General features: G+C 35.3%; 103 protein-coding genes, 3 pseudogenes and 1 riboswitch (2 of these 107 running past the window's edge). Of the genes and pseudogenes, 22 read left to right on the top strand and 84 right to left on the bottom strand.

The genetic code is table 11. The features are described 5' to 3' along the window. The 3 genes from NSQ59_RS12350 to NSQ59_RS12340 form a co-directional block, all read right to left on the bottom strand. A protein-coding gene (locus NSQ59_RS12350) for an ABC transporter permease (RefSeq protein ID WP_055739624.1) crosses the window boundary here: on the bottom strand, positions 1–2,166 show its 5' portion. It extends 567 nt beyond the left edge of the window; the window shows 2,166 of its 2,733 coding nt (coding positions 1–2,166); its start codon is at positions 2,164–2,166; its stop codon lies beyond the left edge, outside the window. A gap of 337 nt (positions 2,167–2,503) precedes the next feature. Beyond that, positions 2,504–2,794, bottom strand: a complete 291-nt coding sequence (locus NSQ59_RS12345) for a DUF2653 family protein (RefSeq protein WP_055739623.1) — start codon at positions 2,792–2,794, stop codon at positions 2,504–2,506. 3 nt (positions 2,795–2,797) lie between these two features. Further along, a complete protein-coding gene (locus NSQ59_RS12340; protein ID WP_055739622.1) occupies positions 2,798–3,223 on the bottom strand; it encodes a hypothetical protein in 426 nt (141 codons plus the stop codon). Positions 3,224–3,410: 187 nt separating this feature from the next. Between NSQ59_RS12340 and NSQ59_RS12335 the strand changes: the two genes are divergently transcribed. Beyond that, complete coding sequence (locus NSQ59_RS12335) at positions 3,411–4,193, top strand: DUF1836 domain-containing protein (protein ID WP_055739621.1); 783 nt, start codon at positions 3,411–3,413, stop codon at positions 4,191–4,193. A 185-nt stretch (positions 4,194–4,378) separates the two neighbouring features. On the opposite strand, the gene hisIE is transcribed toward NSQ59_RS12335, so the two are convergent. The 11 genes from hisIE to NSQ59_RS12280 all read right to left on the bottom strand — a co-directional run bounded on the left by hisIE (position 4,379) and on the right by NSQ59_RS12280 (position 13,917). Then, positions 4,379–5,029 carry a bifunctional phosphoribosyl-AMP cyclohydrolase/phosphoribosyl-ATP diphosphatase HisIE gene (hisIE, locus tag NSQ59_RS12330; RefSeq protein WP_055739620.1) on the bottom strand — a complete coding sequence of 217 codons (651 nt, stop codon included), beginning with the start codon at positions 5,027–5,029 and terminating at the stop codon, positions 4,379–4,381. Next, complete coding sequence (gene hisF, locus NSQ59_RS12325) at positions 5,019–5,777, bottom strand: imidazole glycerol phosphate synthase subunit HisF (RefSeq protein ID WP_055739619.1); 759 nt, start codon at positions 5,775–5,777, stop codon at positions 5,019–5,021. The genes hisIE and hisF overlap by 11 nt, the downstream gene beginning before the upstream one ends. Further along, positions 5,774–6,484, bottom strand: a complete 711-nt coding sequence (hisA, locus tag NSQ59_RS12320) for a 1-(5-phosphoribosyl)-5-[(5-phosphoribosylamino)methylideneamino]imidazole-4-carboxamide isomerase (protein WP_055739618.1) — start codon at positions 6,482–6,484, stop codon at positions 5,774–5,776. Before hisA ends, hisF begins: the two co-directional genes overlap by 4 nt. Further along, positions 6,459–7,082 (bottom strand): imidazole glycerol phosphate synthase subunit HisH, encoded by a 624-nt coding sequence (gene hisH / locus NSQ59_RS12315; RefSeq protein ID WP_055739617.1) that lies wholly within the window; start codon positions 7,080–7,082, stop codon positions 6,459–6,461. Before hisH ends, hisA begins: the two co-directional genes overlap by 26 nt. Continuing rightward, entirely contained in the window at positions 7,079–7,666 is a 588-nt protein-coding gene (gene hisB / locus NSQ59_RS12310) for an imidazoleglycerol-phosphate dehydratase HisB (protein ID WP_055739616.1), read from the bottom strand. Before hisB ends, hisH begins: the two co-directional genes overlap by 4 nt. Positions 7,667–7,683: 17 nt before the next feature. Continuing rightward, positions 7,684–8,898: a histidinol dehydrogenase gene (gene hisD / locus NSQ59_RS12305; protein ID WP_235950446.1), complete on the bottom strand. Its 1,215-nt coding sequence runs from the start codon at positions 8,896–8,898 to the stop codon at positions 7,684–7,686. Positions 8,899–8,960: 62 nt separating this feature from the next. Next, a complete protein-coding gene (hisG, locus tag NSQ59_RS12300; protein WP_055739614.1) occupies positions 8,961–9,581 on the bottom strand; it encodes an ATP phosphoribosyltransferase in 621 nt (206 codons plus the stop codon). Continuing rightward, positions 9,578–10,702 carry an ATP phosphoribosyltransferase regulatory subunit gene (locus tag NSQ59_RS12295; RefSeq protein ID WP_055739613.1) on the bottom strand — a complete coding sequence of 375 codons (1,125 nt, stop codon included), beginning with the start codon at positions 10,700–10,702 and terminating at the stop codon, positions 9,578–9,580. Before NSQ59_RS12295 ends, hisG begins: the two co-directional genes overlap by 4 nt. Positions 10,703–11,736: 1,034 nt before the next feature. Further along, on the bottom strand, positions 11,737–12,318 hold the full coding sequence (gene clpP, locus NSQ59_RS12290; protein ID WP_055739611.1) for an ATP-dependent Clp endopeptidase proteolytic subunit ClpP: 582 nt from the start codon (positions 12,316–12,318) through the stop codon (positions 11,737–11,739). 18 nt (positions 12,319–12,336) lie between these two features. Then, positions 12,337–13,023 (bottom strand): sigma-70 family RNA polymerase sigma factor, encoded by a 687-nt coding sequence (locus NSQ59_RS12285; RefSeq protein WP_055739610.1) that lies wholly within the window; start codon positions 13,021–13,023, stop codon positions 12,337–12,339. 72 nt (positions 13,024–13,095) lie between these two features. Further along, a complete protein-coding gene (locus tag NSQ59_RS12280) occupies positions 13,096–13,917 on the bottom strand; it encodes a VanW family protein (RefSeq protein WP_055739609.1) in 822 nt (273 codons plus the stop codon). Between the two features lie 189 nt (positions 13,918–14,106). On the opposite strand from NSQ59_RS12280, the gene yhfH reads away from it, so the two are divergent. Beyond that, entirely contained in the window at positions 14,107–14,244 is a 138-nt protein-coding gene (yhfH, locus tag NSQ59_RS12275; RefSeq protein ID WP_083489302.1) for a protein YhfH, read from the top strand. An 85-nt stretch (positions 14,245–14,329) separates the two neighbouring features. Continuing rightward, the gene (locus NSQ59_RS12270; protein WP_055739608.1) at positions 14,330–15,517 is read left to right on the top strand and encodes an alanyl-tRNA editing protein; all 1,188 of its coding nucleotides are present in this window, start codon (positions 14,330–14,332) and stop codon (positions 15,515–15,517) included. 16 nt (positions 15,518–15,533) lie between these two features. On the opposite strand, the gene NSQ59_RS12265 is transcribed toward NSQ59_RS12270, so the two are convergent. The 4 genes from NSQ59_RS12265 to NSQ59_RS12250 form a co-directional block, all read right to left on the bottom strand. Next, a complete protein-coding gene (locus NSQ59_RS12265; RefSeq protein WP_055739607.1) occupies positions 15,534–16,442 on the bottom strand; it encodes a Gfo/Idh/MocA family protein in 909 nt (302 codons plus the stop codon). A 77-nt stretch (positions 16,443–16,519) separates the two neighbouring features. Continuing rightward, on the bottom strand, positions 16,520–16,729 hold the full coding sequence (locus NSQ59_RS12260; RefSeq protein WP_055739606.1) for a zinc ribbon domain-containing protein: 210 nt from the start codon (positions 16,727–16,729) through the stop codon (positions 16,520–16,522). A 133-nt stretch (positions 16,730–16,862) separates the two neighbouring features. Then, entirely contained in the window at positions 16,863–17,654 is a 792-nt protein-coding gene (locus NSQ59_RS12255; RefSeq protein WP_055739605.1) for a LysM peptidoglycan-binding and 3D domain-containing protein, read from the bottom strand. Positions 17,655–17,859: 205 nt separating this feature from the next. Next, positions 17,860–19,398, bottom strand: coding sequence for an FAD-dependent oxidoreductase (locus NSQ59_RS12250; RefSeq protein ID WP_055739604.1), 1,539 nt, complete (start codon positions 19,396–19,398; stop codon positions 17,860–17,862). A gap of 273 nt (positions 19,399–19,671) precedes the next feature. Between NSQ59_RS12250 and NSQ59_RS12245 the strand changes: the two genes are divergently transcribed. From NSQ59_RS12245 to hpaB, 3 genes are all read left to right on the top strand, one after another. Then, a complete protein-coding gene (locus NSQ59_RS12245) occupies positions 19,672–19,863 on the top strand; it encodes a hypothetical protein (RefSeq protein ID WP_055739603.1) in 192 nt (63 codons plus the stop codon). Positions 19,864–20,239: 376 nt separating this feature from the next. Continuing rightward, positions 20,240–21,859 (top strand): ABC-F family ATP-binding cassette domain-containing protein, encoded by a 1,620-nt coding sequence (locus NSQ59_RS12240; RefSeq protein ID WP_055739602.1) that lies wholly within the window; start codon positions 20,240–20,242, stop codon positions 21,857–21,859. A gap of 228 nt (positions 21,860–22,087) precedes the next feature. Further along, positions 22,088–23,518 (top strand): 4-hydroxyphenylacetate 3-monooxygenase, oxygenase component, encoded by a 1,431-nt coding sequence (gene hpaB / locus NSQ59_RS12235; protein ID WP_055739601.1) that lies wholly within the window; start codon positions 22,088–22,090, stop codon positions 23,516–23,518. 32 nt (positions 23,519–23,550) lie between these two features. On the opposite strand, the gene NSQ59_RS12230 is transcribed toward hpaB, so the two are convergent. The 6 genes from NSQ59_RS12230 to NSQ59_RS12205 form a co-directional block, all read right to left on the bottom strand. Then, a complete protein-coding gene (locus NSQ59_RS12230) occupies positions 23,551–24,015 on the bottom strand; it encodes a (2Fe-2S)-binding protein (protein ID WP_055739600.1) in 465 nt (154 codons plus the stop codon). Continuing rightward, entirely contained in the window at positions 24,016–24,849 is an 834-nt protein-coding gene (locus NSQ59_RS12225) for an FAD binding domain-containing protein (protein WP_055739599.1), read from the bottom strand. It lies immediately after the preceding gene. Then, complete coding sequence (locus NSQ59_RS12220; RefSeq protein WP_055739598.1) at positions 24,846–27,167, bottom strand: xanthine dehydrogenase family protein molybdopterin-binding subunit; 2,322 nt, start codon at positions 27,165–27,167, stop codon at positions 24,846–24,848. Before NSQ59_RS12220 ends, NSQ59_RS12225 begins: the two co-directional genes overlap by 4 nt. Positions 27,168–27,311: 144 nt before the next feature. Then, complete coding sequence (locus tag NSQ59_RS12215) at positions 27,312–28,178, bottom strand: DUF421 domain-containing protein (protein ID WP_055739597.1); 867 nt, start codon at positions 28,176–28,178, stop codon at positions 27,312–27,314. A gap of 17 nt (positions 28,179–28,195) precedes the next feature. Continuing rightward, positions 28,196–28,399: a DUF1657 domain-containing protein gene (locus NSQ59_RS12210; protein ID WP_055739596.1), complete on the bottom strand. Its 204-nt coding sequence runs from the start codon at positions 28,397–28,399 to the stop codon at positions 28,196–28,198. A 73-nt stretch (positions 28,400–28,472) separates the two neighbouring features. After that, positions 28,473–28,679, bottom strand: coding sequence for a DUF1657 domain-containing protein (locus NSQ59_RS12205; RefSeq protein ID WP_055739595.1), 207 nt, complete (start codon positions 28,677–28,679; stop codon positions 28,473–28,475). Positions 28,680–28,896: 217 nt separating this feature from the next. Between NSQ59_RS12205 and pepF the strand changes: the two genes are divergently transcribed. Next, positions 28,897–30,708 (top strand): oligoendopeptidase F, encoded by a 1,812-nt coding sequence (gene pepF / locus NSQ59_RS12200; RefSeq protein ID WP_340831434.1) that lies wholly within the window; start codon positions 28,897–28,899, stop codon positions 30,706–30,708. A gap of 40 nt (positions 30,709–30,748) precedes the next feature. On the opposite strand, the gene mprF is transcribed toward pepF, so the two are convergent. From mprF to NSQ59_RS12185, 3 genes are all read right to left on the bottom strand, one after another. Beyond that, positions 30,749–33,289 (bottom strand): bifunctional lysylphosphatidylglycerol flippase/synthetase MprF, encoded by a 2,541-nt coding sequence (gene mprF / locus NSQ59_RS12195; protein WP_235950425.1) that lies wholly within the window; start codon positions 33,287–33,289, stop codon positions 30,749–30,751. Positions 33,290–33,427: 138 nt separating this feature from the next. Continuing rightward, a complete protein-coding gene (gene trhO / locus NSQ59_RS12190; RefSeq protein WP_055739593.1) occupies positions 33,428–34,399 on the bottom strand; it encodes an oxygen-dependent tRNA uridine(34) hydroxylase TrhO in 972 nt (323 codons plus the stop codon). A gap of 183 nt (positions 34,400–34,582) precedes the next feature. Continuing rightward, a complete protein-coding gene (locus NSQ59_RS12185) occupies positions 34,583–36,772 on the bottom strand; it encodes a DNA topoisomerase III (RefSeq protein ID WP_055739592.1) in 2,190 nt (729 codons plus the stop codon). Between the two features lie 181 nt (positions 36,773–36,953). Here NSQ59_RS12185 and NSQ59_RS12180 point away from each other — a divergent pair, with 181 nt between their 5' ends. The 4 genes from NSQ59_RS12180 (at position 36,954) to NSQ59_RS12165 (ending at position 39,041) form a co-directional block, all read left to right on the top strand. Further along, positions 36,954–37,187, top strand: coding sequence for a hypothetical protein (locus tag NSQ59_RS12180; protein WP_055739591.1), 234 nt, complete (start codon positions 36,954–36,956; stop codon positions 37,185–37,187). Between the two features lie 216 nt (positions 37,188–37,403). Then, positions 37,404–38,294: a YitT family protein gene (locus tag NSQ59_RS12175; RefSeq protein ID WP_055739590.1), complete on the top strand. Its 891-nt coding sequence runs from the start codon at positions 37,404–37,406 to the stop codon at positions 38,292–38,294. A gap of 297 nt (positions 38,295–38,591) precedes the next feature. Then, positions 38,592–38,720, top strand: a complete 129-nt coding sequence (locus NSQ59_RS12170) for a YuzL family protein (RefSeq protein ID WP_083489300.1) — start codon at positions 38,592–38,594, stop codon at positions 38,718–38,720. Positions 38,721–38,798: 78 nt separating this feature from the next. Then, positions 38,799–39,041 (top strand): YkuS family protein, encoded by a 243-nt coding sequence (locus NSQ59_RS12165; protein WP_055739589.1) that lies wholly within the window; start codon positions 38,799–38,801, stop codon positions 39,039–39,041. Positions 39,042–39,101: 60 nt separating this feature from the next. Here the strand turns inward: NSQ59_RS12165 and mobB are convergent, their stop codons facing one another. The 6 genes from mobB to NSQ59_RS12135 all read right to left on the bottom strand — a co-directional run bounded on the left by mobB (position 39,102) and on the right by NSQ59_RS12135 (position 46,729). Then, positions 39,102–39,650 carry a molybdopterin-guanine dinucleotide biosynthesis protein B gene (gene mobB / locus NSQ59_RS12160; protein WP_055739588.1) on the bottom strand — a complete coding sequence of 183 codons (549 nt, stop codon included), beginning with the start codon at positions 39,648–39,650 and terminating at the stop codon, positions 39,102–39,104. After that, complete coding sequence (locus tag NSQ59_RS12155) at positions 39,620–40,909, bottom strand: molybdopterin molybdotransferase MoeA (RefSeq protein WP_340831424.1); 1,290 nt, start codon at positions 40,907–40,909, stop codon at positions 39,620–39,622. The genes mobB and NSQ59_RS12155 overlap by 31 nt, the downstream gene beginning before the upstream one ends. Before the next feature lie 150 nt (positions 40,910–41,059). Further along, complete coding sequence (gene moaA, locus NSQ59_RS12150) at positions 41,060–42,073, bottom strand: GTP 3',8-cyclase MoaA (RefSeq protein ID WP_437177115.1); 1,014 nt, start codon at positions 42,071–42,073, stop codon at positions 41,060–41,062. Between the two features lie 211 nt (positions 42,074–42,284). Beyond that, positions 42,285–43,442: a D-alanyl-D-alanine carboxypeptidase family protein gene (locus tag NSQ59_RS12145; protein ID WP_055739585.1), complete on the bottom strand. Its 1,158-nt coding sequence runs from the start codon at positions 43,440–43,442 to the stop codon at positions 42,285–42,287. 477 nt (positions 43,443–43,919) lie between these two features. Then, entirely contained in the window at positions 43,920–45,839 is a 1,920-nt protein-coding gene (locus NSQ59_RS12140) for a vWA domain-containing protein (protein WP_055739584.1), read from the bottom strand. An 11-nt stretch (positions 45,840–45,850) separates the two neighbouring features. After that, on the bottom strand, positions 45,851–46,729 hold the full coding sequence (locus NSQ59_RS12135; RefSeq protein ID WP_055739583.1) for an ATP-binding protein: 879 nt from the start codon (positions 46,727–46,729) through the stop codon (positions 45,851–45,853). A gap of 210 nt (positions 46,730–46,939) precedes the next feature. Between NSQ59_RS12135 and NSQ59_RS12130 the strand changes: the two genes are divergently transcribed. From NSQ59_RS12130 to NSQ59_RS12120, 3 genes are all read left to right on the top strand, one after another. Next, positions 46,940–47,233, top strand: a complete 294-nt coding sequence (locus tag NSQ59_RS12130) for a hypothetical protein (RefSeq protein WP_126648758.1) — start codon at positions 46,940–46,942, stop codon at positions 47,231–47,233. An 18-nt stretch (positions 47,234–47,251) separates the two neighbouring features. Continuing rightward, positions 47,252–48,046 (top strand): membrane protein insertase YidC, encoded by a 795-nt coding sequence (gene yidC / locus NSQ59_RS12125; protein ID WP_055739581.1) that lies wholly within the window; start codon positions 47,252–47,254, stop codon positions 48,044–48,046. 302 nt (positions 48,047–48,348) lie between these two features. Then, positions 48,349–49,833: an aldehyde dehydrogenase family protein gene (locus tag NSQ59_RS12120; protein WP_055739580.1), complete on the top strand. Its 1,485-nt coding sequence runs from the start codon at positions 48,349–48,351 to the stop codon at positions 49,831–49,833. Between the two features lie 225 nt (positions 49,834–50,058). Here NSQ59_RS12120 and NSQ59_RS12115 read toward each other — a convergent pair whose 3' ends face one another. After that, on the bottom strand, positions 50,059–50,982 hold the full coding sequence (locus tag NSQ59_RS12115; protein WP_055739579.1) for an LCP family protein: 924 nt from the start codon (positions 50,980–50,982) through the stop codon (positions 50,059–50,061). Between the two features lie 233 nt (positions 50,983–51,215). Between NSQ59_RS12115 and sda the strand changes: the two genes are divergently transcribed. Next, a complete protein-coding gene (gene sda, locus NSQ59_RS12110) occupies positions 51,216–51,350 on the top strand; it encodes a sporulation histidine kinase inhibitor Sda (protein ID WP_055739578.1) in 135 nt (44 codons plus the stop codon). Between the two features lie 266 nt (positions 51,351–51,616). Here sda and NSQ59_RS12105 read toward each other — a convergent pair whose 3' ends face one another. The 3 genes from NSQ59_RS12105 to sucA all read right to left on the bottom strand — a co-directional run bounded on the left by NSQ59_RS12105 (position 51,617) and on the right by sucA (position 56,774). Further along, entirely contained in the window at positions 51,617–52,423 is an 807-nt protein-coding gene (locus NSQ59_RS12105; RefSeq protein WP_055739577.1) for a DUF2935 domain-containing protein, read from the bottom strand. Between the two features lie 138 nt (positions 52,424–52,561). Continuing rightward, entirely contained in the window at positions 52,562–53,803 is a 1,242-nt protein-coding gene (gene odhB, locus NSQ59_RS12100) for a 2-oxoglutarate dehydrogenase complex dihydrolipoyllysine-residue succinyltransferase (RefSeq protein ID WP_055739576.1), read from the bottom strand. Positions 53,804–53,951: 148 nt separating this feature from the next. Next, positions 53,952–56,774: a 2-oxoglutarate dehydrogenase E1 component gene (gene sucA, locus NSQ59_RS12095; RefSeq protein ID WP_055739575.1), complete on the bottom strand. Its 2,823-nt coding sequence runs from the start codon at positions 56,772–56,774 to the stop codon at positions 53,952–53,954. A gap of 415 nt (positions 56,775–57,189) precedes the next feature. Here sucA and NSQ59_RS12090 point away from each other — a divergent pair, with 415 nt between their 5' ends. After that, entirely contained in the window at positions 57,190–57,681 is a 492-nt protein-coding gene (locus NSQ59_RS12090; RefSeq protein ID WP_055739574.1) for an Hsp20/alpha crystallin family protein, read from the top strand. A gap of 94 nt (positions 57,682–57,775) precedes the next feature. Here NSQ59_RS12090 and NSQ59_RS12085 read toward each other — a convergent pair whose 3' ends face one another. The 4 genes from NSQ59_RS12085 to mnmH all read right to left on the bottom strand — a co-directional run bounded on the left by NSQ59_RS12085 (position 57,776) and on the right by mnmH (position 61,672). Next, positions 57,776–59,185: a HAMP domain-containing sensor histidine kinase gene (locus NSQ59_RS12085; RefSeq protein WP_055739573.1), complete on the bottom strand. Its 1,410-nt coding sequence runs from the start codon at positions 59,183–59,185 to the stop codon at positions 57,776–57,778. Then, positions 59,182–59,862 (bottom strand): response regulator transcription factor, encoded by a 681-nt coding sequence (locus tag NSQ59_RS12080; protein ID WP_055739572.1) that lies wholly within the window; start codon positions 59,860–59,862, stop codon positions 59,182–59,184. The genes NSQ59_RS12085 and NSQ59_RS12080 overlap by 4 nt, the downstream gene beginning before the upstream one ends. A gap of 164 nt (positions 59,863–60,026) precedes the next feature. Then, positions 60,027–60,152, bottom strand: coding sequence for a hypothetical protein (locus NSQ59_RS12075; RefSeq protein ID WP_268888298.1), 126 nt, complete (start codon positions 60,150–60,152; stop codon positions 60,027–60,029). 431 nt (positions 60,153–60,583) lie between these two features. Next, a complete protein-coding gene (gene mnmH / locus NSQ59_RS12070) occupies positions 60,584–61,672 on the bottom strand; it encodes a tRNA 2-selenouridine(34) synthase MnmH (protein WP_055739571.1) in 1,089 nt (362 codons plus the stop codon). 180 nt (positions 61,673–61,852) lie between these two features. Beyond that, positions 61,853–62,036, top strand: a riboswitch (cobalamin riboswitch). Between the two features lie 127 nt (positions 62,037–62,163). Here mnmH and NSQ59_RS12065 point away from each other — a divergent pair. Further along, on the top strand, positions 62,164–64,419 hold the full coding sequence (locus NSQ59_RS12065; RefSeq protein WP_340831411.1) for a ribonucleoside-diphosphate reductase subunit alpha: 2,256 nt from the start codon (positions 62,164–62,166) through the stop codon (positions 64,417–64,419). A 21-nt stretch (positions 64,420–64,440) separates the two neighbouring features. Then, positions 64,441–65,484 (top strand): ribonucleotide-diphosphate reductase subunit beta, encoded by a 1,044-nt coding sequence (locus NSQ59_RS12060; RefSeq protein WP_055739569.1) that lies wholly within the window; start codon positions 64,441–64,443, stop codon positions 65,482–65,484. Positions 65,485–65,628: 144 nt separating this feature from the next. Here the strand turns inward: NSQ59_RS12060 and NSQ59_RS12055 are convergent, their stop codons facing one another. From NSQ59_RS12055 to NSQ59_RS12030, 6 genes are all read right to left on the bottom strand, one after another. Next, positions 65,629–66,471: an ABC transporter permease gene (locus NSQ59_RS12055; protein WP_126650035.1), complete on the bottom strand. Its 843-nt coding sequence runs from the start codon at positions 66,469–66,471 to the stop codon at positions 65,629–65,631. Positions 66,472–66,542: 71 nt separating this feature from the next. After that, positions 66,543–67,544: an ABC transporter permease gene (locus NSQ59_RS12050; RefSeq protein WP_055739567.1), complete on the bottom strand. Its 1,002-nt coding sequence runs from the start codon at positions 67,542–67,544 to the stop codon at positions 66,543–66,545. A gap of 136 nt (positions 67,545–67,680) precedes the next feature. Then, complete coding sequence (locus NSQ59_RS12045) at positions 67,681–69,273, bottom strand: ABC transporter substrate-binding protein (protein WP_055739566.1); 1,593 nt, start codon at positions 69,271–69,273, stop codon at positions 67,681–67,683. A 49-nt stretch (positions 69,274–69,322) separates the two neighbouring features. Continuing rightward, positions 69,323–70,291: an ABC transporter ATP-binding protein gene (locus NSQ59_RS12040; protein WP_340831408.1), complete on the bottom strand. Its 969-nt coding sequence runs from the start codon at positions 70,289–70,291 to the stop codon at positions 69,323–69,325. Then, entirely contained in the window at positions 70,288–71,271 is a 984-nt protein-coding gene (locus NSQ59_RS12035) for an ABC transporter ATP-binding protein (RefSeq protein ID WP_280513052.1), read from the bottom strand. The genes NSQ59_RS12040 and NSQ59_RS12035 overlap by 4 nt, the downstream gene beginning before the upstream one ends. Positions 71,272–71,592: 321 nt before the next feature. Then, positions 71,593–72,231 carry an MOSC domain-containing protein gene (locus tag NSQ59_RS12030; protein ID WP_340831404.1) on the bottom strand — a complete coding sequence of 213 codons (639 nt, stop codon included), beginning with the start codon at positions 72,229–72,231 and terminating at the stop codon, positions 71,593–71,595. A 124-nt stretch (positions 72,232–72,355) separates the two neighbouring features. Between NSQ59_RS12030 and NSQ59_RS12025 the strand changes: the two genes are divergently transcribed. Continuing rightward, complete coding sequence (locus NSQ59_RS12025; RefSeq protein ID WP_055741213.1) at positions 72,356–73,630, top strand: MFS transporter; 1,275 nt, start codon at positions 72,356–72,358, stop codon at positions 73,628–73,630. 153 nt (positions 73,631–73,783) lie between these two features. Here the strand turns inward: NSQ59_RS12025 and panF are convergent, their stop codons facing one another. The 9 genes and pseudogenes from panF to NSQ59_RS11980 form a co-directional block, all read right to left on the bottom strand. Beyond that, entirely contained in the window at positions 73,784–75,232 is a 1,449-nt protein-coding gene (panF, locus tag NSQ59_RS12020; RefSeq protein WP_126649820.1) for a sodium/pantothenate symporter, read from the bottom strand. After that, the gene (locus NSQ59_RS12015; protein WP_340831401.1) at positions 75,232–75,495 is read right to left on the bottom strand and encodes a YhdT family protein; all 264 of its coding nucleotides are present in this window, start codon (positions 75,493–75,495) and stop codon (positions 75,232–75,234) included. The genes panF and NSQ59_RS12015 overlap by 1 nt, the downstream gene beginning before the upstream one ends. 48 nt (positions 75,496–75,543) lie before the next feature. Beyond that, on the bottom strand, positions 75,544–76,329 hold the full coding sequence (locus NSQ59_RS12010) for an alpha/beta fold hydrolase (protein WP_055739560.1): 786 nt from the start codon (positions 76,327–76,329) through the stop codon (positions 75,544–75,546). Between the two features lie 222 nt (positions 76,330–76,551). Then, complete coding sequence (locus NSQ59_RS12005) at positions 76,552–77,598, bottom strand: polysaccharide deacetylase family protein (protein WP_340831397.1); 1,047 nt, start codon at positions 77,596–77,598, stop codon at positions 76,552–76,554. Between the two features lie 191 nt (positions 77,599–77,789). Next, positions 77,790–79,902: pseudogene (locus NSQ59_RS12000) on the bottom strand (thioredoxin domain-containing protein). Between the two features lie 284 nt (positions 79,903–80,186). Then, positions 80,187–80,858 (bottom strand): ABC transporter ATP-binding protein, encoded by a 672-nt coding sequence (locus NSQ59_RS11995; RefSeq protein ID WP_340831395.1) that lies wholly within the window; start codon positions 80,856–80,858, stop codon positions 80,187–80,189. 4 nt (positions 80,859–80,862) lie between these two features. Further along, positions 80,863–82,152, bottom strand: coding sequence for a hypothetical protein (locus tag NSQ59_RS11990; RefSeq protein WP_340831393.1), 1,290 nt, complete (start codon positions 82,150–82,152; stop codon positions 80,863–80,865). Continuing rightward, the gene (locus NSQ59_RS11985; RefSeq protein WP_055739554.1) at positions 82,149–82,988 is read right to left on the bottom strand and encodes a hypothetical protein; all 840 of its coding nucleotides are present in this window, start codon (positions 82,986–82,988) and stop codon (positions 82,149–82,151) included. The genes NSQ59_RS11990 and NSQ59_RS11985 overlap by 4 nt, the downstream gene beginning before the upstream one ends. 173 nt (positions 82,989–83,161) lie before the next feature. Next, positions 83,162–83,557 (bottom strand): hypothetical protein, encoded by a 396-nt coding sequence (locus NSQ59_RS11980; RefSeq protein ID WP_340831391.1) that lies wholly within the window; start codon positions 83,555–83,557, stop codon positions 83,162–83,164. Between the two features lie 338 nt (positions 83,558–83,895). Here NSQ59_RS11980 and NSQ59_RS11975 point away from each other — a divergent pair, with 338 nt between their 5' ends. Beyond that, complete coding sequence (locus tag NSQ59_RS11975) at positions 83,896–84,462, top strand: M15 family metallopeptidase (RefSeq protein WP_340831389.1); 567 nt, start codon at positions 83,896–83,898, stop codon at positions 84,460–84,462. 603 nt (positions 84,463–85,065) lie between these two features. On the opposite strand, the gene NSQ59_RS11970 is transcribed toward NSQ59_RS11975, so the two are convergent. The 12 genes and pseudogenes from NSQ59_RS11970 to NSQ59_RS11915 form a co-directional block, all read right to left on the bottom strand. Beyond that, entirely contained in the window at positions 85,066–85,500 is a 435-nt protein-coding gene (locus tag NSQ59_RS11970) for a dUTP diphosphatase (protein ID WP_055739552.1), read from the bottom strand. 81 nt (positions 85,501–85,581) lie between these two features. Further along, on the bottom strand, positions 85,582–86,544 hold the full coding sequence (gene nrdF, locus NSQ59_RS11965; RefSeq protein ID WP_055739551.1) for a class 1b ribonucleoside-diphosphate reductase subunit beta: 963 nt from the start codon (positions 86,542–86,544) through the stop codon (positions 85,582–85,584). Between the two features lie 11 nt (positions 86,545–86,555). Further along, the gene (gene nrdE, locus NSQ59_RS11960) at positions 86,556–88,742 is read right to left on the bottom strand and encodes a class 1b ribonucleoside-diphosphate reductase subunit alpha (RefSeq protein WP_055739550.1); all 2,187 of its coding nucleotides are present in this window, start codon (positions 88,740–88,742) and stop codon (positions 86,556–86,558) included. Next, complete coding sequence (gene nrdI / locus NSQ59_RS11955) at positions 88,720–89,100, bottom strand: class Ib ribonucleoside-diphosphate reductase assembly flavoprotein NrdI (protein WP_055739549.1); 381 nt, start codon at positions 89,098–89,100, stop codon at positions 88,720–88,722. The genes nrdE and nrdI overlap by 23 nt, the downstream gene beginning before the upstream one ends. Further along, a complete protein-coding gene (locus NSQ59_RS11950) occupies positions 89,094–89,333 on the bottom strand; it encodes a glutaredoxin domain-containing protein (RefSeq protein ID WP_055739548.1) in 240 nt (79 codons plus the stop codon). Before NSQ59_RS11950 ends, nrdI begins: the two co-directional genes overlap by 7 nt. Positions 89,334–89,978: 645 nt before the next feature. Beyond that, positions 89,979–91,463, bottom strand: coding sequence for an amino acid permease (locus NSQ59_RS11945; RefSeq protein ID WP_445669206.1), 1,485 nt, complete (start codon positions 91,461–91,463; stop codon positions 89,979–89,981). Positions 91,464–91,599: 136 nt separating this feature from the next. Next, positions 91,600–93,114, bottom strand: coding sequence for a histidine ammonia-lyase (gene hutH / locus NSQ59_RS11940; protein WP_340831385.1), 1,515 nt, complete (start codon positions 93,112–93,114; stop codon positions 91,600–91,602). A gap of 556 nt (positions 93,115–93,670) precedes the next feature. Next, a complete protein-coding gene (locus NSQ59_RS11935) occupies positions 93,671–94,906 on the bottom strand; it encodes an amidohydrolase (RefSeq protein WP_340831383.1) in 1,236 nt (411 codons plus the stop codon). Between the two features lie 24 nt (positions 94,907–94,930). Continuing rightward, entirely contained in the window at positions 94,931–96,157 is a 1,227-nt protein-coding gene (locus NSQ59_RS11930; protein WP_055739545.1) for an amidohydrolase family protein, read from the bottom strand. Positions 96,158–96,242: 85 nt separating this feature from the next. Further along, on the bottom strand, positions 96,243–96,719 hold the full coding sequence (locus NSQ59_RS11925; protein ID WP_244885866.1) for a nucleoside deaminase: 477 nt from the start codon (positions 96,717–96,719) through the stop codon (positions 96,243–96,245). Positions 96,720–96,874: 155 nt separating this feature from the next. Then, positions 96,875–97,156: a nucleoside deaminase gene (locus NSQ59_RS11920; protein ID WP_321198673.1), complete on the bottom strand. Its 282-nt coding sequence runs from the start codon at positions 97,154–97,156 to the stop codon at positions 96,875–96,877. 51 nt (positions 97,157–97,207) lie between these two features. After that, a pseudogene (locus NSQ59_RS11915) lies at positions 97,208–97,522 on the bottom strand (ankyrin repeat domain-containing protein); the annotation flags it as partial. A 283-nt stretch (positions 97,523–97,805) separates the two neighbouring features. On the opposite strand from NSQ59_RS11915, the gene NSQ59_RS11910 reads away from it, so the two are divergent. Next, positions 97,806–98,687 (top strand): LysR family transcriptional regulator, encoded by an 882-nt coding sequence (locus tag NSQ59_RS11910; protein WP_340831379.1) that lies wholly within the window; start codon positions 97,806–97,808, stop codon positions 98,685–98,687. 353 nt (positions 98,688–99,040) lie between these two features. Here the strand turns inward: NSQ59_RS11910 and cydS are convergent, their stop codons facing one another. From cydS to NSQ59_RS11870, 9 genes are all read right to left on the bottom strand, one after another. Beyond that, a complete protein-coding gene (gene cydS / locus NSQ59_RS27915) occupies positions 99,041–99,148 on the bottom strand; it encodes a cytochrome bd oxidase small subunit CydS (RefSeq protein ID WP_437177101.1) in 108 nt (35 codons plus the stop codon). A 12-nt stretch (positions 99,149–99,160) separates the two neighbouring features. Next, positions 99,161–100,186, bottom strand: a complete 1,026-nt coding sequence (locus NSQ59_RS11905; RefSeq protein ID WP_055739542.1) for a cytochrome d ubiquinol oxidase subunit II — start codon at positions 100,184–100,186, stop codon at positions 99,161–99,163. 5 nt (positions 100,187–100,191) lie between these two features. Next, positions 100,192–101,526 (bottom strand): cytochrome ubiquinol oxidase subunit I, encoded by a 1,335-nt coding sequence (locus tag NSQ59_RS11900; RefSeq protein WP_055739541.1) that lies wholly within the window; start codon positions 101,524–101,526, stop codon positions 100,192–100,194. A gap of 448 nt (positions 101,527–101,974) precedes the next feature. Then, a complete protein-coding gene (locus tag NSQ59_RS11895; protein ID WP_340831376.1) occupies positions 101,975–102,622 on the bottom strand; it encodes an FMN-dependent NADH-azoreductase in 648 nt (215 codons plus the stop codon). A 333-nt stretch (positions 102,623–102,955) separates the two neighbouring features. Then, the gene (locus NSQ59_RS11890; protein ID WP_340831374.1) at positions 102,956–103,942 is read right to left on the bottom strand and encodes an SPFH domain-containing protein; all 987 of its coding nucleotides are present in this window, start codon (positions 103,940–103,942) and stop codon (positions 102,956–102,958) included. Positions 103,943–103,984: 42 nt separating this feature from the next. Continuing rightward, complete coding sequence (locus NSQ59_RS11885; protein WP_340831372.1) at positions 103,985–104,779, bottom strand: TPM domain-containing protein; 795 nt, start codon at positions 104,777–104,779, stop codon at positions 103,985–103,987. Continuing rightward, the gene (locus NSQ59_RS11880; RefSeq protein ID WP_340831370.1) at positions 104,776–105,804 is read right to left on the bottom strand and encodes a TFIIB-type zinc ribbon-containing protein; all 1,029 of its coding nucleotides are present in this window, start codon (positions 105,802–105,804) and stop codon (positions 104,776–104,778) included. The genes NSQ59_RS11885 and NSQ59_RS11880 overlap by 4 nt, the downstream gene beginning before the upstream one ends. Before the next feature lie 94 nt (positions 105,805–105,898). Next, on the bottom strand, positions 105,899–106,579 hold the full coding sequence (locus tag NSQ59_RS11875; RefSeq protein WP_340831368.1) for a PspA/IM30 family protein: 681 nt from the start codon (positions 106,577–106,579) through the stop codon (positions 105,899–105,901). Between the two features lie 349 nt (positions 106,580–106,928). Beyond that, positions 106,929–107,687, bottom strand: a complete 759-nt coding sequence (locus NSQ59_RS11870) for a metallophosphoesterase family protein (RefSeq protein ID WP_340833156.1) — start codon at positions 107,685–107,687, stop codon at positions 106,929–106,931. Positions 107,688–107,908: 221 nt separating this feature from the next. Between NSQ59_RS11870 and NSQ59_RS11865 the strand changes: the two genes are divergently transcribed. Then, complete coding sequence (locus NSQ59_RS11865) at positions 107,909–108,142, top strand: hypothetical protein (protein WP_340831366.1); 234 nt, start codon at positions 107,909–107,911, stop codon at positions 108,140–108,142. Between the two features lie 33 nt (positions 108,143–108,175). Here the strand turns inward: NSQ59_RS11865 and NSQ59_RS11860 are convergent, their stop codons facing one another. The 7 genes and pseudogenes from NSQ59_RS11860 to NSQ59_RS11830 form a co-directional block, all read right to left on the bottom strand. After that, positions 108,176–108,904, bottom strand: coding sequence for an exonuclease domain-containing protein (locus tag NSQ59_RS11860; RefSeq protein ID WP_055739535.1), 729 nt, complete (start codon positions 108,902–108,904; stop codon positions 108,176–108,178). 2 nt (positions 108,905–108,906) lie between these two features. After that, the gene (locus tag NSQ59_RS11855; protein ID WP_340831363.1) at positions 108,907–109,887 is read right to left on the bottom strand and encodes a DUF294 nucleotidyltransferase-like domain-containing protein; all 981 of its coding nucleotides are present in this window, start codon (positions 109,885–109,887) and stop codon (positions 108,907–108,909) included. A 38-nt stretch (positions 109,888–109,925) separates the two neighbouring features. Next, on the bottom strand, positions 109,926–111,188 hold the full coding sequence (locus NSQ59_RS11850) for an ammonium transporter (protein WP_055739533.1): 1,263 nt from the start codon (positions 111,186–111,188) through the stop codon (positions 109,926–109,928). Between the two features lie 215 nt (positions 111,189–111,403). Beyond that, positions 111,404–113,362: an LTA synthase family protein gene (locus NSQ59_RS11845; protein ID WP_340831361.1), complete on the bottom strand. Its 1,959-nt coding sequence runs from the start codon at positions 113,360–113,362 to the stop codon at positions 111,404–111,406. A 363-nt stretch (positions 113,363–113,725) separates the two neighbouring features. Further along, positions 113,726–113,926: a cold-shock protein gene (locus NSQ59_RS11840; protein WP_055739531.1), complete on the bottom strand. Its 201-nt coding sequence runs from the start codon at positions 113,924–113,926 to the stop codon at positions 113,726–113,728. Between the two features lie 563 nt (positions 113,927–114,489). Continuing rightward, positions 114,490–114,579 (bottom strand): annotated as a pseudogene (locus NSQ59_RS11835) (YjcZ family sporulation protein); the annotation flags it as partial. A gap of 152 nt (positions 114,580–114,731) precedes the next feature. Beyond that, positions 114,732–115,343, bottom strand: the 3' portion of a protein-coding gene (locus tag NSQ59_RS11830; RefSeq protein ID WP_055739530.1) for a phosphatase PAP2 family protein. The gene runs 36 nt beyond the window's last position; the window shows 612 of its 648 coding nt (coding positions 37–648); the start codon falls outside the window, past its right edge; the stop codon is at positions 114,732–114,734.

Below are 115,343 nucleotides of genomic sequence, written 5' to 3'. Positions count from 1 at the left end.
TGTTGGTAATGCCATGGCAACTATTGATAAAACGGAGCGTTTCCAATGTCCTAAAAAATGATTTACAGCCATCGTAAAACTGCCCCTGGATTGAATAAAGCGATGGGCTTCTGCAGTAATTTCACCAGTTCTCATTGCCTCATATGGTTTTATTCTGCGTGTTAAATAGGCTGGTCCAATCGCACCGAGCCAATAAATAACGAGACCGAATAATCCAGAGAATAGAAAACGTACGAAACTGGTCTCCTCCCCTTTCATCACTAACAGCCACCCTAAGATTAGCCATGAAATAATTGCTACAAAACTTCCTATAATAGTAGATTCTAAAAATAGTAGCTTGGAAATTTGGTTAGGTCTCCAACCAATTGCTAATAATACGGCGAACTCTTTACGTCTTGCATAGAGAGTTACTAAGCCAGAAGCTAAAACATAGACAACAGCGACAGCCATCACACTAGCGATTATCCCTGAAAAACCTACTTGAGTTTCATGATAAATCGTAAATGCCGCCCCAATGTTCACCCAAGGTTGTTCCATCCACCCCAGCTCTTTTTGGTTATTAATTGCCGGTACGTGAGTCAATACTGTTTGTGGTGATGACCCTAATGTGATATCAGTAATTAAACCTGTTTTCTCATGAATTTCCTTTGCTATCCTTTCGAGCTTTTGTTGACTGGTATTATTTAAAGACTTTACACCTGCAACTTTAATTCGTATAGCTGAAATAGGCTTCTTTCCGACAATTTTTTCTGCGGCTTCAATCGTTGTTAATATGGATGGCGGCTGGCTCAAAAGATCATTTGTACCATCGCTAGGAAGAATTTTTTCTGGTGGATTCACTGGTTTTTTATCAGGATATAGAACAAGTTTTGCAGACGCCGGCCGATAGGTTTCCATGGGAAGTTCAGTAAGTGGATCCAGTGGAACATTCAATTTACTAGGATCATACGTTCCTACCCACTTTGGAATAACCCACGGAGATTTCCAATTTATCTCACTTTGCTTCGAATATGTTAGATATGGACGAAATATTTCTTTTCCATTATCCGGATCATTGAATAGTTTTATATTGTATGCATACGGCCATTTTGTTTTATATGGGCTCTTGCTTTTTTGATAGTGAAGCGGACTCGGTTTATTGATTATGACAGTCATATCATTATTTGCATTTCCTATTTCCGCCTCCCCTGTATCTATGTCAATACCTGCGATTTGCTTCATCATCGTTTTATAAACCTGTTTACTTGAAAACGTATACGTATATTTTTTACTTTTCTCATCAACTTGCATTTCATTTAATAATTTACCGTCTGAATTTATTACTTTCTGCATGGTATTTTTTGCTTCTTCTTTTGTATTAAAAGGCACATTAAGTTTTTGAATCGTATAGGTTACACTTTTATCGACCCAAGGTTGATTACTAACGATCATCGGAAAAGTTGTAATGACTCTTGTACGATTATACAACTTCTCATATTCACTGGTTCCCGTATCGATGGCGGCAAAGTATCGACTATTTCCTTTTTCAACCATTGCTTTATCTAATCCTACAAGTTTCGCTTCTTGTACAAAATCGATCCCAGCAAACATAACGGTTGTAAAAAGCCATAATTTCCCTTCATGTTCAACAAACCCAGGTATATCTTTTTCTACCTTTTGTCCTGGACTATAAGTATGTCCTGCACTATAAGTCCCAATAGGAAAAAACGAGGGTGGAGTTTTCTGTACTATTTTCTTAACACCAATATTTGTTGTTGTTTTCTCATCAAATCGGTATAAGCCGTTTTCCTTCACAATAGCTTTTTTTGATAATACAATATTAAAGGGTAAATAACCGATCATTGCAATTGGGGCAGCTATATCAACCCCTTCAATGGCTTTTATCTTTTTATATTGATCAATACTTATTCCCCCAGCTATTCCACTTAAATAGTTCGGTTCTAGTAAATGATTAACTTCTGTTGTGTTTCGGGAATCAGGCGGTCGAACTACAATGTCATAAGAAGCTGACCAATGTCTAGCTAATGTTTGCTCCACCGTTCCTTTGTTTGACTGGGAGAGCCCGACAAGATAACTTAAACCGGAACTAACGATTAACGCACCAACTATTAGTAAAATAAAGCGTTCTTTATGGCGCCACCAATTTTGCCAAATGAAACGAAGCATCGTATACCTCCTACACCTTAAAAATCTTTGAATTTATGATTTTTCGAGTAGTATCTATTATATGTTTAATTGGAAAATTTTTTTATAGAATGATTGATGTGGTTTACTATTGAGGACTATTTCTAAGGAGCTTTTTATAACCGATAATAAATTTATTCGATTATGTGACTCACCTCCTACTTTTATATAAAATTCCTAATATGACCATTTTATTACAATTTATTTCATCATTGCAAGTTTATTTTAAATATTATTACTTTTGTTACAATTTAATCACCCTTTCTAACAATCTGGGACAGAACCAAAAAAAACAAGCCGGAGTTATCCGGCTTGTTCACTAACTAATATAGGCTACGATGCCTTCCCCTTCATGCAAATCAAATTGTACACCTACAGAAAAGGGATCCATATTATATTCTAGGTCCATCCAATTTCTTAATGCTTCTACCAATTTAGCTTCCGAAATTATTTCCTTTCGGTTATTTACTTCTAATTCAGCAGAATATCCTTCGTCATCATCAAATAGTAATTCAACATAAACAGATTCAGGGGATATCCCGTTCTTATTTGCCATATACACACATACCGCGTTGACAATTTCTTGTTCATCTATTTTTATTATTTCCATAAACTAGTACCTTCTTGGTCTTATCAAAAATTTAAATACTCTCCAGATTACCATCAAAATTAATATAAAGAAGATGATATTTAATACTGGTGCTAGGACTGAACCCAAAGCTCCAAATGTTGAGCCGAACATGTGACCCATTAAAAATCCGCCTAATCCACCTAATAGCATTCCTTTCACGAAGCTTCCCTTGCTGCCATTTGAGTAGGACTTATTCGAGAAAAAGGATTTTGTATTATTATTTTTAGTTGTGGAGTTATACGAATTACTTTGGCTATTGTTTGGCTTTTGATATTGATGTGTCGGCGGTGTATAGGATCTCTTTATGGATCGATATCCTTTCGCTGAAGCATCATGTGAAAAGCCTAATCCTAAAATCGTAAAGACAAAAGTGAAGGCTGTTACAATTGCGATCAATTTTTTTAACATTTACATTCTTCTCCTTTAATTCATCACTCAGATAGAAATCTATCATAAGAATAGTTCCTATGAACTTATTATATGAACTTTTTAGTTAAAAATCAAGTAGAATTTCTTTGTTCCTTTCTGTAATTGACTTTTTTCACCATAAATCATAAGATAAGTTCATAAGAACTTACTGAACTGGAGATAACAAATGGATACTTTTCACCTTACAAGAAAAGAAATGGCAGAACTTTTACTTTGCTTAAAAGGCTGGAATGAAAAAAAGCCTTTAAAAATTTTACAGGAAGGCTGGATTAGATCTAAGAAAAATTCTGTAAATGATGGAGGAACCGTTAACACACTTGTTTCCACTTACTTGCCACCAATTTTTGATAAAATATTAAAAGAAAATCAGATCGATATCGGGTTATCATTAAATGAAATTGTCGCACTAGGCAATCAAATCGAAAATACAAGTTTTTCCTCGACAGCCGTTCAAAATTGGGTAAAGCGTGATATAAAAGAAATGATTGTTGCTCCACAAAAAGGAAAAAAATACTCTTTAGAGCAAACAGCATTGTTGTTTTTAGTAGAAGATCTTAAATCCTCTCTTGATTTTGAATCAATTCGCCGCTTATTAAAACTAATTATTAATGATCCTGAAGATAACGAGGATGATCTCATAAATCCTATTCACTTGTATGCAACCTATTCCATCTTATTCGATGAATTGAACATGAGCGGCATACAATTAAATGAAAAAGAGTTAAATATACATACGGTAACAACAATGGAGAAGATCATCGAGGGGAAAGCGGAGAACATTGTGGCAGGATATCATAATATCCATCATAATCAACGTGAAGCAATCAAGAATATTATTGTAATCGCAACTTTATCTGTGTACACAGCCTATTATCAAATGCTTGCAAAACGGTATTTAAAAGCTGCATTATTCGCACAGGATATTGAGGAATCTTATCAAGAAAAGTAGGAGAGAATTTTGAAGGACATTCTAGGCTAAAAATAGTAATTAAATGTTCTTCATTAACCATTTGAAAGACAATCCGAATTAAACAAAGTGACTCAGTGTCTTTCATTAATTTTCTCACTTAAACCTCAACACGACCTGAAAGAAAAAAATTACTTTCAGGTCGTGTTGCAAATCTATATAAAGAACTACCAATTTTCAATAACCTGTCGATCCCCTTTACTATTCCCCTTTTTCGTAAACCGTTTTGCAAGCTCTTCTTCCACATCGTGAAGAGAAATATTCTGATTCGCTAACAGAACAAAACTATGAAAAAGGAGATCGCTGCACTCATTGATAACTTCTTCCTTGCTTTGATTTTTTGCAGCAATAACGATTTCTCCTGCTTCTTCAATCACTTTTTTTCCTATCTTATCAATACCCTTATCATATAAATAATTGGTATAAGAATTTTCCACTTTTACTTTTTTCCTGTCTTCAATTTCCTCCATCACCTGATGAAAAATGTTTCCGGAAATAGAGGTATCTTCATTCGATTTAATAGACCGATAGAAACAAGATTTTTCTCCTGTATGACAAGCAGGTCCTTTTGCGTCTACTCGAATTAATAGGGAATCGTTATCACAATCTATTGTAATGGACTTAACCATTTGTTTATGCCCAGAGGTTGCCCCTTTATTCCAAAGGCATTCCCGCGAACGTGAGTAAAACCATGTCTCATTTGTTTCCAACGTCTTGTTGTAAGATTCTTCGTTCATATATGCAAGCATGATAACTTCATTCGTTTTTTCTTCCACGATGATGGCAGGTATTAATCCTTTCGTAAAATCAGGCTTCACGTATATTCACTCCATTTTCTTGACAGATTTGTTTCACTTCTTGGATAGAATAGGTGCCTTCGTGAAAAATAGATGCAGCCAATGCTGCGGATGCATCTGTTTCCAAAAACACATCTGGAAAATGTTCCCTCTTTCCGCAGCCACCGGATGCAATGACTGGGATTCTTACTTCGGAAATAATCGCTTTAGTTAAGGGAATGTCAAATCCTTCCTTCACTCCATCACAATCTACACTTGTTAATAAAATTTCTCCTGCACCAAGCTGCTCCACTGTTTTAGCCCATTCGACCGCATCAATCCCTGTGTCTTTACGGCCGCCATGAGTCATAACATGCCATCCATTTGAAAATTTCTTCGCATCAATTGCGACTACAATACACTGTGAACCAAATCGGTCAGCAGCTTCTTTTATAAGAGTAGAATTCTGTACAGCTGCAGAATTAATCCCTACCTTATCTGCACCGGCTTTTAAAAGCTGTGTCACATCATCAATGGTTCTTACCCCACCGCCAACGGTAAAAGGGACAAAGATATTTTCTGCAGTTCTTTTTACCATTTCTATAACCGTTTTTCTTCCTTCGTTCGTTGCAGAAATATCCAGAAAAATAATTTCATCTGCTCCGTTTTCGGAGTAGTATGTAGCCATTTCAACTGGGTCACCCATTTCCCGCAAGTGAATGAAGTTTGTTCCCTTTACAACCTTGCCGTCTTTTACGTCCAAACATGGGATAATTCTTTTTGCAATCATCTTGAAACAACTCCCGACAGCTTTATCATCCCATCATATAATGCTTTGCCGACAATAGCCTCCGCCACTCCAATTACATCTAAAGCTTCTAAATCATGTTGATTTCGAATTCCACCGGAAGCAATGATGTGACATTGAACTGCTTCATTTAAACGGTGCAGCTGTTCAAGATTGGGACCAGTTAAAGTACCATCTCGCGAAATATCGGTAAAAATAATGGTTTTCGCACCTAATTCCTCTATGTTTTTTGCAAAATCGATATAGTTTACATCGACAACGGTTTCCCAACCTCTAGTCGCAACCTTTTCGTTTTTAGCATCGATACCAACAGCAACCTGGTCGCTAAAATTCTTTAAAACACCTTTTAAGAAAGCTTCATCCTCCATTGCAGCTGTACCAAGTACGAGTCGTGATACACCCGCTTTAATATATTTTTCGATTGTTTCTATAGATCGAATTCCACCGCCAACCTGAATGGGCACAGAAGAAATTTTAGCTAAGTTACTTATCAATTCAAATTGTTTAGGAGCACCCAATCTCGCACCATCTAAATCTACAATATGGATTAATCCGGCACCATCTTCGATAAATTTTTGCAATTGAATTTCAGGATCATTTCCCATAACAGTTGATTTATTAAAGTCACCTTGAAATAATCGAACACATTTTCCATCGATTAAATCAATGGCTGGTATAACTTTTGTCATGCTTCATGTTCACCCCTAAGAACATTTTTATTAATTCCAGTCCTACTTTCCCGCTTTTTTCAGGATGAAATTGCATCCCAAAGACATTATCCTTTTGAACAATTGCGGGGATCTCAGTGCCATAATCTGTCGTAGCAACAATATATGTTGCATCGGTCTGCACTTGATAAGAATGTACAAAATATACATGCTCTCCTTCAAAATCACGGAATCCATTTCCCTCGTTTTGAATATGGAGCTGATTCCACCCAATATGAGGTAATATATAATCCGTTTTTATTCTTTTTATTTGACCGGGAATTAAGTCCAACCCCTCTTTCCTTCCGCCTTCAAACCCTTCCGAAAATAAAAGCTGCATTCCAAGGCACACGCCTAAAATAGGTTTCTTTCTTGCCAAGTCTTGAATGACACCCTTTAATCCGCGTTGTTCTATTTCATCGATTGATGCATGAAAAGAACCTACACCAGGTAAAATGATATGAGAGGCTTGTTCTAACATTTCCGCTTGATCGGATACAATCGTTTGAACACAAAGCTTGGATAACGTATTTCGAACACTTGCAATATTCCCCATTCCATAATCGACAATCCCTATCATTCTATTATCCCCTTCGTTGAATTAACCCCTTTTATTCGAGGATCAATCATAATAGCTTGAGATAATGCCCGTCCTAATGCTTTAAATAACGACTCAATCTTATGATGCGTGTTTTCCCCATATAACACTCTTGCATGAAGAGTAATCCCTGACTGAAAAGCAAAAGCTTGGAAAAATTCTTTTACTAATTCCGTATCAAAATTGCCCAGTTTTGGATTTTGCAAATCAGCATCAAAATGTAAAAATGGCCTTCCACTAATATCTAAAGCTACGAAACCAAGCGTTTCGTCCATTGGTACATAGGCAGAACCATAGCGTACTATTCCTTCCTTAGAACCTAAAGCCTCCTTCACTACCTGGCCAAAAACAATTCCTACATCTTCCACGGTATGGTGGCTATCGATATATAAATCTCCCTCGGCTTTTACTACAAGACTAATCCGTCCGTGCCTTGCAAATAACTCTAGCATGTGGTCAAAAAAGCCTACCCCTGTATTAATTTCTACCTCAGAAGAATCATCTAAATGGCACGTTACTTGAATAAACGTTTCATTTGTTTTTCTTTCTTTCGAAGCTGTTCTCATGATTATCGTTCCCTCCATCATATTTGCATTCTTATTTGAACCGCCCGGGCATGACCTGTTAATTTCTCTTCATTCGCGATTGTCATAATATGCTCTGCAGCATTCCCTAACGCTTTTTCAGAGTAATAAAGATAGGTTGTTTTTTTGATAAAATCATCGACAGATAAACCGGAAGAAAACCTTGCATTACCCGAAGTAGGCAATACATGATTTGGGCCTCCAAAATAATCTCCTACCGCTTCAGGGGTATTCTCTCCTAAGAAAACAGAACCTGCATTTTTAACCAAACCTAGCCATGATAATGGATTTTCCAAAACTATTTCCAAGTGTTCTGGAGCCAACTGATTAACAAGCCTAAAAGCTGTATATAGATTATCCACAACTACTGCAGCACTATTATTTAAAAGAGAAGGGGTTGCAATTTCCTTTCTAGGTAATTCAGCAAGTTGTTTATTTATTTCTATAGAAACCTCGTCTACTAAAGTGCTCGATGTAGAAAAAAGAAAAGTCCTTGCGTCTTGGTCGTGCTCTGCCTGTGCAAGTAAATCTGCCGCAATATAGGCAGGATTTGCATTTTTATCTGCTATAATGGCCACTTCGGATGGACCCGCAATCATGTCAATTCCTACATCTCCGTAAACAATGGATTTTGCCGCAGCAACATATGCATTTCCCGGTCCAACAATTTTGTCTACTTTTGGAATAGTGGATGTCCCATAGGCCAAAGCAGCAATCGCTTGTATGCCGCCAATTTGATAGATTTTGTTGACTCCGGCAATATCAGCTGCCACTAATAGTACAGGCGATATCCCATGCTCGCTGCGAACTGGGGTAACCATGATAATCTCATCTACCCCAGCGATTGCAGCTGGAATAGCATTCATCAATACCGTCGAAGGGTAACTGGCAGTTCCACCTGGCACATAGACACCTACCCTCTCAATTGGTCGAAACAACTGACCGGAAATAATATCATCTGTCATTTCCATTATCCTGGATTGTGTAAGCTGCTTACGGTGAAAGGATCTGATATTAGCGGCCGCTTTCTGAAGAGAATCAATAACGTTTGGGGAAATGTTATTCCACGCCTGCTTCCGCTCCTCCTCTGAAACCTCCCAGTCCTCGGGGATAAATCCATCAAACTTCTCAGCATATTTTTCTAATGCTTTATCTCCATTCAAACGAACATCTTTGATAACGTTCAGGGCGGTTTCGATGATTTCTGTATTCATTGATATTTTTCTATTTCCGTTTATAAATCGTTTCATATATTCATCATTCGATAGTTTCGGGATCAACTTAATACCTCCTGTCCCTGAAGTGCATCAATAAATGGTGTAATGAATGCTTTTTTTATTTTTAGGGAGGAACGGTTTGCGATACATCTGGCACTTAACGGATGAAATTCTTCTTTGATGATAAGGCCATTTTCAGCTAGCGTTGTTCCGGTTTCCACTATATCGACAATCGCGTCAGATAGTCCCAGTACTGGAGCTAATTCAACAGATCCTTCAAGTTTGACAATGTCAACAGATTCTCCCGTATTTCTAAAATAATCATTCGTGATGTTTGGGTACTTCGTAGCGATTTTTCTTTTTGTCAAGGAAGGTTTTTTATTAGCAGCTTCCGCAAGAGCAAATCGACATTCGCCAAATGGCAATGGAAATAGATCAAATACATCCGGCTGATACTCTAGTAAAATATCTTCTCCAATAATGCCGAGATCTGCAATGCCATGCTCTACATATGTACCTACATCTGCCCCTTTTGCAAAAATGAATTGAAGATTCCCTGCCTCTACGCATAGCTTTCTTCCTTTATTGATTAAAGGTTCAATATCAAATGAAAGGGACTCGAGATATTGCAAAAATTGGTCCTCCAACCGCCCTTTTGTTAATGCAACACAAACCTTCATGCTTTCACCACCTCTAATTTATCATTATTATTTTTCACATAGAGCACCTTATCATATGAAACAAATGGATTAATCTCATAAACAATATCCACAATCCCATGCTTATACTCTTTTCTATATTTTTCAGCAAAAGCAAGAGTATCATCTGTTGCTACAATACAAACCCTTTCTTTTTTCGAGGAAATCTCCATTTTATTTGCCAGATTATCTACATCAAAGGCTAACCCAACAGCTGATACCTTCGTATCAAACTGGTCGTATAACTTATCGTATCTCCCGCCTGAAAAACATAAATCACCATTGTCAGAGGAATAACCCCGAAACATTATTCCCGAATAATAGGGCAAGTTTTTCACTCTCCCTAAATCCACCATGATGTCACCTATATTTACCTCTTTTAAAATGGCAATGATCCTATTTAAATGATGAATGATAGCTGACATGCTCTCTTTTTTGGACCATCTTTTCTCATAGTCTTTTAAAATATCTACAGAACCATATGCATCTATAAGTAAGGCTAATTCATCCGCAATATTTTTATCACCATACTGAGCGGCAATAGCGTATACTTCATCTTTCCGTTTATTATGCATGGCGACACGAAGTCTTTCTTTTTCCGCTTCCTTTAATTCCATCGTTTTGGTAAGTTCCTCAAAAATGTCCGTGTGGCCAAGTTCCACCGCATATTCATGAATGTTTAATTTTTCCAACAATTCCTTCGCTAAGAAAAGGCACTCACTTTCCCCTAGAAGCTTTGGAGTTTGAATTATTTCGATTCCAATTTGCCTTTTTTCAATACCTGGTTGGTCTTCACGAAATACAGATCCTTGATAAGCCCATTTCGTCTGTTTTGACTTTAATCGCACTAAAGCTCTTGCAATTGCTGATGTCCAATCAGGTCGCAATACTTCAATTTCTCCATTTCGGTTAAACCATTTCAGCAAATTTTGTAATTCCATTCCTACATATTTATTTGTAAATGTAGATGCATACTCGACCAGGGGTGTAGATATTTCCACGAACCCTCTATCTTCAATAATTTCCCTAAATACTTCACAAACCATATTCCGGTTCCTGACCACATTCCCGAATTCGTCTTGACTTCCGCTCGGTAAAAACATAATTTCACTTCCTAACCATTATCCTTTATCTTATTATCACTCTACCAAACTAAAGGATTTTGTTTTAGAATATAACAAATAAAAACATTCGTCAATCGAAATTTTTGATAGACTTAAATACTTAAGTAATGTTAATCTAATTAATTATTTATCATTTCAAATGAATTCTTCATATATTGAATTAATTATCATCACATCTGGTAGGTACTACCATCTAAGAGTTATAATGGGAATTAATCCTGACTGTGGACAATATTTTACGTAAAAAGATATTAATGGTGGTTTATATAATACGGAGGAATATTGGGTTAGCTGGAGAAATGTTCATAGGAAAAGTAAACAACTTTCTCCTTTAACATGTATTGAAAGTAGGGAATTTTATGTTTAAGTACCTCTATGTAATAAGTACAATACTATCTATGATTCTATTTTTTCTTTGTAACTATTTGACAGAACCTTTAGTTAAAAAAAGTGAATTAGGTGTGGCAAGTGGTGGTAATGGGAATCCCGGCTTGTTCCCTTGGTTTATTCTTTTTCCCTTCTTTTTAATTTTTTTATATGGTACTTTTAAATATTTGACCAATTTTATACTTAAGAAAAATATGAAATTCATTCTGATTGTTATTTTTTCTTCAAGTTTATTATCATTGATCATAGTATTATTTACAAACATTGAAGCAAATAAGATTAGGGAAAAAATTGTTGAAGTCAGTCCATCCTTTACAAGTGTTAAACAATTATCATTGCTAAATACGTGGTCTAACTCCATATTCTTTAATCATTACACTTTTATTCTTGTTTTCCTTTTAGTTCTCCTTGCTAGTTCAATTTATGCCGCCATAAAAATTTCGACCTCTTTGAAAGAAACATAAAACTCTCCCGCTGCATTCAAATTCTACCTTAATGTGGACTGATTAGCTAAAAGTCCTGCAGCCACCACCTCTAGCAGCCACACTTTCAAAGCTAAGTTATAGCTGAAACCGCGCACACTTAAAAAGGAGTACAGGGATCAATGATTCTGTACTCCTTTTACATTATTTTTGATTAAGGACTTTATCAATTATCCCATAATCCTTTGCTTCCTCTGCGGAAAGAAAGTAATCCCGTTCCGTATCGGCTTTCACCTTTTCAAGCGGCTGTCCAGTTAAATCAGCAATCATTCCATTAATTTGATCCTTTAATTTTAAAATTCTTCTTGCTGATATATCAATTTCTGTAGCTTGACCACGTGCACCGCCTAAAGGCTGGTGAATCATTATTTCACTATTCGGCAACGCGAACCGTTTTCCCTTTGTCCCCGCCATTAAAAGCATTGCTCCAAAAGAAGCTGCTAAACCTAAACAAATTGTTTGAACATCTGGCTTTATATATTGCATCGTATCGAGAATCGAGAATCCTGCAGTGGTCGATCCACCTGGACTGTTGATATAGATGGAAATATCCTTTTCCGGATCGTCTGCTGCTAAGAAAAGCAATTGTGCGACTACCGTATTGGCTATTTGATCATTTATTTCATCACCGATCATTATAATACGGTCTTTTAGTAACCTTGAATAAATATCATAAGATCTTTCTCCTCGTGAGGACTGCTCAATAACATATGGAATTGCATTCATTTTATTGCCTCCCTAATATTATGCCGCTGCAAGTAAAGAGAGGTTGTTTGAACCTTTGCACATAGGGATTTGTTGCTGGAATAATTTTTTGTATTGCTTGATAAGGATATTCGGCTGTTCGTGCTGTATGGATTGAATGATGGATTCATAAAACAACCGCATTTGCCTATTCTCGATTTTTTTTGTATTTATCTCATTATCCTCATCGATAACCTTCCTTAAATGCTGGCGGGTTCTGAATAAAGAAGCTTTAATTGCTCCCTCTGTTAAATTCAATTGTTTTCCTATTTCACTCATTTCGTATTGAAAAATATCTTTTAACAAAAATATGACCGTTTGTTGAGGAGTTAAATGTTTTACTAATAACTCGCTTATCGAATATACTTCCGGTAATATTTTCATTGGATCCACAGATGGTTCAGACTTCATGGTGCCCTGTTCCTTTGAACGTTTCCGAAATTGATCAATCCAATGGTTATAAGCAATCTTATATAATAATGCAGGCGTGATTTTACCTTGATTTGCATTTTGATTTACATATTTGTGATACATTTTTTCAATCGCCTCATGTGCCAGGTCCTCCGCATCCCAACCATTTCTGGTCAGAAATTGGCAATACCTCTTTAATGCAGGATACATACTCGTTATGGTTGTCGTAACATTTTCTTCTTGAATAGAAGATTCAGTACCAAGCTTGGTTTTCAAAGTGATCACTCCTTTTGAACCTCTATATATTGAACGGATACGAAAGCTAAAAAGTTACGGGTAAAAAATAATTTACTCCATTTTTTGTTCCAATAATGGTTCATACATCATAATCGCATGATTTTCAACGATAAATTCATCATCTATCAACTGCTTTTTGCGATTATATATTTTTCGATTTAAAATATTATGCCTAACATATCCTCCCCAATATGCAGGCGTGATTTGATGCTCTTTTTCATATATTTCATAACTGTATAAAGATGGATTTAATGCCCTCCATTCCCCAACTAAATGTGTATCTGTTAACGATAAATGCAATTGATACGGTTCGTTCGTATTATTTTTTATTTGTAAATCCAGGTAGTTATATGCACAGGTTGCTCCGCTCCCAAATGGCTGTGTTCTGTTGGAGTCCGGAAATACATCATAACTATGACGATTTCTTTCTGTAATCGTTAAAGGAGTATGTAATGTCATCCAGTAAAGTAAATTGGAAAGCTGACAAAGCCCACCGCCAATTCCTTTTTTAAAAGTACCATAATAAAGAACCATACCGTCAACATAGCCTTTTTTCTTCTTTGGTTTGCCAATAAGCTTCCAATAGGAAAAGGTTTCCCCAGGATGTATGACAACCCCGTTTAATTGTTTAATAGCGATTTCTAAATTCTTAATTTTATTATACTGGTACCACATATCTACCCCGCGTAATGGTCTTAATAACATGGTTTGATGCTTATAAATGATATGCGGAAACCACTCAAGCTGTTTCTCTTTCGCATATATATTTTTGTCAAAAATCCAAGCCAAATAACGCTTAAAGATAAAATAATGTTTTCCAATGAATATCCTAATACGAGATCTTTTTTTCGGGCGCAGCTTTGTGATATCCACATTATTCCCCCTTGCAAAGAGCATCCTTTTAGTTTCAGATTAACAGGTCTTTCCAATTGCATCAACAATATTTCTTAATTTTAAGATTTTTACGAATAACAGTTGACTCATATTACGCATATACTGTATCATAACAGAATAAAAATAAATAAACTGTATTATAGTAGATGATAAAGGAGGAATAACTAGATGTTAGGAAACCCAGTTGAATTTTTCCGTAATTTGTCTAAAAAAGTTTGTCCGGAATGCGGGGAGCATATCCATGAGGAACAAGCAGAGTCCTATATTATGGAGTGTGAACGCTGTCTTGCAAAGAGAGAGGAGTAGTACTCCTCTTTTTTGTCATCCTTTCCATTGCTCCTACTACCATCTATAATAAAAGGATAAATGAATATAGAGAGGAAGGAAGCATTTGACTGAAAAATTGTTTTATAGTGAACCAAAAACGTTTGAATGGTCTACTGAAATTACGAGTATACATGAAAGGGATAATAAAATTATCGTAACGTTGGCTAAAACAGCTTTTTACCCTACTGGAGGGGGACAGCCACATGATGTAGGGTATATTGATTCGATAAGAGTACTGGATGTTTTTGAGGAAAATGATGAAATCTATCATACACTTGAAACAAAACCAGTTAATAAAAAGATTCAATGCAAAATAGACAAGCATCGGCGTGTAGATCATACTCAACACCATACCGGACAACATCTGTTATCAGCAGTTTGTATCGAATTATTTGATGCACATACTATCAGTTTTCATCTTGGGGAAGTAACGGTGACGATCGATTTGGAAGTGCCGGATCTTACGGATAAACAATTAAAAGCTATAGAAGCAAGGGCCAATCAATACATATATGAAAATAGAAAAGTAAAAACATATATTGTTCCAGAAGAAGAATTATCCAATATCCCGTTAAGAAAAATTCCCGATGTGACTGGTGACATTCGAATTGTCGAAATTGAAGGATTAGATTACTCTGCATGCTGCGGTACTCATGTGGAGGGAACTCTGGAAATCGGATTAATAAAGCTGATAAAAACAGAAAAACAACGCAGGAATACTAGACTTCACTTTTTATGCGGATTTAGGGCCATTCAGGATTACCAGGAGAAACATGATATTCTTGCAGCTCTTACAAAAAATTTATCTACATCAAAAGAGGAAATCCACGGTCGTATCGAGAAAATGGAAAATGAAAAAAGGGAAATGCAGCGAAAGCTAGATGCAGCATTAAATGAAAATGCTACATACTTAGCAGATGAACTATTGAAGTCGAACCGAGAACCAATACTAGTTAAATCATTTTCTGATAAGTCTGTACAAGATTTACAAGTCCTTGCGAGACAGTTAATTGCTAACACGGATAAAATTATTATTTTAGCTTCCGTTCCTGATAAAAGATGTTTAATCCAGCATAATGGGGAAAATGATTTTCAATGTGGAGCATTTGTAAAAGAAAACATCTCTTCTTTTAATGGAAAAGGCGGAGGTTCTAAAAACACTGCACAAGTAACATTCACAAGTGATGAGGAAATGGTTTCCTTTTTGGATTTCATTAAAAATGCACTAATAGCAAAATCCCCACAAGTGTAAGTGGGGATTTTGCATCTTATAATTTCTCTAATTTAGAAACTACCAATTCACAAATTTTATGTGTTGCCAATGCATCCTTTGTGGAAATTTTAGGAGAAGAATCCCCTTTTAATGCTTGAATAAAATCATCCACAATCTGATAAAAGCCACGTTTATGAAGGGTTGGCTCCCAATCGCTTCCTACAAGTTTTAATTCATTACGATCTTGATAAATGGTGACATCGGCAACATTTGTAGCTACTCTTTTTTCATTGGGACTCATGACTTCCAGCTTTTCTTCAGAAGTACCGCTATCACGGTTCATGATTCCGATGGCAGTACATTCCTTTGCAATAAACTGAACGACTGCATGATAGAGGTTTTTGCCCTCTTTTCTGCCGTTAACAATTATATTTTCAATTGGTGTAGGCAATAAATATTTTATCGTATCCAGCACATGAATAAAATCATCGTATACAAAAGTCCTTATATCATTTGGCAATCCCTTTCGATTTTTCTGCATCAGAATCATATTAGGGTTTTGCAATTCTTTTAGTTTTTGATAAGAAGGTGCATATCGACGATTAAAACCAACCATTAATAATAATTGATTTTTCTCCGCTAATTCAACCAATTGCTTTGCAGAATCATAATCATAGGAAATTGGCTTATCCACGTAAACATGGATATGGTTCGATAAAAGTTTATGTACAATATCAAAATGTGATTCCGTCGATGAATGCACAAAAGCCCCTTCAATCCCGCTATCTATTAATGAGTCAATACTTTCATGTACGTTTTCAAACCGATATTGCTTAGAAATACTTGAAAGTCGTTGTTTGTTTCTCGTAAAAAGATGAAATTCAACATCGTCTCTTTGCCCATATACGGGTAAGTATGCCTTTGCAGCAATGTCGCCTAAACCAATAATACCTATTTTTAACATTGTATCCCCCCGTTTCTTTTGCTCATTCGAACAATGACTTTTTGACTTAACCTTATTTCTAATCGTACAAAATGAACTTATCCTCCAAAAAAGAAATCCAACACATTGGATGCAGTAGAGGATTGTTTATTATAGAACTCCGAGTATCCGCAGTTTTTACAATACACAACGGTAAATTGATTGTGCTGAATATCAAACATTTTGGATAATCCCGTACCTGTCATGGCAACGTCTTTTTGAGCTGCGTCGGTACTTCCGCATTTTATACAGCCTTTCTTTTCAGTCATGCAACTATCACTCCTTTTTATCCTTATATAACCTATTACGAATGAACACCTCTTTTTGTTTCACTCGCTTAAATATGTGGTATAAATAAAAAAGAGGCAAATCTATTAAAATAGATTAAACCTCTTAATCCTGCTATTCAATAATTTTTACTTCTACGTTACGTACACCCCATTGCTTCGCTTTCGAAAGTGATGGGATAAATATATCAATTTTATGTCCTTTTATTGCTCCTCCAGTATCCGCTGCAATCGCATATCCATAGCCTTCCACATACACTTTTGAGCCAAGTGGAATAACGTTTGGATCTACTGAAATAACTTTTTTCTCTGGATGATCTTTGATATTGACCCCAGTAGCTGTGATACCGGAACATTTTTCACAATTTGCCGTATACGCGGTCGCTCTCATTTGAATAACCTTTTTAACATTATCAGTTGTGTTTTTTGCTGCCTGTTCTTTTTCAGGTTGTTTTTTGGTTACGGGCTTTGCTGCCACACTAGCATTCTTTACAGAAGAAGATTCAACCTTTTTCGATTCGTTATCATCTTTGGATGCCTTTTTCGTATCTTCTTCTGGATAGACTACTAATTCATCATTTGGGTGGATTAAATCAGCCGTTAGGTTGTTCCATTGCTTTAATTGATCTACTGTTACATTGTAGTTATTTGCAATATCCCAAATGGTATCTCCATTTTTTACAACATAAGTTTCTTTATTTAAAATGGTTAGTTTTTGATCTGGATAAATTAAGTCGTTCGATAAGTGATTCCATTTCATTAATGAATCAACATTTGTATGATGTTCATTGGATATCTTCCAAAGTGAATCACCTAATTTAACATTGTATTCGGCAGCAAAAGTATTTCCAGTTACGACTCCGGTCAGCGTAAACGCTGCTGCTATAGCTGTAAATGCTTTTTTCATTTTTTTACCTCCCTTTGCTAGCAAACCAATTTTGCTAACTGAGCCAATACTAACACACGAAAATAACAATACAATGTCAACAACATGTTCGTTTCATTACGCTCCCGTTTCAACTAATGTAACAATCTGTCACATTGTAATATATTGAAATAGCGATAAATTTCAAAATATAAAAAGTCTACTCCATTAGGAGCAGACTCAAATCTTATTCTTCTGCTATTTTCTCCAATGGGCTTTCGGCAGGTCCTTCTATTACATCTCCTTGAATAGAGAATCTTGAACCATGACAAGGACAGTCCCATGTGCGATCTCCTGAGTTCCACTCGACCTCACAGCCAAGATGCGTACATGTAGTATCAACGACATAAACCTTTCCATCCTTATCCCGATAAGCTCCGGCTCGCCTTCCATTTACATTAACAACAGAACCTTGGTCAGGTTCCAATTCATCGATACGCATTAAAGGATATTCCAATTTTCCTTCTATTAAATGTTTTGCTACATCTATATTCGTTGAAAGAAAGGATTTCATACTTGTATCGCCAAACCTGGATGGAGTATATAAATCACGATATGGATTTTCTTTTTCCATTATAAGATCCTTCAATAAATTTGCAGCAACCGTACTATTTGTCATCCCCCATTTTCGAAAACCTGTAGCGACAAAAATATTAGGGTGACCACCGGTTATTTGTCCTATGTAAGGGACTTTATCCAAAGTTGTTAAATCCTGCGCTGACCATCTAAATAAATACTCTTTAATGCCAAAGGTCTCTTCTGCAAAATTCTCTAGAGCTTGATAATGTAAAATCGTAGAAATACCTTGTCCTGTTTTATGATTCTCTCCGCCAATTAACAGCAATTCTTCATCACCAAGCATAGCAGTACGTAAGGAACGCGTTGGCTGCTCCGCATTTATGTACATCCCACCATTAAACTCCTTCTCTGGTTTTATGGCAATAATATAGGATCTTTCCGCATACATCCTTGTAGGATAGAAGCCAAGCCCATCATAAAAAGGAAAATGGGAGCATGCACAAACATATCTACAGATTACAGACGGTCCACCGCTAGTCCTTACCTTTAATTTTTCCTCTGTATCTACATCTGTAGCGGTTGTTTTTTCAAAAATAACCCCACCGTTAGAAACAATGTATTCCACTAATGGTTTCAAATATTTCAATGGGTGAAAATGCGCCTGATTACTCATTTTAAGAGCTGCTTTAACTGAAAAATCTGCTGGTACTCTGTCTGAGATTTCCCCTTTTATGCCTAATTTTTCGTATGCAATCATCTCATTTTTCAGCTTATTTATATAATCATCTGAATTAGTATAAATAAACGCATCTTCATTTGTAAAATCACATTCTATATTATGTTCCTTTACCATATCGCGAATAAATGTAATTGCATTGTTATTTGCTTCATAATATAATCTAGCACTTTCACCACCAATTGTTTGGATTAGTTCATCATAGATTAACCCATGCTGAGCTGTTATTTTTGCAGTAGTATGTCCTGTTGTTCCATTCAACAGATTTCCCGCTTCAATTAAAGCAACCTTAAACCCTTCCTTCACTAACAAATAAGCTGTTGTAATACCCGTAATTCCTCCTCCAACAACCGTTACATCCACTTCGATATCTTCATTAAGCTGCGAAAATTTTGGAAAATCTATCTTATCTCTCCATAATGGTTCAGGAAATTGCGGTATTTGTTTGCGGGCAGATTCCTCATTTACCATTCTTTATATCCTCCTATTTGTAGACTTTTCTTCAGTTTTCCCATTCATGACCAAAGTAATGTAGAAAAGTCGCGAAATAAGAAACTATTGTAAACAACGAATAGATTTTAATGGATTAGAAATGCTTTTAATATGGTTCTTTTCTTAAAATATCGATTAATAATAATTAGCATCATAAAAAAACATGCCTCGAATCTAAGTCTACAATAGGATTTTAGTTATTATTCAAAAAAAGCATGAATATAATCAAACCTAGAAAACGGAGATGGTCAAATGAAAGATAAACACGATAAAATTCTGACAAATGCGCCTGAAAGACCAGCTATTACTATTAATACAGCTGGTGATAATATAACAGGCACGAAATATGCACCTGGCGATTCGGTTAATGAGTTTGAGCATTTGAAGGATGCAAATACAATCCTTGCTAAAGATGAAATCCAACAACAAAATGAAAATTTATAAAAACTTTAAAAAGCTAAAATCCCGCTGGTGATTTTAGCTTTATTTATTTATGAAAAAAAATAATATAGCACTTTATAACCTTATCACTTAAATTATCACCTCCAGTGAAAGGAGCCGTCAGGAAGCTGATTTCTACGTCTCCTCTACGCCGGTAAAGCATCAGGTGAAAATGGAAGTGCTATTTTCAAATTGGTGAAATTTGAAGTGCATTTTCACTAGCTCCTGAGGTACTTCTATTTGTTTCCTTTGGTTTCGGTGAAGACACTTATAAACCGTACGCCTATAGGCAAGGCGCTTTCCATTTGAATTAAAGATGCCTTTTACATTTATTCCATGATATAATCAAACAGATATTATATGTGGAGGTCGTAATGATTTGATTACAGTAAACAAAGTAGGTTTACGTTATGGAGAACGTAAACTATTCGAAGATATTAATATTAAATTTACTCCAGGCAATTGCTATGGCCTTATTGGTGCCAACGGTGCAGGAAAATCAACTTTTTTGAAAATTTTGGCTGGCGATTTAGAACCGCAATCGGGTGACGTGCATATTACACCTGGAGAAAGACTGGCGGTATTAAAGCAAAATCATTTTGAATATGAAGAACATGAGGTATTGAAAGTCGTAATAATGGGGCATACACGCTTGTATGAAGTGATGCAAGAAAAGGATGCCATTTATATGAAGGCTGATTTTACTGATGAAGATGGAATGAAAGCTGCTGAACTTGAAGGAGAGTTTGCCGAACTAAACGGTTGGGAGGCTGAATCAGAAGCAGCCATTTTATTAAAAGGATTAGGGATTGGGGAAGAACTTCATACAAAGAAAATGGAAGAACTCACTGGTGCCGAAAAAGTAAAAGTACTCCTTGCACAAGCATTATTCGGAAAACCGGATATTCTGTTATTGGATGAGCCAACGAACCATTTGGATTTAAAAGCAATCCAATGGTTGGAGGAATTCCTCATTAACTTCGAAAATACTGTCATTGTTGTTTCCCATGACCGTCATTTCTTAAACAAAGTATGTACTCATATTGCTGATTTAGATTTCGGCAAAATTCAGCTTTATGTCGGTAATTATGATTTCTGGTATGAATCCAGTCAGCTAGCACAAAAAATGATGCAGGAAGCGAATAAGAAAAAAGAAGAACAAATTAAAGAGCTTCAAGCATTTATTGCAAGATTTAGCGCCAATGCTTCAAAGTCAAAACAAGCAACATCACGGAAAAAATTATTGGATAAAATTACATTAGATGATATCAGGCCTTCTTCCCGAAAATACCCATACGTACATTTTACTCCTGAACGCGAAATAGGAAATGATTTATTACGTGTGGAAGGTTTAACGAAAACCATTGACGGTGTCAAAGTATTGGATAATGTAAGCTTTATTATGAATAAAGACGACAAGATTGCATTAGTAGGCCAAAATGAAATTGCAAAAACGACCCTTTTCAAAATCTTGTCTGGTGAAATGGAACCAGACAGCGGCTCCTATAAATGGGGTGTTACTACTTCACAAGCCTATTTTCCAAAGGATAATAGCGAGTACTTTGAAAATGGCGAGTTAAACTTAGTTGATTGGTTGCGTCAATATTCACCTCTTGACCAAAGTGAAAGCTTTTTAAGAGGCTTCCTTGGCAGAATGCTATTTTCCGGTGAAGAGGTAATGAAAAAAGCAAATGTGTTATCCGGTGGAGAAAAAGTACGTTGTATGCTTTCAAAAATGATGCTAAGCGGATCCAATGTCCTGCTGCTTGATGAACCAACAAACCATTTAGATCTTGAATCGATTACTGCATTGAATAACGGGTTAATTCGCTTTAAAGGTTCTTTAATCTTTGCTTCACATGATCATCAGTTTATCCAAACGATTGCAAATCGTATTATTGAATTAACTCCAAATGGCATGATTGATAAAGTCATGACGTATGATGAGTATTTAGAGAACGACGATATTCAGGCCCAATTGACTAAATTATATGCTTAACTAGAAAAGTGCAAGTACCTTGCCCATTGGCGTAGTATTTCATAGTAAGGATACGTTGAAATCCTCCTGCCGATGGCTGCCGCTTGCGCTAGACAAAAACAACACCATTAAAACAATGAAATTAGTAAAAAAATTTACCAATAATGAAGGAATCAACATTTACGTTGATTCCTTTTTTTGATCATTTCATATCATATAAATATATTCTTTAAGGGTGTGAAGCTTTTTATGACAATATCAGGAAGTGAATATATTAAAAGAATTGATGCTTTAAACAATGAGGTTTGGGTGAATGGACAGAAAATAACCGGGAATATTTCAGAACATCCAGCATTTAAAGGCATTATGAAGAGCAAGGCACACTTATTTGATTTGCAAAACAATGAAGATCATAAAGAACTTTTAACCTTTAAAACATCATCCAAAAAGGAAGTTGGATTTTCTTTTCAACAGCCTACAACGTTAAAAGAGTTAGAAAAGCGGAGGATTGCTACTGCATTTTGGTCCAGAACAAATGCTGGCATGCTTGGAAGGTCGCCTGATTACGTGAATACCGCGATAATGTCATTAGGTACTGCTCATAATTTATTCGGGAAAAATGATCCAAATTTCGGCTCTAATATCCTTCATATATATCAAAAAGCTATGGAAAAAGATCTTACTTTTACACACACGTTTATCAATCCGCAAGTGAATCGATCCACAAGTTATATGGAGGAAGATTCCAATATCATCGCAGCAAAAATCATCAAGGAAAATACAGATGGAATTGTTATTAAGGGGGCACGTTTACTATCCACTCAAGGAGGTATAACAGACGAACTTTTAGTAATTCCGGCAGGAGGAAACTTTATTGATGAATCTTATATTTATGCATTTACAATCCCCTCTAATACACCAGGCTTAAAATTTCTTTGCCGAGAATCTTTTGTATTAAGTGATTCCCCTTTTGATCATCCACTTGGCTCCCGCTTCGAAGAAATGGATACGGTTGTTGTGTTTGATGAGGTACTTGTGCCTTGGGAGAATGTATTTTTATATAAGGATTACGACATAGCTTTTTCTATGTTTCAAGAAACAAATTTTAATACATTATTACTATATCAGGCTTTAACGAGAATGATCGTGAAGACAGAATTTATCCTTGGACTTGCGGAAAGTTTAATAGATGCCATTAATATTGGAGAATATCAGCATGTCAAAGATAAAGTCAGTGAAGTTATTGTAACGTTGGAAATCTTAAAAGGCCTTCAATTCTCTGCAGAAATACAAGCAAAAAAAAATAATTGTGGAACTTTGGTGCCAGATGCGAAACCGTTGAATGCGGCAATTTATTATTATCCGCGGATGTACCCAAGATTAGTGGAAATTATCCAGTTATTAAGCGGAAGCAGTTTGATTACACTTCCTACGGATAAAGATTTTCATTCACCGGTACGTAACTATATTGATCAATATCTTCAAGGAGCCAATTCCACCGCAGAAGACAAAGTAAAACTATTTCGGTTGGCATGGGATTTATGTATGAGTCCATTCGGAACTAGACAAACTCACTTTGAACGCTTTTTTTTCGGTGACCCTGTTAAGTTATCCATGGGCCTATACAATGGATATAATAAAAATGAATATGTTGATTATATTAAGCAATTTTTATCGTAATGGGACAGAGGGACAGGTCAGGTCCCTCGTTCCTACCTTTGGTTTTTCACGCTATGAAAGGCTTCCATCATTTCCTGATAGCTAGTGCATCTGCAAATATTAGATTCCATCCAATCTTGAATAGTCTCGTCATCTGCATCTGGAAATAGGGATAATAAAGAATGTGCATTCATAATAAATCCCGGTGTACAAAACCCGCATTGAAACGCATTTTTTTCAACATATGCCTGTTGAATCGGAGTGAATTTTAACCCTTCTATTGTTAGGATTTCTTTATCCAATGCTTCGATTGCGAGCATAAGACAGGACTTTTGGGGCCATCCATCTACATTAACAGTACATGCTCCACAATCCCCGTTTCCACAGCCATATTTAGTTCCTGTTAATCCAAGTTCCTCCCGAATAACCGTTAATAAGGTATCTGCTGCACGAAAATGTACTTCTCTTTCTTCTCCATTTACATGTAAGTAACTATTGAAATATTTGGAGCCCGCCACCTACTCCACCTCCAGCTTCTGAAAAATTTCAAGTAAGTTTTTTTCTAATAAATACTTTTTATAATCAGCAGAACCCTGAATATCATCAATAATTGGCTTTGGCCATGCATCAATTGCTTCTTTTATTCTATCTTTGTAAGCCAATTGTCGATTGTTTAATCGATTGTCAATGGTTTCCTCATGGATTGGGAGTAATGATATTCCGCTAACAGCTATTTTTAATCTTCCATTTATCTTAATAGCATTAATAGATATAACAGGATATCCGACCGTTCCTATAGTTCTTATCTTTTTTGCATAATAAGGAGCATTTATATACTCTTCATCTACTACTAATTGAACAAGTAAAGTTCCGGCAGGCAGTTGATATTCCTCATTAAATGCATCTTTAATAGGGATTTCTCTAATCCCTCCTTCGTTTGCTATGACAACATTGCTATCCGTTATCAAAAATGGAAGAATTCCTTCTTTAAAGCGAATATTACTGCAAATATTTCCACCTAAAGAAATTTTATTTCTGGCTGTTTGGTCTGCAATTTCAATAGCCGTTTTACTTAATAATGGAAAGCTATCTTGGTAGACTGATTGAGTTAAAGAAATGCAAGATCCTAGAATCAATTTTTGTTCTCTCTCCAAAAGAATATTACACTCTGGTATCCCATTTATATCAATAACTGCATCCGTAAATAAACTGCTCGTTCTTCCTAGGGTAATGATTTCAGTACCGCCTCCAAAATACATTGGCGTTTTCCCGCTTAATAGAAAATGCTGATATAAACTGACAGCCTCCTGAATGGTATAGACTTTCATGTATTCAAAATTAAAAGGTATCATGATTGTACTCCATTCTTGATCCGCCATAAATTTTCCGGGGTTAATGGAAGAATCATTAATTCTTTTTCCATCGCATTGGAAAGACTGTTTGCTAATGCTGCAGGAATGCCTATGATGCCATGCTCCCCTATTCCGCGAATCCCATATGGAGAATCTAAGAACGGAGTTTCGACAAAATCAACAATATATTCAGGATTCTCGCCATATCTTAACATATGATAAGTCCTAAGCTGAGGATTTAATACTTCCCCTTTATTAGAAAAATCAAATTTCTCTCTAGTAGCAAAACTTAGACCCATATGGGCTGCCCCCATTACTTGCCCCTTTGCAAGTAGTGGATTAATTAACCTTCCACAATCAATGACAGCAAAAACTCTTTTAAGCTCATATGTGAAATTTTCCTCATCATATTCTACTTCGACCGCTTCAGCACCAACTGTCCATTCCGGCCCTGGAACCCCCTTTCCTGTTTCCGGATCAATGGGGACAATATTTCGCAAAATATATTTTCCTCTTCCAATAATTTCTCCGCCAATCGCACTTCCCTTGGGATATTTATATCCATGAGCAAGCTCCGCCATTGGAATGCTCCTAACTGGATTTGCTCTTAGGTAAACTTTCCCTTCCCCTACCTCTAAATCTTCTTCTTCCACTAAAAAAATTTTGGCGGCAACATGCTTAAATTGTGCAATTGCATCATTACATGCATCCATTACAGCCCTGCCGACCATAAATGTGCCTCTGCTCGCTACTGTTTTCCAATGCTCGGGAGTTATTTCCGTATCCACCGACATTTTTACATGTACCATATCTACATCCATTTTGAAACGCTCTGCAATGATTTGCGTTAAAGCTGTTTTGGTGCCTTGACCAAGTTCTACCAACCCGCAGTTTAGGTTCATGCTCCCATCATTATTAAAGGTAATGATTGCACCAGACCCTGCATCCGAATCAATATTGGAGGTTTTCCACAGACCGCTTATTCCAAGTGATCGAATTTTACCATTACCAATTTTTTGCCGGTAATTGATATTGGGACCTATAAGCTCTTTTAGCCTTTTTAAGCATTTTGTCATGTTTCCTATATTACTTTTAGTTAATGGTGTTTGTGTTGGGGTAGTATCTCCTTCCTTAATGGCATTTATTAGCCGAAAATCAATGGGATCCATATTTAGTTCCTTAGCTAAAATATCCATGGTTCGATCAGCAGCAAACGTTAGTTCCGAGTGGCTAAAGCCGCGAAATGAAGTAGAATAAGGGTGATTTGTATACATACAATAGGAATCACACCAAACATTTTCTATATTATAAGGTCCGGTGCAATCAATTCCTGCTGATTTACTCATATCAACTCCCTTATCTGAATAAGCACCTCCGTCAAACAAATAAGTGTATTTCGCAGCTTGAATCTTACCATCTGATGTACATCCGATTTTAACAGTAGCGGTAAGTCCAATGTGAACTGGTGACATAATAAGATCCTCTTCTCTAGAATTCAACACTTTAACGGGTTTTCCGCCGACAGCCCTTGAAGCAATATATGCAAGGTATTCCAGTTGTATTGCTGCCTTTCCCCCATATGCTCCACCAACAAGGGGTGTATGAACATCGACTTTTCCTTCCTCGATGTTAAAAATACTGGATATGGATTTTTTTATTAAATATGGCGCTTGTGAGGATGAGTGAATAATAACAATGCCAGAGGGAGTAATTTCAGCAGTTGCACATCTTGTTTCCATTGCTGCATGGTCGGCTTGTGTAAAGGAGTAGCTTTTTTCTACAATAACATCACATTTTGAAAATCCAGCGTCAATATTGCCTTTTCTAATTTTCGTATGGTTTGCAATGTTGGTACTGGGTACAGGATATATACCTTTCATCACTTCATATTTCCCTAGATTTTCATGGACTAGAGGTGAATTTTGCTGCATTGCCTCTAGTGGTGAATTAACGACTGGAAGGGGGGAGTAGTTAACTTTGATAAAATTCGCGGCTTGTTTTGCCTGATATTTTTTTTCCGCTACAATCATAACGACAGGCTCACCATAATGGCGTACTTTATCATAGGCAAGAGGTGGATGGTCCAAAATATCTTCTCCAGTCATCGGAAGATTTTCACCAGTTATAATGGCTCTAACACCATGAATTCTTTTAGCCTGTGATATATCTATAGAAAGAATTTTCGCATGTGCATGAGGGCTGCGAACAAATGCAGTTTCCAATATGTGTGAAAAGGCGATATCATTAGTATATCTTGCATTTCCTGTTACTTTATTAAGGGCTTCCTTTCTTATGATGCTTTTGCCCAACCCAGACATAAGAATATAACCTCCTGAACAGAAAAATTGTACCTTTTATTTCTATATGCACTAAATTATTTATATATGTAATATCAACCTTTATAAAAATAAAAACTCGCCATATTTGACGAGTATGAGTGATATTAGTACTTCAAAATTCACCTATTCGTTAAGTAAATATTCTACACGTTTTATCATGTGAGCTAAGCGTTCTGCATTCTTTTTATACATTTGCTGTGCTTCCTTTGATTCAGTTGCAAGGGTGAAAAGCTCCATATCTGCTTGACATTTTTTTATAGTAGCAAGTAACAAAGCTCTTTCCTGAGATTTTGGAATTTGAATTTTATCATCAAATATATCAACAGTTAATTTTCCGTACGAATCGATTTGTCCGACCACTATATTATCCAAAGCAACATTTAGTTTTTGCAGCTCCGCTTCCAGCCATGCGCGATTATATCCTGTTAGTCCCAATGGTTCATCTAAAATTTTTCCTTCCATAATAACTGTCTGCGGTTCTTTTTCTGATGGGACTTTCATTTGTATATCTTTTGGTGTTAACGGTTGACTTTCTTTTTTCATCAATACACTTAAATCGCCGCTTGGTTCTAAAACGGCAAATTCGACGTCCGCAATATTAAAGGCATTTTTCTGCCGAAGAAGCTCCATGATATTATCTATACTGTATTTTTCCTTATTTAAGGTATCCTCTTGTATTTTTCCGTCTTTTATAACAACTGTTGCTTTACCTTCAAGTACTTCACGAACCTTTTTATTTTTTAACGTACTAAAACTGATAATAAGAGGAATAACCGTCCATACAAGCAAACTGCTTACACCGTAAAAAAAATTTGATTTTACACCAACTGAAGTCTCTGCTGAAATATCGCCAATCGTTATTCCAATAATATATTCAAAGAGGGAGAGTTGTGATATTTGTTTTTTACCTCGAATTTTTGTCAGAATAAACAAAACAATAAGTATGGATAAGGACCTAATTATAACTTCTAACCATCCTGGCAAGTTCATTACACACTCTCCTTTCTCTATCCCTTATATTGGGGTTCTTCTCTTTCCAAAGAATAAACACGACTTTGCAGATCTTGAATGATCTCTTCCGTTTCCATCATACATTCATGAAATATCCGTTTTGCTTCATCATCTCTTGATACAAGAGCCAAATGACTAAAATTATTTTTTGCCCCTTGAAGACTTGCTATACAATTTTTCACATCCGATGCAACCGTCACATTGAATCCCCCTTTTGCAAATGATTAATTACCGGCGGTTATGCGGATAAGACCGCCGGTAAAACAAACGCAGTTATTGTTGTTTATATTGTGGTTCTTCTTGTTCAACCTCATTCATTCTTGGTGTTAAAGTATCGATAATTGTTTGTGTTTGTTGTGCACATGTTTGATAAAGCTGTTTAGCTTGTTGGTTATCCGTTGCTAAAGCAAAGCTTTCTAAGTTAGCCTGTGCACTTTTTAGGCCAGAAACAGTTTGTTTAATATTATTAATTACTGTCATATTAACTCCCTCCATTGTTTTCGAGCGTAATTTGTTCATATTGAACGAAATTATTTTGTGAAAAAGCTCGTTCTTTTATGATTTGAAATAATTCCCTACTAAAATCCTTCCAATTATAGCAATTTACCATATTCAAATTTTTCAAATTAATATATAATAAAATTTGTTAGGGATACGAAATGTTCCCATTATTCATATTTTTAAAGGAGGAATCAATATGCAGAAAACCGTTGAAAAAAGATTAACGCGTTCAGAGGTTCCTGTAGAAAATACATGGAATTTAAAGGATTTATTTGCTTCTGATGATCTTTGGGAAGCAGAGCTTAAATCAATTGAAACTGATATTTCAAGTGTAAGTCAGTTTAAAGGGAAACTTCATACAGGTGCGAAAGTTTTATTAAAATGTCTATACGCAGAGGAGCAGTTACACATCCGTGTCGTTAGAGTTGCTACTTACGCTAGCTTAAAATCCTCTGAAGATGGGTCTAATCCAGTTAATCAAGGAAATTCCTCCTTAGTTGCAGGAATGCTTGCAAAATTAGGTGCAGCTTTATCATTTATTGAGACAGAAATATTATCTCTTTCTGAAGGAACGGTTGAGAGATATTTACAAGAAGAGGCAGAGTTAGAAGTTTATAAAAATAAATTAAATGATTTATTAGAGAAAAAGAAATATATCCTTTCTCCGGAAGTCGAAGAGCTTTTAGCATCTTTGAGCGAAATACATAATTCACCATATACTATTTATCAGCTTGGCAAGTCTTCTGATATGCAATTTGACTCAATCCATGAAGGCGACAATGAATTGCCAATGTCCTTTGCCTTGTATGAAGACCGTTATGAATTGTCCACAAATACAGAGGTCCGAAGAAAAGCATATGATTCATTCATTAAAACTTTGGAACAATATAAAAACACTTTTGCAGCAACATATGCAACAAAAGTGAAGAAACAAGTTGCTATCTCGCGTGCCCGCAATTATTCTTCTGTTACTGAAATGCTTTTACACCCGCAAAAAGTAACAGAGGAAATGTATAATAATCAATTGGACATTATTCAGACGGAACTTGCACCTCATATGCAGCGTTTTGCAAATTTGAAAAAACGTGAATTAGGCTTAGATAAAATGTTGTTCTGTGATTTAAAGGCTCCTTTAGACCCAGACTTCAATCCAAAAACAACCTTTGGGGAAGCAGCCAATATGATCCTCGATGCACTTGAAGTAATGGGTCCTGAATACAGCCAAATTATGAAAACAGCATTATCTCAAAGATGGGTAGATTTAGCAGATAATATTGGTAAGTCAACAGGTGCATTTTGCTCCAGTCCATATGGTGTGCATCCATATATTTTGATTACATGGACAGATACGATGCGCGGCGCCTTTGTCTTAGCTCACGAATTAGGTCATGCAGGTCACTTCTATCTTGCCGGGAAAAATCAAAGAATAGTTAATACCCGTCCATCCATGTATTTTGTTGAAGCACCATCTACGATGAATGAACTTTTGCTTGCCAATCATATTCTTTCAAAAACGAATGATAAGCGCATGAAGCGTTGGGTTATCTCTAGTCTTTTAGGAACGTACTATCATAATTTTGTCACCCATCTTCTTGAAGGAGAATTCCAAAGACGAGTTTACAGTCTTGCGGAAGCTGGTAAACCATTAACAGCAAAAGCACTTTGTGAACAAAAATATGAAACAATTTCTAATTTCTGGGGAGATGCTGTTGAACTAGATGAAGGTGCAAGCTTAACTTGGATGCGTCAACCACATTATTATATGGGACTGTATCCATATACGTATTCTGCCGGTTTAACTGTATCTACTGCAGTTTCCCAAATGATTCAAGAAGAAGGTCAACCAGCAGTTGATCGTTGGTTAGACGTGTTAAAATCCGGAGGTACTTTAAAACCTCTTGATTTAATTAAAAAAGCCGGTGTCGATATGTCAAAACCAGATGCGATTAAAAAAGCGGTTGCATATGTCGGTTATTTAGTAGATGAATTAGAAAAAAGTTACGAATAAGGAAAGCGAAAAATAAAACAAAAAACGCCCTAGCCGATTATTAATCGGTTTTCGGGCGTTTTTTTGCTATTAGAAGCGCTACTTGAAACATTGTTAATGGAAGTGAAGTCTTTTTCCGATACGCCATGTATTTTGGTTCCCATGTATCGGCGTACTTTTCTTTAAAATTTTTCAATCCTTTAAAATGATAGATGAAACTGCCATGTAAATAGATTTGCGATGCTAGCTTTTCTCCTAAAAACGAATATTTGGACAAACCGACATTTGCTAAAGGTGCCATTCCAATATTAAACTGACTATATCCATTTTGACCTGCCCATTCAAATAGATGAATAAACATAAAATCCATAATCCCAGGCGGTATATCAGACAATTGACGCATAAGGTCCAAAGATAGTGTTTTATGATCATCATATTTTGGCATTAACGATGTAAAAGCAATAGGAACACCTTCTTCATTTTTCACAACAGCAATTGGTCCTAAATTTAAATAATCTTTGTCAAAAAAACCTAGTGAAAAACCTTTTTCCAATCTCCCTTGCAGCCATTGCTCCGAAATAAACTGTAAACGTGTTAGTAATTCGTCTGAGAAAGGAGGTTCCAGTACGTTACATGAAAAGCCCTCTCTCTCCAGTTTATTTTTCACGGCTCTTAAATTTTTCATTTTTTTCCCAGACAAAGAAAATTCCTCAACATTAACAAATGCTTCCTCACCTAATTTAAAGAAGTCATAGCCATTTTCATGCAGCATCGGAAGCATTTCTTTCGTAACCTCGTAATATACGGGAGTATATCCATACAAGTTAGCAACATCATGAAATTCTTCAATACAATCATGAAATTCTCGGTGATCTCCTACCGGATTACCTAGTACAACAAGCTTGTCCGCATATTTTTGAAAAGCAAACAGAACATTGCCTGATCTGCTCCAATAAATCATTTTGTCATGCAAAAATATTAAATGGGATAAAACAGTACCCCCATATTTTTGCAAATGTTCCATAATTTTCTCCGTCTCATTAATGGAGGATTGAAATTGTGCCTCATATGGTTTTTTCAGCCAGTACACAAAGTAAATGACGATTAATGCAATAATTAATCCTAAAACGGCACTTTTAAATAAATCACCAGGATCCAAAATCATGTATTTTCGTATAAAATGGGGAATTTTCATTTTCTCGCTATGTTGCGGTAAATTCATATACCCAATGAAAAAATACAATATGATAAAGAAAAGGATCCCCAGAAAATCGAATGCAGCTCTTCCCCATGTTACAACAAAGTTAATGCGATAAAAGCTTTTTTTCGATAACCATAAGATAAACGCAACGATGATTAAAAAAATTGCCTGTTCATAATTTAAGTTTTTTGTAATTGATAAGATAGCTGCAAAAATAAGCATGAACATGGTGAAATAATAAGCCCATTTCACTCTGTATTCAATTCCTCTTGATAAAAACAGCAATAATAAACCTGCTGCAACCGACAATTGATGAGAAAGGTTCATTATGGGAAAAGAAAGAAATTCCCTTAAGAATTTAACCCTTTCCAATACTCCAGGAAGAGATGCGGAAATTAACAAAATAATCCCGGAGAAAAATACTAAAATGGTGATAATCCAATGGCTAATATTTCGCGCCAAAAAATGAATGACCTGTCTGTACGGTTCATCTAAATCATTCCATAGCTTTTTCACAAACAAAATGGTACCGAGAATGAACGGAATAATATAATAACTAATCCGATAAAAAAGCAGAATCAACAAGATTTTTTCCGTAGGTACATGGAGACTTTCAAACCCTAGTAGCATAATTAAGTCAAAGGAACCGATACCTCCAGGAATCATACTGACAATTCCTGCACAGGACGCAACAATAAATATTGGGAATAACTCCCTCAGCGTAATATGAATATGAAGAATATTGGCGATAGTTAAAAACAACAAAATGGCAAACATCCATTCAAAAATGGATATCAATGCAAGCTCTAAAATATAGATGGTTTTAAAATGCTCCCCTTGATCCTTTCGTTCTCTTAATTTTGTTAAAAGAATTAGAATAGGTGCATATAGGCTTATCCCCCATACAGCTAGCTTTATCCATTTCATTCCCGCTAAAAAACTTGTTTGCATTATCCCTAGAGACACAATCCAACTTAAAATGGAAAGCCCCGCCAAATAAAATAGCGATATTTGAGCGATATTTTTTACCAACTTCCCGCGATCTTTGAATTTACCTTTAAAAAAGTAAGTTCTTAAACTTAATCCAGCTACTCCCCCAAAACCAATAAAATTAGAATATGTATTGATGGTTAACGAATATTTTGCCATTTCCAATTTTGGTATCCCAAGATTAAGAATTCGATTTAACACTAGATCGTAAAATAACATTGGAGTAACAGCAATAATTCCTAGTATGATAATAATAATGATATTGTGAACATTTAATTGATCTAGATGATTTTTGATTAAATTTATATCAAAATTCTTTATCATTTTTCTTGATTCTAAAAAAATAAATAATAGAAGAAGAACTGGGAATAAGAATTTCAAAGTATTTAATACCTTCTTATTCAGTTTCAAAAAATTGCACCCGCTTTCCATTCAACCTATCCACTAGTATATACTAAAACTTTCCTATTTTAAAACTAAATATTTTATGAAATGGATAATGCAGGGAAAAAATTTTTGTATAAAAAAAGGTAGCAACCGCTACCTTTTTTACATTTTCACTGTGTTTTCTTCTTCTATTCTTTTTAATCTTTCTTCTACTTCCTCTTGTGTTAAACCGTGCTCTTTCACATAAAGATTTCTTGGATGTACACGGCATTCGTGTGTACAACCGCGCAAATATTTATGTTCATTTTCTTCTGAGCATAGAATTTGTTTATTACACTCAGGGTTTGCACAATTCACATAACGTTCACAAGGTTCACCAGTAAAATAGTCCTTCCCTACAATGACATGCTCTTTATGGTTGATAGGAACAGCAATACGCTCATCGAATACATAGCATTGACCATCCCATAATTCACCCTTTACCTCCGGGTCCTTACCGTACGAAACGATTCCACCATGAAGCTGTGCTACATCTTCAAATCCTTCGCGTACTAGCCATCCTGAAAACTTTTCACAGCGGATCCCACCTGTGCAATAGGTTAGGATTTTTTTACCCTCTAATTTATCTTTATTAGCCCGAACCCAATCTGGTAATTCCCTGAACGTTTCAATATCAGGCTTGATAGCACCTCTAAAGTGTCCAAGTTCATATTCATAGTCATTCCTTGCATCCAAAACGACCGTATTTTCATCTTGCATCGCTTCAAAAAACTCTTTTGGACTATAATATTTACCAGTCAGTTCATTTGGATTAATATCATCTTCTAATCGTAAAGTAACAAGCTCTTTACGCGGTCTAACATGCATTTTCTTAAATGCATGACCATCCGCTTCATCTACTTTAAAAACAATCCCTTTAAAACGAGGATCATTTTTCATCATGTTCATATATTCCTCTGTTTTTTCAACTGTTCCTGAGAGTGTTCCGTTAATTCCTTCATGCGCAACAAGAATTCTTCCTTTTAAGCCTTGCTCTTTACAATATTTTAAGTGCTCTGCTGCAAATTCCTCAGGATTTTCAATATCAGTATAATAATAATACAGTAATACTCTATAAGGTTTTGTTTCTGACATGTTATTACCACCTATCGATTTATATTTGCAAGATATAAATGTATTTAGGTTGTATATGATATACACTTTTCTCTTACAAGAAATTATTGTATAAAAATATATCTAATTGTGCAAGGGAGAATTTGTGTACATTCGCCCATAATTCACCTAAACATCCATTTATCACTTTAAAAAATGGAAAAGTTAGTCGAATTTTATGCCCTTTAATGCCTCTGCAAATGCATTATTTATAGGTTCTTCGTTTTTATTTTGTTGCTTAAGATATTTTTGCACAGAACGTTTATCCATTTTCCCACCAGACTCTTTTTTGCGTCGTGCCTCAAAAGCTGATAATTTTTCACGATATCCGCATTTACAAGCGAAAATTTGACCTTCACCTTCCCCACGAAGTTCCAATTTCTTCTTACATTGAGGGCAGCGTGCGTTTGTTACACGTGCTACGTTTTTTCTGTAACCACATTCACGATCCTGGCAAACAAGCATTTTCCCTTTTTTGCCGTTTACTTCTAACATTGGTTTGCCACAGTCTGGGCAAGATTTGGTTGAAATATTATCATGTTTATATTTTTTATTGCTCGCTTTAATTTCTGCCACTATTTCTTTCGTATGTTCCTTCATTTCATTGATAAATACACTTTTTTTCAGTTTCCCTTTAGCAATTAGTTCAAGCTTTTGTTCCCATTCAGCTGTAGTGGCCGGAGACTTTAATTCATCCGGAACTAAATCTAAAAGCTGACGTCCTTTGGAAGTGATATAGATTTCTTTCCCACCGCGTTTTTCAATTAAGAATGAATTAAATAATTTATCAATGATATCAGCTCGAGTTGCAACTGTACCAAGACCACCAGTTGACTTTAACGTTTCTGCGAGCTTTTTATTATTTGTTTCCAAATACTTAGTCGGGTTTTCCATTGCAGATAATAGCGTTGCCTCTGTAAAGCGTGCTGGTGGCTTCGTTTGACCAGATGTTAGAGCAATTATTTCTGTCCTTAATACCTCTCCTTTTTCAAGACGAGGTAATAGTTGCTCTTTTACATCATCTGTTGTTTCTTCATCATCAAAACGATTTTCGTATACTTCTTTCCAGCCAGAGTTGATGACAGATTTTCCCCGTGCTATAAACTTCTCATCGCCAATTGTTGCATGTATGGTTAATTGTTCATATTCAAACGCAGGGAATAATACTGCTAAAAATCGTTTTACAACAAGATCATATATTTTGCGTTCTTTATCTGAAAAAGCAGAGAAATTTACAAAGCCTTCCGTTGGAATGATGGCATGGTGATCACTTACCTTGCTATCATCTACAAATGCTTTTGTAGCTTTAATAGGCTTCATTAAAATCTTATTTGCAAGAGTACGATATTCCCCTACGCTACATGCTTTTAACCGTTCTGGAAGCGTACTAACGATGTCTGTCGATAGAAAACGAGAGTCTGTACGAGGATATGTCAATACTTTATGTTGCTCATACAATTTTTGCATAATATTCAATGTTTCTTTGGCGGAATAGCCAAAAATTTTATTGGCATCACGTTGTAATTCTGTTAAATCATATAGAGCGGGTGCGAATTTTTTCTTTACTTGTCGGTCAATGGAAACAATTTTGCCATCTTTATGTCCAATAGAGTGAATGATTTTTTCTATTTTTTCTTTATTAAAGCTTCGGGTATTCCCATTCACATCTTGCCATGTTAATTTAATTTTATCTGTCTGGGCTTCAATGCCAAAATAATTTAGTGGTTTGAAATTCTTGATTTCTTCTTCACGTGCGGCAACCATCGCAACTGTTGGTGTCTGTACACGGCCACAGTTTAACTGGGCATTAAATTTAGTTGTTAGCGCACGTGTTGCATTTAAACCTATATACCAATCTGCCTCAGAACGTGCTACTGCCGATGCATATAAATTTTCATATGCTTTTCCTGGTTTTAAGTTATTAAATCCGTCTTTAATCGCTTTATCGGTTACAGAGGAAATCCATAGACGTTTGATTGGCTTATGAATTTTTGCTTTCTCAATAATCCAACGTGCAACTAATTCTCCTTCTCTCCCTGCATCAGTAGCCACAATTATTTCCGTTACATCCTTGCGGTTTAACTGGGCTTTTACGGAATTAAACTGCTTTCCAGTTTGTTTTATCACAACTAATTTCATTCGTTCTGGAAGCATCGGAAGATCTTCTAAATTCCATGATTTATATTTATTATCATAAGCTTCAGGGTCCGCTAAAGTTACTAAATGCCCTAATGCCCAAGTAACTACGTATTTATCACCTTCTAAAAATCCATTTCCTTTCTTAGAACACTTCAAAACTCTTGCTATGTCACGTGCGACGGAAGGCTTCTCAGCAATTACTACACTTTTTCCCATTTTCCGAACTCCTTTACTGACTTTGTAAGGTCTAATATACCATAGTTTTTCACAAATAGTCTTGTAAAGGCACCTAATACAGTAACAGTTAAAAAAAGAGAAAATTCTGGCCAAATTAAGATGTTTTTTCTTTTTTTAGCACTTATAATGGAATCATACCTGCAAAAAGGAGATGACTAAAATGTCAAAAAGCAAAGCTAAAAAAAGACGTGAGAAACTTGTAAGAGAAGGGAAAAGAAATCCTTCGGAGAACAGAGGAGTGTATGCATTAACTGATATGAGGACTCGAAAAACTAAAACAAAAAAAGAAGTTCTTTCACAAGTTAAACATAAAAGTCGATTATCTTACGAAAGTATAGAAGATAAATCGACTTTTTATTTTGTCTTAAAGGAAAACGAACTAATGGAAATATAAAAACCATAAGCAAATTATTTCTAATCTTCCTATTTTTATTATAAGATATTAAAAGATAGACATTTAATGTTAATCACTTTTAAAACCTCTGGTAACAATAATCATTCCCCTTTTCCATTCATTTTCAAATCTTTATGATTGTTATTTTTTTCAACAACTGTATATGTTCATAATTAGTAAAATCTAAATAAATGCATATTTGAAGGGAGAGAATCGATGTTAGCTACAAAAGAATTATTCGGATTTAATAAACACAAACAGTTATCACGACTTGCATTAGTAAGAAGGATTTTTTTCATTACCTTAGGATCCATTATTATGGGGGTAGCATTAGAATTATTCCTCGTTCCAAATGCAATACTGGATGGTGGCATAACAGGTATTTCCATTATCCTTTCCCACTTTACAAATCTTCAGCTTGGTTTGTTTATTTTCATCTTAAATATTCCTTTTTTCTTTATTGGATATAAACAAATAGGGAAAACCTTTGCAATATCCACACTGTATGGCATTGCAGTCATGTCTCTAACTACTTATTTTTTACATCCCGTACCTGGTTTTACGGACGAATTGTTTCTGGTTACAATCTTTGGAGGGATTATTTTAGGCATCGGGGTAGGAATTGTTATTCGCTTTGGAGGCTCGCTTGATGGTACAGAGCTCCTATCCATCTTATTAAATAGGAAACTGCCCTTTAGTGTTGGCGAGGTCATTATGTTTTTTAACATCATTATTTTTACATGTGCCGGATTTGTCTTTGGGTGGAATCGGGCTATGTACTCTGTGATCACGTATTTTATCGCGGCAAAAACGATTGATATTGTCATTCAAGGTCTTGATGAATCGAAATCTGCGTGGATCATCAGTGATAATACCACCGAAATCGGTAACGCTATTCTTGCCCGTCTTGGAAGAGGTGTCACCTATTTAAACGGAGAAGGCGCCTTTACCGGCTCGGACAAAAAAGTGATATTTTGTGTTATTACTAGATTAGAAGAGGCAAAATTAAAATCAATCGTGGAAGAGTTTGACCCGCACGCATTCCTTGCCGTCGGAAATATTTCAGAAGTGCGAGGTGGAAGATTTAAGAAAAAAGATATCCATTAATGCTGAATTTAAAAAATAGAATCCGATGGGGATTCTTTTTTACTCCGCATTCAATTCTCTAACTTTATCATCTGTTGGTAAAAATATTGAAAGCAGTCCAAGCAATGGTAAAAAGCTGCAGAAAATCATCACAAACATTTGCTCCTCTCTCTTCCCTTTTATATTTTTTTAGTTTTCCGAAATAAACGGATAAGATGATTATACCTTGTTTTTTTGATAAAAAATAAAAATTTTCTATTTAAACCATAATACATACTTCGCCCTATCATTTGGAAAAATGATAGGGGAGGTGAAAAAATGGCGAATCGAAAAAAGGACCCGTCAAAGGCAGGCTTAAATTCACCGCAAGTTAAAGGGCAAGGAACGACAACGGAAGAAACTGGAACAATCAAAGCGGATGCTTCCCGAAAGAAACACGGAAGATAACGGTGATATTTAAAACGATGTGAATGAATAATTTTCCATTATTAAGGAAGCATATAGGGTTAAGAGGAGGTGTTGGAAATGGCGAAAATCGGTGTAGAACAATCATTATCAAATGTATCGCAGGTCCTCCGCGAAAAAGGATATGATGTTGTTGAACTGAAAAACGAACAGGATGCAAAGGGCTGTGATTGCTGTGTTGTCACAGGCGGTGATGAAAATGTAATGGGTATTCAAAATGTAATTATCCAAGGCTCTGTAATCGATGCGAGAGGAATGTCAGCTGAAGAAGTTTGTCAAGAGGTTGAAAGCAGAATTCAATAAATATACTTTAAATTTATCATCTAAATAGCCCCTTCATCTCTAATGGATAAAGGGGTTATTTTATTTTTTTCTGAAAAATTCACTTGAAGAAAAGTGATGTTGTGGAAATAAAAATGGAAAAAACCACGCAATAAATCGAGATTTCTCTTCTATTGAGAAGACCGGAAACGGTACAGTTTCTTTCAATGGTATCCATGATAAAACTACCTGAATATTCGTTAATTCCTTTAACAAATAAAGATCGTTCTGATTTCTAATAATCACTGCTTTCGATATGGGGGCATATTTATATCCTTCAATCAATATTAAATCTAAAGATAAACGATGATAATAATCTATGATCTCATCCAGTGACCAATATTGTGTTTGTTTTTTTATTACTAGTTCACCATTGCCCTCGACCGCAGCATAAACCGCACCTGCATTAAGATGCTTTTCACTGTCCTTTTCCATATTTTCCTTTGATGGAGTACCTCCATGACCATGATGTTTAATGGTTCCACTTTTTAAACCCAATTTATCTCCATATCTGATTATTTCCTGAACAAGAGTTGTCTTTCCACTATTTTGAAACCCCACTATCTGGAAGATTTCTGTCTTTCTTTCCACGATTCATCACTTCCAGCTTGATCCTCTAATAATAGAATATCTACTAAATCACCCGTTTTATAGCCTTTTGTACCTCCAGGTAATACCATTAAACAATCAGCCCAAGCAATGGATGTCACTACATTCGGTTTGTCCAAACCAACAGGCTCCACAAAAAGACTGCCATTATCATAACCCAACTTACTCCGAACAAAGCGAGTAAATGGATTCGGTTTTGGGAAATCCTTTATTAATGTCGCAGTTGTTTTCCATAAAAATGGCTTATTTGAATACAGCCAATAACGAATAATCGGACGAACGTATAATTCAAAACCTACATAGCATGAAGATGGATTGCCGGATAGCCCATATAATAATTTATTGTCACATTGTGCTACCGTAGTAACACTTCCCGGACGCATTGCAATCTTGTTAAATAATACTTCTGCACCGATTTTTATATATATTTCTGGTAAATAATCAAAATCACCGACCGAAACGCCGCCGGTAGTTATGATAATGTCACATTCCTTTAAGGCAGACTTAACGGTAGTAAGTAATGATTCTAAGTTATCTGCACAATTTTCATACTTTTTAATAGACGCTCCGGCACGGATAATTTGCGACTCAATCATATATCCATTACTATTACGGATTTTTCCTGGCACAAGTGGTTCATCCACTCTTAATAACTCACTACCTGTTGCAATTACTCCAATTACTGGTTTCTTCGCCACCGGCACCTTATGATATCCAAATGTCGCCAAAAGCGCCTTTACACCTGGATTAATTATCGTTCCCTGTTCTAACAATACTTCCCCTTTTTTTGTATCTTCCCCTTGGAAGGATATGTTTTCTCTAGCATTTACTTTTCTTTTTATCGTTATGATTTTTTTATCAAAGGAGGTTTCCTCTTTCACAAGTTCAAGCATAATAACGGAATCCGCTCCTTTTGGAATAGCCGCTCCGGTCATAATTCGAATTGCCTGGAATTCTTGTAATTGTTTTATACTTACTTGACCTGCACCGATTTCGTCCACTACTTCAAATTGTACTGGATTTTTACTTGATGCCAACAAAGTATCGCAAGACCTAATTGCAAACCCATCATATGGGGATCGATCAAACGGCGGGACATCATGATCAGCAATTAATGGTTCTGCCAAAAATCTGCTATCACAATCATCAATTGATACCCACTCTATCTCCCCGCGTTTTTTCCATTCCATTATTTTCTCGGTAGCTTCTTTCACCCAAATGGGCTTTCTCCGTTCTACCATATTACATCCCCCTTAATGTTTCTATCATTCTAATCGTAATTTCCTTACCCAACTTGTTATTTTTGATAACTTCATTGTCATTCTTTAAGTGTAGCTTTTCCAACAAAAAAAGTAGTATTGTCTATACCACTTTTCAAGGATGTTAAAATCTTATCCGCCAATGTAAGACATTTCAATCTTTTTCTTTGAAGGATGATGGTTATTTCTTTCATCTGAATACCTATCTGCACGCTTGTTCCAAATAGAGGTGATTTCGTTTTTAATTGTCTCATCTGTAGAACCATCTCGAAGAAGCACTCTTAAATCATGACCATTGCCAGCAAAAAGGCATGTGTATAGCTTTCCGTCCGCAGAAATTCTTGCCCTCGTACAACTGGAGCAAAAAGACTCTGAAACAGAGGTAATAAATCCCAGTTCAGCATTACTGCCCTTAAAACGATATCGTTTTGCCACTTCACCAAAATAGGCAGCATCAACAGGTTCTATTTCAAAATGGGAAGATAAAATTTCGTACATTTCTTTTTTCGTGATAACCTTTTCCATATTCCAGCCATTTGAATTTCCCACATCCATAAATTCAATAAATCTTAGCGTTATTCCTTTATTACGGAAATATTCAGCCATCGGGATAATTTCATGATCATTTACCCCTTTTTGTACAACCATATTTACTTTAATGTGGAATCCTAATTCACACGCCTTATCAATTCCTTCCATAACTGCTTTAGAAGAAACTCCTCTGCCATTAAGCTTTTTAAAAAGATTTTCATCTAATGCGTCAAGACTAATATTTAATCTGTGAAGTCCTGCATCAAACAATTCTTTGGCTAGCCTGGTTAGCAGTACACCATTTGTAGTCAGCCCCATATCAGTAATTCCTTCTATAAGAGTAAGTTTCCTGATTAATTCGGGAAGTCCTCTCCTAAGTAAAGGCTCACCTCCTGTTAACCTTATTTTTTTCACACCCAATTGAGCAAATAGTTTAGCAAGTCTTTCAATCTCTTCAAATGTTAAAACTTCATTTTTAGGCAAGAACGGAAAATCAGGACCAAAAATTTCAGCAGGCATACAGTATTGGCATCGAAAATTACAACGATCCGTAACGGAAATTCGCAAATCATGGAGCGGCCTGTTAAACCCGTCTGTAATCAAAGCATTCAAAATAACATCTCCTTTGATGAGATACAACTTTCATATAAAAAAATTATGTTTAGAGTAGCTTAATATTATTAATATTATAATAAATAACTTTTACTTGTTGGTCTATTCTATTTTATTTACGAAAAATCATACATTTTCTCTGAATTGACATCGTTTACAGTAATAAATAAAATCGATCTGCACCAAAATTCAATTAAAAAAGGGTGCATATATCTCACCCTTTTTTGCGATATTTAATCCTATTAATGGACCAGCTCACTCCTAATCCAACGATTACAAGCGGTATCATAAACAGCCATGGACTTTGTTTTTGATTATTTGACTCTTTTTCACTAAGATGCGATTCGGCGGCAATTACTTTCTGTTCTGTAAGCTGAAACGAATTTAATATCACACCTGTTTTATCCAAAATCTCCAAAATACCGTCCTTTGAAATCTTTTCCGAAACACTCGAATGAAGTGGAGCAGTATAAAGTAGATTTTCCTTTGTTTTAAATGTTTTGTTTCCATTTTGATAAATTGAATCCTTTGGCAAAGAAGCTGTCTTAAAATTCTCAAATCCATAATCAAGAAGCTTCTTAGTATCTAGGTATTCATCTTTTTTTGATTTTGCATCCATTGTAATAACTGTTAAATGAATATTTTGATTTTCTGCTGTAGTTGCCAAAGTTTGACCTGATTGATCAACATATCCAGTCTTTCCACCTGTTATTCCTTTATAAGGAATTTCCCCTTTGAGCATTAGATGATGAGTTATAAGGATTGTATGCCAACCCTCACCATCCCATTTTAACTCCTTTGTTCCGAAAATTTCACGAAAAGTTGGATTTTTCAAAGCATAATCCGTAATCTTTGCTAAATCGCTCGCTGTTGTATAATGCTTTTTATCAAATAAGCCATGTGGGTTCACAAAATGAGTATGATGAACACCAACCTTTTCCTTCAGAAAAGCATTTAGCTTATTGGCAAAGCTTGGAACATCTCCTGCTAAATATTCAGCAATGGCAACCCCTGCATCATTTCCAGAGTTAATTAAAAGGCCTTGTAATAAATGCTTTAATGGGACCTTTTCACCCTCGACAAGATATACCCTTGTTCCGTCCGTTTGTTCAGCATGTTTACTAACTGTGACAATATCATTTATGTTGCCGTTTTCTATCGCGTAAATAGCTGTAGCTATTTTGGTTAGGCTTGCCGGATATAATTTTTTATTTGGATTTTTTGCATATAAAATTTGACCGCTGTTACTATCTGCTAGAACAGCTGCCTCACTTGCGATTTTTAAAGTTGGCTTTTCCGCTGCATTTGCGTTATCTACTACGAAAAAAGTAAATAGTATGGTTAAAATGAAAAAAAATATCCGCTTTATCATAAATAGCCTCTTCCAATCCATTAATTTCTACATAATTTTATCAAAAGAACAAAAATTCTTATATCTTTTTTCCTAATTTGTAACACAAATGAAAAATTTGTCGAAATAAACCGAACAATCTCTACCTTCATTCTGGGTCAAGTGAAATTCACAACATATCAGGATTTTCTTCACTCTTTTAGTATTCATTTTACGTTTCTTCAGTCCATCTTCCTTTTCCAGATAATACCTTTGTATCTTTATACCTCAATACAAAAGCCCTAAACAGTAAAAAGGTGTATCATTTCTGATACACCTTCTTTTCTTAAGAAATTTTAAATTGTCCACATCCAGCGCAAAGAGCATCGCCTAGCGGATTTCTACTTTCCTCCCTGCAGTTGCAGTTAAAGGCATAAAGTGAAAGAAAATGATGTGCTATTTTCACTTATCCGTAAGCAGAGCTGTGGCGCTTGCACATTTGTTCATAAAAAAGTTATTTTATATACTTTTCAGAAGTAACTTTCTAAGCAACGGAAAAAGCACATTTGGAAGCTCACTAACATCTGATAAAATAATGCTGAAATTCCCGTATATATTCCGGAGCAAATTTCTTTGTCCTTCCGACACTTGGCTATTAGAAAGAAAAATATTGATAACCTCTATTCCTCTTTTCCTCGCTTCTAAAACCGCTTCATGTGTATCTACAATCCCATTTTGTTCATAGCCAAATGCTGCAGGTTCTCCATCGGAAAAAACCAATAAGAATTTTTGCTTCTCATTTCTTTTTATTAGCTTCTTAGTCATATGCCGGATAGCATAACCATCGCGATTATCCTCTTCCGGCTGTAACTGCATAATTTCCGCACCTATTTTTTTATTAAGGGAGGACCTAAAATCGATAACCGTTTTAAAATAATTAGGCTGCTTTAATTTAGTTGCTTCACTCGTATCTTCCCAAAATCCAACTACTTCGTGTGCAACATGCACGGATTTTAGTGCTTCATGAAATAATGTAATTCCTTGTTTCGTTTCGGACATTTTATCCGCCATCGAAGCGGAACAGTCGACTAATAAAGTGAATACCGCGTCAATTTCTTTTGAGTATTCTTGTTTTTTATAAAACAATCTTGGATTCTCATCTATAAAAAATGGAAGAAGCTTTTTACTGAGTCTACCATATTGCATATTCGCATGTGGAAATGACCTTTTATGCTCTAATATTTTTTCTATTATTTTCTGCAGCTTCTTTTGATGATTACTTATATTCGTTTTTAATTTTTCATAAACATGGATTTCATCAAAGTTCGGTATAGATGGAGAAAGGAAAATCGGATATGCATTTCGGTTTTCATCTCCGTATTCCCATTCCCCTCCACCTTTTATTTTTCTTTCTTGTTCAAGAGCCTCCAGCTGCGAGTAATCATTCCGATTAGATTCCCGTGCGGAACCTTGGACAATACCAAGCGCTTGATCACCTGTCTCACTTTCCCTTACTCCCTCACCAAGTAAATCAGTTCCAGACCCTTGTTCAAGATCAAATTGAAGAAAGCTTTTACTCATGTCACTGGTTTCCCGATGCCATGTTTTCATTTCCTCTTTAAAAATTTCTTCCTCTCCTGTACTCTTCTTTTCTAAACGATCATTATTTTGCAAAGGATCTTTTCGCTTTAATTCGTTAAACGAAATTCCACCCTCCTCTAAATGCTCCATCATCTTTTCCGGAAGATGAAAGTATTCATTTAACATATCATCCTCTAACACTTCGTCTAATACTTCCATAAGATTTAAAGTAAATCGGGCTATATCGCTCGTTGATTTCGCATCAAAAAATTTCATTACCTGGTTTTGAATATAGGGAAAGGACAAATTTATTTCTTCTTTGAAAGAAGGAATTTCTAATAATGGGGACTCTGCAGTAAGCATTAAATAGATAGTATTGAATAAAGCATCTGTGTAAACACTTTTCACTACATTAACATTTTGCTGAGATTCAAAATAATCCCAGTAAATTTGTCTGCGTGTCCGAAATGCCTTTACTGTCCCTGCTCTTTCCCTCTTACAATTCTCTTCAATCCGTAAATCTTCACCTAATACAAATAATTGCTTGGCAAAGCTTTTTAATTTAATGGATTCCAGTTTTTTAAGAAAAGCAAACACATCATCATAATTGGTATAGTGAAAATTTCCGATTGCCCGTAAAAAAACATCACTTTTCAACCCATTTTTCATGATAGAGGGAGGCCGATGGTTCCAAAAATGCCGTACAAATACTTTATGTTCAGCAATATCTAAATAGGAGTGGACACCAAATTCCAGTTCATATTCCTTCTCTCTCATCAAGGTTTTTGCAAGATCGGAAAGTTCCATAAAAAGCATAGAATCTATTTGTTCATCATTAAATTGAATAAAGCGCTCCATATGATAACCCCCTATCCGAATATTGTTTCAGCAATATTACGAACGGCCGCTTTTTCACGAGCATCTTCTAATTTATCAATAATTCCTCTTTGAATCGCTCTTAAAGGGGATATATATACAGATAGATCACATGTATCAATCAGTGCTCTAATCGATGCGGCATCTTCCGAAATTTGTCCCATTTGCGCCTGAGCAATTAAATCACTGGATAATGCTACAAATTGATTAATAAGAGCAGCATCCTTCAACCTGCTTTGATTTTCCAATACGATTTTTAACGTTTCTGCCTGAATATATGGAACATCGATTATTACAAAACGGTTTTTTAATGCTTCATTTAATGGCACTGTTCCGATATACCCCTCATTTATGGCAGCAATTACACCAAAATTGCCTGTAGCGTTCACCACTTCTCCTGTAAAAGGATTATGAATCATTCTACGGTAATCAAGAACACCATTTAAGATAGGTAATGTTTCTGGTTTTGCCATATTAATTTCGTCAATATATAATAGATGTCCTTTTCTCATGGCTTGAACAACTGGACCTGGAACAAAATCAATAAAACTTTTTTCTCCGTCTTGATGAATGGTTTTAAATCCCAATAAACCTTCAGCATCTAAATCTACAGAACAATTTATACTTTGCATAGGCTGTCCAAAGATAGATGATATCGTTTCTGCAAGTTTCGTCTTACCCGAACCGGTTGGGCCCTTTAGCAATACATTCTTGCCTAATGATAATGCAATGATTGTATCAATTAAGATGGCATTATCTGCAGGAATATATCCCGGACTGCCAATCTTTTCGTTTTCATTTGCAAAATCCTGCTTTCTTTCTTGTAATATATCTATAATATCTTGAGGTAATAGTTGTAAAATTTGATCCATTTTTAAAATCCTTTCCTGTCAAAAACTTACCATTATTTTTTCTTCCATAAATATATATTTTATCATAAATTGATCATTTTTTAATGATTATATAAAGCTTTTAGAGATAGAGAAAAGACAATTTTCCCATAAATGAATAAATGATTGTAAATTACACCACTTTACGGTATAATTCGATTCTAATGAGTCTTTTAAAGTGAGTGAACAAATTTGATGGAATATTTAATTAATCTAACATATGATCCATTTATTTGCTCTGTTTCTGTAAGTCTTATCCTGACGATTGGACTAGCATGCATATGGAATAAATTTAGAATTCAATCCTGCTCGTATTTATCAGAAAAACCAACGGAAATTTTGATTAATCTCGATTATCCATTTGAATCAACAAATGATAAAATACAAAATCCGTTAATGACATGGATTATCAAATATGTTAGACGTAAAGAATCCTCAAAGGATGATTCGGATCATCATTTATCCATCATTCAACCAACATATTAAACTCTAGGAGGATAATTGATGAAACGTTATGTAAAAATGTCAGCGCTTTTAGTAGGATTGGTGATGCTACTTTCGGCATGTTCATCGTCTGCGAATGCAAAGGCACCAAAACAAACTGGATTTTTCCATACTTATTTTGTAGAGCCTTTTGCACAGGTAATTCATTTTACAGCACATTTATTTTCAGGTAATTACGGTATTGCTATCATCCTTATAACCATTCTAATAAGGTTAATCTTAATGCCGTTGATGTTAAACACCTACAAAAAGCAACAGGTAATGAAAGAAAAAATGGATGTTTTAAAGCCTGAAATGACAAAAATACAGGCTAAAATAAAACAAGCTAAAACAAAAGAAGAACAAGCAAAATTACAACAGGAAATGATGGGACTATATCAAAAACATGGTGTGAATCCATTGAATATGGGATGTCTTCCTCTAATTATTCAAATGCCAATTTTAATGGGATTTTATTATGCAATCCGCAGTTCTTCTGAAATTGCCGGCAGTTCATTCCTTTGGTTTAACCTTGGTCATAGAGACATTCCAATGGCGCTAATCGCAGGTGTAATCTATTTCTTCCAATCGAAAGTATCGATGATCGGTATGACTCCTGAACAGGAAAAACAAATGAAAATCATGGCATTGATCTCCCCTATTATGATTCTCTTTGTTTCCTTTAATGCACCTGCCGCATTGCCTTTATATTGGGCTGTGGGTGGAGCATTCTTAATCGGACAAACTTATTTATCGAAAAAGCTATATACTTCTCAAAAAGAAAAAGAAAAAGAAAGTAAAGCACCACAAAAATAAGGTTATGGCCTGCTCACTATAGTGAGCAGGTTTTTTGTATCTTTCGGAAACTATAAAATTTTTACTGCGGATAATCCTCTTATAAAATTGTCTACGTCAAGCGCAAACATCTATCGGCGTACGGATTTGATTTTTGTCGAACAAGCTAAAAAAATGATGAAAAATATTCTTAATTTTTCATAAATTTTAATTGAAATCATTGAAAATTATTAGTAGGATTGTAGTGTAAGCGCTATCTAAATGTAGCTTCATACAGCACGATCACACCCCTTAGAAAAACGATTCTGAAGGAGGATTTTTTTATGAGTCAAACTTTATTAAGTGTCGATGAAAGAGTAGAGAAATTTTTACAAGGTAAAAAGAAACTATTCATTAATGGTGAATTTGTCGAAAGTGCATCAGGAAAAACTTTCGATACGCCGAATCCTGCTACAGGAGAAACATTAGCAACAGTCTATGAAGGTGGTCCTGAAGATATTGATCGTGCCGTCAAAGCTGCAAGAAAAGCATTTGACGAAGGTCAATGGTCAAAAATGAGTGCAGCTACTAGAAGCAGATTAATGTATAAGCTTGCAGATTTAATGGAAGAGCATAAAGATGCACTGGCACAATTAGAAACACTAGATAATGGAAAACCAATCAGAGAGACATCTGGTGCGGATATACCATTAGCAATTGAACATATGCGCTATTATGCAGGCTGGTCTACTAAAATTACAGGGCAAACAATTCCTGTAAGTGGTCCTTTCTTTAACTATACTAGACATGAAGCTGTAGGCGTCGTTGGACAAATCATTCCATGGAATTTCCCACTTCTAATGGCAATGTGGAAAATGGGAGCCGCTCTCGCTACTGGATGTACAATTGTTCTTAAGCCTGCTGAGCAAACCCCGCTTTCAGCACTTTACTTAGCTGAATTAGTCAATGAAGCTGGATTCCCTCCAGGTGTGGTAAATATCATTCCTGGATTCGGTGAAACTGCAGGCCAGCCGCTTGTAGATCATCCTTTAGTAAATAAAATTGCATTCACTGGTTCTACAGAGGTTGGAAAGCAAATTATGTCTCGTGCTTCCGGGTCACTAAAACGTGTAACTCTTGAACTAGGTGGTAAATCTCCAAATATTATTCTGCCTGATGCGGACCTATCAAAGGCTATTCCTGGTGCACTAAATGGTGTTATGTTTAACCAAGGCCAAGTATGCTGTGCAGGTTCCCGTGTATTTATTCAGAAAAAACATTTTGATAATGTTGTAGCAGATATGGCCTCTCATGCAAAATCAATTAAGCAAGGTGCAGGGCTAGATAATGAAACACAAATGGGACCGTTAGTATCGATTGAACAACAAAATAGAGTGTTAAATTATATTGAAAAAGGACTTAGTGAAGGTGCTGAGCTTCTAGCAGGTGGTAAAAAGCCACGTGAGGAAGGCTATTTTGTAGAGCCAACCATTTTTGCTGATGTCAATGATGATATGACAATCGCAAAAGAAGAAATTTTTGGGCCAGTTATTTCTGCAATGCCATTTGAAGATTTGGATGAAGTAATTAAGCGGGCTAATAATAGTGATTATGGGCTAGCAGCTGGCTTGTGGACTCGTGATATCGCCAATGCTCATTATGTTGCAAGCAAGCTTCGCGCAGGAACCGTTTGGGTCAACTGCTACAATGCTTTTGATGCTGCATCACCATTTGGGGGATATAAGCAATCTGGTATCGGCCGTGAAATGGGGTCCTATGCATTAAATAACTATACAGAAGTGAAGAGTGTTTGGATATCTATGAAGTAAGAAAAGCGGAAGCGCCGCAGCTCTAGCGTACGGATTTCGTAGTCGCTCACCTCGAGATAAAGGAAACACAGTGAGGTAGTTCACGAACAAGTGAAAATAGCATTTCCATTTTCAACTATGTTGACTTATCGTAGGGTGGAAACGAAGAAATCCGCTAGCCGATATCTGCTTACGCTAGACATATTTCTTTTAAAAATATTACTGAGGCCAGGAAATTTGGCCTCTTCATTTATGATGATCGTTAACAGGTTGCGGCTCACTGAAAAATTGATTGAGTGCTTTAATATTCTTTTTATAATCCAGTTGCAGGACTGCTCCAGCATACGGAACATTTCGATTTGTAAATCCATTTTTCACTGGAATCCGCATTGTATCTAAATTATCTATACGCTGTAAAAATATCGTGGATGCTAAGGTTAGAATTTCATTCGTTTTTAAATCTGTATGAATGTATTTAATGGAGGAATCCAATAAAGACGGTATTTTGGCAAAACCATCCAAAGTATTCATTTCCTTTTGAAATTTATCCTTCATTTTTAATAAAACCTCTTGCTGTCTGTCTACTCTTCCAAAATCACTTCTTGCATCATGTCGGAACCGTACATATTTTAAAAGTTCTTCGCCGTGCAGATTATGTTCACCTGGTGGGACATTTAAAGCCATATCCTTTATAATGGCTTGATTTAAATCTACTTTTATTCCTTCAGGTGCAATTGTATCAATGACTTTTACAAAACCTTTGAAATCAATCGTAATAACATGGTCAATTTGAATACCAAAATTTCGTTCAATTGTTTTTTTTAATAAATCCTCTCCCCCTACATAATAAGCATGATTCAATTTATTGTAGACGCGATTATAACCGGGAATCTTAACAAAACTATCCCGCATAATGGACGCTAATTTGATAGAACGGTTCTGTGCATCATATTGACTTACTATAATGGAATCGGTTCTGGATTGCTCCCCTTCTCTGGTATCAATGCCAAGTAGCAGGAAATTTATCGGTTTTTCATTTAATTTCTTTTTAAAACTTTCTTCTAATGTTCCCGGATTGGTTTTATTCTTATGATGTAAAAACTTATTATCGCAAGATGCTAAAAAAACACAGGGAATAATGATGAGGTATAGAATAATTAAATTTTTCATAATAGGACTTCTCACCTCTTTTTCTTATAGTATGAACAAATTTCGATTGCACATACGATGAATAACATTCTAGCTCCTATTAAGTGTAAGAGGATTATTCGAGTTTTAAATGATAAATCGTTTTTATAATACGAAATTATTTAACTTTTTTCATAAAAGGGGTTCTCAAACAACTCATTAAAAGATAAAATAAAAGGAATCAAATTTAATAAATTCCACTAGGAGGTTGTGTCATGAAGATTATGAGTAATGAATTGTTGGTGGCAGCCTATCGAGACGCTAAAAAGAAAGGTCAAGATCAAGAGTGGATTGAATTATTAAAATCAGAGCTAAAAAAGCGTGGCTTAACGCCTATTACAATAAAATAAAAACAAATGCGTAAGTGCCTTGCTCATTTGCGTACGGATTTCGTAGTCGCTCACCTCGAGATAAAGGAAACACAGTGAGGTAGTTCACGAGCTGATGTTGAATTATCGTAGGGAGGAGACGGAGAAATCCGCTAGCCGATTGGCACTTGAGCTAGACGTAGATAATTTTTTAAACAGTTATTTACTTCTTTAAATTTTACAAATTCTTGATAAGAGAAAAATAGCGTGTGGAATTCCACACGCTATTATCATTTATATTACACTTTTTAGCCTTCATTTCTCGGCATTGCTGGATTACAATTAGGTATTTCTGTATTCGCAGATTCTGCAAGTTTAATTAAGTAATAACATTCTTCACGAAACATATGATCCGCCATTAAAACAGGGAAGGTGCCAAGAACTTCATTTGAAATTTCTAATTCAAAAATCTCATTTAAAAACACTTGAAACATTTCCATTTCTAATCTAACATCTTCATTCATTTTTCTTAAAGCGGGAAAGGTATCTAAACTTGTTCGTAGGTATCCAGTAAATTCCACTGCTTTTAAATAAAACTGTTGAAATTGCTGAACAAATTCCTTGCTTTCCTTTTTTATTTTGTGCTCGGTAGCATCCATCTCCGATTGGATCGCACCAGCATGACCAAAGGCATCCTGCAGCCACAATAAATGATGATGTAGTTCATGTAGAATAGGTGGTTGTTCACCACGTATTAAATATACTAGTATTCGTTCGTATTCCTCCAATTCATTTACCATATGGCTTAAAAAAGTAGGTGATAATTGAATTTTGACCTTACTGACAAGATGTCTCTCTATCAGAGTTAATTTAAGCTGTTTAAGTTTTTTTACCTCAGCATCTGCCTCATTTGCCAATAGGATTAGAGAGCCTTCATCATGTAAAGATCGTGCATTTAGCAATAGACTATCAAATTTGTTTTTAAAATAATTGGCCTCTTTAATAAAATCGGCTTCGGTTACACTTAAAGAATCTAGAATAAATCTAGAATGATCACCAAGGATTTGCAGCCAAAACTCATGTTCGAATTTTGCAGACTGTATAAAAGATTTCACACCATCCCCCCTTTTTTCCCATATTAAGTTTATTCCATGTTTGTCTTGTCTTATTCCTTTAGTGATTTGAGGTTCGCTGGAATTATTTTATGTCTATTAAAAAAGACAACCACATGAAGTGATTGCCTTTTCAATGTATTAAACTTCTAATAATAAATCTTCTGGGTTTTCAAGTAATTTCTTAACAGTTGCAAGGAAGCCAACTGCATCTTTTCCGTCGATAACACGGTGATCATAAGATAATGCTACATACATCATAGGACGGATTTCTATTTGGTCACCAACGGCAACTGGACGTTTTACGATGGAATGCATACCAAGGATACCTACTTGTGTACCATTGATAATTGGTGTAGAGAATAATGATCCAAATACACCACCATTAGTGATTGTAAATGTACCACCTTGTAAATCAGCTAAACCAAGCTTATTATCTCTAGCTTTTTTCGCAAATCCAGCAATATCTGCTTCGATTTCTGCAAAGTTTTTGCGGTCACAATCACGAACGACAGGAACAACAAGACCTTCTTCTGTAGAAACGGCAACACCGATATCGTAATACTTTTTGATTAATAATTCATTGCCTTGAATTTCTGAATTTACGTATGGATATTTTTTCAAGCCTGCAACTACTGCTTTTGTGAAGAATGACATAAAGCCAAGACGAGTCCCATCATGTTCTTCTTGGAATTTGTCTTTTTTACGCTTACGTAATTCCATAACTGCTGTCATATCAATTTCGTTAAAAGTAGTTAACATTGCTGTATTTTGTTTTACTTCTAACAGACGGTTAGCGATTGTTTGGCGACGGCGTGACATACGAACACGTTCAACTGGTTTGCCATCTTCTTGGCTAACAGCCGCAGGTGCATTTTTAGCAGGTGCGGGAGCTGCTTGTTGTTTTGGCTGATTGCTGTATACTTCAACATCTTGTTTGCGTACACGTCCTAGCGGATCTACAGTAGGAACTTGTCCTAATTCGATTCCTTTTTCACGAGCAAGCTTACGAGCTGCAGGAGATGCTATTGTACGACCTTTATCTTCCGTAGATTCTACGGCTGCCACTTGTGGGGCAGGAGCTGCTTCTTGTTTTGGTTGTTCCGCTTTTGTTTCCGCTGCAGGTGCACTTGGTGCAGGAGCCTCACCGCCAGCACTTACGATTGCGATTACTTGTCCTACTTGAACAGTGTCGCCTTCTTCTGCTTTTAATTCTTGAATAACGCCTGCTTCTTCAGAAATTACTTCCACATTTACTTTATCTGTTTCAAGCTCTACAATATATTCCCCTTTTTCCACATACTCTCCTGGTTTTTTCAACCATTGAGCAATTGTTCCTTCTGTAATTGATTCCGCTAATTCAGGCACTTTAATTTCAGCCACGATGATGTCCTCCTTAATAATCATTGCTATTTTCTAAATGTATTTTCACGTTTCAAGGCGTGCAAAATTCTAGATGCAGTGAATAAGGGAGAAAATTAGATTTTCAGCTAATTTTCTACATCCTTATTTCCTACATCTTTTAAAACTGTTATTTTGTAAATGCTTCATTAATAATACGATTTTGTTCTTTCTTATGAACCACTGGGTCTCCTTCTGATGGACTGGAACGTCTAGGACGACCAGCATATTTCACATCTACACCTTGTGGAGAAAGACCGCGTAAATATGGATCTACAAATGTCCAACCACCCATATTTTGAGGTTCTTCTTGCACCCAAACTATTTCTTTAAGATTTTTGTAACGAGAAAGAATTTCTTTTACTTGATTCTCAGGGAATGGATAAAGTTCTTCAATTCTTAAAATATGAAGCCATTCCGCATTTTCTTCCTCTTGTAAACGAGTTTCTAAATCAATAGCAATTTTTCCGCTGCAAAGTACAATTCTTTCCACTTTATCCGCATTTTGTCCTAAGCCAGCCTGTTCTAGAACAGGTTTAAATTCGCTATTTGTTAATTCAGAGCTATCAACAGATGCTAATGGATGACGTAATAAGCTTTTTGGTGTCATTAACACTAATGGACGAATTTCATCCTTTCCAAGCATTGCTGCTTGACGGCGTAAAATATGGAAATATTGACCTGCTGTTGAAAGATTAGCAACTGTCCAGTTATTCTCAGCAGCCATTTGCAAGTAACGTTCCATTCTTGCACTGGAATGCTCTGGTCCTTGGCCTTCATAACCATGAGGCAACAGCATTACAAGACCTGATTTTTGGCCCCATTTTGCACGCCCTGCAGATATAAATTGGTCAAACATCGTTTGCGCCATATTTGCAAAATCACCGAATTGTGCTTCCCAAAGCACTAACGTTTCAGGTGAAAGGACATTATATCCATACTCAAAACCAAGCACTGCTGTTTCTGTTAAAGGACTGTTGTATACAACAAATGAAGCATTTGTATCCTTTAAATGATGAAGCGGAATATATTCTTCGCCAGTTTTTTCATCATGTAATACTAAGTTACGCTGTGCAAATGTTCCGCGTTGGGAGTCCTGACCGGTCATACGGATAGGTGTTCCATCCTTTAAAATAGAAGCAAATGCAAGTGATTCTGCATGAGCCCAATCAATTTTTCCATCGCCATCAAACACATTTTCACGACGTTTTAAAATTTTGCCTAGTTTTTTAAATACATTAAAATCTTCCGGCCAATTTAATAATTGAGCATTTAGGTCTTTTAATTCTTCATTATCAACGGATGTTTTAACAGCTGGATATCCGCTCGCCACATATTCTGGAGGATTCATCACGATATCAGGGTTTTCATCCGCTCCAGGCACCTTATCATATGCTGCTTGTAATTTAGCGTTAACATTCTCTTCCAATTTCTGTACATCTTCTTTGCTAAGCAATCCTTCATTCACTAATTGTTCAGCATAAATAGTACGAACAGTAGGATGCTTGCGTACTATTTGATACATCATTGGGTTAGTTGTCATCGGTTCATCTGTTTCGTTATGACCGAATTTACGGTAGCCAATTAAGTCAATTAAGAAATCTTTTTTGAATAAGCGGCGATATTCAGCTGCAAAAATAGCAGCAGCAATACAGCTTTCCGGATCATCAGCATTAACATGAATGATTGGAATCTCATAACCTTTCGCCGCGTCTGATGAATATTTAGTTGAACGCGAATCGAAGCTTTCTGTCGTGAAACCAATCATATTATTGGAAATAATATGAATAGATCCACCTGTGTTATATCCTCTTAATCCGCTCATATTTAATGTTTCCGTTACAATACCTTCGCCAGGGAATGCAGCATCACCATGAACGATAATTGCCAAAGCCTCTTCAGGATTTTGCTCTGGATATCCACTTGTTTTTCTATTCTCTTGTGCAGCTCTTGTATAGCCCTCCACCACAGGTGCAGCAACTTCAAGGTGACTTGGGTTATTAGCTAATACAACTCGTACACTTTCCTTATTTACACGGTCAGCACCTAGATGATATTTCACATCTCCAGTCCATCCGTATGTGATTCCGATAGAACCTTCAGATGGAATTAAATCTTTATTAGGTGCATGTTGGAATTCAGCAAAAATTAACTCATATGGTTTTTCTAGAATATGAGCTAATACATTTAAGCGGCCTCTATGTGCCATACCAATATTTACTGTTTTGGCTCCATATTCAACTGAAGAGCTGATAATTTTATCCATTAAAGGAACCATCATATCTAGGCCTTCAATAGAGAATCTCTTTTGACCTACAAAGATGCGGTGTGCAAACTTTTCAAATCCTTCAACTTCTGTTAATCTTTTTAAAATATTTAATTTCTCTTCTTTACTTAACTGAGGATAGATTTTTCCTGACTCAACAGTTTTTTGAAGCCAATTTTTCTCTTCCAAATTATGAACATGATGAAACTCATAAGCAATTTTTTTCGTATATACATCTTTTAAATAATTAATGGCATCAAGACCATTTTTAACTGTTGAAGGTGCATCCGGACAAATGAAAGAAACAGGGATTTGTCGTAAATCTTCTTCAGTAAGATTGTATTCTTTCAATTCGATTCGGCGTGTATCTTTGCTAGTATTATTTAATGGATTAATGTCGGCAGCTAAATGTCCATATGTTCGAATATTATCAGCTAGTTTAACCGCAGAAACGATTTTACTGAAAATAGTCGCATTTGTTGGCATTTGAAAGGAAACATCTGCTTGACCGCTTGTGGATAATACTTCATTCGAAACGGTAGGTGCTCCCCATTGCTCAAAAAGTTCCTTCATTTCCGGTTCAACACTTTCCGGATCATTTAGGTACTGCTCATAAACCTCCATCACATAACCAAGGTTTGGGCCTGAAAAACTCTCCCAAAAACCTCTTGATGCTTGATCATTCATCTTGATAAACCTCCAGCCTAAAGCCTTTTAAAATTTTTCGAAAAAATACTCCCATTCAATCATATGCTTGTAAGAATTGAATGGGACCCAGCATATGTAATAAATAATTGGAAAAGCTATCGCTTACAATCCCCATTTTATCACTGTAAAGTAATTAGATAAAGGCAAAAACCTATTTTTTTAAAAATTACTCGAAAGGTGCAAAACACGGTCTATTTATTTGTTAATAGCTTTCCAAGCTCCCAAAAATTTTTCCATATCCATCTTACTACTATTTGCAAGAAAATCAAATGTTTTTGCCATGAAAAAAAGAAAAAATGCTTCAATTTATTCTTTTACACTTTTGTTGGGCAAATGCATATATTACATTATACATTGGAGTTGGTGTCGTAAGAGTTTTGGAAGGAAGTGGGTGATGTCCTTGTTTCCGTGGAATATGTTCCCCTTTAATAGTGATATGACTAAATTATTCAAGCAAATGAACCCCCAAGAAATGGAAAAAGGTGTACAAAATATGATTGCCCAATTCATGCCAAAAGAGTGGCAAGGAATGTTTGATCATAATGATATGCTTTCAAGAGCATCCTCTCTTTTTCCGCAGAGTAATCAACAATCAAATAATCCATCACCAACAAACGTGCAAGCAAGTGTATTTGAAACCTTTGATGATGTTTATGTACGCATTCCGATTAATGAGGAAATGATTCATAATATAAAAATTTACCATACTTCTAATCAATTAATCATTGAAAACAGTTCCGATGGAAACAGAGATACCATCACTTTACCAGCACTTGTCAAGAAGAAAGGAACAACTGCCCAATATAAAGATGAAATCTTGGAAGTAAAAATGCCGAAGAGTGTCGATATGCAATATACTGAAGTAGATGTATCAGAGAGATTATAAGAAATTCTTTTGGCTTAAAGCGCCAGAATCAAACAAAAACAAAATTCTTTCGATAACTGAAAATTCTAAAAGGCCGATGAATGTTTCATCGGCCTTAAATATGATGTGGTAAAGTTAATGATATGCTGGTTCCTTCTCCTAGAGTGCTGGATGCACTAATCGTTCCAGAATATCCTTCCACTAAATTTTTGGCAATGGCTAGCCCTAAACCGTTTCCGCCTTTTGCGCGGCTGCGTGCTTTATCCACACGGTAAAAACGATGGAATATTTTCGGTAAATCCTTTTCAGGTATCCCTACTCCATAATCCTTCACCGTGATCTTAATATCTTCCTTGCTTTCTTCGACAATAATGTCGACTTTCTTAATTTGCTCAGAATACTTCACAGCATTGTCCAGCAAGATGATCATTATCTGTTCAAAATGATTTTCACTCATCCTAACAATGCCATTTTCCAGTTGATCATAATGAAGTAAAAAATCGAAATCCTCATGAATTAATTCAAAATTCTTCACAACCCTGTTTAAAGTCTTAATAACCACCGTATTTTGAAAAGCGGACTTGTTTTCAACTTGTTCCACTTTTGATAAATCTAAAAGCTCCTGAACTAAATTTTTCATTCTGCCAAGCTCCTGAAGAGAAGCTTGAAGGGATTCATTTAAAATATCCGGATCATTTTTTCCCCAACGATTTAATAGATTCAAATGTCCTTCCATGATTTGCACCGGCGTCCTTAATTCGTGAGAAGCATCCTCCACAAATTGTTTTTGCTGATTGAAGGATAGCTCAATCCGATCCATCATTTCGTTAAAGATATTGGTTAACTCTCCCATTTCATCCTGTGACTCGCTAGGTTCCATTCGTTCCTGAAAACCTTTTTTACGAATACTTTTCATCGTATCGGACAGCTTTTTCATAGGCTTTAAAAAACTCTCCGCCATTAAAAAACCGACTAACCCACTTAACAATAAAGATACTGCACCTAAAATGGACATGATTAAAAATAAACTTGTCATCATTTGATGGTATCTTGTAAGTGGATCAACCACACCTATATATCCGCTAAAACCATTTGAAACAATTGGAGCACGTCCTACGTATATTTTCCTTCCATCTATCGTAGTAAGATCAACCGTTTTTTCTTTAACAGGCTCGTATTCGATAAGGGACTTTGGCTTTTTATTATCCGTTTTTGAAATTGCAAAACCTTGCAATTTCTGATTAAGAACATATAAAGTTTGATCCTTTTCAAGTAATTGTTTGATAATATCAGAATTGTTTTGAATATCTTCCATAGAGCTAAAAGGACGATTTTTATAAAAATTAATAATTTCACTTAATTCCTGGCTGATATTAGTGGCTTCTTCATGTAACATGACCTGCCTGATAACCGTATATTGAATAGAGCTAAAAATGAAAAAAGTAAAAAAAATGGCGGCACTTCCGCCAAGCGACCACTTAACCTTTAATGAACTTTTATGATACCAGCTTCGTAAGTAATTCATTCACGCATCACATACCCCGTACCACGTACTGTTTGTATATAGCTTTCTTCACCAGGGTCATCAATTTTATTCCGTAAATAACGTATATATACATCCACGACATTCGTCTCTACTTCTGTCTCATAGCCCCATACCTTATTCAGTAGAGCCTCGCGTGTCATGACGATATTTTTATTTTCGAGAAGGGTCAACAACAAATCATATTCTCGCTTTGTTACATCTATCACTTGATCTTTTTTCTTTACCATTCTGCTTTCTTTTTCCACATTTAAATCTCTATAATGATAACTGGTCATGTTCGAATGTGTTTCATGTGACTCGATTCTGCGAACAATCGCTCGCAGTCTTGCAAGCAATTCCTCGATGGCAAATGGTTTTATTATGTAATCATCTGCACCATGATCAAGACCGGAAACACGATCCATTACACTATCACGAGCTGTTATCATGATAATTGGGGTTTCTTTTTCCTGACGCACCCTTCTGCATACTTCCAAGCCATTTAAGCTAGGAAGCATCAAATCGAGCAAAATAACATCCCACTCGTCTTCCAAAGCAAATTGGAGCCCTTCCCTTCCGTCATAAGATACCTTCACTTGATACCCCTCATGCTTTAATTCGAGCTCAATAAAGCGTGATAAATTTTTTTCGTCTTCAATGAGTAAAATTTTCTTCATCTATTTCACCTACTAAAACTTCAAGTATTTACTTAAGTTTACTGTAAACAATTCGTTCATGACAAATTCATAGGTTATTTTCCCCAAAAAAAGAAATACTTCCTCCAAAACTAATCGGCGGAAGATTCTTTCCATAAAGGACGTTTTGCTAAAATCATGGATCATTATTTAATATTTGTCTTAGAAGAAATGAAGTTAATAAATGCATGAACAATTTCAATTGACTGAAAGGCAACTAGTGACACTGCTGTCAAACTAAAGAATACGATTGGGATAAAACGTACCCACATTTTATTCGCCTCCTTTATTGTTCAACCTTTACTTTATCAACTTATCATGAGAATAAGATTAAAATTTTATAAATTCTGGATAAAAATAAAAGCTGAAGCGCCTTGCTTATCGGCGTATGGATTTCGTAGTCGCTCACCTCGAGATAAAGGAAACACAGTAAGGTAGTTCACGAACAAATGAAAATAGCACTTCCATTTTCAACTGATGTTGACTTATCGTAGAGAGGAGTCGGAAATATCCACTAGCCGATAGGCGCTGATGCTAGACATAAAAAAACACCGGCTATTTTGCAAGCCGGATTTAAAGAAGGAACTTTATAATGAGTAAAATAATAAGGGGAGTCGAACCGACTCAACGATGATTTTACGAAAACTTTCCTATATTTTCATGAAAGGAAGATTAGAAAATCATGAGAAAATGAAATTTCCACCTAACTTTTAACGGAATGGATATCCGTTTCACCGATTAAATGATGAGATTTTAAAATATTGATTACTTCATCTGTTGCAATATTAATATTATCGCTAACCACTTTTTCCGATTTGCTAATATAGATGTCTTCTTTATGAAGATACTGCGGGTCATAATAGTCTCTCATTAAAAGTTCTACCAACTTCATAAAATTATTTTCTTCCAACGCTTTAAAGATTATGTGGCACCATTCGGATGACTTCATTCTTTTTCTTACATATTGTAACGCCGAACGAACATTTTCTTTAAATTCTTGGTTGTTTTTATTTGGCTGAACATATTCCGCATAAATTCTTTGGATTCTTGCTTCCTCGGAACCTGAAACATAAATATGCAAAGCATTATCCCTTAAAGCAAGTAAAGAATCAGGCTGCACAGCATGTCCAATTCTTTTGCTTTCCCCTTCCATTATTACGTAATGGGAATTCTGTAAGGAAAGCAGCTCTTCAAATAATAGACCGTCAAATGTTTTTTGATTATGGGGTTTTCTGCCATCAATGGCACCAAATAGAGATCCCTTATGGTTGGCCATTTGTTCGAGATCCAGAACGGGAAACCCGAGCTTTTTTAAATTTTGTAATATTTGTGTTTTCCCTGTTCCGGTCATACCATGTAAAATTACTGCTTTACCTGGAAGTAAATCTGGAATCAATTCTAAAGATTTTTTTCGATATGCACGATAACCGCCTTTTAATCTATAGACATGAAGTCCTGAAAAAGTAGCAAATTGTGCAACGGATCCACTGCGCATACCACCTCTCCAGCAATAGATTAAAGGCTTCTTTCCGGACTCTTCTATTTCCTTAATTTTCTTCATTAAATGCGGTATCTTTGGAGCAACAACCTCCATCGCCCTCCATTTTGCCGCATTTGCACCAACCTGTTTATATAAGGTCCCAATTTCTGCTCGTTCTTCATTTGAAAAGATGGGAATATTAATAGAATGGGGAATAGCACTCTCGGAAAATTCTAATGGTGAGCGAACATCCATTGTTACATATTTATCCTTTTCATCAAGCCACTCTTCTACTGTTATATCTTGTGACATAAATTCATTCCTCCAATACTCTTCCCTTTCATTTTATCATATCCAATTCCTTATTGTGTTTAAACAAGAGTATCAATTTATGGAATTCTTTTGCAAAATGATAGTTGTGAATTTACTTTTGATATGTTAATATAAAACACAATATATGCTAATTAAATTCATTTTCAAAACTATATATTGAAATTAACTTCATGTAAGGGTGTCCATAGATGGACTTAATAGGGAATTCGGTGAGAATCCGAAACTGTCCCCGCAACTGTAAGTGTGAACGAAAAAGGATAGACCACTGCATCCGCTCGATGCGGGAAGGTCCTTTAGTAGGCTGCACACAAGTCAGGAGACCTGCCTTCACATGATAAAGTTTCGATTCCTCGGGGATTGGGGAGATGAAACGATAGTTAAAACGTCTATGACTATGTATGTTCTTTTTTCCTATCGTTTGATCTGCTCATCCTTCGGGCAGATCTTATTTTTTTATAGGGGGAAAATAAATGGGAACTACGATTACAGAGATTGAAAATTGGAACCGTCATATCTTATCCATTCTAGTAGAAAAAGCAGAAGCAGACGAACGTTTCCACCCGGTTTATTCTTTCGCACAAAACTTATTAGAGCAAAAGCCTTGGATATCAGAGGACGAGTGGGTTCAGCAAATTATATTAGATTGCCTATCTCGATTAAATGAGGAAGAAATCTTCTGGACATACGATGCTGCTCACTTTTATATGGAATATCTTTATTACAAGGCAGCGCAAAATAGAGAATATTCCTATAAAGTCAGGTATGGTAATTTTTATGGTTTGTTAGAAACTTTAACAGAAGAAGGCATCTATAACCGCTGCCTGCTAGATTGCTATTCAGTAGACGAAATACATCAATTAGCCAGCAAAATGGATTATCACAAAGACCAACTCTTCACATACATAGGAATACGTACATTGGCAGACCGCTATTTAGCGACTGATCATCATAAAAATGTATTCGAGCTTCCGCAGGAAAGATGGATGATTATTGCTATGCAATTAATGATCAATGAACCGAAAGAAAGCCGTTTAAAGCTTGTGGAAGAAGCCTATTGGGCACTAAGTAATCTTTATATGACGGTTGCAACCCCTACCCTTTCGAATGCAGGAAAAAACTATGGGCAATTATCGAGCTGCTTTATTGATACGGTAGAAGACAGTTTACAAGGAATCTTTGACAGCAACACTGATATTGCCAATCTATCAAAAAACGGCGGTGGAATCGGAGTCTATTTAGGTAAGATACGAAGCCGCGGAAGTGCGATTAAAGGATTTGTCGGAGCATCTTCCGGCGTTCTTCCTTGGATGAAACAATTAAATAATATTGCAGTGAGTGTCGATCAGCTCGGACAAAGAAAAGGTGCCATTTGTGTGTATCTGGATATTTGGCATAAGGATATTTCTTCTTTTCTTGATGCCAAATTGAATAATGGGGATGAACGATATCGCACACATGATTTATTTACTGGTGTATGCCTTCCTGACTTATTTATGGAGCAGGTAGAAATACGCGGTGATTGGTACTTATTCGATCCGCATGAGATAAGACAAGTTATGGGGTATTCTCTTGAGGATTATTACGATGAAACAAGCGGAAGCGGCTCATTCCGTACTAAGTATTGGGAGTGTGTTCAACACGAAACCCTTTCTAAAACTGTCGTTCCAGCAATCGAAATCATGAAAAGTATTATGAAGAGCCAGTTAGAAACTGGCGGACCATTTGTCTTTTATCGGGACGAGGTTAATCGTAAAAATCCAAATAAACATCAAGGAATGATCTATTCAAGTAATCTATGTACAGAAATTATGCAAAATCAAAGTACAACGAATATCATTACTCAATATACACAAGATGGAAAAATCATAATTGAAAAACAGCCTGGTGATTTTGTAGTTTGTAATTTATCTTCTATCAATCTAGGGCTGGCTGTTCCCGCCAATATTTTAGAGAGATTAATTCCGATTCAAGTACGAATGTTGGACAATGTGATTGATTTAAATGACATTCCTGTTTTACAGGCAAAATTAACGAACCAAAAATACCGCGCGATTGGACTTGGAACATTTGGGTGGCATCATTTATTAGCATTGAAAAAAATAAAGTGGGAAAGCGAGGATGCAGTTCAATATGCTGATCGGCTATATGAAAAAATCGCCTTCCTTACTATCCAAGCAAGTATGGAATTAGCGAAAGAAAAAGGCTCCTATCCAGTCTTTAAAGGCTCCGAATGGGATACAGGTGAGTATTTCTTTCGAAAAGGATATTTAGAAAACAACTCTTCTTCCTGTGCTTGGGATAGATTGTACAAGGATATACAGCAATTTGGAATGAGAAACGGCTATTTAATGGCGGTCGCTCCCAATTCATCAACTTCCATTATTGCTGGAAGCACAGCCAGTATCGATCCAATTTTCCATAAATTTTATGCAGAAGAAAAGAAAGACTATAAAATCCCTGTTACCGCTCCTGATTTAAGCCCAGCAACGACTTGGTATTATAAATCAGCCTATTTTATTGATCAAAAGTGGAGCATTCAGCAAAATGCAGCCCGTCAAAAGCATATTGATCAATCAATCTCATTTAATTTATATGTACAAAATACAATAAAAGCAAAGGATTTACTAGAGTTACATTTAACTGCATGGAAAAGTAAATTAAAAACAACTTATTACGTAAGGTCAACCTCTTCTATTCTGGAAGAATGCGATTCATGCTCGAGCTAAATTGGTTAGGAGATGAAAAAAATGAGTTCTGTTATGATTCAAAAGAGAAAATTAATGGATAAAACCGCACCAAACCGGTCCACTTCGATTATTAACGGGAAGTCTTCCAATATTCTTAATTGGGATGATGTACGCTTTTCTTGGGCATTCCCAAAATATAAACGAATGCTTGCTAATTTCTGGACTCCATTTGAAATTAATATGTCTCAGGATATTAAGCAGTTTCCAAATTTATCAGATGATGAACAAAATGCCTTTTTAAAAATTATCGGTTTACTTGCGCTATTGGATAGTGTTCAAACAGATTATGCAGGAAAAGTAGCTGATTATCTAACTGATTCCAGTTTAAATGCCCTTATGATTATCCTGGCACAACAGGAGGTTATTCATAATCATTCGTATTCCTATGTTTTATCAAGTATTGTTTCCAAGCAAACCCAAGATGAAGTATTTGAATTTTGGCGAACAGAACCTACTTTAATACAACGGAATGAATTTGTTACTAATGGATATGAAGCATTTGCAAATAATCCAACAATCGATAATTTTTTAAAATCCATCGTGTATGATGTAATTCTCGAAGGGTTATTTTTCTATTCTGGGTTTGCCTTTTTCTATAATCTTGCCAGAAACCAAAAGATGGTAGCTACCTCTACCATGATTAATTATATTAATCGGGATGAGCATTTACATGTTGATTTATTTGTTAAGATCTTCAAAGAAGTTTTACAAGAATATCCAGAATATGCAACAGATGAATTACGTCATTATGTGGAAGAAACTTTTACCAAAGCAGCAGAATTAGAAATAAATTGGGCAAGGCATATTATAGGAAATAAAATGGACGGGATTCTATTATCCGATTTGGAAGATTATATTAAATTCTACGCAAATGTCAGGTGCAATCAGTTAGGGTTTAACAGGCCATTCCCAAATATCCGCTCTAACCCTTTACGATGGATTAAAGCATATGAAGAAGTAGACTTCGGAAAATCTGATTTCTTCGAGCAAAAATCGAGACAATATACGAAAGTAAATATAGATAATGGATTTGATGAACTTTAAAAGGTATCAAAAAAAACAGCAAATAGAAACTTTGCTGTTTTTTATTGTCCTTACTTACGGATAATTTTTTGTAATGTCTGCGTCCAGCTATAGACGCCTATCTACTAACGGATAAATAAGACACTTACATATGTTATATTCCTATTAATTTTTCATTCTTGGATCTAAGGCATCCCTTAATCCGTCCCCCATTAAGTTAAAGCCTAATACCGTAAGCATTATAGCTATCCCTGGAAAGAAGACAGTCCAAGGTGCTTGAATAATAAAATCTTTTGAATCAGATAACATTTTACCCCACTCTGGGGTTGGGGGCTGTGCGCCTAATCCAAGGAAACCGAGTCCTGCCGCTTCAATAATGGCAGTCGCAATAGCTAACGATCCTTGAACAATAATAGGCGCCAAGCTATTTGGAAGAACATGGTGCAATAAAATCCGACTATCCTTCATTCCAATCGCCTTCGCTGCGGTAATATACTCTTCTTCTTTTACCGAAAGTACTCTTGCCCTTAAAAGTCTTCCGAACGTTGGTACATTAATAATTGCAATCGCAATCAAAGCATTTTGTAAAGATTGACCAAGCATAGCCACAATTGCGATAGCAAGTAAAATACTTGGAAATGCCAGTAATATATCAAATATCCTTGAAATAATGGCATCCAGCCATTTTCCATAATATCCCGCAATAATACCAAGAAAAGAACCAATGATTGCTGAGCCAACGACCGAGCCAAATCCAACAGATAAAGATATTCTTGCTCCAAAGATTACCCTACTAAATATATCTCGTCCAAAATCATCCGTACCAAACCAATGCTTAGCGGAAGGCGGTAAATGCTTGTCCTTAAATTGCTGTTCATTGAATCCATATGGTGCTATATAATTTGCAAGTATAGCTATTAAGATAAAGAATACGACAATGAATAACCCAATTAAGGCAACCTTATTTTTCTTAAAATTTTTCCAACCCTCTCGCCACGGAGATATCATTTGCTCTTCAACAAAAGGTTTCTGCTTAACAGTAGTTGATAATTCAGGCAATTAGATCTACCTCCCAATATTTAATATTTAATCCGTGGGTCGATGGCAGCATAGAGTAAATCTACAATTAAATTAATAAAGACAAAAATAAGTGCAACAACTAATATTCCAGATTGAATGACAGGGTAATCTCTAGATTGAATTGCATCATATATATATCCTCCGATACCTGGCCATCCAAAGATGGTTTCCGTTAATATTGCTCCGCCTAATAATAATCCTGTTTGTAAGCCGATAACGGTTAAAACTGGAATAAAAGCATTTTTCAAAGAGTGCTTATATACAACCCAAAACATTCTTAACCCTTTCGCTCTCGCTGTTCGTATATAATCAGAGCGCATAACCTCCAGCATACTGGATCTTGTCATCCTTGCAATTATCGCCATTGGAATAGTAGCTAATGCCACACTTGGCAAAATTAAATGCTTGATAACTACAATAAACTGGTCAAACCTGCCTTCTAATAATGTATCTATTAAATATAGATTTGTAATAGCTTGAACAGGATCACGAATATCATCACGACCAGTTGTCGGCAATAAATTAAAATGGATGGAAAAAGTATATTGTTCCATTAAACCTAGCCAGAATATCGGCATGGATACTCCAACAAGTGCTAAGAGCATTGCAATATAATCAAACCATGAGTTTTGAAACCAGGCAGAAATAATTCCTGCATTCACTCCAACGATAATTGCTATTATCAATGCCACAACGGATAATTCAATCGTTGCACAAAGGTATGGCCAAATTTCTTGATTTATTGGTGTTTGTGTTTTTAATGAAGTTCCTAAATTACCACTAAGTAGATCCCGTATATAATGAAAAAATTGTAAATACAGGGGTTGATCAAGCCCGAGCTGTTTCGTCAATGCTGCTATAGATTCCTTAGTCGCATGTTGACCAAGGATCATTTGAGCAGGATTTCCTGGAATAGCATGGATTAACGAAAAGACAATGATCGCCATCCCAAAAAGGACTGGAATAAGCATAAATAATCGACGAATTGAATAGGCAACCATTATTACTTCTCCCTTCCATATTATGTATTGTCCCTACAACATAAACTTAGGTGCAGGCATGCTTTTATAACTAAAAAAAAGAAACTATTAAACTCCTATTTAAAAACGGGGAAGAGTAAACTCCTCCCCTATTCGGTTAGTCTATCGACACATCCGCAAAGCTTTGTGAACCAGTTGGGTGCGGGAAAAATCCTTTAATTGTACTTTTTCCAGCAAGCAAAGGTGTAGAATGCGCTATTGGAACCCATGGAGCATCCTGATGAATAATAACCTGAGCTTGTTTGTAAAGCTCATTTCGTTTATTTTCGTCTGTTTCTGTTTGCGCTTGAATTAACAATTTATGAACTTCGTCATTTGAATACTGTGAGTTGTTGTTGGAACCAATAGCATCTTTATCTAACAACGCATATAGGAAGTTATCTGCGTCTCCATTATCACCTGTCCAACCAACGATATATATAGGAGCTTCCCCTTTTGCAAGCTTTTCTAGATAAGTACCCCATTCCATAGTAACAATTTTCGCTTTTACACCAATTTTTGCAAAATCGGCTTGAATTGCTTCGGCTACTTTTTGACCATTTGGCATATATGGACGCACCACTGGCATTGTCCATAAATCTACACTAAATCCATCCTTATAACCTGCTTCAGCGAGTAATTTTTTCGCTTCATCTAAATTAAAGTCATAATCTTGAATGGCATCATTATATCCACTAACTGAAGGTGGAATTGGATTCTTTGCTGGAATTGCCGATCCACCGTAGAAGTTTTGAATCAGAGCTTCTTTGTTAACAGCATGGCTTAAAGCAATTCTTACTTTCGGATTATCAAAAGGCTTTTTCTTTACATTAAAGCCAAGATAACCAAGGTTCATAGATGGGCGTTTAAATAATTGCAGATTTTTATCGGAACTAACTTTTTCAGCATCACTTGGATTTAAACCATCAATTAAATCCACATCGCCTTTAATTAAAGCATTCAATCTAGCGGAGTTATCTTTTATAACTTTCAGAATAACTTTATCTACTTTCGGCAATCCTTTTTGCCAATATTTATCATTTTTCACAACCGTAATAGCATCATCACGTTTCCAGCTTTCAAATTTAAAAGGTCCCGTACCAACAGGATGCTCAATGTATTTATCTCCCCACTTATCGATTGCAGCAGGACTTGAAATCGAAAATGGTGTCATCGCAAGATTTTTCAAAAATGGTGCTTGAGCACGGAAAAGAGTAAACTGAACTTTGTTCGTATCTAATGCCTTAACTTCTTTGATAACAGCAGCTGGCTCGCCTTTGTAACCGCCAAACTGTGATTGGTAATAAGGAAATTTATCCACGTTTCCATTTGCCCATCGATCAAAGTTTTTCACGACAGCATCTGCATTGAAATCTGTACCATCTTGGAATTTAACTCCTTGTTCGAGTTCAAACGTATATGTTTTTCCGTCTGGAGAGATTTCCCATGACTTGGCAAGTGAAGGTTCGATTTCTGTAGTTTCTTTATTGAATTTCACTAATGTTTCAAAAATTTGTTCTGCAACAATCAGAGATTCACCATCTGTTACTGCTGCTGGATCAAGCTTAACAGCATCTCCCCCTCTTGCATAAACCAATATTTTCTGTTTCCCAGTAGTTTTTCCACCACTTGTTTTGGAAGAGCCGCAACCCATCAAAGCAAGCGAAAGAATGAGGATTAATATGAAAACTCCCCACAATTTTTTCTTCATCTTTGTTCCCCCTTTTTTTGGTTTTACGTATTAATGGTATGTTCAATCTTCAATGAAGATGACATGCGGTAAAATGGCCTTTCTCGACCTCTTTAAAAACAGGTTTCTCACTTTGACATTTATCCATTGCATATGGACAGCGCGTATGAAATGCACACCCTTTAGGAGGGTTTGCCGGGCTTGGCACATCACCCTGTAGAATGATTCTTTCTTTTTGAAAATCGACATCTGGAATTGGAACGGCTGATAAAAGCGCTTCAGTATATGGGTGTTTAGGATTCGTGTATACATCTTCACTATCTGCAAGTTCTACTATTCTACCAAGATACATCACACCTACCCGGTCACTAATATGGCGAACAACCCCTAGATCATGTGCTATAAATAAATAAGTAAGGTCAAAGTTTTTTTGTAAATCTTTTAATAGATTTAATACCTGTGCCTGGATAGAAACATCCAAAGCAGATACTGGTTCATCCGCAATAATTAGTTTTGGATTAAGTATTAAAGCCCTAGCAATGCCAATTCGCTGTCTTTGCCCACCACTGAATTGATGCGGATAACGTTTTAAATGAGATTCGTTTAATCCTACTATTTCTAGTAATTCTTTTACTTTTCTTTTTCTTGCTTTCTTATCCTTCACACCATGAACGATTAATGGTTCTTCTAGTATTTTTTCTACTGTATGTCTAGGATTCAATGATGCAAACGGATCTTGAAAAATCATTTGCATCTGGCTCCGTATTTTTCGTAATTCCGTATGAGAAAAACTTGTAATATCTTTTCCCTCAAAACTGATTTTTCCACTGGTAGGTTCTAAAAGCCTTAAAATCATCCTGCCAGTCGTAGATTTGCCACACCCACTTTCCCCGACAAGCCCTAAAGTTTCGCCTTTTTGAAGGAAAAATGATATATCATCAACGGCCTTTACCTCTCCTACTTTCTTTCCAAAAACTCCACCTTGGATTGGAAAAGATTTTTTAAGGTTCTCTATTTTAATCAGCGGTTCTATTGTCATTGTGCTACCTCCGTATCATCGTGAAGAAAACACCTAATTTTTTGTCCATTTGGCAAGCTTTTTAACTCCGGTGTTTCTGTTAGACAACGTTTAAAAGCATGAGGACATCTTGGTGCAAAATGACAGCCAAATTCTATCGAACCAGGTTTCGGCACATTGCCAGTTATCGAGTCTAATCGGTCTTTTTTCGTTCGCATATCTGGAATAGATTTAATTAATCCGACAGTATAAGGATGTTTTGGAGATTTGAAAAGGGTGCGAACATCCGCCTCTTCAACAATTTTCCCGCTATACATCACGATAATTCTTTCACACATTTGTGCTACAACACCAAGGTCATGTGTAATCATAATTATCGCGGTATCCGTCTCTTTATTTAATTTTTTCATTAAATCAAGAATTTGCGCCTGAATCGTCACATCCAAAGCAGTTGTTGGCTCATCGGCGATTAACAGCTTTGGTTCACAAAGCATTGCCATTGCAATCATTACCCTTTGTCTCATGCCTCCGGATAGTTGATGGGGATATTCCTTCATTAATTCTTCCGTCCTGGGCAGTCCAACTTTTTTTAGCATATCGATTGCATGTTCCTTTGCTTTTTTCTTTGGCCATTTTCTATGAATTTTTACTGCCTCTATTAATTGGTCGCCGATGGTAAAAACCGGGTTTAAACTGGTCATTGGCTCCTGGAAGATCATTGCAATTTCATTACCGCGTATACTGCGCATCCGTTTCTCAGAACTGTTTATTAAGTTCTCACCGTTAAAAACAATTTTCCCGTTCACTTTTCCATTTGACGTTGGTACGAGCCCCATGATGGATAAAGATGTTACACTTTTTCCACACCCTGACTCTCCCACAATACCAACAACCTCTCGTCGATTTACGACAAAATCAATATCATTTACAACAGGAATAACTCCATTATCTGTTACGAACGAAGTGTTTAACCCATGTACCTCTAAAACTGGATTCTCCACATTTAATGCCCCCTTCATCGGTGCTTTACTCTTGCAGAAAATAATTAGCTATTTTCACATATGCCTGTCTAAAAAAATATGTATGAATTAATAGGTTGTTTTTTAATAGTTTACATTTATTTTAATCATTTGAAAATACCTTTTATACTGAATATTATGTAATTAAATGTCGAAAACTTATATTTGTTATATTTTTTCATCTTTTCAATGAAGGATTTTTTAATTGATCTTGATTGATTTTTACATAAAAAAAGGAATTCCTCTTAAAGAAATAAGAGAAACTCCTAAATATTGTTTATAAATTTTGAATATATGCCATCATTATATTTTTAATTTCAAAAGCCTCTTGGAGAATTTATTTCGCATCGCTTCCGCCAATTCATTAACCTGTAGGATTTTCTTGATCCGCTCTTCTTCCAAGCAATGGAAAAAAGTTTCGATAGTAAATTTAACACTTACTTTTAAAGGATGTTCGTTTAATAAAATTATTTTTGAATCATTTGCAATCATCCCTTCTTTTAATACTCGTGCAAAATAACCTGTTCTGCAGGTCTCGATAATTCTTTGCAAAAAAACATCAATATTATTATGCTTAGATATCGTTGCACAAGGGATGCGACCTTGTGTAATTTGAATGACTGCCTCGCCAATTTGAAAAATATCTCCAATGCAAATATTTTTTTCATCCATTCCGGAAACCGTTATATTTTCTCCAAATGAAGGAAAGGGTAATACACAATTAAATTCTTGTTCCCAATCTTTATAATGCTCAAAAACATAAAAGCAAACAGCCCGGTCTGGCCCGCCATGAAAATCTGTATTAGCAACCCCATCGTTTTCAAAACCGTTTTTCGATAACCAACCTCTTTGTATTGGCTTTTTATCGATACCTGTCATATACTGCTCTTGCCTAAACATTTGTGTTTTCGGCAATCCAATATTGAGACTCTTGATTTCCATACTTTTTCCCCCGCCCTTCAAATATGTATATATTTTACAATCAAAAAAAGTTGTACTTTTATTCCATCATAAAAAAAACAAAAATGTAAATATTAAAGATATAACAAAAGAGAGGAATTTAATGATGGAACATGTAAATAATACTTTAAAAAACGATGCAAACCAAGATGAAATGCGCGATAAACGATGGGCAATTGTATCGATTGCATCCATTCCCCTCATCATGACATTAGGGAACTCTATGTTAATACCCATACTGCCTGTTATGGAAAAAAAGCTGGACATTTCAAAAGTACAGTCCAGTTTAATCATAACGGTTTATTCTATTGTTGCAATCTTTTTGATTCCAATTGCAGGCTATCTTTCGGATCGTTTTGGAAGAAAAGTAGTCATCATTCCATCCTTAATACTGGCAGGTATTGGAGGTGTAATCTCTGCGTGGGCTGCATGGAAAATGGGCAGTCCTTATTCAGTCATTTTATTTGGAAGAATTCTGCAAGGGGCAGGCGCAGCAGGTGCTGCTCCTATTGTCTTACCCTTAGTGGGTGACATGTTCCGTAGGGATAAAGATGTAAGTGCTACCTTAGGAGTCATCGAAACATCCAATACATTCGGTAAGGTATTAAGTCCGATATTAGGTTCGTTTTTGGCTGGGTTTATTTGGTTTTTACCTTTTGTTTCTATCCCGATCTTCTGCCTAATATCTGTCATTGCAATTTTCTTTTTGGTAAAAAAACCGAGAAATGATAAGAAAGGACCCGACTTTAAAACTTTTATTAAAAATACAAAAGAGGTTTTTCAGCAGCACAGCCGCTGGTTATTTGCTGTATTTGTCATTGGTGCGATCTTGATGTTTGTCCTATTTGCTGTTCTATTCTACCTATCCTCTGTGCTTGAGGATACATATAACTTCCATGGGGTAAAAAAAGGATTTATCCTTGCCATTCCATTGGCTTGCCTTTGTCTTGCATCCTTTATTGCAGGCAAAAAAATTAAAGATAATATGGTACTCATGAAATGGATTACTTTTATCGGGCTCGTCCTTGCCGGCGCGTCTGTTCTTGCAGTTAGTATATCAGATCAATTTATTTATTTAACCGTGGTCTTTCTAATTTGCGGTATTGGAATTGGTGCAGGACTTCCATGTCTGGATGCTCTCATTACTCAATCCATCGAAAAAAATGTACGTGGTACTATCACTTCTTTTTATAGCTCCATGCGCTATATTGGAGTTGCTGCAGGTCCTCCTGTGATGGCATATTTTATGAAGAATAACTTAATGATTATGTTTATAATATTAGCAGTATGCTGTCTTATTGCAGCTGTCATGGCTTTTGTCTCTATAAAACCAAATAAAGAAAATGAGCAAGAAAAAAATCCTGCTCATTCACCGATATAAGATAAGCGCAAGCACTGCAACTCTAGGATTTCTGTCTTCGACGAGACCAAAAGAAACACAGCGATTTAGGTCAATGCTTGCACAGGGACAGTCACCATAGTCAAAAAAATCTATATGTTAAAAACTATTTATTTATAATCTAAAAGAAGCAAATCAAAATGATTTGCTTCTTTTTACATTTGCTATTCGGACGGTTGATGCTGAAACGATAACATATGTAGCGAAAGACAGTACAATTGGAATGACTACTGTATGCATGCCAAACGGGTTTGGATAAAAGCGATCAAATAAAATATAACTAACCATACCCATTACCATTGAGGAGATAGCGCCATATTTATTGCCATTTTTCCAATATAGCCCCATTACAATCGGCCAAATAAATACTGCCTCCAGCCCGCCAAAAGAAAATAAATTAAGCCATATCAATAAATTAGGTGGATGAATGGCAAAAAAGAAAACTGCAATACCAACAATAGTTGTCGCCCATAAGCTTAAACTCTTTATTTTTTTCTCTTCCGGATTCTTATTGATATAGCCAATATAAATATCCTTTACAATAGCGGACGAAACAAGAATTAATACAGAATTAACGGTCGACATTATTGCAGCCATCGGAGCCGCTAATACAATTCCTGCAACCCATGCAGGCAATACCTTCATCGTCACAATAGGCATTACCGTATCTGCGTTTTGAATACCAGGTACAATCGCTCTGGCTAACACACCGATAAAATGCATACCAAACATAATAACACCGATGACAATAGTACCTATAATAATTGCTCTATGCATGGCTGTTGCATTTTTGTAAGACATTGCTCTGATTGCAATTTGTGGAAGTCCTACAACTCCAATACCAACTAGAATCCAGAATGATGATATGTATAAGGGTGTCAAGCTTCCATCAGATCCATAAGGACTTAGTAAATTAGGGTTATCTTTTCTTAAATCAGCCATTATGTTCTCAAGTCCGCCACCAGCCTTTATAGTAGCAACAAGAAGAATAATTGTTCCCAAAAGCATGACAATCCCTTGTATCGTATCTGTGAAAGCGACCGCACGAAATCCACCAATAATAACGTATAAAAGAACAGAAACTGCAAAGATAAATAAGGCAGTTGTATAAGATACACCTAATATTGATTCCATTAATCTTGCACCGCCAACCCACTGGGCAATCATCGACGAAAACAAAAATACTATAATGGCAATAGCGGCTAATATATTTACAAAATGGGAATCATAACGCGCTTTTAAAAAGTCAATTAATGTTATGGCATTATACTTCCTTGCCATAATAGCAAATTTTTTCCCTAATACCATTAATACAAAATATCCAGTAACTACTTGGCTCATCGCAAGGAGTACCCAAGCAAGCCCATAATGATAAGCTGCCCCTGGACCACCGATAAAGCTGCTTCCGCTTCCGTACGTTGCTACCATCGTCATTGCTAAAATAAACCCACCGAATTGCCGGTTTCCTAAAAAATACTCCTGCACAAACGAATTCGAGTTATTCACGAATTTAACAGCAAACATACCTACGATAAAAAAGATAATAAGAAATAATATCAATGGGATAATTACTTGTATATTCATCACTGTTCCCCTTCTTCTTCAAAAGGAACTTCTTTAAATAAAAACTTTACCGTTAAAATTACCAATATTACAATCACGATAAATCCAAAAATACAGCTATAAAAAAACCATGCCGGTAAACCCCAAATATATGTATATTTTTCTACCTTAGATTTGCCTAATCCGTAAGCAAAACCGTACCACCAAACAAAATGAATAATTGCCAATGCAACTCCAATCCAAGCTTCCTTTTTTGCAATGGCAAAACGTAAATCATCTTTCAACTTATGAAGTCCCTCCTCCCAGTTAAATAATAAAAAAACTCCTCATATTTACATAATATTATTCCTGTTAACCAAATCGACTTTTTGAACAAATTGCTGAATAAGTGAATTTACTTTTTGATAATTCCTTGTTGGTAATTGGTGTCCTGCCCCAGACAGAAAGTGAATGTCCGTATCAATAATCTGCGGATATAACCGAACATGGTAATTAATATAATCAGATCTTGTCCCATATAAGAGCATAAGTGGAGTTTTTAGTTTAGCAATGCGATCCATACAATCAAAATACAAGGATTCTTTGTAAAATGCCGCCCAAATTTGCTGATTTGCTTTTAAAATATGCCTATACATTTCCTGCTGTAAATTCTTCTCCTGGAAATGGCTGATGGATAATATTTTTGCTAAAAATTTAGGGAAATGTTCTGTTAAGTAAATTCCAATCAAATGTTCAGTTTTAAGTATATCTGTGTCGATTTTTGGGTATCCACCAGATAATATAACACCTTTCACATAGTTTGGGAATTGAATTGCATATTCTTGAACAATAATACCTCCGGCTGAGTAACCGAAAAGAAATAACTGTTCGAGGTTTAATTCTTTTCTAATCGTATCTAATTCTTCTATATAGGTTTGAACAGAAATTTTATCTTCCGCACTTGGACTATCACCATGCCCGCTCAAATCTGGCAAGATAATCCTGAATTTGTCAGATAAAGAAATTTGCTTAACAAATGTCTTTCTTCCCATTCCGGGAGGATGGACAAAAAGGATCGGGGTACCTTTCCCAAAATCATCAAAAAATAAATTTTTATTTTGCATTTTTGCAATTGGCATTTTTTCCTCCATTATAAGAATAGATTGTTTGGATATAAGAAATCCGCTAGCAGATATCTGCTTTCGCTAGACATGATTAAACTTGTTAAATTATTTAGATGTTGAAAAATTTTATACTTTCCTATCATTAAATAAAGGTGAAGCTGTTAGCTTCACCTTTATTTTTAGGTTATCCTATTATTATTTTTTTATAAAATAAAGAACGATTTTATTCCTTACTACTTAATTCTTCCGATATTTAAATTGCACCGGCTTCAAATTTGAAGAAATAGCCTCCATTTTATAACCTTTTTGTTGAAAATATTTCAGTACTTGTTCCAGATAATTAACGGTTGTTGTTTTTTCATGCATTAAAACAACCAAAGACCTGTTCCCGGAAGAGTTTTCTACTTGTGTCTTTATTTTTTGAATGTATTCACCATGAGTCAATTCCCAATCATCTGAATCAATATCCCAATCCCACATGATAAAGCCTTCTAAATCACTTGCCTTACGAAATGCCGGTTTCATATACGGTACTGATCCATATGGAACACGTATAAGCTGAGTTTTTTCCCCTGTAATACTTTTCAATGTTTTTAAAGTTTGCGTCATTTCCTTTACAAAAGAATCAGGGGAACGATAAATCTTGTGAATATCATGCGTAACACCGTGCGAGCCAACGGAATTTCCATCCTTCACCATTTGTTTCACTGTACTCGAATATCTTTTAATATTTGGTTCAAGCATAAAGAATGTTGCTTTTGCATGATACTTCTTTAACAAAGCAAGTGTTTGTGCAGAGGATGCACTTGGTCCGTCATCAAATGTTAAATATACCACTTTTTGATTTTTCGAATTAGGTTCCTTTAACCTTAATTGTTTTGGAACATCAACTAACGGGTTTGTATTTTTTTCTCCCTTCCCCTTAGATGGTTGTTTATATATGATTTTTCCAGGTTCATTTTTCTTAGATTGTTTAATTGCTATTTTAATAGGACTTTCCTCTATTATTTCTTTTAAAAATTCCTCTTGCTTTATCTTTTCATTTCGAAGTTTTTCATTAAATACATAATTATGGATAAATAAATTCTGCGACACATCGTTATAAGTTCGGAGATTTTGATTTGGAGTTGATATAGTGGCAGTTGTAAATTTTTTTGCAAAAGCAGTGTCGCTTTTCGTTATTTTACTATTGTAGAATAATAAAATAACTAAAAAAACAAATAATGTACCACTTATTAATTTCGCAATTAATTTATGTTTGTTGTACTCAGATGACTGATTCACCTATTTCAATCCTTTCACACCTTATTATTTTGCCTTTCCGCCACCCCTTTCTTAAGCAACGAAACTCTCAATTTATTAGACTTGAAAATGAAAAAAACGTTACGTGTTTGTAATAATTATATAGGATTATATTACCTAATGGTAGGTCCTAATGATAAAAAAATAAAAAAATCTCTCCTTAAAGAGAGATTTTATAAGTTCATGGATGTTTTCGCTTCTTCGACGTTGTATATTGGATTCTTACAGCTGTATTGCTCACATACATACAATACAAAATCATGCTTCTCGTCTAATTTATCCTTCCAGACTTGTAATTCCTTTGTATTTAATTTCTCCATATCTGCAATCATTAATATGTCAAATGGGTGATAATTACTTTGATATAAAGTCACAAATTCTTTTCTGTTATTATCATTAGTTCCTGAAACAACTACTTCTTTTCCACCTGCATACTTAGCCATAGCAGCCTGCAGCATATATAACATCCCATGAGGATATACACTTGCATCCTGTTCGAAGCTTGCCAGCAATTTATCTACCTTTTCTTGTAAGTCCATATCCTCTGTAAACTTGGCCAATCTCCACAATTGAAGTGCTGCCACACTGTTACCAGAAGGAAGCGCACCATCAAATCCTTGTTTTTCTCTATAAATCAATGTTTCCGCATCTGTGCTGGTGAAATAAAAACCACCACTTTTATCATCCCAAAATTCCTTGAACATCTTGTTTTTGATTTTAATCGCTTGTTGTATATCATTAAGCTTATGTTCCGCTTCATACATTTCTAAATATGCCCATAGCATAAATGCATAATCATCTAAATAAGCGTTGAATTTTACCTCTCCATCACGATAACGGGCATACAATTGATCATTTTTCCAAAGCTTCTCCTCGATAAAAGTTATGCCTTTACGTGCATAATCGAGAAATTGGGGTTCTTGAAATGCAATTCCTGCTTTCGCAAATGCTGCAACCATTAATGCATTCCAGGAAGTTAGTATCTTATCATCAAGATGAGGATAAATTCGTTTTTCGCGTTCTTTTAAAAGAATAGCCTTTGCTTCATCCAGCTTCTGCAAAACATCTTCCATGGACATTCCTCTATTATTAGCAACGTTCTCCAGATTTGTTTGAATCAGATTAGGAATGCTATATCCTTCAAAATTGCCTTCATCACTTATATCATACGCCTCACAAAAAAGCTCCCCTAAATCAAAATCAAGGATATTCAAAACTTCCGTCCGTGACCAAACATAATATTTCCCCTCAATCCCCTCACTATCCGCATCAATTGCAGAATAAAAGCCTCCATCAGCACTTGCCATCTCTCGCTTTAAAAATTCAAAAACTTCAAAAGAAATGCGTTTCCAGTTTTCATTATGGGTCGCTTGATAACTTTCCGCAAGGACAAATAAAAGTAATGCATTATCATAGAGCATTTTTTCAAAATGGGGAACCAACCACATATTATCCGTAGAATATCTTGCAAATCCGCCACCAATATGATCATATATTCCACCCTTTTCCATGCCTTCTAATGTTTTTTCAACCATTGATAGGGCCATATCCGTTCCCGTCCAATGGAAATACCGAAGCAAAAACATAAGCTGATGTGGCATTGGAAATTTAGGAGCCTGACCAAATCCACCATAGATCCCATCAAAATTTTGAACAATTTCCTGATATGCCTTATGTATAACGTTCTCTGAAATCTCCGCCCCAGCTTCAACGGTTGAACGTTCTTTTAAAGACATTGTGATCTTATCGGCTATATTCTCCATATTTTCTCGTTCCTGCTGATATTTTTCATGCAGCTGCGGCAGCACATCCATCATTCCAGGACGCCCATAATGACTTGTTTTCGGAAAATAAGTTCCGGCATAAAAAGGTTTTTGATCTGGTGTCAAAAATACATTTAATGGCCAACCACCTTGACCAGTCAACATTTGACATACAGTCATATAAATCGAATCAATATCCGGCCGCTCTTCCCTGTCCACTTTAATTGAAACAAAATATTTATTTAGTAAATCCGCCACTTCCTGATCCTCGAAGGATTCTCTTTCCATGACGTGACACCAGTGACAAGTAAATCTTGTCTACCTCTTTTAACTAGGAATAACCTATAGACACAAAGATAGGCTTACCCTCCCGTTTTGCCTTTTGGAATGCTTCAGGTGACCACTCTAACCAATTGACCGGATTTGTTTTATGTTGTAATAAGTATGGCGATTTTGATTCAACTAACCAATTATACTTTGCAGAATGTCTATCTTTAGTTAAGTATTCTTTCAACGTATACACTTCCTTAATATTTAATAAATGAATCACCGCTTGCATTAGGATGAACGGGTGTCTAATCCGTATGGTTTATATATACAAGCAGCTTTCATTTACTTCTATATTATCCTAATGTATATAATTTCAGCCAATAAAAAAAGACCCCTATATGGAGTCAAGTATTATACATATTAAATCCCTGAAGAGTAGTAATTATAACAGAATATAAGAATGTGAACTCTCGAAAATGTGTGCTAAGGAAATAGACAATTTTCTCTATTAGAAGCTTCCTGTTCTAAGTTCAGTTTTTATTTCTCTAGTATTAGACCATCTTTTGTTAAATTATAAACTATGTCACTATGATCTGAAACCATTTTACTATGGGTAGCTAAAATAATAATGATACCTTCTAATTTCAATGTATGAAAATAATCTAAAATATTGGAAGCTGTTTCATCATCTAATGATCCAGTCGGTTCATCTGCAACTATGATAGATGGTTCGTTTACCAAAGAACGAATAATTCCCACTCTTTGAATTTCTCCTCCAGATAATTTGTTTACTTTTTTATGTAATAGGTCCTGTATTTCGAATAGTTTACTTAATTCCTCTATTCTTTTCATTCTAGAATCTATTATATCATCGTTTTGATTAATCAACAGGAGTGGGATACAGATATTTTCGAATGCCGTCAAGTTAGGAACCATTGGTGAGAATTGAGATATATAACCTATTTTTTCTCCTCTAATACGAGCTAATTCATTAATATTTTTATCGCCCATATTGATAGCATCAAGTTGATAACTCCCGGAAGTTGGAAGTTCCAAGCCTGCAATAATATTAAGAAGAGTACTTTTTCCAACCCCACTTTTCCCTCTTATAGCAATAATTTGTCCCGCTTCCCCTTTTAAATCAACATTTTTAAAAACAAATGACCCTTGAAATGATTTTGAGATGTTACATAGTTGAATTTGAGACATATTATCACCTCTTTAAATGTTGTACAATATCAATATTTGTGAATTCTTTATTTATATAGTATTTAATCAATTGGGATATCACTAGGATGCATCCTATACTAAAGAACAAATAAATTAGAAGGGTAGAAAATGACCACCCGGTTAAAATTAATAACGGGATGATTGGTATTATCGTACCTATTAAAGATAGTAATAAAAATTCATCTCTAACATATTTCTTAATATGCAACATATTCGCACCGCTGATTAACAATACAAGATACGAATCTATATTTTTCTTCATTTTTAAATGTAGTGTATATAGAAAAGTTATTAATGTAATAAAAAACAATAAAGTTATAGCAATAACTATAAGAGACATGTTTGTTTTTGTCATACTTACTAAAGCATTTATTGCTAAACTACTAGCTCCGATTAGTTGAAAATCACGGAACCCCGTTTTCGCCGCAATTTGATCTGTTTTTTTTCTGATTTTTACAGGTGACTGTTTAGTTAATAATATACTATCTGTACCAGCTAGTAGAGAAGCTTTTACAAATAATTCATCTTTGGGATTATGCATCAAATAATTTGATGGATTTTCACTAAATGTAATCGCAGGCAAAATCATATAATTATCTAAAATCAATTCTAGCTGATTAGCAGTCATTATTTTTTGATGCGATTCTAAAAAGCCAATAACTTTTCCTTTAAGTTCTTTGTTATATAGAAAAATATTTATCTTAGATCCGATTTGATATAAATCCCTATACTGGCCACCTAATAAAACGGGAATAGGTGAACTATTCTCTTTATACTTATATTCATCTTGAGTAAATTGTCTACCCATATCTATTTGTAGATTATTTATATCAAATACTGCTTTGTTAGCTTGAATAGCTAATACGAATGAATAAGTTTTATTATTTAATTCGTAAGTAGGAGTAGACTGACCGCTAATTTGGTAATTCGGGTCAAAAGAATGATTCCCTTTAAAACCTGCTACACCAATAGGTTGCCATGTAGCGGTATAATAAGTGAATTCATGTGAACGAGATAATTCATGGTTAAATTCATTCAACAGGTCGTATCCCTTCGTGTTTTGAAAAAAAGTCTTTTCCTTCTCTCCAATTAAGCTATCAGATACTTGATATATATTTTTCCCCTCAAAGTTCTTAGTGGTTTTTATTTCAATATTGGTCTGGTTAACATTAACTACAAAAACAAAAATAAGTGTAAAGAAAAGAATAGAGACTAGAATAGCCAATAAATTTAAAATTTTGTTTTGTTTAAAAAGGATTCCTAAAATTCTCAAAACCTTTTACCACCTTTTCCTGCTGTATAGAAGGTTACGATAAATAAACAATAAACACTCAGAAAGAGGAGAAATAAAATAAAAATATATGCAGTATCTGTCAACCATGTGTAAGACCAAAATTTACTTATAGACTTTTCAAAAGTAATAGCCATAAGTATTAATAAGAACGAGATGATACTATAGGGAAGAACCTTCCATTTCCAGATAAAAAAATAGATGGATAGGATAGGTTTGCCCGATAGATATAAAATCCGGATTAAATTTTTATCCTGTGACAACCAATTTGTACATATGTAAACAAAAAATGCGATTAAAAATATTAATACTATATATAATGCAATAATGATAGTTTGATTAGACTTAAGAGCATACGTTCCATAATCCTCACGATCTAGTATATTTATTGACTCTGTTTTAATAATCTTATTTAAAACAGACTTTGCATTTTGCTTTGGAGTGGAAAATATAAAAGAAGTACCATTTCCAGTATTAATAATTCGACTCTTAGATAAGATCCATACATCAGAATTTAGTTTATATGAATTTGGTGTATCAAAGTATCCAATAACTTTAACTGTTGATGGGATAGCATCTTTTTTCACTTGCTTCCCGATAACAGCAATACTTCTTTCTTCTGAAAATGTCTTTCCTTTATCCACATATTTAATAGGTGGAAGTTGTATGTCGCCGCTAATTAGAACGTGTTTAATAAAAGGGGAATAAGTATTAAACTGAAATAAAATGTATTTATCCTTATTAACTGTAAAAGATGAATGAGATTTCTTAAGTGTAAAGGATATAGAATTGCTATTTATATATCCGTTATTGATCATATTTATATTATCCATATAAGCTAGTAGCCAGAATATAGAAAGACAAAAAAAATTAATAACAATAAGAGATATGAAATATTTAGGATATGAATTAAAGTATTTTAGTTTCATAATATATTATAAAGTAAGATATAAGATGGTCACAGGACCATCTTACTATCTATATTAGTCCTTTAATTTCCCCAGTATGTATGGGCTACTGTAAACGCAGGATCAACAAAACCACTGTATGCAACAGTTTTATCCATACCCCAAACTCTACCGCTATCTCCTTCGATACCTACCAATGAACTTTCAAATCTAGCTCTAGAATAGTGATACATACCTTTCCAATCCGTATGTGCTACTACTCGTTTAGCAAGGTAAGAACTCATATCTTTATAGTCGTAAGTTGCCCAGTGTTTATCTGGTTTAGATGAGGACATAATGGAAATGGAATTAGCAGTTGATAAACCTACCCAATTACCTTTAGCAGCTGATGATGCAATTGGTGATAAACTTGCTACAGATGCTGCAAACACTAAAGCCCCAACAAATTTTAGTAGTTTACCTTTCTTTTTTAATAACATATTTTTTCTCGATCTCCCTTTTAATTGGTAATCACAAGAAAATAATATCGAATTTATCCTGGGGAGTGCAACCACTTTTTCATTTTTTTACATTTTCCAACATAGCGAATAATGGTTTGGCTAAAAATAAATCTTTGAAATACATCAAATAATTATTTAAATTGATACTATTAACATAATATAGAAAGTATTTTTTTATTTTTAAATTATCTCAAATTGCGAGATAATGGGGGAGAAGTGTATGAAAAATAAAGCACTACAAAAAAATTGCTAAGATGCAAAAAAAATTGCAGGGGGACTCTATCTAATTTTCAAACATAAGTATGGAAGAAGGTGTAATGGTGACAATATCCGAGGACGATAAGAAATTTATCAATATAACAAAAATTGACGATAGTATAATTGTTGATCTTAAATACGCTACTGCGGACAACTTTACCAAACAGAAAATATATGACTTTTCAACAGCTGTCGCTCGAGTAGGAACCGCAAAAAAATTAGGCATTGCGGCTAATATCCTGAAGAAACAGGGATTTCGCATAATCATTTGGGATGCCTATCGGCCATCCTATGCTCAGAAGAAAATGTTTGAGATTTATCCGGATCCGATTTGGGTAGCACCGCCTAATCCAAACCATAGCCATGAAAAAGGTGTTACCTTTGATTTGACACTGGCTGATATGGATGGAAAAGAAATAGAAATGCAAAGTAAATTCGATGATTTCAGTAACGCCGCAAAAAGAAATGCTATTCGCACCCCATTACAGGAGTACCATTATCAAGTTCTTCACAACGCTATGACAAGAGCTGGCTTTGAGGGTTATGAAAATGAATGGTGGGACTATCAAGATACAGACGCTTCATTTTACGGACCTACGCAAGTCAATCCAAACGATTACAAATAATGCAACGCTTCTAAATGAGGTTCATTTGATTTTTTGAAACATAAGTCGTCTTATCCTTAATTTAGAACAAGTCATATTTAAAATAAGCGGAGATTTTCCGGTTAAGCTGTAGAATAGAGCTAGGTTCGGGGGATATAAGCGGAAATTTTCCGATTATGCAAAGCAAAATTACCTATTTCTACGTTTTTCGGGTCAATAGTCGGAATTTTTCCGTCTATTTAAGCCGTTTTCAGTGCTATTTCCTCATTAAGGGAAATTTCTCCGCCTATTTATCAAACTTGCTTCAGCTTCAAATGAACTTGTACGCTACGGGTGTTATAGTGAATTAAAGAAAATTTAAAAAAGGCTTAGAGATATATGCATCTCTAGGCCTTTTCAACTATACGAATTGTGTTGTGAAATTTATGAGACTAGCTATATGTTTAGGTTTGTTATTTACCTTTTTGCACCTGACAAGTAAACACTTTATTAAATTTGCGGGAGGTTTCTTAATTTCTCTTAATCAGTATTTTTAAATAAACTTAATGTTATATTTGTAGAGATTGTTTCCTTCTACAACCTACTTGACGAACAATTGAAAATTATTTTTCAGTGTTATTCCTATTATTTCACACCTGTTGAGCCATGCCCACCACGATTTTCATTACCTAGGTGGTCAACTTCTATTAATTCCACTTCAGGCATTTTCTCGAAAATTCTAAACTGACATATACGTTCACCGAAATCAATTTTCGTATCTCTCAGGGCATATGCCGGAAAAAACCATTGATCGTTGTCCCCTTTATATGATTCATCCACAACTCCCATAGAGTTTGTTTCAATAATCCCAAAGTTTTTGAATGAACTTGAACGCGGAACAATATGTGCCTCATATCCTTCAGGTAACTCCATTGCAATTCCTAGAGGGATTAGTTTAAATTCATCTTTTTTTAATTCAATTGTTTGTGCAGCACGTAAATCAATCCAATCCCCTTGAGCTATCTTCTTAATTTTTGGTAAATCTGAATGAAAGTATTTGATTTTAATTTGTAATGTCATGATGTATGCTCCTTCTTTTCATTTATATGAACTAGATAAAAAAGACGGGGGTTAGATATATTATCTAACCCCTATACATGATTAATAATCGTAATCTGAATCTTTCATATCCTCAACTACAGAGAGTAAATAACCATTTCCTACAGTAGAAAAGAAGTCGTGATTCGTTGTACCTGTTGATAAACCATTTATCACTATAGGATTAACGTCATCAGCAGTATCAGGAAATAAAGGCGAGAGGCCGAGATTCATTAAAGCTTTATTTGCATTATATCGAAGAAATACTTTAACATCTTCTGTCCAACCAACTGCATCATATAGAGCTTCAGTATATTTAACTTCGTTTTCATAAAGTTTATATAAATAGGTGTATATCCATGATTTCATTTCTTCTTTTTCTGAATCGGACAGTTTGTCAAATCCTACTTTAAATTTATAGCCAATGTATGCCCCGTGCGCTGATTCGTCACGTATTATAAGTTTAATAACTTCTGCTACATTTATTAATTTCGCTTTTCCTAAATAATATAACGGTGTATAAAAGCCGGAATAAAATAAGAAGGATTCTAAGAATACACTTGCCACCTTCTTTTGCAGCGGAGTTCCATTCTTGTACACTTCATCGATCATGCGTGCTTTATTTTGCAGAAGATCGTTATCCCTTGCCCATCTAAATATTTCTTCAATCTCTCTCTTTGTGTTTAATGTACTAAAAATGGAAGAATAGCTTCTGGCATGTTCTGACTCCATAAACTGAATGTTATTCAAAACGGCGATTTCATGTTGGGTTTTTGCATCTTTTCTTAATGCATCAATTCCATTTTCTGATTGAAGAGTGTCTAACATGGTTAAACCGCCAAAAACTTTTTCTACCAACCGTTTTTCAACATCTGGGAGCTTTGTCCAATCCGATTTATCTTTTGATACAGGCATACGTGTAGATAACCAAAATTGTTCTGTAAGCTTTTCATAAGTTATTTTATCTAACATATCTTCGATAGCATTCCAGTTTATTGCATCGTAAAATTCCCAATCTGTGGTCATTCAAATCCTCCTCAAATACTACAGGATTCACAGTAGTTAGCTCCGACTTCATTTCCGTCATCTGTGAATGTTCTAATGTAATATACAGACTTAACCCCTTTTTTCCACGCATAGTTTCTTAAAATATTTAAATCACGAGTTGTTTTCTTTGTAGGAAATTCACTATTTTCTTTCCATTCATAAATCCCGCTTGGCAATTCTGATCTCATAAATAATGTCATACTTAACCCTTGATCCACATGTTTTTGAGCTGTTGCATATGTGTCAATAATTTTTCGTTGGTCAATATCATATGCAGATTCATAATAAGAGATTGTTTCATCTGATAAATATGGTGCCGGATAATAAACTTTTCCGCGTTTCCCTTCTGTACGTTCCTCGATACGTTGCGTAATTGGGTGGATTGAAGCTGTGGCTTCATTAACATATGAGATCGATCCGGTAGGTGCTGTAGCAAGTCTGTACGCGTTATATAATCCGTGTTTCATTACGGATTCTTTCAATCGAATCCAGTCCTCGTGATGCGGGATAAAAATTCCATTAAATAATTCTTTTACTTTATCAAATTTAAATGCAAAATCAGGTTCATTCAAGTACATATCGAAGTATTCACCTGTCGCATATTTGGATTTCTCAAAATCATAAAAAGTCTTGCCTGTTTCCATTGCAATATTATTACTTTCAACCAAAGTCCAATAGTTTAATAGCATAAAATAGATATCCGTAAATTCCAATGCCTCAGGTGATCCGTAATGAATTTTATTTTTTGCAAGGAAACCATGTAAATTCATTGCACCTAGACCAACAGAATGGTACATATCATTCCCATTTCTAACGGAAGGAACAACATCAATCTGAGAATTATTTGTAACAAACGTTAAGGCACGCAGCATTGTTCTTACCGATTTTCCAAAGTCAGGAGAAGCCATTAAGTTCGTGACATTTGTAGAACCTAAATTACAGCTTACGTCATTTCCTAAAAATTCGTAAGTTTGATCATTGTTTATTACTGAATCTCTTTGTACTTGAAATATCTCTGTACAAAGATTAGACATAATGATTTTACCATCAATTGGGTTGCTGCGGTTCGCAGTATCAATGTTAATAATATAAGGATAGCCGCTTTCATTCTGAAGATTACTAATCTCCGTCTCTAAATCCCTGGCTTTAATTTTTGATTTTCGTATATTAGGATTTTCAACCATGTTTTCATATTCTTTCGTGATGTCAATAAAAGAAAATGGTTTACCATACGTTTTTTCTACATCATGTGGAGAAAATAAGTACATATAGTCATTCTTTTTAACTAACTCATAGAATTTATCTGGTACAACTAAGCCAAGCGACAGTGTTTTAATACGGACTTTTTCATCAGCATTTTCTTTTCGAACCGATAAGAAATCGACTACGTCTGGATGAAAAATATTGAGATAAACTACTCCTGCTCCATCCCTTGCCCCGCCTTGATTTGCATACGAGAATGCATCTTCAAATAGCTTCATAACAGGCACTACACCATCGGCAAGTCCGTAAACACCTTTGATAGGATCGTTGTTCGCGCGAATGTTGCTTAAGCTAATTCCGACTCCCCCACCAAGCTTCGAAAGCTGTAGTGCTGAATTTATACTCCTGCCAATGGAGTTCATATCATCTGATACTGTTAACAGGAAGCAAGAAACCATTTCACCTGCACGTTTTTTCCCAATATTCAAGAATGTAGGTGTAGCTGGCTGATAGCGCTGATTAATTAATTCGTCTGCTAGGTCTAAAGCCAATTGTTCATTCCCATCGGCTAAGGCAAGTGCATTAAAAGCTAATCTATCTTCATATCTTTCTAAAAATCTATTACCGTCATCTGTTTTCATTGCATATTGGGAATAGAACTTATAGGCGCCCATAAATGTGCGAAAACGAAATTTCTTGCTATAGATTTCTTTGAATAATTTTTTAACGAATTTCCGATCATATTTATTTAAAAAATCTTCTTTTATATAATCATTCTCAATTAAATAATCCAGCTTTTCATCTAAAGTATGAAAAAACACCGTATTAGGGTTAACATATTCTAAGAAGTATGCCTTTACCGCTTCTTTATCTTTTCCAAGCTGAATTTTTCCGTCTTTTGGTAAATTCAAAAGGTTGTTAAGTGTAAAATAAGTATCCTCTTTTACTTTCTTACTTAGTGCAGGTGATTCCAAATTTCTTCACTTCCTTTTTAAATTTCAATACATCACTTTCTGTGCCGCTAGCTTCAAATGTAAATAGTAATGGTTTGTTATATTTCATTGATAAATCTTTTGCATTAAAGCAAAACTTATCATTATAATTCAAGCTACCACTGCCAACAAAACCAATTAAATGATTCATATTGTTTTTATAATCTATAAAAATACTAATAATTTCAGTAATATCATCATCATATGTTGGGACAATCACTACGAAGTCTTCAGTAACCTCTATAAGAGGATTCGTATAGTTAATTTCCAAAGAATCCATATCAATCCTCTTAATAAAGTTTCTAACGTTACCGGTTAATGAAAGATATACTATTAACATTTAACCGCTATTGCTTTTAATTTTTCTGGTTGGAATCCTGTAAATGGTTCTTGTCCCTCCACCAATACGACTGGCATTTGACGTAATTCAAGTGTATTTACAACATAATCAAACGCTTCTTGATCTTCTTCTACATTAAATACGTCATACTCAATTCCTTCGCCATTTAAAACGACTTTAGTCATTTCACATTGTGGACATCCATTTTTTGTATAAACTGTTACCTTCGACATTTTAAATACCACCATTCTACAAATTTCTTCTATCAACAGATTATAACAATTAGTTGTAATAATTTCATCCTTTTAATCTACAATTATTTCAACCATAAAAGGAAATATATTAATTAGATTCATTTATTTTATTGTTATTCTTTCTATATGTATTTGCTAATAAGCCCTACATTATTGCCTTATTAAATTTTTTTAAAAACAGTAATCAAATAAAAATACAAATTAAAAAATAGGAACAAACATCCAAATGCATGAATTTAAAAATGTGGAAAAATACGCATTCATGCTTTTTCGAAAAAAAAGAACCTGTCATTATCATAAAAAAATCACAAGAAAAATAAGAAGAAAAAAATGAATAATTCATTTTTTTCATAAATACTCTACAAAAATAAACAATATGGCAAATAGGCGTTCATATAATTTGATTATGAAGGATTTTATAAAAGTGTAGGGAATTCTGCTTTAATCTGATGAAGAGGCACCACAAAACTTTATAAAATTCCTCCAACTAAAATGCTCATAATAGTTGGGGCAGACCTAAAAGTCAACTATCAATTTCTTTTTAGTCTGCCCCTTTTGACGATATGTCAATATTATTTAAATGTTTAAAAAAACTAATCTTTAGTTAAAGTAGCAACCGCTAAATTATTCCCGGCTAAAATCAGCGTCCTTTAATGGGACGATTTTAGACTTCATTATTACTTTATAACCTATATATCCAGCCAAGAATAAGGGAAGCCCAATATAGGAAACTAATATTCCATACCAGTCAATTTTTGAGCCAAGGAAAGCACTGTAATTGGTACCCAGAGTAGCAATCAAGCACATCACTGTTGCCAAGATTGGACCAAAAGGAAACCATTTTGCTACATATGGCAGATCCTTCATATTTTTCCCTTGTATCTTATAAGCTTTTCTGAATCGTAAATGCGTAATAGAAATACTTAACCACGAAATATAGCCTGCTAAACCGGCTGCATTCAATAACCAATTATAAACGGTTCCATCACCAAAAAGTGAAGTAAGGAAGCAGAGCATACCAATTACAGTAGTTGCCAGGATAGCATTATAAGGAACGCCGCTTTTATTAACTTTTTTCAAGAAAGCAGGTGCTTTTCTTTCTTCAGCCAGTGTCCATAGGACACGGGAGCCAACATATAATGAGGAATTTCCAGCAGATAAAACGGACGTTAAAATAACTGAATTCATTGCAGCAGCAGCAAAGGCTAATCCAGCATGTTTAAATACAAGCGTGAATGGGCTGATAGCAATATTGGTAATGTCTGAGCTTAACAGGTTCGGGTCTTTATAGCTAATTAAACAACCAATAATAAAAATCGCTAACACATAGAATAAAAGTATCCGCCAAAAGACTTGTCGAATAGCTCTTGGCATATCTTTACTTGGGTTCTCACTTTCACCGGCAGCAACCCCAACCATTTCCGTTCCTTGGAAAGCAAAACCTACCACCATGAAAACACTAAAGATAGACAGAATACCGCCTTTGAAAGGTGCTTCACCTTCCGTCAAGTTGGAAAATCCTCCTGCATGACCACTCATAATGCCGAATATCATTAATAAACCAATAACGATGAATATGATAATAGTTGCCACTTTGATAATCGAGAACCAAAATTCTGCTTCACCATACCCTTTTACTGATAAAATATTCAGCAAAAAAATAATGACAAGAAAGCTTGCACTCCAAATAATTCCCGGTACATGAGGAAACCAATATTTCATAATGAGTGAGGAGGCAGATAATTCAAGTGCTAGGATAATCGCATTGTTATACCAATAGTTCCAACCGACAGCAAACCCAAAGGCTGGGTCGACAAACCGGGATGAATAGGTACTAAATGAACCGGAAATTGGGATAAAAGCTGCCATTTCAGCAAGGCTCGCCATCAAGAAATAAACCATGATACCTGCGATAACATAAGCTGCGATTGCCCCACCTGGACCGGCGTCGTGAATAGTCGTACCACTGGCTAAAAAAAGACCAGTACCAATCGTTCCACCGATAGCAATCATTGAAAGGTGCCTTGTTTTTAATTTTCTTTCCAAGTGTTCATGTTGTTCGCCTTGTCTTGTTTCATGAATTTGTTTTTTTAATTCCGTATTTTGCATAAAACACCTCTATCTTTAGTCTTTTATCAATAGCTGCTTTACTAATCCTTAAAAATGTAAGTGCTTTCAGTTGTCTATTTACTAAATACTTGGAATTCCGGTATAGCCAATCCCATTTACCTTTACTGTGTAATATTTATTTTAAAATATCTAATTGCCTAAGGAATTGCAGTTTCATTTTTTTAAGGCCATCAGCTGCTTTTTCAATATCTTTTGAGAATATTCGATCCTTAGTAATGGAAGGAACCATTTCTCTACCTTTATCATAGAGAAGCCTTGTTTTGCTTGCCATTTTTTCAACTCCACGGTATTCAACCGCTTGCATTGCACAAATTAGCTCAATGGCCAGTACTCTCCTTGTATTCTGAATAATTTGATATGCATGCCTTGAAGCGATTGTTCCCATGCTTACATGGTCTTCTTGATTAGCGGAAGATGGGATTGAATCAACGCTTGCTGGATGTGCCAGTGTTTTATTTTCAGATACGAGTGATGCAGCAACATATTGCATTATCATAGCTCCTGATTGTAAACCTTGCTCAGGACTCAAAAATGGCGGTAAATCATTTAATTGGGGATTGATTAATCGCTCAATCCGTCTTTCAGATATATTTGCCATTTCTGCAACTGCAATTTTCATAAAATCCATCGCAAAAGCGATTGGCTGACCATGGAAGTTCCCACCAGAAATAACCGTATCACCATCATCAAAAATTAGTGGATTATCAGTTGCTGCATTCATCTCGATTTCTAATTTTTCTTTCACATAATCAAGGGCTTGCCAAGTAGCACCATGAACTTGTGGGATACAGCGGAGAGAATAAGCATCCTGTACTCTCAATTCCCCCTGGATTGTCGTCAATAAACTATCACTTAAATATTCTCGGATACGAGCTGCTGTTTCTATTTGCTGTTTATACCCTCTAGCGATATGTACCTCTTCAGTAAAGGCATCCATAATTCCATTTAATCCTTCAATGGTCATAGAGGAGATTAACTCACTTTGGAATGCAAGTTGTTCCGCCTCTAGATAGCCGACTACTCCCATCGCTGTCATTGCTTGGGTACCGTTAATAAGAGCAAGTCCTTCTTTTGCTTCAAGTGTTACAGGAAAAATTCCTTCTTGTTGAAATGCTTCAAGTGAATCTATTCGATATCCTTTATAAAATACTTCTCCTTCACCGATTAGCACTAAAGCTAAATGTGAAAGCGGTGCCAAATCCCCACTTGCCCCAAGGGAGCCTTGCTGCGGAATGACAGGAATGATATTCTTGTTAACCAAATCTATTAATCTTTCGATAACAAGAGGCCTAATTCCGGAATAGCCTTTTAAAAGTGCATTGGCTCGGAGAAGTACCATTGCTTTTGCGACAATCTCCGGAAATGGTTCACCTACTCCACATGCGTGTGAACGAATTAGATTAAGCTGAAGATCCTGGACATTTTCTTTATCAATAAGAACATCACTAAATTTTCCAAATCCTGTGGTAATCCCATAGACTACTCTAGATTCTGAAACAATTTTTTCTACTGCTTCCCGACTTTTTGCGGCAGCCTTCATACTTGATAGAGATGCACTGACTTTCTGATTTTCGTATAAAACTTCTTTCATTTGTTCCAGTGTTAAATTTTGCCCTGTTAAAGTAATCATTTTATTCTCTCCTCTATCACTTTAGTAAAATAAAGAAAGAGGCTGGATTCCGATTCCCTTTTAGAATTGAAGTCCAACCTCTTTTATAAGCATACTTTTATTTTGATATATTATTTTACGCAGCCACATTCTCATCAGTATTCCAACCCTTCTAATAATTCCTAATATTATTTCTATAAAATTATTCTATTTTGTTTAATACATTTCTGTCAATATATTTTTCTGAATTTTACTACAATATTGTTTTAGCACAATAGCAAGTGAAAGTATCTAAAACTGTTTAACGTGATAATACAAATATTCACAATTACTATTGTGCAACATTCTTATAAGAGTTACTCCGAAGATACTTTGCAATCAGCAAACTGCACGATTGAATTAAAAGATGGAAAAGTGTCACGAAACCGCTTATAACGCTGCCTTTTTTCTTTTACAATTTTAAAAAAAATAAAACACCCCTAAAAAAAGGGGATTTAAGTGGCATATAATCCTCAATGAAGGAAAATATGTACTAAAATTTTTGTTTGTATCTTTTGCTTTTAAGATAACTTCTTCACTATTCTTTACTGGTTTCAAGTGAACCTGATACGATTTCTCCTTTGAACATCGTCGCTATTCGTTTTGATCTCCGAGCTATAGTTTCTGCTGAACACGAAGCATCCACAACAACAATACTCGCTTCATCTCCAACTTTCGGCCAAATTTGTTTTCCTTCAGAATTTAGCGGGGTTTTGCCTCCGGTAATAAAGTATAATGTTTGTGCTAGTGCCTTTTCATTACTCCATCCGGAAATTTCCGCTAAACGACTTACTCTTTCTAAAATATCTCCATTTCCAAACGGTGACCAAACATCAAAGATATTATCACATCCGACTGCTACGGAAACACCTTTTCTGTGTAATAAGCCAACAGGCGGAAACTTTCTTCCGAGAGGTACACTGGTAATAATGGTAATCCCTGCATCCGCCAATATTTCTGCCATCGCTTCTGCCTGTACTTCAGAAATGTCGCCAAGACCAAACGCATGACTAATAGCAACCTTTCCTTGGAGACCCGCTTCTTTAGCTAATTTAGCCAAGCGTTTCATGGTGAAGATTCCTAAATGATCTGCATCATGCAAATGCAAGTCAATTCCCACATTTCCTTCCACCGCGAGCTCGACCATTTCTTGTAAGGAAGCTTCAATATCACCATCTACCGTTGCGGGATCGACACCTCCTACAAAATTCGCACCTTGGCGAATGGCTTCTCGCACTAAATCTTTGGCCTTCGAAAGTAATAAACCGTGTTGCGGGAATGCAACAATTTCATAGGATAACTTTCCTTCAAATGTTTGCAACGCTTTTTGAACTTCTTCTAAATTTTTCAATCCAACTTCAGGGTATAAGTCTACATGTGTACGTACATGAGTAACCCCGGACTTCAAATATATATCTAGTAATTTTTCTGCCCGTTCCTGTGTAGTTGTTTCTAAAGTTGGTAAAACCGTTTTTTCTATTTCAAATCGGCCAAAAATATTTTTTACAGGTGTTACAGCACGCCATCGGTCTCCAAGCAATGTTTTATCCAAATGACAATGCTTTTCAACAAATGATGGAAGAATCAAAAATTGTTTCACATCTTTTTTTGGTAAATCATCTGTAATTGTTTCGTCAGCAGAAATAATCTTCGCAATTATCCCATCTTTTATTAATAAATGGGAAATTTCAGTCTTTGTTCCTGTTATGATGCCATTATTGAATTGATAGCCAGTCTCTAATCTTGCGTTTGTTAACCAATAATTAGAACTCATTATTATCTATCCTTTCTTCTTCTATTATTTAAGTACTCCAGAAACAACATTTCCATTATAGAAAACAGCTTTTCTTTCTGCTCTTCTTGCAATAGCCTCACTAGAGCAGCTTGCATCTACAAGAACAAGATCCGCTTTATCCCCTTTATTTGGCCAAATTCGTTCTCCTTCTTTATTTAGTGGTGTTATGCCTCCCGTAATATACCCTAGGGTTTGTCCTAGCGAACGTTCATCGCTTAAACCAAAACGCTCCGCTAATGTACCTGCTTTTTCCAAACTGTCTCCTTTACCGAAAGGTGACCAATGATCTGTAATACTATCATCCCCTAAAGAAATATTTACTCCTTTTTCATGTAAAAGAGGAATTGGTATCGTTCTTCCAATAGGAACAGATGATGTGATCGATATACCATTATGTGCTAATAACTCCGCAACTTCACTAACTTCTTTTGGAGAGATATCAGCAAATGCTAATGCATGGCTTATTGTTACTCTTCCTTGCCATCTTGCCTCTTCGGTTAGAGCTGCCAATCGCTTAAACGTAAAAATACCCAGATGTCCTGGATCATGGATATGAAGGTCGATATTGGCATCTGCCTCGACAGCCAGTTCCATTACCATTTGCAGTGATTTTTCTATATTTTCATCAACGGATGCAGGGTCAACACCACCAACTAATGAAGCTCCCATACGCAATGCTTCCCTAACGTAAGTGAATGAATTGCTTCGTAATAAACCATGCTGTGGAAATGCAACGATTTCGACAGAACATTTGTCTTTATAATCTTCCACTGCTCGTAAAACTGCTTCTAAATTTTTCAACTCAATGAAAGGATCAACATTGCAATGAGTTCGGATATGTGTGGTACCTGCACTCATCACCAAGTCTAGCAGTTTTTTCGCCCTTTCTTCTGCAACCGGTAATAGACTTGGAAGTAGTTCTTCCTCCTCCTGCAGCCTCGTAAGAATCCCTTTAGTAGGAATTGTTGGTGCTTTCCATGGCCCTCCATAATACGTTTTATCGATATGGATGTGCATATCTCTAAATGATGGAAGCAGCAAATAATTATTCGCATCTAGTCTAGGTAAATTGGTTTCTATCGGTTTATCCGCAGAGACTATTTCTATTATTTTTCCATCTTCAATTCTTAAATGAAATGCTTCTGTTTTTGTTCCTACAATCGTTCCATTTTCAGAGTGATAACCTGTTTCTAACCTGACATTCGTTAACCAGTATATTTTATCTGTCATTTTTTACCCACCCCATAATACTCGTTTGAGTATTTTTTCAAAGTATTGCATAGTATTCAAACTGACTTAATTTCTAAATAACCGCTTATTTTTTATTTAATTCGCTCCATCGTAGGTAAACTTTTATACTATCTTCATCTTTTATTTGGACCATAGGCAATCTGCGTTTTTCAATTGGTTTCTTGTATTCATCATAAAATGTTTCTAATTCAAAATACTTGCGATCGTCTTTGTAGTAAGGAGCATAATCCTCACGTGTTGTAATATAAATGACTTTTTTCGGACTGCAATAATAGAGGGATCCTAAACACATTGGACATGGGCTGGCAAGTATATAAATTTCACAATCTGTTAGATGTTCAGTTTGTAATGTTTTACAAGCTTCTCTAATTGCAAGAATTTCAGCATGTGCTGTGGGATCATGTGTTTGTGCAACTAAATTTGGACTTTCAGCTATAATTTCTCCATCCCGTACAATGACAGTAGCAAAAGGACGTCCCCCTTCTTCTACATTTTTAAGTGCTAATTCTATGGTGCGTTTTACAAAATCCAAAAAAATCACCTCAAATTAATGTTTAATTACGGTTAAAAACTTTTGAAAGATATCTAAACTTCAAGTTGAACCATCTGAATCGCTCGTTTTTCATGTGGTAAAGAAAGCTGATTAAATAAATAGTCTTGGCTAGAATTGGCTGGAACTGGAAAACTATACTGTCCTTATTTTTGAATAGTAGCACTTAAACACATTGGACACGTTTCAGTGCTTGCATAGATCTCGCAATTCGAAAGATTAGTAGTGTTTAATTTCTGACAAGCTTGCCGAATTGCTTGAATTTCCGCATGGGTGGTCGGATCATTAGTTGCCAAAACTTCATTGACGCCTGTACCTACTATTTTACCTTCCTTAACAACTATAGCCCCGAATGGCGCACCATGGTTGTGGCGCTCATTTTCATCAGCCAACTGAATCGCTTTCTTCATAAATTCTTTTTGTTCCATTCAACTTACCCATCTTAACCAGGTGGTAAAATTAGACCCTTTGTGTCGTACTTACGCATCTTTTAATATCTTTTCTATTTTATGGTATCCGCTAGCTTGTGCATGTTCCAAAGGAGTCATTCCCTCACTATCACTAATATTGACATCAGCACCGTGTTCGACTAAAAGTTGTACAACTTTTTGATGCGTTTCTCCGCCATCACCTAGGATGATCGCTTCCAATAATGCTGTCCAATGTAAATTATTGATATGGTTGACATCAATATCTGAATTCGTGAGGAGTTCCCTAACCACTTCAACGTGTCCACGCTCTGAAGCTGGTATAAGCGCTGTTCCCCCAAACCGGTTGGTAAGTTTTGTATCAGCACTTATTTTATCTGCTGGCAAGTTTAACGATTCAACAAAACAATAAATAAAACTATGAAGAAACGATTCAACAGTATAGCTCCTTTTCCAATCATTACAAATATGCTAACATAGGATTAATCATATGAAAAATATAAAAAAAATAAGTTTTACTTAAGTTTTTCATATAATAAAAAAAGCAAAAGCGCCTTGCTCATCGGCTAGTAGAAATACGTTGGATATAGATAAGGACATGACTGATAAAAAAGCTTATATATGATTTAAAAGAGGAGATGGTTTCCGTATGGACATAAGACAATTGAGATATTTTATCGCGATAGTTGAGGAAAGGAAAATTTCCGCTGCCGCTGAAAGGCTGCATATTTCTCAACCGCCATTAAGCCAGCATTTAAAAACAATGGAAGAAGAACTAGGTTCAAAATTAGTAGAGAGAAGCGGTAAATATTTTGAGGTGACAGAGGCTGGAAAAGCATTATATAAATACGCTTTGCGTGTAACACAATTAATGGAAGAGGCAAAAATGGAAGTTAAGGAAGTTGGAGATGGAGTCAACGGAAGACTAACAATAGGGATCAATACGTTTTCCTTTGTCGAATTACCTGAATTATTGAATGAATTTAAAAAACTATACCCAAGAGTTACCTACAAAATTCAACAAAATGAATCCGCCCATCTTTGCAAATTAGTGAGAGATCGAATTGTAGAACTTGCGATTATTCGAATGCCACTTGAGTTAGATAATCTTTCTGTTCTGCATCTTCATTCTGAACCGTTTTACTTTATTACATCTAAAAAACAGAAACATTTAAACGATGAAATCTCCCTTGATGATATACAAAAATATCCACTTATTTTACCTAGCACCGAAGGATTAGGTGTACATTATTTGATTAAGGAGGCTTTTTCACGATTCCAACTACACCCAAACATTGTTGGTGAATGTTCCGACATCACTCTCTTAATGGATCTAATTACATCGGACTTTGGTGCATCTATTGTTCCAGAGACGATACTTAAACGTCATAAGGGATATCCTATACATGCCTATAAAATTTCTAGTGATGCACTGACTGCGTCTGTTGCATTGATTTGGCTGAAAAATCATTACTTGTCTAAAACCGCTCAAAACTTCGTCGAACTAATAAGAGAAGTAGCAATGAAGTAATTTTATAAATTAAAAATACTATACAAATAGAATTTTTTTATTTCAAAAAATTGTCTCTTATTCGGATTCCTTTACAAAAAACTAGCTTATTAAGCCCGTTATTATAAAATGTTGAATAAAGCTTTATTTGTCCATTCCCATGATAAATGATATAAAATCAACATTGATTATCGTTATCACTAGCCTTTATGCAAAAGCGGAGAAAAAGATGTACACTAATCTTCTTCCAATAATCTTGATGGATATCCTCTCTCTATGTACCCTAATATGACCATAAAAAGAAAAGCAGGGTTTGAAAACAAATTTTTCAAACCCTGCTATAATAAAAAAGGGAAATAAACCATTTTACATGACTACTCACTCTTGTTAACAGGTCCATCCTTTAAGGCTAAATAAAAGCCTAGTATAATGGAAACTGCCACGATAATGAACGGTGCATAAAACATCAGGAAATTCTCCATTTAAAGCTCCCCCTAAACATGGCCTTTTTCTTTTCCACGAACATAATCTTTATCAAATAAAAATAATCTAAACACTAAATAAAGTGATGGAATTAGTAGACAAAATCCTAATATAAAGGCAATCACTAGTGCGGTCGCCATTGCCTTGTTTGTAAAAGAATCATACAAAGTTAAATATGGATAGAGCAAATACGGATAGTGAGACACACCGTAAGCATAGAATGCGAATGCAAATTGACCTAGCAATAAAGCCAGTGCTATTCCATAATTTCGACGTATCCAAATAAATCTCACTGTAATAAGGAACATAATGGCTGAAATGACAAGCAAATACCATACATCTATCATTCGATCAAAATGTGCCGGATTATGCTTTCGCAGTTCAACCATTATACCAATAACAGAAATGGCTAATGGTCCTGCCCAAATTAACGCATATTTTCTAAGTAATTTTGTTGCACTTACATCTCCTGCTTTATTAGCATACCAAGTTAAGAAGACTGCAGATATAAATAGTACAGCTGATATTGCCAGGACAACGATACTCCAAGTGAAAGGACTTGTAAATAGAGCCCAGTAATCTAATACTGGCTGGCCTTTCTCAATTGAGATATAGCCACCTTCGGAAATCGTTAATACAACGGATAAAGCAGCAGGTATCAGTAAACCGGCAACACCATACATAAATGAATATCCTTTATGCCCCCGTGAACCATAAGATTCAAATGCATAATAGCTGCCCCGTATCGCCAGCAAAATAATCCCAATACTTACTGGTATAAGCAGAGTAGTTCCATAGTAAAAGGCTGTTTTCGGAAAGAAACCAACGATTCCCACAAAGAAGAATACTAAAAATACATTGGTTATCTCCCAAACTGGTGATAAATAGCGTTGAATAATATGTGTAAGAATATGTTGACGTCCTGTTAATAAACTATAGGCATTAAAAAATCCTGCACCAAAATCAATCGAAGCGATAATGACGTAGCCGAATAGGAACAGCCATAACACAGATATCCCAAGAATCTCCAAGTTCATGACATTCACCGCCCTTCTGCTTTCCGATCAGCAATTTCCTGCTCGATAGGGTTTTTAAGAAACATACGACGTAGTACAACCACACTGCCTATTCCAAGAATAAGATATAATATACAGAAAAGAATGAGCATTAAATTTACATGTTGACTTGTTGTCGCTGCATCCGCTACCTTCATATATTTATATAAAATCCAAGGCTGACGCCCAACTTCCGCAAGCCACCATCCAGCTTCAAGTGCAATGACCGTTAATGGCCCGCCTGCAACGATTAACCATTTGAACCACTTGGAGGAAATGAAGTTCCACCTTTTGTATTTACCAAATACATAAACAGCGGATAAAACAATCATAAACGTTCCGATAATGACCATCGTATCAAAAAGATAGTGAATATACAGTGGTGGTATTTCATCATTAGGGAATTCGTTTAACCCTGTCACCTTCGCAAATGGGTTATTATGAGCTAGAATACTTAAAGCATAAGGTACTTTTATGGCATATTTTACATTTTCACCGTCAGTTATTCCAAATAAAATGAGGCTAGCTCCTTTTGAAGATTCAAAATGCCATTCTGCAGCTGCTAATTTTTCCGGTTGGTATTTTACTAAATATTTTGCAGAAAAATCCCCTATCAATAAAGCTGCCAGGGAGAAAATCAAGCCTAGTTTCATAAATAAGAATAGTGATTTTTTATAGTACTGATGGGTGGATCCCTTTAAAATTCTAAATGCAGCAATGGCAGCTAAAATAAATGCAGATGTCATATATGCAGTAACAAGAACATGCCCAACTTTTGTAGGCATCGCCGGATTAAGCATTGCCAGTATAGGCTGAATATTAACTAATTGGCCATTTACAACATCAAAGCCTCTCGGAGCATTCATAAAAGCATTAACTATCGTAATAAAAACAGCTGACATAGATGCACCTATTGCCACAGGAATCAATAGCAGCAAATGCTTCTTCTGATTTTCAAAGCGATCCCAAGTGTATAAATAAATTCCTAAGAAAATTGCCTCAAAGAAAAATGCGAAGGTTTCCATGAAGAGTGGCAACGCTATCACATTTCCAGCTAATTGCATAAAGTTGGGCCATAACAATGACAATTGCAAACCGATGGCTGTTCCTGTTACAACTCCTACTGCAACGGTAATGACAAAACCTCTTGCCAATCGTCTTGCTAACAAAATATAATGTTCATCTTTTTTCTTTATTCCCACCCACTGTGAGATCATGATCATTAACGGAACCCCGACACCGATAGTAGCGTAGATGATGTGAAACGTTAATGTGACTTCCGTTAAGACACGACTGTAAAATACAGCATTTCCGCTGTCCATCTATAAATCCTCCTTAGCCTGCGAATATTCGTCCAATCAGCGACAAGAGCATAATCCCAGCTGCAATAAAGCTTACCCATATTAATTTCTTCTCCTGTCTTTTATACATCAAATCATCTCCTTTCCTATATAATACCCTCATAAAATTTATTTCTAACGATAATTAATGACGTTTTAACAACGTATTTCTGAGAAATATGTGATAAAAGAATGATCAAAATGTGAAATCTTTCACTAGCTGATTAACACATAGTACTGATGCATTATACATAGTATAATTAGACATCATTTATGATATGCAAACGAGCTTATCTTATTATTATTTCACCTCTATATAAACATAAAACCTCCTCTAAATTTAGAGGAGGTTTCTTTTTTGAGTTTTATTCAACTGCTAATTACACTGTACGTCTTGAAAAGTGGTGGTTCTCAGTTTGGATGATAAAATCTACACTAAAACAACTTGATTCACTAATTTAGTAGCTACTTCGGTTACACGACGTAATCCTTCGTCGATGATCTGTTCTGCTTTATCACGCATTGCATTATGACCTTCAATAATGACTTCGTCGATTATTTCCATACCAAAAACACCGCCAAATACATTACGCATATAATTAACAGACATTTCCATCTGTGAAGTTTCAGGTGTTGAATAAAAGCCACCGCGTGCGTTTAAGAAAATTGCTTTTTTATCTGTCATTAATTGAATCATTTTTCCATTCGCATCATATTTAAAAGCAAATCCAGCAGCATAGACATAATCAATAAAAGTTTGTAATTTAGCTGGGATCGTTAAATTCCAAAGTGGAAACGCAAATACTACAACATCTGCAGCAGTTAAAGCGTCCATCGCTTTTTGTTTAGCATTTAAGAGGCGTTGCTCAAGATCTGTTAATTTTTCGCCATTATGCACTTTCCCAAATGCATTAAAGAGTTCTTGACCAAAATACGGTGTATCTTCTGCAAATACGTCATATACAGAAACGTTTAGATTTTTCGCATCTTTGATTGTCTCCATAAAAGTTTCATACATTTTACTGGAAACCCCTGCTTCAGCAGGACGGTTGTTTGCTTTTACTACTAATACATTCATCTATAATTTCCCCCGACTGTAATATTTACAAAATTGTAACGGCAATAGATTAGGCTTTTCTTCCCCCTTTTCCTTACCGAATAATTACTATATCACAATAGCTTGTAATTGTCTGATATCCTGCTTGTAAATCGTGAACATCAATAATAAGTCATCATAGCTCCTTTTCTCCCGTAAAAAAATGCTAATAAAAGGATGCCTCGCAACGCTGGGCATAAGTTGGATATTTAAAATTCGCTCGTTGTGAAAAAAGAAAAAAGAGAGCATAGACGATTAGCCTTATACGCTCTCTGCAAGTTTAATGATTTGTTTAGATAGCTTTATACACCTTTATTAAGTGAGTTTCTGTCCGCAATTTGGACAAAAATTAGCTCCTTGTGTTTTCATACCGCAATTTGGACAAAAGTTTGGCTTTTGTTGAACTTCACCCTGCTGTTGTGATTGGACAGGAGAATGTTGTGATTCCGGATGCTGATTCTGATTCATTTTATTTAACATTTGATTAGCAATATTCATCCCCATCATCATTCCTGCCATATCGGAGGCTGTGCCCCCACCGCTCATTTTTCCGCTTGACATGCCATCTATCATAGATATTTCCTGATATTTATCAACATTTCCAACCATTCCATATGATGCGTTTTTGTTAATCATGTCCTGAATTTCTTTCGGATAGCTGAAGCTCATGATAGTAAACTCAGAAATTGTCATGCCATTTTCCATGATTTCCATGTCTAAATCTTCTTTAATTCCTTTGGAAATTTCAAATGAATTAGACTGAAGGTTAAACATATCCTTCCCTTCCCGTGAAATCCATTTCATTAATAACTGATCGAGGATGGACGTTATGCGGATTTTAACATCCTCCACTAGGTATTGGTCCTTCACTCCAGCAATTTTATCAATTAATGCAATATAATCATTCACTTTGAAATTAAAGGTTCCATTTGCTCTAATCGGCAGCCCCCCTGGAAGACCCGGTGCGGGGATATTAATAGCGTTTTTTGTTCCCCATTTTACATTAAACTCCTTTGTGTTCACAAACAGTACTTCCACCCGCATGCCGCTGTTGAATCCAAATTTAAATCCTTTTAAAGTTGATAAGAAGGGGATGATTTGCGATTCAATATCATACTCTCCTTCATCTTTAAATACCCCTTCGATTTTTCCGTTATTTAAAAAGATTGCATCTTGCCCAGGGCGAATGATCAATTTACTGCCTTTTTTAATTTCACGATTATGCCACTTATAAAAAATCATATCATCCCGAAACTCTTGCCATTCTACTACATTTGCAAATTGGTTTTTAAAAAAAGACATCTTCCCACTTCTCCTTCTATCTTTCTCAAAAAATTATTAACTTTAAAACTTTCCGCCGCTGCTTCCGCTATGGGTATACCCACCTCTCGTAATACCTCCACCGCCGCCGCTTTTATTATTATTGGAAGGCTTTCTTTGTTTGGTTACCGTTTGTCTAACGAACACATCACTCTCGCTAAGTACTTTTGATTTGTTACTATCAATATAAGTTCTGGCATTAACGGTTACTCTTCCGCCGGACCGATACGCCATAAGCGTTACAATAACGGCGCCTGCAGCTATCGCCACCACCAGCTGAAACCACCATTTAAATAAAATATTGTCGGGATTAACTCCCGGGTTATATCCCATGTAGTCATGTGATAGATGAATATAGGAAGAAAAAGCATCAAAATACTTTCCAGCCGATAAATTAGGGGTTATTTTATCTTGTATCAAATCCAATCGGTTATTATCTAGATATTTTTCCGCTTTTTGAAATCCAGCTAAATAGACATCTCTTTTTTCCATATCAATAAATAAGATAGCTGTATTCCCATGTGGTTTATCATAACCCGGTGCATGTTCATCATAGAAATCCCCTACATATTGAACATAACCTTTCCCATCCGTTCCGTTTACTGTAATAATCATAAAAGCAGTATTTCTATCTTTTCCCTGCTCACTAGCCAATGCTTCTAATTTCGCCACTTCTTTCTCCGTTAGCAGATTTGCACCATCATATACAAAGCGCTTCTGGTGTGAATACTCGGCACCTGCTTTCATTGCAAAAGGCATTAAGACAAAAAAAGTCATTAATAAAAATAAGAGGCCGCGTTTCATAAGCTTTGCACTCACCAAAAGCCACCACCCATCATTAAGGAAACACACTTCAAGGCTATGAAAACTCCAGTTGAAATTCCGCCAAACCACATCGCCACTTTGCTAGTACTGATAGGAGGTTTGCCGACTACTTTACCTGTCTGACCATTCATCGCGAATATATGCTCCGATCGATTAAAATCATAGCTAATCATCCAAACTGGGAGTAAAACATAGGAGCTTTTTACACTGCTCGTATTAATTCTCTTATTCTTAAAATGTACAGAATGATAGCCTGATAGGGTGGAATGAATATAGGATTCAATATATTCGCTTACTTTATCCTTTGCCCTTGGAAGAAGATCATCGTCTGTATAATTATATTTTTCTGCAATATACCCAACCAAATACGGCGTTTTAAAATCTTTTAATTGCTCGTAAGGATACGGCTCTAATTTATCCATTAGCTCGTCATTCATTTTTTCTGACGCATCTACAGGAATTTTTATATAATCCAGGTTGATGTCTCGGAACGCATCATAATATTTTGTTTCTGTATAAATGTAATCCCCTCTAGTGTATGTTCTTACTTTCGTACATTCGGCATTAACTTGTACCTTGCTATTTAAATCAAATAACCAAAAAGGAACATACATCCCGGTCATACTTTTGATTCGGTCTGCTGACATAAATCCTTTTGGCGTAAGCAACCCTTTTCTGCACCACTTCTTGAAGGCTTGCGTTGCTTCTTCCTTACTAATGGTAAAAGGTATTACTTTTGCTGGCGCAAGATTGCCTGATAGTCGGTCTGCAATGACGACACCCGCTCCGCAAAAGCTGCAGTTGGTTGCAGCTGTTTCTGCCTCCGTAATTAAAACAGCTCCACAATTTTCACAATGGTATTCGTTCGCCTCATCTTCAGTAAAAATGGCTGATTTCAATTCTTCCGGATAGTTTTCGATTGACTCCTGTTTTCCGCAAGCTTCACAAGATAAAGCTCCCGAATCAGAATCAAAATGCATATCATTGCCGCAGCTTGGGCATTTATATTGAAATATCATGCATGAATCCCCTCTTTATATATGAAAATGATAGAGTTTAAAACACTTAGGGGTTCTAAAGCCATAGCAATGTGCTATAGCTTTAGATATGAAACTATCCATTATTCTTTAATTTTTCCTTCAAGGCACTTAACTCATCCTCAACCGCAATGTTAGTGTTATCATACTTTGCTGTTAAGTCTTCAATATCATCCTTTGGACCCGTATTTAATTCTGCCATGGCATTTGCTTCATCTAATGCCCGGTTCACCTTTTCTTCCATTCTATCAAAGGCGGATATGGAGTTACCTGAACTGGAAGCAGATGCTCCTAGCTTGTTAATGCGTTCCTGTGTTTTCGCTACTGACCATTTTGCTTTAAGCATATTTCTTCGTGATTCTAATTCACCGATATCAGATACAAGCTTATCGTGCATTTGTTTCATTTGCAGCGCATTCGAGGATGCCAATTGGTATGCCGTTTGCAATTCGGATAGTTTTGCCGCTAAAGTAGCCTTTTTCTCAAGAAATTTCCGCGCATCTCCTTCATTGCCAGCTTCCAAAGCTTTCATTGCGTAACGTTCCATTTTCTCCATATCCGATTGACATTCGTTAAGTTCTCTCTTAGATCTTTGTTCTTCCGCCATCACCGATGCCGTTTCCGCCTTCACTTTTCCTAAATCCTTGTTTAAGTTTCTTAAATATTGATCAATCATTTTTTCAGGGTTTTCTGCTTTATCCAATAATGCATTAATATTGCTTGACATAATATCTTTAAATCTGGTAATAATGCTCATCTTTCTATTCCTCCTTTATTAATAAACCTGACTAAGTTCCAACCATCTTTATCGCCTCAAACTAAACGGTATCAATGCTAGTTTTTGCTATCATATACGATGTGGAAAAACTCAATATTACACTATACTGTTTTATAAGAAAAAAGTTTCATTAATTTTGAAGGCAAAAATACAATCCGCAAACTTTTTTACAAAAAATTTTTATAAGGAGCTCTACAACTTTCTAGAAATATTTTCATATGACCATTTTTTAAAGTACAAAGCTTGAATACAATTAAAAGTACTGATTAATGAGTTAATGAAAAAAACACGTGAAAATTTAATAAGGTAAATAAAAAAAGTATTACGATCAGTTTTCCTGATCGTAATACTCTCCTTCTTTTTTTACAAAATAATGTGTAAAATATCCATTCTTAATTTCTAAACAATTAAGTTGTTTACCATACACACATCCTCCATCAATTCCTATCTTCTTATTTCCATAAAATATATTTGAGTCGTTTTGCAAAATAAATGTTGGTGTATGACCATGAATGATTGTTTGGTCAAATGGATGATCGAAATGAAGAAAAGGATCTCTGATCCAAATAAATTCATGATTACTAGTATATTTCCAATCTTCATGATCAGGATTAATACCGGCATGAACAAAAATAAAGGAGTCCGTTTCATAATAAAAAGGCAAATTTTCAAGAAATTCAATCAGTTCTGGATTTGAATCTAAAATTGCTGTTGCCCAATTACGATATGTATTTTCATCTATTTCTTCTGCCAGTTCTTCTTCCACATTAAGAGATAAAAAAGATTGAATTGTCGCAAGACCACCATTTCGAAAATACCTTTCTAAAGTTTCAATAGGCTTTTTTATCCAATCACAAAACATTTGGTCATGATTTCCTCTTAAAGCAATGACATCGTTCGAGGCTACCAATTCTTTTACAAATTCAACAACTTCCTTACTGTTCCTCCCTCTACCTACATAATCACCTAAAAGTATTAATTGATCACTTTTAGGTTTGTAGTCAGCAAGCTTTAGCAGTTCTTGAAATTCGTTTAAACAACCATGTATGTCACTAATGACTAATATTCGATTATCTATTACACCCATCTCCACTTCTAATCGTGTACATCCTTATAGTATTTTAATTATTTTAACATATATTCGTTTTTCTAAATATATTTTACTTTCTATTTTTTTACTTGTCTAATTGATCTATACTAGATTCATTTATCATTTTTGATCAAAATTCAGCCTTATTAAAAATAATGTGAATAACCTTTACGGTAACGAATATAAATTTTATATAAAATTTACAGAGGAGAAGCCATATGAACCATTTTGAGTTTCATAAAATACAGGAAATTTATGATTTAATAGAAAAAAATATTGAAGAACTAAATTTAGTCAGAAATAGAATTAAAAGAAGTATCAATGATTTGCGCAAAAGCGAGTTTTCTGCGAAAACAAAGGAGCTTGAAAGCCTGCTCCATGACAATGACATAAAATTGATGACTTTAATATTATTAGAGGAGAAAGTGAAAGGAATAATAAGATTGAAATAATCTCCTGGCAACCCTTTAGCACTGTTAAAATGTTTACTGTTTAGAAAGATATTCATAAATGTCACATAAGGTTTTAAATCCTCTTTTTTGAATTTCCTCCATATATAAGCTCCAAAGCTTAGCTGTTAAGATGGCATCTCCTAATGCATGATGCCGGTTTTTTATTTCTATTTTATGAAATAAACAACATTCATCTAATGTCTTTAAGTCTAATTCTGGATATATCACACGGGATAAAAAAGATGTATCCATAATCCTATTGCGAAAAGGTGTCCGAAATAATTTCCAACTTTCATGTTGGAAAAATTTCCTTTCATGGGTAGAATGATGGGCGACAAGAGGTACATCTTGAATAAATGCAAAAAAGTCATGTAGTACTTGCTTTCGTGATGGTGCAAAAATTAAATCAGTTTCCGTTATTCTAGTTAATTTTAAAATATCCTCGGCAATTGGTATATTTGTATTGAGTAATGAATAGTAAGTTTGCTTCTCTAGTATATTGGCTCCCTTCATTTTAATAGCACCAATTGAAAAAATCACATCACCTTTTTCAGGAAAAAATCCTGTAGTTTCAATATCTACTATTGCCACAGTTAGCTCACTAAATGGAATCATTAATTGGTTTTTTGAGTCATCCTTTTCCATTTGCCGAATAAAAGCCTTTTGCTGAAAAGTTTGACCTCCGTGAAAAGCGCTAATAATATTTACATTTATTTTACCTTGAATATCCTTTAGATACTGAATAATGGACTCTAACCCCATTGTTATCCCCTTTTTCTAATTATCCTCTCAACAAATTCATATAGTTTTATAACGTCCTTCATCATTTGTTTGACCATTTTTTTCTCCTCTCGTTTTAAATTTTTCACGTCAATGTAATACCTGGATTCATAAGGAGAATTTTTTGATAATCGAATTTTAATTTCTAACAGCTGTTCGAAATGATGTTTGTTTCTCACTATTTGCCTCATCATCTGTTTGTCTTCCATTAATAAATCCATTCGTTGTAACGTTGATGTACTTATGATGTTATTTTTTATTGACAATAAGCGAATACAATTAATATAAGGCATATAGATAGTCTTTTTCATATCTATTCCTTTCACATTCCCAGACCTAATGTCAAAAATAAATTGACCAAACGGACCTAGACCTTTTGGAAAATGTTGAACATTTTCTAATAATCTAACTAACAATTGGGTATTTTTGTGAATATATTTTTGAACGCTTTGCTTTATATCCTTAAGAAAATCAATCTCTCCAACAATTACTCTAGCATCAAGAAAAATATGCAAATTTCTCAACGTTTCCAAATTTTCCTCTTCGATCCATTCAGAGAGCTGATTATTCCATTCTGTAATTGACTTACACCACTTAATATTAGAGCTCATCACAAACCCGTGACAATACGGATAACCTAATTGATTCATTCCATCAGCAATTTCTTTCCCTAAACACAAAAAATAATCCTTATTTACTTCATTATTCCATTCATAAATAATTCCATGATCTTGATCAGTTATAAGCCCTTGTTCAGAACGACCAGCACTTCCCATTACAAACCATGCAAAGCGACAAGGCAGCTCCCCTTTCACTGCCTTAATACGCTTGCAAGCTATTTTTAATATTTCCCTCATTATTGCATCATGAAAATTATTTATTGTAGATATGTCAGATGAATAATTTAATATATTTTCATTCTTCCATGTTATTAATTCATTATAAGAACAAAACACCTTATCCATAGACAATCCACCTTTTTCATAAAATATACTGGAAATACTTATGAGCTGATTTTCTTATTCCCTAAAAATTGTTCAGGATAACCATAAGTCCCGTGTTCGCTTACATCCAAACCGATAATTTCCTCTTCTTCCGACACTCTGAGTCCCTTCATCGCTTTTTTCATTATAAACAGAATGGAAAAAGAAACGATAAATGCGTAAAGCCCAGAAACAAAGACTCCCATAAACTGTACTCCTAATTGATGAAAGCCGCCTCCGTAAAATAAACCTGGCGAACCTACTGTCGCTAATTTTTTTGTTGCAAAAAAACCTGTTGATAATGTACCCCAAACACCTGCAGTTCCATGAACAGATAATGCAGAAATCGGATCGTCAATACGAAGCTTTTCAAAAAATCTCATACTATAGAAAACTAGTATACCTGCTATAAATCCTATTACTACTGCTGCCCAAGTTGTAACAAATGCACATGAAGCTGTAATAGCAACCAGGCCAGCTAAGGCACCATTTAAAATAACTGTTACGTCTGATTTTCCAAGTACACACCAGGAAATGATAAGGGCAGCCATTGCTCCTGCAGCTGCTGCGAGATTGGTGTTAAGTGCAACATATCCAAAGAAGCCTCCATCAACACTCAATGTACTACCAGCATTAAATCCAAACCACCCAACCCAAAGAAGTAACACAGAAAGTGCAGTATATACTTGATTATGACCATAAATATTATTGGGTGAGCCATCTTTATTGAATTTTCCAATTCGCGGTTTTAACAAAATAGTTGCAGCTAAAGCAGCCATTGCTCCTGTTAAATGAACAACGGTTGATCCGGCAAAATCTTGCTTTCCATGTTCCGCCAACCAGCCTCCACCCCATATCCAGTGAGCTATAACAGGATATACAAATATAGAGAAGAATATGGAGAAAACGACATATGTTGATAATTTAGCTCTTTCAGCAAATCCTCCAAATGCAATAGTTAATGCAATGGTGGCAAATGCAAGTTGGAACATAAAAAACACGGATGTAGATAGGTTCATTCCATTTATTTCATACCCTGAATAAAAGAAATGAGAAAGTCCAATAAAAAAATTTGCATGATTACCAAAAATAAAAGCAAAGCCCACCGCCCAAAAAACCAATGAGCCAATTCCGAAAGTAAAGATTGTTTTACCGGCAATATGACCGGCATTTTTCATTCGAGTGGATCCAGCCTCCAGTAATATGAACCCGCCTTGCATAAGAATCACTAAAATTGCTCCTAGAATAACCCAAATACTGTTCATCAAAGTCAATGTACTCATCATGATCCTCCTTTGATATTTTTTATACCTCGACATGTAAACTTTTCTTACATTTAATAAAATTTTATCTTGTTAAAGTTATTTGTCAATATGTTTTTTAAAAATTTTCAAAAACTATGTAAGGATTTCTTACATAGTTTTTTGTGTTATCTTTAATGAAATATCTTCCAAAAAATAAAAAAAGGATGTTCCTTTAAGAACATCCTCTCGACTTACTATTTATTAACTGATTTAGAATTATTATTTATGCTTTGATCCGTTGAATAGTCATAATCATCCCGATTTACTGGTGTAAAACCATTTGGTGTATAAAAGCGAAGCAAATCATCATATACAACTTTATCTGATAGGCTTAACATCGTCTTAGCCTCTTTGTCACTCTCCTGACATTTGCTGCTTTCTACTTCCGCACCATCTGGATTACTATAGCACTTATTACCTACTTGGGTATATTCATTTGATACAAAGTCTCCATTACGGAATGGAATTAGTTGATGATGCTTTTCTGACAATAAATCCGATCCGAACGAAATATAATCTTTCGTATTAATTCCGAGCAAATGCATAACAGTTGGTCGAACATCTACTTCACCGCCATAAGTGTGATCGATATGACCTTTTACACCTGGTACATGAATGAATAATGGTACTCGCTGAAGTTGCGCATAATCATATGGAGTTATCTCTTTACCCATTACATTCGCCATTGCTTTATTGTGATTTTCTGAAATCCCATAATGATCTCCGTATAATACGATTACAGTATGGTCATATAGACCAGATGATTTTAATTCATTGAAAAATTGCTCTAGTGCCTGATCTAAATAATGGGCTGTTTGAAAATAATTATCGACATATTTATCACCGAAATTCCCCTTAGGAAAATCAGATCCTTCCCTCAGTTCAAAAGGAAAATGATTGGATAAGGTGATAAACTTTGTATAAAATGGTTGAGGAAGACTTGTTAAATATGGCATCGATTCGCTGAAATACGGTTTATCCTCCATGCCGTAATTAATCGTGTTTTCTTCACTCATGTCATAATAATTTGCATCAAAAAACTTTTGGTAACCTAAAGATTTATACATTTCATCGCGGTTCCAAAAGGTTTTATAATTCCCGTGAAATACCGCAGTAGTATATCCTAATTGATCAAAAATCGCAGGAGCTGCTTGGTACGTATTTTGCGCTTTTGTCGTAAATACTGCACCTTTTGGTAATGGATAGAGCGAATTTTCCATCATAAATTCCGCATCAGATGTCTTTCCCTGACCAGTTTGGTGGAAAAAGTTATCAAAATAAAACGTATTCGGATCATGTGTTAATTTGTTTAAAAATGGTGTAACCTCTTGACCATTAACCTTATAATTAATGACAAAGTTCTGAAGAGATTCCATGGATACATAAATCACATTCATCCCTTTTGCTACACCGAAGTACTTTGGATTCGGATCCGTATAATTCGCTTTTACATAATTTTGAACATCCACTATATCACTACTATCAGCAAATGCCCTCTGTGCTGATGATTTAGTTGTTTGAATCGCATCATAGATCGTGTAATTATATGCACCAAGATATTTAACAATATAGTTTCTATCGAAAGTCCGCGTTAAAAGTTCTGGCCGATCAGCTTCTGCAAGACCCAAATTCACGATAAAAAAAGCTACTGCAGCTGCGAAAAATCCATATATTGTTCTTCGATTGATTTTCTCATATGAGATTTTTACAGATTTAAACACTACTAAAAGAATAATAATGAAAGTATCCACAAAATACAAGATATCATGAGGTTTCATTAATGCGAGAGCACTTCCGCCCAAATCACCAAAGTTTTTGGTTTGATGGGTTATAACATCGATTGTAATAAAATCATTAAAGAATCGATAATAACAAACATTCGCATATAGCAATATCGAAAGTAATAAGTTGATGATGATTAAACTTATATAACGAATTCGACCTTTAAAAAACAACGAAATTGCAAAAAAGAATAGTGCGGAACTAATTGGATTAAAAAATAGCAAAAATTGCTGCATCCCATTTTGCAAATCTAAGTTAAATTCAGTCTTATACACTATATATGTCTTAAACCAAAAAAGTACAGTAGCAATAAAAAGCAAAGAAAACTTTTTATTTAATAAACTACGAACTTTTAAGCTAACATGTTGCATTACTATAAACCTCCTAATCGCCTTTACGATGATTTTAAGGTTGTAAATATAAATATACTATTTTACTTCAACCATTTTAATACTTTATAAAAAAAAATCAAGTGCTTTTATGAAAATAGTATATCTATCCCATTTCTGTTATTCCCGAAAACAATCAAATTTAAACATGTTTGCGGAATCTTTTGCAAATATTTTTAAAAATTTATCACTATTTAATAGGCTTTTTCCTTAAACTTTGTTGTTTAATCAAATTCCTATAAGAAAGGATGTTCGTATTTAAATCAATTACGAAATAAAATTGCAGGAAAACAGCCTTTTGAAATAAAAAAGCTGCCAATACTGGCAGCTTTTTTATTTCAAAAATTAAAGTTTTACTACGTTATCAGCTTGTGGTCCGCGTTGTCCTTCAACGATATTGAATTCTACACGTTGACCTTCTTCTAAAGTTTTGAAACCTTCGCCAGTGATTGCACTGAAATGTACGAATACGTCGTTTCCGCCTTCTACTTCAATGAATCCAAATCCTTTTTCGCTGTTAAACCATTTTACTGTACCTTGTGTCATGTATAGACAACCTCCAAAAATTTTTTAATATGTTACTCATATTTACGCAGTAAATAAAAATTCACATATTATAAAGAGTATCCACACCAAAAAAAGTAGTTACTCTTTATAACATGTGAATCCATAACTCCATAATTCAGATCGAACAAAAAATTTAAACTATATATAAAACGAGGTATCTCATTTATTATCAGTAAAACTAAATAGATGTTTTCCAAAACAACGAAAGCCCTACCTCTCTTTCGTCCTTGCGACTCCGCCGATCGCGCCAGCTGAATTGTATATTATCTAAAAGCGGAAAAGGAAAAAAAATTAGCAATAACTGAAAACTTATAATTTCTTACTTATAATATAACATTTCACGCTAAAATGCAAGAAAAAAACCGAAAATCCATGTTTAACAACATAAACCCTATGCCGAATTTTTCAATCAAAATAGCATCTACCCGAGGACAGATGCCTATTTTGTATAATTGATTTTCTAAATTTATTTCGGGGGCATATTTATAATTTTACCAAAAACCACCGTATCCCCCGTAACCATATCCACCATATCCTCCACCAATGTATGCTGCGCCTACAATGATAAGAAGAATAAATAATACTACGATAAACGCGAATCCTCCAGCATATCCACCTACTGCGCCATCCATAGAATTACCTCCTTTTTTATAGTCACTTATACAGTATTCAAAAGGAGGTTGTTTGTCGTGTAAAATAACTAAATTGGGCTATAATGTACCATAGCCTATTCAAAATATTTGAAGCTAGCATTTTTCTGTTCTTTACAGATAAACACAAGAGTTTACTTTTTCCCTCTTCCTTCAAAATAAGTAAATGCGATCATGCAAATTAATATCCAAAATGCACCAGCCAAGTATCCACCAAGTACATCGCTTGGGTAATGAACTCCAAGATAAATGCGACTTATTCCGATTATAAAAACAAGCACAACACCAACTACCACGCCGAGAATTTTCGCCCACATTCGGTTATATGCTTTAAAAAGGATAAATGCTAAACTTCCATATAAAATCATAGAACCCATTGAATGTCCGCTTGGAAAACTATAGCCGCTTTCAGCGATAATAGGTTGAATATCTGGACGTGCCCGTTTAAAAATCAATTTTAAGATTTGATTAAATCCTCCTGCACCTAATGCAACTGTTATTGCTAGGTACATACCTAATAATCGGTGGCGGGTTATGTAAAGACAAACACAAACAATAAAAGTAATAAGTGCTACTCCTTTTACAGAGCCAAAAAAAGTTATCCATAACATTATAGTTGTTAATCGGTCGGAAATATGTCCTTGTACTAAGTCAATTATTCTTCGATCAAAGTGACGAATTTGCGTTCCATCAAAATTATTCGCTATTTCCAAAAACGTCCAAGAAAAAATAACTAATAGTATACA

The organism is Margalitia sp. FSL K6-0131 (genome assembly GCF_038008735.1).
In the GTDB taxonomy this organism is placed as follows: Bacteria; Bacillota; Bacilli; order Bacillales; family Bacillaceae_C; genus Margalitia; species Margalitia shackletonii.
Note: the sequence above shows the minus strand (reverse complement) of the source record. Positions and strands in the feature narration are given on the sequence as shown.

Bases quoted from the DNA above. Each gene is read 5' to 3' on its own strand.
- NSQ59_RS12345 (WP_055739623.1), bottom strand. From the start codon at position 2,794: ATGGAAATAATAAAAATAGATGAACAAGAAATTGTCAACGCGGTATGT.
- NSQ59_RS12340 (WP_055739622.1), bottom strand. From the start codon at position 3,223: ATGTTAAAAAAATTGATCGCAATTGTAACAGCCTTCACTTTTGTCTTT.
- NSQ59_RS12335 (WP_055739621.1), top strand. From the start codon at position 3,411: ATGGATACTTTTCACCTTACAAGAAAAGAAATGGCAGAACTTTTACTT.
- hisF (WP_055739619.1), bottom strand. From the start codon at position 5,777: ATGATTGCAAAAAGAATTATCCCATGTTTGGACGTAAAAGACGGCAAG.
- hisA (WP_055739618.1), bottom strand. From the start codon at position 6,484: ATGACAAAAGTTATACCAGCCATTGATTTAATCGATGGAAAATGTGTT.
- hisH (WP_055739617.1), bottom strand. From the start codon at position 7,082: ATGATAGGGATTGTCGATTATGGAATGGGGAATATTGCAAGTGTTCGA.
- hisB (WP_055739616.1), bottom strand. From the start codon at position 7,666: ATGAGAACAGCTTCGAAAGAAAGAAAAACAAATGAAACGTTTATTCAA.
- hisD (WP_235950446.1), bottom strand. From the start codon at position 8,898: ATGAATACAGAAATCATCGAAACCGCCCTGAACGTTATCAAAGATGTT.
- hisG (WP_055739614.1), bottom strand. From the start codon at position 9,581: ATGAAGGTTTGTGTTGCATTAACAAAAGGGCGGTTGGAGGACCAATTT.
- NSQ59_RS12295 (WP_055739613.1), bottom strand. From the start codon at position 10,702: ATGTTTTTACCGAGCGGAAGTCAAGACGAATTCGGGAATGTGGTCAGG.
- clpP (WP_055739611.1), bottom strand. From the start codon at position 12,318: ATGAATGCAATTCCATATGTTATTGAGCAGTCCTCACGAGGAGAAAGA.
- yhfH (WP_083489302.1), top strand. From the start codon at position 14,107: ATGTTAGGAAACCCAGTTGAATTTTTCCGTAATTTGTCTAAAAAAGTT.
- NSQ59_RS12265 (WP_055739607.1), bottom strand. From the start codon at position 16,442: ATGTTAAAAATAGGTATTATTGGTTTAGGCGACATTGCTGCAAAGGCA.
- NSQ59_RS12260 (WP_055739606.1), bottom strand. From the start codon at position 16,729: ATGACTGAAAAGAAAGGCTGTATAAAATGCGGAAGTACCGACGCAGCT.
- NSQ59_RS12255 (WP_055739605.1), bottom strand. From the start codon at position 17,654: ATGAAAAAAGCATTTACAGCTATAGCAGCAGCGTTTACGCTGACCGGA.
- NSQ59_RS12250 (WP_055739604.1), bottom strand. From the start codon at position 19,398: ATGGTAAATGAGGAATCTGCCCGCAAACAAATACCGCAATTTCCTGAA.
- NSQ59_RS12245 (WP_055739603.1), top strand. From the start codon at position 19,672: ATGAAAGATAAACACGATAAAATTCTGACAAATGCGCCTGAAAGACCA.
- hpaB (WP_055739601.1), top strand. From the start codon at position 22,088: ATGACAATATCAGGAAGTGAATATATTAAAAGAATTGATGCTTTAAAC.
- NSQ59_RS12225 (WP_055739599.1), bottom strand. From the start codon at position 24,849: ATGATACCTTTTAATTTTGAATACATGAAAGTCTATACCATTCAGGAG.
- NSQ59_RS12220 (WP_055739598.1), bottom strand. From the start codon at position 27,167: ATGTCTGGGTTGGGCAAAAGCATCATAAGAAAGGAAGCCCTTAATAAA.
- NSQ59_RS12215 (WP_055739597.1), bottom strand. From the start codon at position 28,178: ATGAACTTGCCAGGATGGTTAGAAGTTATAATTAGGTCCTTATCCATA.
- NSQ59_RS12205 (WP_055739595.1), bottom strand. From the start codon at position 28,679: ATGACAGTAATTAATAATATTAAACAAACTGTTTCTGGCCTAAAAAGT.
- pepF (WP_340831434.1), top strand. From the start codon at position 28,897: ATGCAGAAAACCGTTGAAAAAAGATTAACGCGTTCAGAGGTTCCTGTA.
- trhO (WP_055739593.1), bottom strand. From the start codon at position 34,399: ATGTCAGAAACAAAACCTTATAGAGTATTACTGTATTATTATTATACT.
- NSQ59_RS12185 (WP_055739592.1), bottom strand. From the start codon at position 36,772: ATGGGAAAAAGTGTAGTAATTGCTGAGAAGCCTTCCGTCGCACGTGAC.
- NSQ59_RS12180 (WP_055739591.1), top strand. From the start codon at position 36,954: ATGTCAAAAAGCAAAGCTAAAAAAAGACGTGAGAAACTTGTAAGAGAA.
- NSQ59_RS12175 (WP_055739590.1), top strand. From the start codon at position 37,404: ATGTTAGCTACAAAAGAATTATTCGGATTTAATAAACACAAACAGTTA.
- NSQ59_RS12170 (WP_083489300.1), top strand. From the start codon at position 38,592: ATGGCGAATCGAAAAAAGGACCCGTCAAAGGCAGGCTTAAATTCACCG.
- NSQ59_RS12165 (WP_055739589.1), top strand. From the start codon at position 38,799: ATGGCGAAAATCGGTGTAGAACAATCATTATCAAATGTATCGCAGGTC.
- NSQ59_RS12155 (WP_340831424.1), bottom strand. From the start codon at position 40,909: ATGGTAGAACGGAGAAAGCCCATTTGGGTGAAAGAAGCTACCGAGAAA.
- NSQ59_RS12145 (WP_055739585.1), bottom strand. From the start codon at position 43,442: ATGATAAAGCGGATATTTTTTTTCATTTTAACCATACTATTTACTTTT.
- NSQ59_RS12140 (WP_055739584.1), bottom strand. From the start codon at position 45,839: ATGGAGCGCTTTATTCAATTTAATGATGAACAAATAGATTCTATGCTT.
- NSQ59_RS12135 (WP_055739583.1), bottom strand. From the start codon at position 46,729: ATGGATCAAATTTTACAACTATTACCTCAAGATATTATAGATATATTA.
- yidC (WP_055739581.1), top strand. From the start codon at position 47,252: ATGAAACGTTATGTAAAAATGTCAGCGCTTTTAGTAGGATTGGTGATG.
- NSQ59_RS12120 (WP_055739580.1), top strand. From the start codon at position 48,349: ATGAGTCAAACTTTATTAAGTGTCGATGAAAGAGTAGAGAAATTTTTA.
- NSQ59_RS12115 (WP_055739579.1), bottom strand. From the start codon at position 50,982: ATGAAAAATTTAATTATTCTATACCTCATCATTATTCCCTGTGTTTTT.
- sda (WP_055739578.1), top strand. From the start codon at position 51,216: ATGAAGATTATGAGTAATGAATTGTTGGTGGCAGCCTATCGAGACGCT.
- sucA (WP_055739575.1), bottom strand. From the start codon at position 56,774: ATGAATGATCAAGCATCAAGAGGTTTTTGGGAGAGTTTTTCAGGCCCA.
- NSQ59_RS12090 (WP_055739574.1), top strand. From the start codon at position 57,190: ATGTCCTTGTTTCCGTGGAATATGTTCCCCTTTAATAGTGATATGACT.
- NSQ59_RS12085 (WP_055739573.1), bottom strand. From the start codon at position 59,185: ATGAATTACTTACGAAGCTGGTATCATAAAAGTTCATTAAAGGTTAAG.
- NSQ59_RS12080 (WP_055739572.1), bottom strand. From the start codon at position 59,862: ATGAAGAAAATTTTACTCATTGAAGACGAAAAAAATTTATCACGCTTT.
- NSQ59_RS12075 (WP_268888298.1), bottom strand. From the start codon at position 60,152: ATGTGGGTACGTTTTATCCCAATCGTATTCTTTAGTTTGACAGCAGTG.
- mnmH (WP_055739571.1), bottom strand. From the start codon at position 61,672: ATGTCACAAGATATAACAGTAGAAGAGTGGCTTGATGAAAAGGATAAA.
- NSQ59_RS12065 (WP_340831411.1), top strand. From the start codon at position 62,164: ATGGGAACTACGATTACAGAGATTGAAAATTGGAACCGTCATATCTTA.
- NSQ59_RS12060 (WP_055739569.1), top strand. From the start codon at position 64,441: ATGAGTTCTGTTATGATTCAAAAGAGAAAATTAATGGATAAAACCGCA.
- NSQ59_RS12055 (WP_126650035.1), bottom strand. From the start codon at position 66,471: ATGATATCTCCGTGGCGAGAGGGTTGGAAAAATTTTAAGAAAAATAAG.
- NSQ59_RS12050 (WP_055739567.1), bottom strand. From the start codon at position 67,544: ATGGTTGCCTATTCAATTCGTCGATTATTTATGCTTATTCCAGTCCTT.
- NSQ59_RS12045 (WP_055739566.1), bottom strand. From the start codon at position 69,273: ATGAAGAAAAAATTGTGGGGAGTTTTCATATTAATCCTCATTCTTTCG.
- NSQ59_RS12040 (WP_340831408.1), bottom strand. From the start codon at position 70,291: ATGACAATAGAACCGCTGATTAAAATAGAGAACCTTAAAAAATCTTTT.
- NSQ59_RS12030 (WP_340831404.1), bottom strand. From the start codon at position 72,231: ATGGAAATCAAGAGTCTCAATATTGGATTGCCGAAAACACAAATGTTT.
- NSQ59_RS12025 (WP_055741213.1), top strand. From the start codon at position 72,356: ATGGAACATGTAAATAATACTTTAAAAAACGATGCAAACCAAGATGAA.
- panF (WP_126649820.1), bottom strand. From the start codon at position 75,232: ATGAATATACAAGTAATTATCCCATTGATATTATTTCTTATTATCTTT.
- NSQ59_RS12010 (WP_055739560.1), bottom strand. From the start codon at position 76,329: ATGCCAATTGCAAAAATGCAAAATAAAAATTTATTTTTTGATGATTTT.
- NSQ59_RS11995 (WP_340831395.1), bottom strand. From the start codon at position 80,858: ATGTCTCAAATTCAACTATGTAACATCTCAAAATCATTTCAAGGGTCA.
- NSQ59_RS11985 (WP_055739554.1), bottom strand. From the start codon at position 82,988: ATGATCAATAACGGATATATAAATAGCAATTCTATATCCTTTACACTT.
- NSQ59_RS11980 (WP_340831391.1), bottom strand. From the start codon at position 83,557: ATGTTATTAAAAAAGAAAGGTAAACTACTAAAATTTGTTGGGGCTTTA.
- NSQ59_RS11975 (WP_340831389.1), top strand. From the start codon at position 83,896: ATGGTGACAATATCCGAGGACGATAAGAAATTTATCAATATAACAAAA.
- NSQ59_RS11970 (WP_055739552.1), bottom strand. From the start codon at position 85,500: ATGACATTACAAATTAAAATCAAATACTTTCATTCAGATTTACCAAAA.
- nrdF (WP_055739551.1), bottom strand. From the start codon at position 86,544: ATGACCACAGATTGGGAATTTTACGATGCAATAAACTGGAATGCTATC.
- nrdI (WP_055739549.1), bottom strand. From the start codon at position 89,100: ATGTTAATAGTATATCTTTCATTAACCGGTAACGTTAGAAACTTTATT.
- NSQ59_RS11950 (WP_055739548.1), bottom strand. From the start codon at position 89,333: ATGTCGAAGGTAACAGTTTATACAAAAAATGGATGTCCACAATGTGAA.
- NSQ59_RS11945 (WP_445669206.1), bottom strand. From the start codon at position 91,463: ATGCAAAATACGGAATTAAAAAAACAAATTCATGAAACAAGACAAGGC.
- hutH (WP_340831385.1), bottom strand. From the start codon at position 93,114: ATGATTACTTTAACAGGGCAAAATTTAACACTGGAACAAATGAAAGAA.
- NSQ59_RS11935 (WP_340831383.1), bottom strand. From the start codon at position 94,906: ATGAGTTCTAATTATTGGTTAACAAACGCAAGATTAGAGACTGGCTAT.
- NSQ59_RS11930 (WP_055739545.1), bottom strand. From the start codon at position 96,157: ATGACAGATAAAATATACTGGTTAACGAATGTCAGGTTAGAAACAGGT.
- NSQ59_RS11920 (WP_321198673.1), bottom strand. From the start codon at position 97,156: ATGGAACAAAAAGAATTTATGAAGAAAGCGATTCAGTTGGCTGATGAA.
- NSQ59_RS11910 (WP_340831379.1), top strand. From the start codon at position 97,806: ATGGACATAAGACAATTGAGATATTTTATCGCGATAGTTGAGGAAAGG.
- cydS (WP_437177101.1), bottom strand. From the start codon at position 99,148: ATGGAGAATTTCCTGATGTTTTATGCACCGTTCATTATCGTGGCAGTT.
- NSQ59_RS11905 (WP_055739542.1), bottom strand. From the start codon at position 100,186: ATGAACTTGGAGATTCTTGGGATATCTGTGTTATGGCTGTTCCTATTC.
- NSQ59_RS11900 (WP_055739541.1), bottom strand. From the start codon at position 101,526: ATGGACAGCGGAAATGCTGTATTTTACAGTCGTGTCTTAACGGAAGTC.
- NSQ59_RS11895 (WP_340831376.1), bottom strand. From the start codon at position 102,622: ATGAATGTATTAGTAGTAAAAGCAAACAACCGTCCTGCTGAAGCAGGG.
- NSQ59_RS11890 (WP_340831374.1), bottom strand. From the start codon at position 103,942: ATGTCTTTTTTTAAAAACCAATTTGCAAATGTAGTAGAATGGCAAGAG.
- NSQ59_RS11880 (WP_340831370.1), bottom strand. From the start codon at position 105,804: ATGATATTTCAATATAAATGCCCAAGCTGCGGCAATGATATGCATTTT.
- NSQ59_RS11875 (WP_340831368.1), bottom strand. From the start codon at position 106,579: ATGAGCATTATTACCAGATTTAAAGATATTATGTCAAGCAATATTAAT.
- NSQ59_RS11870 (WP_340833156.1), bottom strand. From the start codon at position 107,687: ATGGGTGTAATAGATAATCGAATATTAGTCATTAGTGACATACATGGT.
- NSQ59_RS11865 (WP_340831366.1), top strand. From the start codon at position 107,909: ATGAACCATTTTGAGTTTCATAAAATACAGGAAATTTATGATTTAATA.
- NSQ59_RS11860 (WP_055739535.1), bottom strand. From the start codon at position 108,904: ATGGGGTTAGAGTCCATTATTCAGTATCTAAAGGATATTCAAGGTAAA.
- NSQ59_RS11855 (WP_340831363.1), bottom strand. From the start codon at position 109,887: ATGGATAAGGTGTTTTGTTCTTATAATGAATTAATAACATGGAAGAAT.
- NSQ59_RS11850 (WP_055739533.1), bottom strand. From the start codon at position 111,188: ATGAGTACATTGACTTTGATGAACAGTATTTGGGTTATTCTAGGAGCA.
- NSQ59_RS11845 (WP_340831361.1), bottom strand. From the start codon at position 113,362: ATGCAACATGTTAGCTTAAAAGTTCGTAGTTTATTAAATAAAAAGTTT.
- NSQ59_RS11840 (WP_055739531.1), bottom strand. From the start codon at position 113,926: ATGACACAAGGTACAGTAAAATGGTTTAACAGCGAAAAAGGATTTGGA.